The organism is Modestobacter sp. SYSU DS0657 (assembly GCF_054050925.1).
In genome coordinates this window covers 1-99,982 of record NZ_JBJHAG010000016.1, presented here as the reverse complement: position 1 = coordinate 99,982, position 99,982 = coordinate 1, and the positions used below count along the sequence as shown (strand labels likewise).

The window sequence follows — 99,982 nt, the reverse complement described above, 5'->3', positions numbered from 1 at the left end:
CCCCCCCCCCCCCCCCCCCCCCCCCCCCCCCCCCCCCCCCCCCCCCCCCCCCCCCCCCCCCCCCCCCCCCCCCCCCCCCCCCCCCCCCCCCCCCCCCCCCCCCCCCCCCCCCCCCCCCCGGGCCCGCGCCGGTCCTGGACCGGGCCCGGTCCCGGGGCGGACGACCCGCAGCCGCTGGGCTCCCTGGTCGACTCGCTGGTCAGCCAGCAGGACTGGACCGCGCGCACGAAGGTCGGCGCGGTGTTCGGCCGGTGGGACACCCTGGTCGGTCCGGACATCGCCGCGCACTGCCGGCCGGAGTCGCTCACCGAGGGCGAGCTGCTCGTGGTCGCGGAGTCCACCGCGTGGGCCACCCAGCTGCGCCTGCTGGCCCCCTCGATCCTGGGCCGGCTGCGGGCCGGGGTCGGCGGGGACGTCGTGACGAAGTTGCGCGTTGTCGGTCCGACGGCGCCGAACTGGAAGAAGGGCCCGCGCACCGTCCGGGGCCGCGGCCCGCGCGACACCTACGGCTGAGCGCGGCCCGCACCCCGCCCGCCACCCACGACGAGGAGCACACGCAGATGAGCAGCCCGCGCGACCGCGACGCCTTCGACGAGGGCGGCCCGGAGGGCTGGCGCGAGCCGGCGCACCTGGGCGGCGAACCCGACCCCGGCCAGCCGGGCGGCGCCCCCCAACCGCCTGCCGATCCGTCGCGCCCCGACGAGCACACGGACGGCGGTCCGGCCGGCTGGCAGCCCCCGGGCTGGGACCTGCCCGCGGTGGAGCCCGAGCGCCCCGGCGCCCAGCCCCCGGCGGGCCCACCGCCCGCTGACCGGTACCCCGCTCCGGAGCAGCCCGCTCGTCCCCAGCCGGACGGGCCGTGGACCGGGCCCGCGCAGCCGCCGGCGGACGATCCGCGGGAGTCCGGCGCGAGCGCTCCGCCCCGCGGCGGTGGCCTGTTCGGTGGCGGTGGGCTCTTCGGCGGTGGCCGCCGGGAGCGCCGGCCCAGCGCCTACGAGGAGGCCTTCGCACCGCAGGGCGACCCGTGGGGCACCCAGGCGTGGGCCGCCGCCGTCGGCTGGACGCCGTCCGACGGCACCGGACCGGAGGACGCCGCGCTGGCCCAGCTGGTGGCCACCGCACCGGTGCGACCCGGCAAGGAGGACCGCCCGGGCAACGTGGTGCGGGGCCGGGGCAACGGGCTGGACCTGGTGGCCTGCGACATCCTCTCCCCGCTGGGCCGCGACCGGTGGGCGAGCACGCACGCCATCACCGCCGCTCCGGTGCTGGGCGACGTGCCGGCGTTCCGGCTCTCCCCGGCCCGGATCTGGCGGCACGGCACCGGCGGTCTGCTGCAGATCCCCAGCCCGGACCCGGAGTTCGACCGGCGCTGGGTGCTGCTCGGCGCCGAGGACGGTCCCCAGCTGCGCCGGCTGGTCGACGACCCGCTGGTGCGCCAGCTGCTGCTGGGCAGCGACGACGGCGACGAGCTGTGGTCCGCGGTCGGGTTCGTGGCCGCGATCCGCCCGGACGGCCAGCGCCCGCAGCTGATCGAGCACCACGCCCGGTTGCTCGCCGCCGTCGTCGGCGCCCTCGCCGCGGCCGCCTGAGCGGCACCCCCGCTGAGCGAGGTGAGCGGGGGCGCGGCGGCGCAGCCCCAGCCCACCGCCGGGTTCCGCGACCTGCTGCCCCTGCTGCACCCGCACCGTCGCGCGCTGGCCGCCGCCGCGGCGCTGTCGCTGGTCGCGGCCGCAGGGGCGCTGGCCCAGCCGGCGCTGGTCGGCCGGGTGATCGCCGCGGTCGGTGCGGGGGAGCCGGTGCTGCCGGTGGTCGTCGTCCTCGTCGTCGTGCTGGTGGCCGCGGCGCTGCTCGGCGCGGGCCAGCAGTACCTGCTCCAGCGGACCGCCGAGGGCGTCGTGCTCACCACCCGGCGCCGGCTGGTCGACCGGCTGCTGCGGCTGCCGATCGCCGAGTACGACCGGCGGCGCACCGGTGACCTGATGTCCCGGGTCGGCTCGGACACCACGCTGCTGCGCGCGGCGGTCACCAGCGGGGTCGTGGAGCTCGCCGGATCGCTGGTCGTCGGCGTCGGCGCCCTGATCGCGATGGCGCTGGTCGACGGGTGGCTGCTGCTGGTCACCGTGCTCGCCGTCTCGGTGGGCGTGACCACCGCGGTGCTCGCCGCCCGGCGGGTGCGGGTGCTGTCCCGGCAGGCGCAGGAGCAGGTCGGCGCGATGAGCGCGGCCGTGGAGCGGGTGCTCTCCGCGGTGCGCACCATCCGGGCCAGCGGCGCCACCGCCCGCGAGGTCGAGGGGGTGTCGGCGAGCGCGGAGCGGGCCTTCCGTGCCGGCGTCGCGGTGGCCCGGCTGGAGGCGCTGGTGTCCCCGGCCGGGTCGATCGCCGTCCAGGGGGCCTTCCTCGCCGTGCTCGGCCTGGGCGGCTGGCGGGTGGCCACCGGCTCGATCGCCGTCGCCGACCTGGTCGCCTTCATCCTCTACCTGTTCCTGCTGGTCATGCCGCTGGGCCAGCTCATCGGCTCGTGGACCCAGCTGCAGGCCGGTCTCGGCGCCCTCGCCCGGGTGCAGGAGGTGCTGGCGCTCGACCCCGAGCACGACGAGGTGCCCGAGCGCGGCCCTGCCGGCGGCGCGGCAGCCGTGCTGCGGGTGCCGGGACCCGGTGACCCCAGTCCCCTGCTGGAGCTCGACGGCGTCGACTTCGCCTACCCCGGCGGCGGCGAACCGGTGCTGCGCGGGGTCTCCCTCGCGGTCCCCGCCGGCAGCCGGACGGCGCTGGTCGGTCCGTCGGGTGCGGGGAAGTCGACCGTGCTGGCGCTGGTGGAGGGCTTCTACCCGCTGACCGGCGGGGTGGTCCGGTGGGCCGGTACCGACGTCCGGGAGCTGCCGCGGGCGGCGCTTCGGTCGCGGATCGGGTACGTGGAGCAGGAGGCGCCGGTGCTGGCCGGCACGGTGCGGGAGAACCTGTTGCTCGCCGCCCCGGGCGCCGCCGAGCCCGAGCTGTGGCGGGCGCTGGCCGACGTCGGCCTCACCGGGGTGGTGGAGCGGTCGCCGCTCGGGCTCGACGTGCCGGTCGGTGACGACGGCGTGCTGCTGTCCGGCGGCGAGCGGCAGCGGCTGGCGATCGCCCGGTCGCTGCTGTCCCGTCCGGCCCTGCTGCTGCTCGACGAGCCGACCGCCAGCCTGGACGCCCGCAACGAGGGCCTGCTGCGCGACACCCTGGCCGCGGCCGGGGCGGAGCGGGCGCTGCTGGTGGTCGCCCACCGGCTGTCCACCGTGCTGGACAGCGACCGGATCGTGGTGCTGGAGGCGGGACGGGTGGTCGCCACGGGCACGCACGAGGAGCTCCTCGACGTCAGCCCCCTCTACCGGGAGCTCGCCACCGCCCAGTTGCTCGCCTGAGCCAGTCGGTTCCACGTGGAACGGGCCGAGCCCCCAGGCGCCGCCAGACGGCGTGTCGACTCGGGGGTCGACACGGGTGGTGGTGCGCATCTCGGGAGGAGCTCTGGAAGCACGTCAGGGCGTGGACGGCGCCCTCGGTGCGACACGACCCGGTACTCTGAAGGGGACACACCGCCAGCAGCCCGCTGAGCGCCGTCCTGCGCCTCTCGACACCGTCGTCGCCTGCGCGCGGAGGGCTGCGGAGCTGCGCGAGAGAAGGGCCCCCCGTGGTCGCTGCGCCCCAGAACGAGACCGCCTACTCCGGCAGCTCCATCACCGTCCTCGAGGGACTCGAGGCGGTCCGCAAGCGTCCCGGCATGTACATCGGCTCCACCGGTGAGCGCGGCCTGCACCACATGGTGTGGGAGGTCGTGGACAACGCCGTCGACGAGGCGCTGGCCGGCTACTGCGACACCGTCAAGGTCACGCTGCTGGCCGACGGTGGCGTCCGGGTCGAGGACAACGGCCGTGGCATCCCGGTCGACATGCACCCGGTGGAGAAGCGGCCGACCGTCGAGGTCGTCATGACCATCCTGCACGCGGGCGGCAAGTTCGACGGCAAGAGCTACGGCGTCTCCGGTGGTCTGCACGGCGTCGGCGTGACCGTGGTCAACGCGCTGTCCACCCGGCTGGACGTGACCGTCTGGACCAAGGGCAAGGAGTGGCGCCAGCACTACACCGACGCCAAGCCCGGCCCGCTGGAGGAGGTCGGCCCGACCGACAAGCGCGGCACCTCCATCACCTTCTGGGCCGACGGCTCGATCTTCGAGACGACGACCTACTCCTACGACACGATCAACCGCCGGCTGCAGGAGATGGCCTTCCTCAACAAGGGACTGACCATCGTGCTGCGCGACGAGCGTCCCGGGCACGGCAAGGCGGAGACCGGCATCGGCGAGGACTCGCTGGCCGAGGCGGCCGTCCCGGTCGAGGCCGCGGACGAGGCGTTCGAGCCGACCGAGGTCACCTACCGCTACGACGGCGGCCTGGTCGACTACGTGGCCCACCTGAACCGGCGCAAGTCGCCCATCCACCGGTCGGTCATCGGGTTCTCCGCCGAAGGGGTCGGCAAGAACGACACCGCCATGTCGGTGGAGATCGCGATGCAGTGGTCCGACGCGTACTCCGAGTCGGTGCACACCTTCGCCAACATCATCAACACCCACGAGGGCGGCACCCACGAGGAGGGCTTCCGTGCGGCGCTGACCTCGATCGTCAACCGCTACGCGGAGGAGAAGAAGCTCCTCAAGGGCAAGGACGACAAGCTCACCGGCGACGACATCCGCGAGGGCCTCGCGGCGATCGTCTCGGTGAAGCTCGGTGACCCCCAGTTCGAGGGCCAGACGAAGACCAAGCTCGGCAACACCGAGGTCAAGGGCTTCGTGCAGCGAGTGTGCAACGAGCAGATCGGGCACTGGTTCGAGGCCAACCCGGCCGAGGCGAAGACCATCATCACCAAGGCCGCCTCCGCCGCGCGGGCCCGCCGGGCCGCGCAGGACGCGCGCAAGCTGGCCCGCAAGAACCTGCTCAGCGTCAGCGGGCTGCCGGGCAAGCTCTCCGACTGCCGCTCCACCGACCCGCGGAACTCCGAGATCTACATCGTCGAGGGTGACTCCGCCGGTGGTTCGGCGAAGTCCGGCCGGGACTCGATGTTCCAGGCGATCCTGCCCATCCGCGGCAAGATCATCAACGTCGAGAAGGCGCGCATCGACCGGGTGCTGAAGAACACCGAGGTCCAGTCGATGATCACCGCCTTCGGCACCGGGATCCACGACGAGTTCGACCTGGGCAAGCTCCGCTACCACAAGGTCGTGCTGATGGCCGACGCCGACGTCGACGGCCAGCACATCTGCACCCTGCTGCTGACCCTGCTCTTCCGCTTCATGCGGCCGCTGGTCGAGGCCGGGCACGTGTACCTGGCCCGGCCGCCGCTGTACAAGATCAAGTGGGGCGGGAAGGTCGGCGACGAGTACGCCTACTCCGACCGCGAGCGCGACGCGCTGCTCAAGGCGGGTGCCGACGCCGGCCGGAAGGTCCCCAAGGACGACGGCATCCAGCGGTACAAGGGCCTCGGCGAGATGAACGCCAGCGAGCTGTGGGAGACCACGATGAACCCCGAGACCCGGCTGCTGGGCCAGGTCACCCTGGAGGACGCCGCGGCCGCCGACGAGCTGTTCAGCATCCTGATGGGCGAGGACGTCGTCGCCCGCCGCAGCTTCATCACCCGCAACGCCAAGGACGTCCGCTTCCTCGACGTCTAGAAGGACCCCCTCGCCCCCCACACCTCGCTCCGCTCGGCGCGGGCCCCTGCGAGGGGGCCGGGGGCGGGGCCTTCCGGGCCGATGAGCTGCGACTTCCATCCACCGCTGTGTATCGACTTGTGGAGAACCAGACGTGACAGAGACACCCAGCCGCGACCGCGTGGAAGCGGTCGACCTCCAGCAGGAGATGCAGCGCAGCTACATCGACTACGCGATGAGCGTGATCGTGGGCCGCGCGCTGCCCGAGGTGCGCGACGGTCTCAAGCCCGTGCACCGCCGCGTGCTCTTCGCCATGTACGACCAGGGCTTCCGCCCGGACCGCGGGTACGTCAAGTGCGCCCGCCCGGTCGCGGAGGTCATGGGCAACTACCACCCCCACGGCGACTCGGCGATCTACGACGCCCTGGTGCGGCTGGCCCAGCCCTGGTCGATGCGCTACCCGCTGATCGACGGCCAGGGGAACTTCGGCTCGCCGGGCAACGACCCGCCGGCCGCGATGCGCTACACCGAGTGCCGGCTGACCCCGCTGGCCATGGAGATGCTGTCGGGGATCGACGAGGAGACCGTCGACTTCCAGGCCAACTACGACGGCCGCACGCAGGAGCCGGAGGTGCTCCCCTCCCGGGTGCCCAACCTGCTCATCAACGGCTCGGCCGGGATCGCGGTCGGCATGGCGACCAACATGCCGCCGCACAACCTGCGCGAGGTCGCCGAGGCGGCGTACTGGGTGCTCGACCACCCCGACGCCGAGGCCGAGGAGATGCTCACCGCCTGCATGGAGCGGATCAAGGGCCCGGACTTCCCGACCCACGGCCTGATCGTCGGCCGTGAGGGGATCGAGGACGCCTACCGCACCGGCCGCGGGTCGGTGCGCATGCGCGCCGTCGTCACCGTGGAGGAGGACAGCCGGGGCCGGGTGCAGCTCGTCGTCACCGAGCTGCCCTACCAGGTCAACCCGGACAACCTGGCCGAGTCGATTGCCGAGGCGGTCAAGGAGGGCCGGCTCCAGGGCATCAGCGAGATCGCCGACGAGTCCAGCGACCGGGTCGGTCGCCGGCTGGTCATCACGCTGCGCCGCGACGCGGTCGCCAAGGTGGTGCTGAACAACCTCTACAAGCACACCCAGCTGCAGACCACCTTCGGCTGCAACATGCTCTCCATCGTCGACGGCGTGCCCCGCACGCTGCGGCTGGACGAGCTGGTCAAGCACTGGGTGACCCACCAGATCGAGGTCATCGTCCGGCGCACGCGCTACCGGCTGCGCAAGGCCGAGGAGCGCGCGCACATCCTGCGCGGGTACGCCAAGGCCCTCGACCAGCTCGACGCGGTGATCGCGCTGATCCGCCGCAGCGAGTCCGCCGAGGCCGCCCGCACCGGCCTGATGGAGCTGCTGGACGTCGACGAGATCCAGGCCGTCGCGATCCTGGACCTGCAGCTCCGCCGGCTCGCCGCACTGGAGCGGCAGCGGATCCTCGACGAGCTGGCCGAGATCGAGGCCCGCATCGCCGACCTGCAGGCGATCCTCGACTCGCCCGAGCGGCAACGGCAGATCGTCCGCGACGAGCTCCGCGAGATCGTCGACAAGTACGGCGACGACCGGCGCACCCAGTTCGTGGCCAACGACGGTGACGTCTCGATGGAGGACCTCATCGCCGAGGAGCAGGTGGTCGTCACGATCACCCGCACCGGCTACGCCAAGCGCACCAAGGCCGACCTCTACCGCTCCCAGCGCCGCGGCGGCAAGGGCGTGATGGGCGCGCAGCTCAAGCAGGACGACCTGGTGCAGCAGTTCTTCGTGGGCTCCACCCACGACTGGATCCTGTTCTTCACGAACAAGGGCCGCGTCTACCGGGCGAAGGCCTACGAGCTGCCCGAGGCGGCGCGCACCGCCCGCGGTGCGCACGTGGCGAACATCCTGGCGTTCCAGCCGGACGAGAAGATCGCCCAGGTCATCCAGATCAAGGACTACACCGTCGCCCCCTACCTGGTCCTGGCCACCGCCAAGGGGCAGGTGAAGAAGACCCGGCTCACCGACTTCGACTCCCCCCGCAGCGGCGGCGTCATCGCGATCAACCTGCGCGAGGGCGACGAGCTGGTGGGCGCCGCGCTGATCAACCCGGAGCAGAACCTGCTCCTGGTCACCCGCAAGGCGATGTCGATCTGCTTCAAGGCCGACGACGCCCAGCTGCGGCCGATGGGGCGGGCGACCGAGGGCGTGCGGGGCATCTCGCTGGCCGACGACGACACGCTGCTGTCGATGATCGTCGTCCAGGAGGGCGTCGACGTGCTGGTCGCCACCGAGGGCGGCTACGCCAAGCGCACCGGGATCGAGCACTACCCGGAGCAGGGGCGCGGCGGCAAGGGCGTGCTCACCGCCGACCCGAAGGCCCGCAAGGGCCCGCTGGTCGGGGCGCTCGCGGTGGTGCTCGGCGACGAGCTCTACGCCATCACCTCCGGTGGTGGCGTGATCCGGACGCCGGTCAACGGCGTGCGGCACACCCGGGACCGGGCGACGATGGGCGTCAAGCTCATGAACTTGCCCGAAGATGTCTCGATCGTGGCTATCGCGCGTACGACGGACAACGACGAGCCCGAAGCCTAGGCTGGAACGGATGCCGGCCCGGGGACGGACGACGACGTCCCTCCCCGGGCTGCATGACGAACCGGTAGCGACCGGTGGGCGCACCAGTGGATGCCACCCACCGGAAGGTGCCTCGGCGCGGTGACTGCCGCTGGTGGACAGGAGACTGGGATGAGCGACCGGACCCGCAGTTCGGTGCGTGCCGACTCCCGTGAGGAGACCGGCGCGACGGACGCGGGGACGCCGCCCGAGGCCGGCTCCGAGGCAGTCGGCGACGGGGCCACCGCGGCGGCCGGTGCGAGCGGAGCCGGGGACGACCGGCCCGGCTTCGACGACTCCGCTCGCCGGGGGGCCACCGGCGCGGGCAGCGGTCGCGCCGGCAGTGCCCGGGCCGAGACCGCGCGCCCTGCCGCCGGCCGCACCGCCACCCCGACCGACCCCCCGCCGGTCGACGCCACCCAGGCGGTCACGCTGCCCCCGACCGGTGCCGCACCACCGCGGGCCGCCCGTCCCGCCGGCGCCCCCACCGACGGTGGCCCCGGCGGTGCCGCCGGGACGGCGCGGGCCACCGGCAAGAGCCGCGGCCCCCGGCGGGCGCGGCTGCAGCTGCGGCACATCGACACCTGGTCGGCGCTGAAGATCTCGCTGGTCGTCTCCATCGCGCTCTTCTTCGTCTGGATGGTCGCGGTCGGCATCCTGTACGGGGTGCTCGGGGGTCTGGACGTGTTCGACACCCTCAACGACGTCTTCAGCCAGCTGCGCACCTCCGACGAGGGCGGCGGCGACGTCATCACCGCGGGGGTCGTCTTCGGCGGCGCCGCGGTGATCGGCGCGATCAACATCGTGCTCCTCACGGCGCTGTGCACCGTCGCGGCGTTCGTCTACAACCTCTGCTCGGACCTCGTCGGTGGCCTCGAGGTCACCCTCGCCGAACGCGACTGAACGAAGACCCCCTCACCGGGAGCCGACCTCCGGTGAGGTAGTGTCTTCCCCGGTCCACGGGCCTGTAGCTCAGGCGGTTAGAGCGCATCCCTGATAAGGATGAGGCCGGAGGTTCAAGTCCTCCCAGGCCCACCCGTGCACCAGGATCCGGCCGGCTCGTACGAGCCGGCCGGGCCCGGTCACCGACAGCGGTCGCCGGGTCGCGGTGACCACACCGTTCGAGGAGGTCACCGGGTGCTGAAGAAGCTGGCGGTCGCAGCGATCGCTGCCAGTGCCGTCGTCGCCGTCCGCAAGCGTTCGGCCGGCAAGGGTGAGGCCGATCTGTGGTCCGAGGCCACCCGCGGACCGGGCTCGGTCAGCACCCCCCGCTCCTCCTGATCCACCGCACGGCTCCGGCCGTGTCCCGGGGACGTAGCTCAATTGGCAGAGCACCGCCTTTGCAAGGCGGGGGTTAGGGGTTCGATTCCCCTCGTCTCCACTCCAGCCGTCGACGGCGCGGGCCCGTGCACGCGGGTGCCCCGGCGAACCGGCGGACCGCAGTGGGAGAGTGGTGCCGTGACCGAACAGACCCCCGCCGCACGGCGCGCCGTCCTGCACACCAACCACGGCGACATCACCGTCGACCTGTTCCCCGACCACGCCCCCAAGACGGTCGCGAACTTCGCCGACCTGGCCGAGGGCGCCCGCGAGTGGACGCACCCGGCCACCCGCGAGAAGACCACCGACAAGCTGTACGACGGCACGATCTTCCACCGTGTCATCAGCGGCTTCATGATCCAGGGCGGTGACCCCCTGGGCCAGGGCTTCGGTGGCCCGGGCTACCAGTTCGGCGACGAGTTCCACCCGGAGCTGTCGTTCGACCGCCCCTACCTGCTGGCGATGGCGAACGCCGGCCCGGGCACCAACGGCTCGCAGTTCTTCATCACCGTGGGCCCGACGCCGCACCTCAACCGCAAGCACACCATCTTCGGCGAGGTGGCCGACCAGGCCGGCCGCGAGGTCGTCGACCGGATCGCCGCCGTGCGCACCGGCCGCAACGACCGCCCTGTCGACGACGTGGTGATCGAGTCGGTCGAGGTGCAGCGCAGCTGACCACCCCTGACGGGACCGGGGGCACCGGCGGGGCCGACCCGCAGCCGGTGCCCCCGCCCGCGACCTGCTACCGGCACCCGGACCGGCCCACCGGGGTGCGCTGCACCCGCTGCGGCCGGCCGATCTGCCCGGAGTGCATGATCCCCGCGTCGGTCGGGTTCCAGTGCCCCGACGACGTCCGCGTCGGCGCGGCCGAGGTCCGGCGCCCGCGCCGGACCACCGGGGTGCGGCTGGCCGGCCGCCGCTGGGGCGTGGTCACCCTCACGCTGATCGCGCTGAACGTCGCCGTCGCCCTCGCGACGGCGGTCTCCGCGGCCACCGTGGACGTCAACCCGTTCACCAGCTTCTCCTCCCCGCTGCAGAACGACTTCGCGACGAGCCCCTACGCGGTCGACGCCGGTGAGTGGTGGCGGGTGGTCACCAGCGCGTTCACCCACGTGGGCCCGGTGCACCTGGCCCTGAACATGCTCGCGCTGCTGCTGTTCGGCTCCGAGCTGGAGCGGCAGCTGGGCCGCTGGCGCTTCCTCACCGTCTACCTGGTCTCCGCGCTGGGGGGCTCCGCGGCGCTGCAGGTGTTCGGGTCGTACTACGGCGGGGTGGTCGGCGCCTCGGCCGCCATCTACGGCCTGCTCGGCGCGCTGGGCGTCGTGCTGCTGCGCCAGAAGCAGGACCTGCGGGGTCTGCTCACCCTGCTGGCGATCAACCTGTTCATCAGCTTCCTGCCCGGGGTGTCGCTGCTGGGCCACCTGGGCGGGCTGGTCGCCGGCGCGGTCACCGCCGCCGTCCTCGTGGGTGCACGGCGCCACCGGGCCCTCCAGGTCGCCGGGGTGGCGGCGGTCGTCGTCGTCCTGCTGGTGCTGGTGTTCGGCGGGCTGCGCTAGCGCGACGCACCCGGGGTGAGCAGCGCCTCGGCCACCACGGCCGGGTCGGCACCGAGATCGCGGCGGCCCAGCACCACCAGGACCGCGTCATCGCGGCCGTCCTCCAGCTCGAGGGTGCGTCCACGGATCCCCCAGCGACGCTGCTCGCGCAGCCGAACCCGCAGCGCCGGCCGGGCGATCGTCGTGGCCCCGGTCATCCTCCGGACCGTGACGCCCTCCGGGCCGCTGCGCAGGCGCGGGCGCAGGAGGGCGTCGCGGACGGCGATCCCGCCGAGCAGGAGAGCCGCCGCGCCGAGCAGCAGCCTGCCCGCCGGGTCGGAGAACGCGGCGCCCGCCGCCAGGGCCAGTCCGACGGCGGCCAGGGCGACCGTCTCGCCGACCCGTGGGGACCACTGCACCCGACCAGCTTGTCAGGCGTCCGTGGTCTACTCCGTCCGGGAGACCTGCATCACTCCACCGGGTTCGCTTCCGGCCGGGTCAGCGTCGACACGAGGAGGAGCCATGCGTGACGCCGTCATCTGCGCCGCGGTCCGCACGCCGGTGGGCCGGCGCCGGGGAGGGCTCGCCGGCGTCCACGCCGTCGACCTGTCGGCGACCGTGCTCGCCGCGCTCGCCGCGCGCACCGGGATCGACCCGGCGGAGGTCGACGACGTGATCTGGGGCTGCGTCACCCAGGTCGGGGAGCAGACCGCCAACGTCGGCCGGCTCGCCGCGCTCGCCGCCGGCTGGCCGGAGTCGGTGCCCGGCACCACCGTCGACCGGCAGTGCGGCTCCTCGCAGCAGGCCGTCGCCTTCGCCGCCGCGACGGTGATCAGCGGGCAGGCCGACCTGGTGGTCGCCGGTGGTGTGGAGTCGATGAGCCGGGTGCCGATGGGCTCCTCGGCCGGTGACGGCACCGCCGGCAGCCCGCTGGGTCCGGCGTTCCTGTCCCGGTACGGCGGCGTGGCCCCGCACCAGGGCGTGGGCGCGGAGATGATCGCCGCCCGGTGGGGGCTCAGCCGCACCCAGCTGGACGAGTACGCCCTGCGCTCGCACGAGCGGGCCGGCAAGGCGCAGGCCGACGGCGCGTTCGACGAGGAGCTGGTCGCCGTCACCACCCCCGAGGGCGCGCTGGTCGCCGCCGACGAGGGCATCCGCAGCGGCGGCACGCTGGCGCGGATGGCCGCGCTGCCCACGCCGTTCCAGGCCGACGGGGTGGTCAGCGCGGGCAACGCCAGCCAGATCTCCGACGGCGCCGCGGCCCTGCTGGTCACCACCTCCGACCGCGCCGCCGCGCTGGGGCTGACGCCGATCGTCCGGGTGCACACCACGGTCGTGGCCGGCGACGACCCGGTGATCATGCTGACCGCCCCGATCCCCGCCACGCGCAAGCTGCTGGACCGCGCCGGGGTCGAGCTGGCGGAGATCGGGCTGTTCGAGGTGAGCGAGGCGTTCGCCTCCGTACCGCTGGCCTGGCTGTCCGAGACCGGCGCCGATCCGGCGCGGGTGAACGTCCACGGCGGGGCGATCGCCCTCGGTCACCCGCTCGGTGCCTCCGGCGCGCGGATCATGACGACGCTGGTGCACGCCATGCGGTCCACCGGCACCCGCTACGGGCTGCAGACGATGTGCGAGGGCGGCGGCCTGGCCAACGCGACCCTCCTGGAGCTCGTGACCGACTGACCGCTCGCGGTCCACAGCGTCCGGCACGACCGCAGTCCCCTGCGGGACGGGTGCGGTGGGTCCCTCGTTCGTCCACAGGGCTGGGAAGTCGACAACACGCCCGGGAACGGCCCGTCACGCTCCTGGTTTGCGTCTCGAGCGGTCGGGTAGTAAGGGCTTGCCCGTCTCCCACGGAGCCGATGTTTGCCTCCGGAGTTCCACAGGTGTGTACACAGCTGGGGACGGAGTTCCACGGGTGTAGTTACCCCGCTGCCGTTTCTGCCCCACGAGTCACACGCCCCACGTACGCGCAGGTCAGCGTCCCGGACGGGCTCCTCGCGACTCCACATGTGGTGAACAACCCGGTGGACATCCGCCCGCGCCACCTGTGGACGGAGCGGACCGCTGTGCACAGTCGGACGCTGCGTGGTGTCCCGCTCACGCCGCTGACCTGCGCGGAGGCGTCAAGTCGACCCTGCCCGGCGGTCACCGCGGGCGTCACCGGCCCTGGGAACGACGGAGACCCCCGTCCCCAGGGGGACGAGGGCCTCCGTGGCGCGAGCGGCCGGTCAGCGCCAGCGCATCGACATGATCAGGCCGGCCACCATGGCGCCGAACCCGATCGCGAAGTTCCAGGCGCCCAGGGAGACCATGAAGCCCAGGTCCTGGCCGGCGACGTAGTAGACGACGATCCACAGCAGGCCGAGCAGCATCAGCCCGATCATCACCGGCGCGTACCAGCGGGGACTGGGCTCGGCCGCCCGTGCCCGTGCCGCCGAGGACGGGAGCACACCCTCGGGCGGCGTGTAGACCGACTTCTTGCGCACCTTGGACTTCGGCACCTGAGCGGACTCCCTCCCGGGCCGGGGCACTGTCGCCCCGGCGTGACTTCCTCCCAGCCTAAGCTCCTGGGAGAACCGGCCGTGCCCGAGACGGGCCGCGTCCCCTGTCCGGCTACCCGGACCGACCCCCAGGAGGTACCGGTGGCCCGGTGGTCCCGCCCCTCGGTCTGGACGGCGCTGGTGCCCGTCGTCGCCCTGGCGGCCGGGCTGCTGTTCGCCACCTCCGGGCAGACCGCCCGCGGCACCGACCTGCGCGCCGGGGAGATCACCGAGCTGTCCGAGCTCATCCGCCAGCGGGACGCCGTCGCCGCCCGTCAACAGGAGGAGCTGGTCCGGCTGCAGAGCCGGGTCCAGGCGCTCACCGACCAGGCGGCCACCCGTGACGTGGAGGTCGCGGCCGTGCAGGCCGGGTCCGAGCGCGCCCTGGCCGCCGCGGGGCTCACCCCCGTGCGCGGGTCCGGGGTGCAGATCGTGCTGGACGACGCCCCGCGCCCGGTCGGCGGTGGACTGCCCAGCGGTGCCACACCGGATGACCTCGTCATCCACCAGTCCGACGTGCAGGGCGTGGTGAACGCGCTGTGGGCCGCCGGCGCCGACGGGGTGGCCATCATGGGCCAGCGGCTGATCGCCACCAGCGCCGTCCGCTGCGTCGGCAACACCCTTCTGCTGCAGGGCCGCACCTACTCCCCGCCGTTCGTCATCACCGCGGTCGGGAACTCCGAGGAGATGCGCAGCGAGCTGGCGGCCTCGCGCGAGGTGACGGTGCTGCGCCAGGCCGCCGAGGCGTACGGCCTCACCTACCGGGTGTCCGACGAGCGGCAGGTGTCGCTGCCGGCCTACGAGGGTCCGCTGGACGTGCGCTACGCGGAGGTCGACGCCGGCTGATCCCCCGCCGGGTGACCCGCAGGTGACGGGAGGCAGACCGGACGTGTACACCTGGATCCGGCGGCACCTCCCCGGGGGGCACCGCCGGCGAGCGGCCGTCTCGCCGGTGCTGGTCCCGGTGGTCGCGCTGCTCCTGTTCGCCGTCTCCCCGTGGATCGAGCCTGCCTTGCCTCTCGCCGACGTGCCTCTCGCCGACGTGCTTCCCGCCGACGTGACGGTGGAGCTGTGACCGCCTCCGCCCCCGTGGTGCGGCGGCCGGTGCTGGTCGTCGACAACTTCGACAGCTTCGTCTACAACCTGGTCCAGTACCTGGGGCAGCTGGGCGTGCCCAGCATCGTGCGGCGCAACGACGCGGTGACGATCGCCGAGCTCGGCGACCTGGACGTCGCCGGGGTGCTGCTCTCGCCGGGGCCGGGCACGCCGGTGGACGCCGGGGTGACCGTGCCGATGGTGCGGGCCGCCGCCGAGGCCGACCTGCCCGTGCTGGGCGTGTGCCTGGGGCACCAGGCGATCGCCGAGGCCTTCGGCGGTGTGGTGGGCCGGGCGCCGGAGCTGCTGCACGGCAAGACCAGCGAGGTGGTCCACGACGGGGTGGGTGTGCTCGCCGGGCTCCCCTCGCCGTTCACCGCGACCAGGTACCACTCGCTGGCCGTGGAGGCCGGCAGCGTGCCGGCCGAGCTGGAGGTCACCGGGCGGACGCCGTCGGGGATCGTGATGGCGTTGCGGCACCGGGAGCTGCCGATCGAGGGGGTGCAGTTCCACCCCGAGTCGGTGCTGACCGAGGGCGGGCACCAGCTGCTGGCCAACTGGCTCACCCGGTGCGGGCTCGCGCCCGACCCCGACGTCGTCGCCTCGGCCGCCGCGACCGTCCACCGGCTGACGACGGCCACCGTCTGACCTCCGCAGCGCCCCGCTCGACGACGAGGGCCCCTTCCCGGTGTTCCCGGGGAGGGGCCCTCGTCGTCGGTGTCCGGTTGCTCAGCCGCCCGGGGGCGGGGCCGTCTCGGTCGCCGTCTCGGCCGGCGTCTCGGTCGCCGTCTCGGTGGGGGTCGCGGTGGGTTCGGGGTCGGTCGGCTCGGGGACGGCGAGCAGCAGGGTGATCGTGTCGCTCGCGGTGACCTGGGTCCGCGCGCCCGGCTCGGTGCCGACCACGGTGCCCGGTGCGACGTCGCCGCGCTCCACGTTCTGCGCGGTGATGTTCCCGGCCGGGATCCCGGCGTCGAGCAGAGCCTGTCGGGCTGCCTGCTCGGTCTGCCCGGAGACGTCGGGCAGCTCGACGCTGCCGGTGGAGATGCCGAGGGTGAACGTCTGGTCCGGAGGCGCCTGGGTGCCCTCACCCGGCGAGATGGACACCACGCGGCCCGCCGGCTCGAGGGAGTCCACCTGGCTGGCGTTGACGATCCCGGTGAACCCGGCGGTGGTCAGACTGTTGCGCGCACCGGACTCGGTCAGCCCGATCACCTCGGGCACGGTCACCGCCTCCGGGCCGGCGCCGATGACCAGCGCGACGGGGGTGCCGGGCTCGACCTCCTCGCCGGCGGCCGGGTCGGAGCGCAGGACCCGGTCGCGCTGCTCCTCGGTGCTCGGTTCGGTGGTGATGGTCCCCTCGGTCAGGTCGGCCGCCACGATGTCGGCCAGCGCCTCCTGGCGGGTGAGGTCGACCAGCGTCGGGACGGTGGCCATCTCGACCACCGGCTCGGTCGGCTCGTCGTCGCCGTTGAGCGCGATGAGGACCCCGACGACGGCGGCGATGAGCACCAGCGCCCCCACGACGGCGGCGATGACCCGGTTCCGCTTCCGCTTGCGGGCCGCCTCGTCGTTCTCGGCGTCCCAGTCCCGGTCGTCGTAGCCCTGCGGGCCGACGGCCGCGCCGTTCATGATCGTCGTCTTCTCGGCGTCGCTCATCACCGGCGTCGCCTCGACGCGCTGGCCGGCGACGGCGCGCAGCAGGTCCGCCCGCATCTCGGCGGCGGACTGGTACCGGTTGGCCGGATTCTTGCTCATCGCCTTGAGCAGGATGGCGTCGAGCTCCGGCGGGATCTCCGGGTTGATCGACGACGGCGTCCGCGGGTCCTCGCGCACGTGCTGGTAGGCGACCGCCACCGGGGAGTCGCCGGTGAACGGCGGGCTCCCGGTGACCAGCTCGTAGAGCAGGCAGCCGGCGGAGTAGACGTCGGAGCGCGCGTCGACGCCCTCGCCGCGGGCCTGCTCGGGGGAGAGGTACTGCGCCGTGCCGATGACCGCGGCCGTGGAGGTCATGGTCGCGGCCGAGTCCGACACCGCCCGGGCGATGCCGAAGTCCATCACCTTGACCGTGCCCTGCGGCGTGATCATGACGTTGCCGGGCTTGACGTCCCGGTGCACGATGCCGTTCCGGTGGCTGAAGTCCAGCGCCGCGCAGATGTCGGCGGTCAGCGACATCGCCCGCTCCGGCGACAGCCGGCGCTCGTGCCGGACCACGTCGCGCAGCGTCTCGCCCTCGACGTACTCCATGACGATGTAGGGCGTGGCACCGGTGGCGGTGCGGTCCTCACCGGTGTCGTAGACGGCGACGATCGCCGGGTGGTTCAGCGAGGCCGCGGCCTGCGCTTCACGGCGGAAGCGGACCTGGGAGGAGGGGTCGCGGGCGAGGTCCTGGCGCAGGACCTTGACGGCGACCTCACGGCCGAGCCGGAGGTCACGACCGCGGTGCACCTCCGCCATGCCGCCGCGGCCGAGCACCCCGCCGATCTCGTAGCGCTCACCGAGCACCTGGGGGCTGGTCATCGGGGTTCCTCTCGGGGCGTGCGGTGGACAGGCGCCGACGATCGGGTCTGCGCCACGCCGTCGCGGAGCCTAATCGCTGACGGGGGGCGCACCGGCGCGACGCGAGCAGTGCGTGACACGAGGGTCACGGGGTGTCCTCGTTGCCTCGTAGGCCGTCCTGCACGGGCGCACTCGTCTCCGCCGCGGTGGTCGTCGCCGTAGATGTCGCCGTCTCCGTGGTGGTGGACGTCGCCGCAGTCGTCGACGTGGCGGTGCCACCGGTGGGCTCGGACGTCACGGTCATGGTGGTGACGACGGTCGACGGGCTGTCGTCGTCCTGGCCCGGGGGCGGCGGTGCCGCGGTACGGGTGCCGCCCTGGCCACGGGTGGGGGACGGCGGGTTCGGTCCCGTGGACGGAGTGGGGGCCGCGGTCTCCTCCTCCGCGTCCGGGTCGTAGTCCTCGGCTGTGACGTAGAGCACCACCTCCTGACCCCGGTCCAGCGGCCCGCGGCGCGGGTCGGCGGTGACGACCGTGCCGGCGCCCAGCTCGCGCCCGACCTGCTCCAGCTGCGCCTCCGTGGCGTCTTCCCGGCGCACCACCAGGTCGAGGGCGGTCAGCCGCTCGGTCACCTCCTCGACCGGGTCCCCGACGTAGTAGGTGATGTCGAAGTCGATGCCGCCGGTGGCGTTGGTGCTGGCCGGCGCGGTCTCGGTGACGGACGGGGTGTCGCGGCCCGCGGTGGTCTCGCCACCGCCACCGCTGGTGAGCAGGGCGAACGCCCCACCGGCCACGGCGAGCACGAGGACGACCGCGCCGATGACCATGAGCAGCCTGCGACGCCGGTCCGCGGGGTCCGGCTCGTCGGCGTCCCAGCCGCTGCCGGACCACCCGTCCTCGTCGACCGCGCCGGCGGCGAGCGGGGGCATCGTCCGGGGGGCGGTCGCCGGGCCGCGGCTGCCCCCCGGGTCGGTGGCCGGGATCATCCGGGTGGAGATGCCGTCCTGGTCCAGGACGGTCGTCGTGCTGGTGCTCGGGGAAACCTCACCGCCGGCGGCCACCTGCCGGACGACGGCGGCGAAGGCGCCGCCGTCGGGGAAGCGGGCGGCGGGGTCCTTGGCCAGGGCGCGCTCGATCAGTGCCCGCACCGGCCGTGGCACGTCGGCGGGCATCGGCGGGGGCGGCCGGTTGATCTGGGCCAGCGCGATGGCGACCTGGGACTCCCCGTCGAAGGGACGCACCCCGGCGACGCACTCGTAGCCCAGCACACCCAGGGAGTAGACGTCGGAGGCGGCGGTGACGACGTGCCCCTGGGCCTGCTCCGGGGAGAGGTACTGCGCGGTGCCCACGACCATGCCGGTGCGGGTGAGCGGTGCGGCGTCCCGGGCGTAGGCGATGCCGAAGTCGGTCAGCTTCACCACGCCGTCGGGTCGCACCAGCAGGTTCCCGGGCTTGATGTCGCGGTGCACCATGCCGGCAGCGTGCGCCGACGACAGCCCCTCGCCGGCCTGGCCGAGGACGTCGAGGGTCTGCTGGGGGGTCAGCCGGCCGCGCTCGGCCAGGATCGTCACCAGCGGCTTGCCCTCGACGAACTCCATGACCAGGTACGCCAGGCGCTGCCCGCCCTCGCTCCCGTCCGACGGGTCCACCGTCTCCCCGTAGTCGTAGACGGAGGCGATGTTGGGGTGGGACAGGGCGGCGGTGTGCCGGGCCTCGTTGCGGAAGCGGATGAGGAAGTTCGAGTCGCCGGTGTACTCGCTCTTGAGGATCTTCACCGCGACCGTGCGGCCCAGGGTGAGGTCCTTGGCCTGCCACACCTCGCCCATCCCGCCGGTGGCGATCGGGGCGGTGATCTCGTAGCGGCCGGCCAGCACGGTGCCCACGCGCACGGCCATCAGCCGCCGGCCCCCAGCCGGGCCTCGATGACCTGCCGGGCGATGGGCGCGGAGGTGTCGCCGCCGGTACCGCCGCTGTTGCGGACGAAGACGGCGACGGCGATCTGCGGGTCGTCGGCGGGGGCGAAGCCGATGAACCAGTTGTGCTCGGGTCGCTCGCCGTCCTGCGCCGTACCGGTCTTGCCGGCGACCTGCACGCCGCTGATCCGGGCCCGGCGACCGGTGCCGTCGTCCACGACGCTGGTCATCATCTCGGTGAGCTGCTCGGCGATCTCCGGCGACACCGCCTCGGACATCTCCTCCGGCGAGGTCTGGTCGATGACGCTGAGGTCGGGCGCGGTGACCGAGTCGACCAGGTAGGGCTTCATCAGCGTGCCGTCGTTGGCGACGGCGGCCGCGATCATCGCCGCCTGCATCGGGGTGAGCGCCACGTCCCGCTGGCCGATCGAGGTCTGCCCGAGGGCAGCGTCGCTCTCGATGTCGCCGATCTGGCTGCCGACGACCGTGAGCGGGATGTCGAAGTCCTCCTCGTCGATGCCGAAGGCCTCGGCCGCGTCACGGATGGCGTCCTCACCCAGGTCGATGCCCAGCTGGGCGAAGGCGGTGTTGCAGGAGATGGTGAGCGCGTCGATCAGCGTCTGCTCGTCGTTCGGGCTGCAGGCCTCGTTGCCGAAGTTCCGCAGCGGCTGGCTCGTGCCGGGCAGGATGTAGTCCCGGGGGGCCGCGATGACCGTCTCCGGGGTGTAGTCACCGGTGGCGAGGGCGGCGGCGGAGACGATCACCTTGAAGATCGAGCCCGCCGGGAAGCGCTCCTCGATCGCGAAGTTGGTGAGCTGGTCGTCGGTGAGCGACTCCCGGTACGCGCGGATCGCGGCCGGGTCGTGCGAGGACAGCTGGTTGGGGTCGTAGGTGGGCGTGCTGGCCAGGCCGAGGACGGCGCCGGTCGAGGGGTCCAGGGCGACGACGGCGCCGGCCAGCCCGTCGAGCCCGGCCAGCCCGTCCATCGCCGCCTGCTGCACGGCCGGATCGATGGTGAGCTCCACGTTGCCGCCGGCCGGGTCGCGGCCGGTGAGGATGTCAGTGAGCCGTCGGAAGGCCAGGCGCGCGTCGGTGCCGGCGAGGACGTCGTTCGCCTCGTCCTCGATGCCGGTGCGGCCGTAGATGAGCGAGTAGTAGCCGGTGACCGGGGCGTACGCCGGCCCCTGCGGGTACTGCCTCAGGTAACCGAGCCGGCTGCCCTCGCTGGGCACGGAGGTGGCGACCTCGTTGCCGGCGACGACGATCGAACCGCGCTCCTGGTCGTACTCCTCGACCAGGGTGCGGGTGTTGCGCTCGTGCCCCCGCAGGGAGTCGGCGCGGATCACCTGGATGACGTTGACGTTGACGATGAGCAGGGTGAACAGCACCAGCACACTGATGGCCACCTTGCGCAGGGGTGCGTTCACGGGCGGACGACCTCGGTGGGGGCGTCACGCTGCTGGTGATCGGTGCGGTGGTGGGTCGCGGTCATGGCCGGACCACCTCCGTGGGGGCGTCGGTGAGCTTCTGCGGGGGGGCCGGCGGCGGGGTGGCGGGGCGGCGGGCGGCGTCGCTGATCCGCACCAGCAGCGCGACCAGGCCGAAGTTGGCCACCAGCGAGGAGCCGCCGTAGGCGAGGAACGGCGTGGTGATGCCGGTCAGGGGCAGCAGGCCGGTGACGCCACCGAGCACCACGAACACCTGCCAGGCGATGGCGAAGGCCAGCCCGGCGGACAGCATCTTGCCGAAGCCGTCGCGCACGATCAGCGACGTGCGCAGGCCCCGCTCGACGAACACCAGGTAGAGCACGATGACGGCGACCAGGCCGAACAGGCCCAGTTCCTCACCGATCGCCGCGGCGATGAAGTCGCTCTTGGCGACCGGTACCTGGTCGGGGCGTCCGCCGCCGAGGCCGGCGCCGAACATGCCGCCGGTGCCGAGCCCGAAGAGCGACTGCACGACCTGGTAGCCGCCCTCGTCGATGTGCCCGAAGGGGTTCAGCCAGGTGTCCACGCGCACCCGGACGTGGCCGAACAGCTGGTAGGCGACGAACGCTCCGCCGGCGAACAGCAGCAGGCCGATGACCAGCCAGCTGGCGCGCTCGGTGGCGACGTAGAGCATCACCACGAAGATGCCGAACAGCAGCAGCGAGCTGCCCAGGTCGCGCTCGAAGACCAGCACCAGGATCGAGGCGGCCCACGCGAGCAGCACCGGGCCCAGGTCCCGGCCGCGGGGGAGCTCGAGGCCGGCCACCTTGCGGCTGGCCAGCGCCAGCACGTCGCGCTTGTCGACCAGGTAGGCGGCGAAGAAGACGACCAGGCAGATCTTGGCGAACTCGCCGGGCTGGATGGAGAAGCCGGCCACCCGGATCCACAGCTTCGCGCCGTAGACCTCCGAGATCGATGACGGGAGCACCCCGGGGATGGCCAGCAGCACCAGACCGACCAGGGCCAGCGTGTAGGCGAACCGGGCGAGCACCCGGTGGTCGCGGACGACGACCAGCACGGCGACGAAGAGCACCAGCCCGACGGTCGCCCACAGCAGCTGGACCGGGGCGTCCTCGCGGGTGGCGGAGGCGCCGACCTGCTCGCCGGCGATGTCCAGCCGGTGGATCATCACCAGGCCGAGCCCCACCAGCACCGCGACGCAGGGCAGCAGCAGCGGGTCCGCGTAGGGGGCGAAGCGGCGCACGACGACGTGCGCCACCGCCCACAGCGCGGTGAACCAGGTGCCGAAGGTGGCGAGCTCGGGGCTCAGGGACCCGGTGACGGTCAGGTCGACGATGCACTGGGCGGCGAGGGTGATGAGCACCGCGAAGCCGAGCAGTGCGAGCTCGGTGCCCCGCCGGGTGGGGACGGGTGTGCCGCCGGTGGCGACGGCGCGCGGGTCGGTGCCGGGACCGGTCATCAGTCGACCTCCCGGCAGTCCACCCCCGGCTCGCCCGAGCTGGAGGGCCGCGCGGCCGTGCCGGTCGGGCTCGCCGTGGGGGTGTCAGCGGGAGAGTCGGCAGCGGGGGAGGTGGTGGCCGGGGGAGCCTGCTCGGTGGGCGCAGGCACGGTGGGCGCGGGGGTCGCGGTGGGGGCGGAGCTGGTGGGGGCCGAGCTGGTGGGGGCGGAGCTGGTGGCGGCGGCGGTGCTCGGGATGGTGCGGCAGACGGGCAGGCGTTGATCGCGCAGGTTGGCGAGGATCCGCTCGGCGTCGGCCAGGTCGTCCGCGGCGATCCCGTCGGACACCCGGTTGCGGGCGGCCTGGGTCAGGTCGCTGGTGGCCAGGCCGGTGGTGTGGTCGAGCCGGTAGAGGTCGAGCCCGGCGATCGAGGCGTCGACGCCCCGGAAGACGGCGACCTCGTCGCCGTCGTCGGCCGCGGCGACGCCGACGAACCAGTGGCTCATCACGAACAGCCAGCCCCCCAGCGCCGCGGCGACCAGCAGCACCACCGCCGTCCCGCCGATCAGCGCGGTGCGCAGCGGGCGGCGGGCCCGGCCGGGGGACGGTCCGGCGGTGGCGCCGGCCACCGGCGGGCCCGGCGAGTTGTGCGCCAGGGCGGCCCGGCCGGCCGCCGACCGCGGGTCGACCTCCCGCTGGCCGGCGTTGTCCCCGGCGGCGCCGTCGACGACCGGCTCGATCAGCCCACCACGGCCGTCGTCCTCGACGACGTCGGCGACGATGCAGGTGATGTTGTCCGGCCCGCCGCTGCGCAGCGCCAGCTCGATCAGCCGGTCGGCCGTCGCCTGCGGGTCGGCCTCGGTCAGCGCCTGGGCGAGGGTCTCCTGGCTGACCACCCCGGAGAGGCCGTCGGAGCACAGCAGGTAGCGGTCGCCGTCGCGGGTGTCGCGGATCGAGAGGTCGGGTTCGACGTCCTGGCCGTTGAGGGCGCGCAGCAGCAGGGAGCGCTGCGGGTGGCTGTTCGCCTCCTCCTCGGTGATCCGGCCTTCGTCGATCAGCGACTGCACGAACGTGTCGTCGTGGGTGATCTGGTGCAGCTGCCCGTCGCGCAGCAGGTAGGCGCGGGAGTCGCCGACGTGGCACAGCGCCACCCGGGCGCCGGCGAAGAGGATCGCGGTGAGCGTGGTGCCCATGCCCTCCAGCTGGGGGGACTCCCGGATCACCTCGCGCAGGTGCTCGCTGCCGTCGAAGACCGCGGACCGGAGGGCCTGCAGCAGGTCGCCCGAAGGGGTGTCGTCGTCGAGGTGCTCGAGCGCGGCGATCACCACCTTGCTGGCGACGTCACCGGCGGCGTGGCCGCCCATGCCGTCGGCGACGGCGAGCAACCGGGGCCCGGCGTAGACCGAGTCCTGGTTGGTGCCGCGGATCAGCCCGCGGTCGGAACGCGCGGCGTAGCGCAGGACGAGGCTCATGAGCGGAGCTCCAGCACGGTCTGCCCGATCCTGATCGGCTGGCCGGGGGACACCAGCAGCGGCCCCTGCACCCGCTGCTGGTCGAGGTAGGTGCCGTTGGTCGACCCGAGGTCCTCGACGTACCACTGGCCGCCGCGGTTGGTCAGCCGGGCGTGCCGGGAGGACGCGAAGTCGTCGGTCAGCACGAGGGTGGAGTCGTCGGCGCGGCCGATGAGGATGGCCTGGTCGCCGAGGGTGATCCGGGTGCCGGACAGCGGGCCGGCGGTGACCACCAGGTGGCGGGGCCCGCGGGAGCGCTTGCGGCCGGTCTGCGCGCGCGGGGGCACCGAGGCGACCCGGCCCGCGCGGCCACCGAACAGGTCGGCGCGGACCACCCGGAAGGCGGCGAAGATGAACAGCCAGAGCAGCAGCAGGAACCCGAAGCGGAAGGCCTGCAGCACGATCTCAGCGGGCACCGGACCCCCCCGGGACCGCGGTCACGCGCCGTCCTGCCGGTAGACCAGCACGGAGTGGCCGATGCGGATGACGTCGCCGTCGGCGAGCTCCTGCCGGGTGACCCGGCGGCCGTTGACCAGCGTGCCGTTCGTGGAGCCGAGGTCCTCGACGGCGACCCGGTTGCCGGCCAGCTGGACGTCGGCGTGCTTGCGGCTCACCCCGGTGTCGGGCAGCCGGACGTCGGCGTCGGTGCCCCGGCCGAGGACGTTGCTGCCCTGCTCGAGGACGTGCTTGGTGCCCGGGCCGTCGACGACGAGCACGTGGGAGGTGCGCTGGCCCGCGAGGCCGACGGCGCCCGCATCGGGGCCGGGAGCGCCCTGCACACCCGCCAGCGGGGGGAGCGGCGGCAGGCCGGGGGGAGCTCCCGGTGCCGGCTCGGCGCGGTGGGGGGCGCCGCGGTCGCCCACGTGGGAGGAGACCTCGAAGACGCCGGTGCGCAGTGCCTCGTCGCGCTCCAGGTGCACCTCGATGTCACCGAAGGTCTGGTACCCCTCGGACTCGACGTGCTCGGCGACCATGTCGGCCAGCTCGGCCGCCAGCTGCTCGGACCACTCGGCGAGGTTGTCGTGGTCGGAGGGCCCGAGGGTCACGGTGAAGACGTTGGGGGCCAGGACGCGGCCACCACCCATCACGGAGCGCTGCTCGTCGGCCTCGCGCTGCAGGGCGTGGGCGATCTCGGCGGGGTGCACCTTGCCCTTGAAGACCCGGGCGAAGGCCAGCCCGACCATGCCCTCCAGCCGCCGCTCGAAGCGCTGCAGCACGCCCACAGTCGCTCCTCCGCCCTCTGCCGACCTCCCGTTGCCCTGAGCGTCGATCGTAACCGGGGGGAGCCTCCCGGACCGGTCGCACGCCGCAGGCGCTCCGGACGATCTCGTCCGCCCGGAGTGGAGGCCACCTGTCTACCAGCGTCCCGCCGGCGGGGTGGTCGCCGCGCCGGGAGAACCGGTACCGAGCGGTCTCCCAGGGGGTGCCGTCGGGTGCCTCCGCCGGGCTGCTAGTGTTCTCCCTCGCCAGGGCAAGTGGCGGAATGGCAGACGCGCACGGTTCAGGTCCGTGTGTCCGAAAGGACGTGGGGGTTCAACTCCCCCCTTGCCCACCACGGACTGGGGGATCCCCCAGTCCCTCCATCAGGCCGGGACCCAGTCCCGCGCCGCGGACGGCAGGCCACACCGGCCACCGTCCGCAGCCGGCGGAGACCGGCCAGCATCCACAGGCGGGCATCCGACCTCCGGGGCGACTGACAGCGCCGGATCTCTCGGCACCAGTGTGTCCGTGCCTGCTGGACTGGACACCGCTCGCCGCACCGCCGCCCGCGTCGCCGCCATCCGGGCCCCCACCCGGGCACCGACGCGCTCCGCCGGAAGGCCGCGCCGCACAGTGCCGGTGGCGGTGCCGCCACCGAGGCTCTGGTCCTGCCGATGGAGGTCGGTGCGCTGCTGATGAGCCTGTCCCGGCGGCCGGCGACTGCGGGCGTCGTAGCCTCGCCGAGAAAGGGGGTGGGCATGGCGGCACGAGGATGGACGGCGCTGCTGCTGCTGGCCGCCGTCTTCGCGATGCACGGACTGCAGTGCACCGCCGCCGGCACCGAGCACGCAGCCGGTCACGGCACCGCCGCGGTCGCCGCAGCCCCCACCGGGCTGCTCGAGGGCGGCCTGCACACCGGCGCGGTGAGCCTCGCCCCCCAGGCGCACAGCAGTGTCCACGACGGTGAGCACGGCAGTGTCCACCTCTCCGCCACGATGGTTGCCGCCACCCCGGTGGCCGGCCTGCTCGCCGCCGACCACGGCAGCGCGCCGGCCGGAGCGGTCGGGCACCTGTGGGCGCTGTGCCTGGCGGTGCTCGCCGCCGGGCTGGCGGTGCTGCTCGCCCTGCTGCTGCCCCGCCTGCTGACGCTGCTACCGGCGGCGTGGGCGCGGCTGCGCATGCACGCTTCCGCGGGCCTGGCACCACTGCGCCCGCCGGACCTGCACGCCCTCTGCCTGCTGCGGATCTAGGCCGACCGCCTCCACCGCCCCGCCCTCAGCGACCGTGCTGGCCCGGCGGCGGTGTACGCGCACGTCCACCGGCCCACTTCGGCAGCTCCAGGAGAGATCCACCATGACCCGCACCACCGCACGCCTGACCGGCCTCACGGCCGCCCTGCTCGCCGGCGCACTCATCCTCGCCGGCTGCGCTGGCGACGACACCGACGCCGCCGGCGGGCACGGCTCGATGATGAACGACAGCAGCTACTCGGCCGAGCAGGCCGAGTCCAACGACGCCGACGTGGCCTTCGCCCAGGGCATGGTTCCCCACCATCGGCAGGCGATCGCCATGGCCGAGCTGGTCGAAGGGCGCGCCGCCGACCCGCGCGTGCTCGACCTGGCCGCCCGCATCCGGGCCGCGCAGGATCCCGAGATCGAGACGCTGACCGGTTGGCTGCAGGACTGGGATGCCGACGGCGGTCACATGGACGACGGCACGGGCGGCATGGACCACGGTGAGGGCGGCGTGGACCACGGTGAGGGCGGGATGATGTCCGAGCAGGACATGCACGCCCTGATGGACGCCACCGGCCCGGAGTTCGACCGCCTGTTCCTCGAGCAGATGATCGTGCACCACCAGGGCGCGGTGGAGATGGCGTCCGACCACTCCGCGAACGGCCGGGACACCGAAGCCCTCGCGCTGGCCCAGTCCATCCGGGACAGCCAGAACGCCGAGATCGCCGAGATGCAGCGGCTGCTCACCGAGCTCGGCGGCTGACCCGGCCGCGGCGGGGCGGTCGTTCAGGCCCGCCCCGCCGCACACCGGCCCGGTCCGCCCTCGCACCACCCTGGAGCTCCCCCATGCCCACGAACCGCATCGCTCGCGCCGCCCTCGCCGGCGGCGTCCTGCTCACCCTGCTCACCGGCTGCGCAGCCACTGATGACTCCGCCGCGCCCGCGCCGGGCGACACCCTCGGCACGCTGCCGGCCGCGCACGTGCACGCCGTCGCCGTCGATCCCGGTGACGGTGCGCTGTTGGTGGCCACCCACGAGGGGCTGATCACCCTCGGCGACGACGGCCGACCGGCAGCCGTCGGCCCGGTCATCGACCTGATGGGGTTCACCGTCGCCGGCCCCGACCACTACCTGGCCTCGGGTCACCCCGGGCTGCACACCGACCTGCCCAACCCGGTCGGGCTCATCGAGAGCACCGACGGCGGGAGGACCTGGACGCCGCTGTCGCGTGCCGGGGAGTCGGACTTCCACGCCCTCGCCGCCCTCCCCAACGGCGGTGCGCTGGGCTACGACGGAACGCTGCGCCGCACCAGCGACGGCACCACCTGGGAAACGCTGGTCATCCCGGCCGAGCCGCACACCCTCACCGCCACCCCGGACGGGCAGGTGCTGGCCACCACCGGCGCCGGGCTGCTGCGCTCGGCCGACGCCGGCACGACGTGGGCGCCGGTGGACGGCGCTCCGCTGCTGCAGGTGGTCACCTGGTCCGGCGACGGCACGGCCGCGGTCGGCATCTCCCCGGACGGGGCGGTGTGGACCAGCACCGACGCCGCGGCCACCTGGACCCACCGCGCGCAGCTGGACGGGACGCCGTCGGCGGTGGCGGCGACCACCGCCGACGGTGACCCGCGCGTCCTCGTGGTGACCGACCACGGCTTGCTCCAGTCCACCGACGGCGGCACGACGTTCACCACGCTGTTGCCGGCCTGAGCTCGGCGCTGGTCAGCGGGTCGGGCGAGAACGGCCGCATGTCCTGCGGCCTTCGTCGTCCCCGGGCGCGTCATCGCTCAGGGGTTGTGCGTCACCTGCTCGGCGAACCCGAGCACCTGCTCCTGAGTGAACGCCCCGGGCGCCCGCAGGACGAACGTGGTCCCGTGGGGGAACTGCGCCTGCAGGAACCGGCCACGCTGGTCGAGGTAGCCGGGTCGACCGGCACCAGCTGGGCCGGCCGGCCGTGCCCGGTCACGTCCGGCCGGACGACGGAATCCGGATCACGGACGACGGCGCCCCGGCCACCGCCCGGTCACCGGGGCGCCCGGCGCCGGGTCAGGCGGTGCCGCTGCGGCCCTGGAGGAAGGCCGCCGAGTCGTAGTAGGTGCGCACGCCCGACAGCTGCTCCTCGTCCCCCTCGATCACGGTGACCCCGCGGTAGGTGAACGGCTTCCCGTCGCGCAGCGTGCCGGTGGAGGTCCACTCCAGCGCCGCGCTCGACTCGCCCACCACGGTGTGCGTGAACGTCGTCTCGATGTCGCCGAAGACGTCGCGGTAGTCGGTCCAGAAGGCCTGCGCGCCCTCCCGGCCCCGGGTCTCGTGGTGCTCGTCGAGCTTGACCAGCTGGGTGCTGTCACCGGCGAGCTCGACGAGCGGGCCGGGGTCCCGGTCGGCGTCCAGGCGGTGCAGCGCGTCGGCGAAACGGTCGGTCATGGTGTGCACGGGGGGCCTCCGGTTCCGGGGTCGGTCCCCGCCCGCTACCCGCGCCGGGGCCGGCTGACCCGGACACGCCGGGGTCAGTCCCGGTGGCCGTGCGGGAGCCGGTGGTGCTCGCCGGACCCGCGACCGTGCCCGGCGCCGATCGTCTGGAACGCGAGCACCAGCCCCCACGGTCCGATCACCCAGACCGGCCAGAAGTAGAGGAGCTCCCCCGAACCCCAGGAGCTCATCGCCCAGACGGTCAGCACGATCAGCGCGGTGGTCGCCCAACTGCCCCAGGCGGCGCGCACCGAGGAGCCGCCGGCCCAGGCGTGCGGCCCCCCGAACGGCCCCCCGTTCCCGCACCAGGGGAAGGTGCCGCCGGTGTGCGCCGACGCCGGACCCCCGGTGCCGGCCGGCCCTGCCCCGGGGGCGATCACCTCGGTGGCGCCGGACTCGTCGGGCAGGTCGGCGGTGAGCGGGGCCAGGTCGCCGTAGGTCTTCGCGGCCCAGGCCCGGGCCAGGCGGTCGTCGTACTCCGCGACGGTCAGCCGCCCGGCGGACAGGTTCCGGCCCAGGATCTCGGCGACCGCGGCCCGGTCGGCGTCGGCGGCACGGAGGTGGGGCTCGGGCATCGGTCGCTCCTCAGGGGTCGCTGCCGCTCCAGTCTGCTGGCCGGGGGCCGCCGGCGGCCACTGACGTCTGTCACCAGTTCCACGTGGAACAGCCCGGCCGGTCGGCTGCCGGCTGTGGTGAGCTGTGCGCGACCGCCCACGAGGAGGACCGGATGACCCAGCACACCGACGCTCCCGCCGAGACCCTGCCCTGGCCGGCCACCGAGCCCCGTGAGGTCGCGCTCGCCGCCGGCGCGGCCGAGCTCGTCGTCGACCTGCGCGGCGGTGGGCCCCGTCGCCTCGCCGTCGGCGACTGGGAGGTGCTCGACGGCTACCGGGCCGGCACCGTCCCCGCCGGCCGGCGGGGTGGCGTGCTGGTGCCGTGGCCCAACCGGCTGCGGAACGGGCAGTGGTCCTGGCGCGGCCGCGACCTGCAGCTCGACGTCGTCAGCGGCTCCTCGCCCAACGCGGTGCACGGGCTGGTGACCGCCCAGCCGTGGTCGGTGCTCGGGCGGACGGGCGACACGGTGACCGTGGGCACCCTGCTGGAGCCGCGCCCCGGCTACCCGTTCCGGCTCGCGGTCGCGATCGACTACCGGCTGGCCGCCGATCAGCTCACCGTCGTCGTCCGGGTGCGCAACGCCGGGGACGACGACGCACCGCTGGGCGTCGGCATGCACCCCTACCTGCACGTCGGGGCGTCCCAGGAGAGGGCAGACGCCGAGGGTGGCCTGGCCGACGCCGAGCTGGCGGTGCCGGCGCACACCGCGCTGGAGGTCGACGGCGGGCTGCCCACCGGCGCCCGGCGGCCGTTCGACGGCGACGTCGGCCGGATCGGCGACCGGCAGCTCGACGACCCGGTGACCGACCTGGTCCGGGACGACGCCGGCTGGGCCCGGGTGACGCTGCGCGGACCGGCCGGCGCGCTGGAGCTGGCCGTCGACCTGGCATGGTCCTGGCTGCAGGTGTTCTCCGGCGACACTCTGCCGGCCGGCCAGCGCCGCCGGAGCCTGGCGGTGGAGCCGATGACCTGCCCGCCCAACGCCCTGGCCGACGGTGTCGACCTGGTCGTGCTCGCCCCGGGTGGGGTGTGGTCGGGCACCTGGACGCTGCGCTGGTCGCCTGCGTGACCGACCGGGTGCTCGAGCTGTGGCGCTACCCGGTCAAGTCGCTGCTCGGCGAGCGGCTGACCCGGGCAGAGATCGGCCCGCAGGGGATCGCCGGCGACCGCGGCTGGGCGCTGTTCGACGTCGCCACCGGCCTCGGGCTCACCGCCCGCCGGGTGCCCGAGCTGCTCTTCGCCGCCGGCCGCACCCGCGCCGACGGCGGCGTGGAGGTGGTGCTGCCCGACGGCACCGTCACCCGGGAGGACGCGGTCCTCTCCCGGTGGGTGGGCCGCCCGGTCGCGCTGCGCCCGGCCGCCGAGGTCACCGGCGCCCGGACCTACGAGAACCCGTCCGAGGTCACCGAGGGCGCGGAGGACGGCTGGAACCCCTTTGCCGGTGCCGACGGCGCCTTCCACGACAACGCGGGCGCCCGGGTCACCCTGGTCTCCACCGGCACCCTGGGCGGCTGGGACCGGCGGCGGTTCCGCGCCAACGTCGTCCTGGACGGTGCCGGCGAGGACGGCTGGGTGGGCACGTCGGTGGCGGTCGGGGGCGCGGTGCTGGCCGTCGCCGCACGGGTCCCGCGCTGCGTGATGGTCACCCGGCCGCAGGCCGGCGGCATCGCCCGGGACACCGCCGTGCTGCGCTCGGTGCACCGGGACCGGGGTGGCGCGCTCGCCGTCGGTGCCCTGGTGACCCGAGCCGGCGCGGTCGTGGTGGGCGACGAGGTCCGCCCGGCCTGACCGGCCGACACGGCGCGGGGGAGGATCGGCGGTGTGCGCACCATCGAGCTCCGCTCCGGCGAGGAGTCCATCCGGCTGGGCCAGCTGCTGAAGCTGGTCGACGCCGTACCCTCCGGCGCCCAGGTCAAGGACGTGCTGACCAGTGGGGAGGTCCGGGTCAACGGCGAGCCCGAGGACCGGCGGGGCCGGCAGCTGCACGCCGGGGACGTCGTCTCGGTGGCCGGCCAGGAGGACGTCCGCATCGGCTGACGCCGCTGCGGTTGCGGCCCGTGCGTGCGCGGCCCCCTCCGGAGGGTCGTCCCGCGCGCGGAGCACGGTGAGTTAACCCAGATGTCACACAGCTCAGGTGCAGGCGGGCGTTTCCCGGGCATGGGGTGCAGTGCCCGGGCGGCGGTGGTGCGGACCCGCCGCCCGGGGAACGACCTCCGACCGTGCCGGTCAGCCGGCCGCGGGGAGCCGCAGGTCGGCGACGAGTGCCCGGTGGTCGGTCCCGGGCACGTGCACCACCTGCAGCGCGTCCACCGCGATCCGCGGGTCGACGAGGACGTGGTCGAGGGTGAGCCGCGGCTGCGGCACCCGCATCGGCCACCAGGTGGCCCGCCGGGCCTGGCCGGTCGCCGCCGCGGCGTCCACCCAGCCGCGGCGCAGCAGCCGCCGGAAGGCGGCGTGGTCGGGCGTCGCGTTGAAGTCACCCGCCAGCACCCGGAGCACCCCCGGCTCCGGGTCCGGTAGCAGCTGCAGGTCCTCGACCCAGCGGGCGACCTGCGCGGGTGAGCTGGTCGGCGGGTGCGTGTGCACCGCGGTCACCTCGACGTCGGGGGCGCCGGGCACGGTCAGCAGGGCCGCGGGCTGACCGAACCGGCCCGGCACCACCGTGCGCTGCCGCACGTCCAGACGGGTCCACAGCGCGCCGCCGGCGCCGGCAGGCTGGCCCTCCCCGGCAGGCACCACGTGGCCTGTGGGCAGCAGGTCGGCCACCCCGGCCGCGAGCAGGCCGGACGCCGCCTCGGGCGTGACCTCCATCAGGGCCAGCACGTCGGCGTCCTGATCGGCCGCGAGGGCCACCAGGGCGGCCGGGTCGGCCCGACCGTGCAGCATGTTCGCCGAGACCACCCGCAACCGCGGCCCCTCCGGTCGCGCGGTGGGGGCAGTGGGGGTCGTCCCCCGGAGCACCGCGCCCGTCAGCGCCGCGGCCGACACGGCCGACACCACGGCGGCACCGCGGGAGCGGGCCGTCAGCGCCGCGGCCAGCGGGAGCACGCTGGTGGCGGCGGCGTAGGGCGTGAAGGCCAGCGCGGGCACGAGGGGGAAGCCCCGCTCGGTGCCGGTCAGCCGGAGCGCAGCCGCTGCGGCCCACGGGGCGGCGAACACGGCGGGGGCCCAGCGGCGGCGGTTCGGGGGTCGGCGGGACACGCGTCCATGGTGCCCATCACCGGCTGCGGTGATCATCGCCGGGTGCGCCGTTCACCCGCGTGCGGTAGGACGGGGGGCTCACGGTGCCGTCCGCGACGAGGACGGCTGCCTGGACGGAGAGGCGGAGCGTGGCTGTCGAGCACCTGGAGATCGAGCGCAAGTTCGACGTCGATGAGACGTTCGTCCTGCCCGACCTGAGCGTGGTCCCCGGGGTCGCCGGGGTCGCCGACCCGGTCGAGCACGACCTCGAGGCCGCCTACCACGACACCGCCGACCTGCGGCTGGCCCGCTCCCGGGTGACGCTGCGCCGGCGCACCGGTGGCACCGACGCCGGCTGGCACGTCAAGCTGCCCGCGGTGGCCGGCGCGCGCCGCGAGCTGCACTCGCCGCTCGGCCGCGCGACGAAGACCCCGCCCAAGGCGGTGCTCGAGCTCGTGCTGGGCGTCGTCCGCCGCGCCCCGGTCGGCCAGGTCGCGGAGCTGCGCACCCGCCGGGTGGTCACCGCGCTGCAGGACGCCGAGGGCCGGGTGCTCGCCGAGGTCGCCGACGACCACGTCACCGGCACCGCCCTGCCGGCCGAGCCCGGCGCGGCCGCCGTCGTCACCACCTGGCGGGAGGTCGAGGTCGAGCTGGTCGAGGGCGACGAGTCGGTGCTCGCCGCGGTCGGCGAGGCGCTGGTCGCCGCCGGGGCCCGCCCCGCGACGTCCCCGGCGAAGCTGTCCCGGGTGCTGGCCGACCGGATCGCCGCCCTCGACGGTGCGGGCCCGGACGTCCGGCCTGCCGGCCGGACCGCGCCGAAGGGGAAGAAGAAGGGCAAGCAGGCCCGCCGCGCCGCTGCCGCCGCGCCGGTCGGCGAGGTGGTGCTGGCCGCCCTGCGCGACCAGGTCCAGGCGCTGCAGGACGCCGACCTGATGCTGCGGACCGCGCAGCCGGACGCCGTCCACCAGGTCCGGGTGGCCTGCCGCCGGCTCCGGAGCACGCTGGCCACGGTGCGCCCGGTGCTCGACCGCGAGCGCACCGACCCGGTCCGGGCAGCGCTGGCCGAGGTCGGCAGCGCGCTGTCACCCAGCCGGGACGCCGAGGTCGCTCTCGCCCACCTCCGTGAGCTGGTCGCCGCACAGCCGGAGGAGCTGGTGCTCGGCCCCGTCGCCGCCCGCCTGCAGCAGGCGGAGACCAAGGACGTCGCCGACGGCGACGCGCAGGCCCGCAAGGCGCTGTCCGGCGCCGGCTACCTGCAGCTGCGCGACGACCTCGACGCGCTGCTCGCCGACCCGCCGTTCACCGCGGTGGCGGACGAGCCGGCCGGGGAGGTGCTGCGCGGGGTGCTGGCCAAGGCCGCCAAGCGGTTGCGGCGCACGGTGGAGGCCGCCCAGGACGCCGAGCCCGGGCACGCCCACGACGAGGCGCTGCACGAGGTGCGCAAGGCGGGCAAGCGGCTGCGCTACACCGCCGAGGCGACCCTGCCCGTGCTGGGTGCCCCGGTGAAGGAGCTGGTGACCGCGCTCAAGGCCGTGCAGGAGGTGCTCGGCGACCGGCAGGACACGGTGGTGACCCGGGAGCTGTGCACGCAGCTGGGGCGGCAGGCCTTCGCGGCCGGTGAGAACGCCTGGACCTACGGCCGGCTGCACGCCCTGGAGCAGGCCCGGGCCGAGCGCGCCGAGCAGGAGTTCTGGCTGCGCTGGCCGGCGGTGCGCCCGGTGCTCAAGAGCGCAACCCGGTGATCACCCCGGCCGCGGCCGGGTTCCGGCGAGGAGCCCTGCCCTGTCCCTGATCGCGGCCCTCGGCTTCGGCTCCGTCGTCCTGCTGGCCATGGTGTTGCTGCACGGCTACCTGTGGCTCCGGCTGGTGCGGGGGACCACCCGCCCGGGCCGGGCGCGGCGGTGGCTGACCCTGCTCACCGTCGTGCTGGCGGTGCTGCCGGTCGCCGCGGTGCTGCTGCGCCGCTCGCTGCCGCAGGCGGCCGCCACCCCGCTGGACTGGGTCGGGTACACCTGGCTGGGCGTGGCCTTCTACGCGTTCCTGGCGGTGCTGGCGACCGAGCCGGTCCGGCTGGTCGCGAGGCTGCTCAGCCGCCGCCGCGACAGGACGCAGGAGGAGGTCGCCGACCAGCCGGCAGCCCCCGGCGCACCGGTGGCCGACGGGACGCCGGTGGTGGCCGACGACCCGGATCCGGCCGGTGCGCCGGACCCGGTGAGCCGGCGGCTGTTCCTGGCCCGCACGCTGGCCGTCGGGGCCGGTGCGGTCGCGCTGGGCACCGCGGGCACCGGGGTGGTGCTGGCGAACTCCGCACCCGTCGTCCGGCGGGTGCCGATCACGATCCCGCGGCTGGACCCGGCGCTGGCCGGGCTGCGGATCGTCACGTTCTCCGACGGGCACCTGTCCTCGACCTACGGCGGACGCCGGTTCGAGCGGGTGGTCGAGACGGTCAACGCCCAGCGGCCGGACGTCGTCGCGATCGTCGGCGACCTGGTCGACGGCGAGCTCGACGAGTTGCGCGAGGACGTCGCCCCGCTGGCCGACCTGGTCAGCGAGCAGGGCGTCTTCTTCGTCACCGGCAACCACGAGTACTTCGTCGACACCGCCGCCTGGCTGCGGCACCTGCCCACCCTGGGCGTGGAGGTGCTGCGCAACGAGCGGGTCGAGCTGAGCCGCGGCGGTGCGGCGGTCGACCTGGCCGGGATCGACGACCGCACCGCGGCCGGTTCCGGCCTGCCCGGCCACGGCGCGGACCTGGACGCCGCGCTGGACGGCCGGGACGACGCCCGCCCGGTCGTGCTGATGGCCCACCAGCCGGTGCAGGTCGAGCATGCCCGGGCGGCCGGGGTCGACCTGCAGCTGTCCGGGCACACCCACGGCGGCCAGCTGTGGCCCTTCGACTACGCCGTCCTGCTGGACCAGCCGGCGGTGGAGGGCTGGTCGACCCACGGCGACACGCAGCTCTACGTCACCGCCGGCGCCGGGTACTGGGGCCCGCCGATGCGGGTCGGCGCACGGCCGGAGGTCACCGTGATCGAGCTGCAGCCCGGTGGGGCGGGCGGGTGACGGAACGGCACACTGCTCGGGTGAGCGGACTCGCGGAGATCGACGACCGGCTGGGTGCGGCGGCCGACCGTTGCCGCCGGCTGGTGCACGCCCGGGCCCAGGCCCAGCAGCTGGAGACCGAGGCGGCCGAGCTCGACGTCCGGCTGGCGGAGCTGGCCGAGCAGGCGGGCGCCGAGGCGGACGACGTCCGGGCCCTGGAGGGCGTCTCGCTGTCCCGGGTGCTGGCCGCGCTGCGGGGCAGCCGGGCGCAGGACCTGGACCGGGAGCGGGCCGAGGCGGACGCCGCCCGACTGCGGCTGCAGGAGGCCGTGGCGTTGCGCGACCGGCTGGACCGGCAGCTGGCCCGGGCCCGGGCGGAGGAGGCGGCGCTCGCCGGCGCCGGCGCGGAGCTGGCCGCCGCGACCGAGGCCAAGGACGCCTGGTTGCAGGCCTCGGGCACGGCGGTGGGGCGCCGGCTGCTGGAGCTCGCCGCCGAGCGCGGGCAACTGGGGGCGGAGTCGGTCGAGGTCGGGGAGGCCCTCGCCGCCGCCGCGGCCGCCCGGGACGCGCTCGCCCGGGTGGAGGACCGGCTGGGCTCCGCACGCTCCTGGTCGGGCTGGGACACCTTCCTCGGCGGCGGGGCACTGGCCAGCTCCGTGAAGCACGATCGGCTGGACCAGGCCGCGGCGGCGGCGGCGGATGCCGACCAGCAGCTGCGGCTGCTGGCCCGGGAGCTGGTCGACGTGCCGGGCGCGGCGGTCGAGCTCCCCGCCCTGGAGCTCGGCCAGCTCACCCGCTTCGTGGACATCTGGTTCGACAACGTGTTCACCGACTGGCAGGTCGGCAACCGGATCGACGAGTCGCTGGCCCGGGTGGGTGAGCTGCGGCAGGTGGTCGACGGCGTCGGCGCGGAGCTCGACCGGCGCGCCACCGAGCTCGCCGCCCGGCTGGGCCGGCTGGCCGACGAGCGGGCCGCGCTGCTGCACGGCTGACGGGCCGGGGGAGTCGGGCACCGCAGGGTCAGGGCGGTGCCCGACCCGCTCCGGTGCGTCGCGAAAGGCCGGTGCCCTGGGGTCGCGCGGCCCCCCGCGTCGCGCGACCCCAGTTCCGGGTTGATACCTGGACGGTGTGGCCGGGACGTGGCCGTGCTGGGGGTGCGATGGAGCAGACGCTCGGGGTGCGCTGGGCCGCGGAGCGGCTGGCGCAGCTGCTGGACGAGCCGCGGTACCGCAGGCACTGGCAGCGGTACAGCAACGTGCGGCGCGGTGAGCTGCCGCGCGCCGCGGTGGCGGCGGTGCTCGCCGAGCACCTGGTCGACACCGGTGAGGCGCCGGCGGATCTCCGGCCGCGGAGCCTGGAGAACCGGGTGGGGCGCGCGCTGAACGGCGACCGGCTCTCCGACCGCACCCTCGAGCTGTTCGTGGCCGCCTTCGGGATGGCCGACGAGCACGCGGAGGAGCTGCGGGCCCTGCGCCGTGGCCGCCCGGCCGGCGACCGGCTGGTGGTGGCCGGCGCGCCGGTGCGCTCCCGCCCCGTGCCGCGGCGCACCGTCCGCACGCTCCAGGTCGCCGAGCACCACGAGGTCGGCGCCGACCGGGCGCCCCGCCGGCACGTCACCCGGCAGCTGGTGGAGGCGGTGGAGGAGACCTCCCGGTACCACTACGCGTTCGACACCGTGCACGCCGCGGTCGCGGTGCGCGGCGGAGGGGTGCCCGTGGACGCCTGGCGGGTCGCCGGGACCCCGCTGTGCGTGGTGGAGATCCTGCTGGCCGAGCCGCTGCTGCCCGGGCAGGCCACCCACCTGGAGTACGAGACCCTCTTCGCCTACCCGGAGCCGCCGGCGCCGGAGTTCCGGCGCGGGGTGACCCCCGGGGTGCGGCACCTGGCGGTCAGCGTGCGGTTCGACGCCGCAGCCCGGCCCCGTGAGGTGTGGTGCTGCCGCTGGCCCGACGTCGCCGCGGCCGAACCGGTGGACGCGGTGCCCGTGCGGCTCGTCGGCGGCCAGACCTCGTTCGAGGTCGTGCCCGACGGCGACTGCGTGATCGGCTACAGCTGGCGGTGGTGACCGCTCAACCGGTGAACGCGCGCAGCTCGGCCAGCCGGGACGCCGGGACGGTCTTCAGCCGCGCGACGGCATCGGCGAGCGGGACCAGCCCGATCTCGGTGCCCTGCAGGGCGACCATCTGCCCGGTGTGCCCCTCGTGGGCGGCGATGGTGGCGTGCAGCCCGAACCGGGTGGCCAGCACCCGGTCGAAGGAGGTGGGGGTGCCGCCGCGCTGCACGTGGCCCAGAACGGTGGTCCGCACCTCCTTGCCGGTGCGCCGCTCCAGCTCGTCGCCCAGCTGCTGGGCGACGCCGGTGAACCGCTTGTGACCGAACTCGTCGACGCCGCCCTCGCGCATCGGCATGGTGCCGGGTGCCGGCGTCGCGCCCTCGCTGATCACGCCGATCACGTGCCGGTGGCCGCGGTCGAAGCGCGCGGTCACCATCCGGCAGACCTCATCGATGTCGAAGGGCACCTCGGGGGTGATGACCAGGTGGGCGCCGGCGGCCATGCCGGAGTTGAGCGCGATCCAGCCGGCGTGCCGGCCCATCACCTCCACCAGCAGCACCCGCTGGTGCGACTCCGCGGTGGTGTGCAGCCGGTCGATCATCTCGGTGGCGATGCTCACCGCGGTGTCGAAGCCGAAGGTCAGGTCGGTGCCGTCGATGTCGTTGTCGATCGTCTTCGGGACGCCCACCACCGGCACGCCCTCGGAGGACAGCCAGGCAGCGGCCGTCAAGGTGCCCTCGCCGCCGATGGGGACCAGCACGTCGACCCCGTGGTCCTTGAGCACCTCGCGCATGCGGCCCAGGCCGTCGCGCAGCTTCTGCGGCGCCACCCGGGCCGAGCCGAGCACCGTGCCGCCGCGGGTCAGCATGTTGTTGACCATGGGCAGGTCCATCGGCAGGGCGTCGTCCTCGAGCAGCCCGCGCCACCCGTTCCGAAAGCCGACGACGTCGCTCCCGTACTCCTTCGCCGAGGTGCGCACCACGGCCCGCAGGACGGCGTTGAGGCCGGGGCAGTCGCCCCCGCCGGTCAGGACTCCGATGCGCACGAGCTCTCCTCCGGACGAGGGGTGGTGGGCTCCTCGAACGGTACGTCATGACGTATAGACGTCTCTCGGTGCAGTACCTTCTGGGCGTGGCGAGCACCGAAGCGGGGCCCAAGTACCTCGCCGTCCGGGAAGCGCTGCGGCGCCGGGCGCTCGCTCTCCCCGAGCACACCATGCTCCCGCCCGAACCGGTGCTGTGCGCCGAGTACGGGGTCAGCCGGATCACGCTGCGCCGGGCCGTCGACGGCCTGGTCGCCGACGGCCACCTGGTCCGTGAGCAGGGCCGCGGCACCTACGTCAGCCGCCCGGGCATCCGGCACGAGTACCGGGAGAGCTTCGTCCACCGGATCGCCGGGTTCCAGCAGGTGATGACCGAGCAGGGCGCCCAGGTGGGCACCGCCGTGCTCGGCCAGCAGATCGTGCCCGCCGCCCCGGCGATCGCCACCGAGCTCGACCTGCCGGTGGCCGCGGACGTCGTCGAGCTGGTCCGGCTGCGCAGCGTCGACGGGCTGCCCAACCACGTGGTGCGCAGCTTCCTGCCCGCCGCCCGGTACCCGAAGGCGGCCACCGAGGACTTCGGCCACGGCTCGCTGTACGAGTTCCTGCGTCGCGAGTACACCGCGGACCTGGCCCACGCGCGGATCGTGGTCGACGTCGGCACCGCGGCCGCGGACGAGGCCGACCGGCTGCAGATCGTGGCCGGCTCCCCCCTGCTGGTCGTGCGCACCACGGTGCACGACAGCTCCGGCCACCCGTTGGTGCACTCCTTCTCCCGGCTGCGCCCCGACGTCAGCCAGGTGGAGTTCGAGGTCTCCGTCGGCGGGCGCTGACCGCTCCCGGCCGGCGCGTCAGCCGATGACGCCGGCGCGGTCCGGCCCGGGCCGGGCGGACTCCAGCCGCAGCCGCTGCTCGCGCAGCAGCACCCGGTCCAGTGCGTGTCCCAGGTGTCGGGCCAGGTCCGTCAGGGCGGTGCGCAGCGGGGCGTCCAGCGCGCGCCGGTGCCCCCAGGTGACCAGCAGCCCGCCGGCCGCCTCGTGCTGGGTGAGCAGCACCGGTACCGCCAGCGCGCTCTCCGGCCGGCCGGCCGGCCCGTCCAGCGCGACCGGGTCGGCGGCGTCGGCCGGGGGCACGGGCACCACCCGGCGCCCGCGGACCGCCTCGGCCAGCGGGTGCGGTGTCCACAGGCCGACCACCGCCGTCGGCCGGGCGTAGGACACCGACCCCGAGGGGGTGGCCCACAGCCGCAGCTCGTCGCCGCCGGACTCGGCCACCCCGACCAGCGCGGCGGAGGCGCCCAGGGGGGAGCGGACCAGCCGGTCGAGTGCGCGCAGCACGTCGGGCATGGTGTCGACCGCCAGCAACCCGGTGCCGAACCGGGACACCAGGCGGGTCCGGTCGGCCTCCACCTCGGCCTCGACGTAGGCGGCCTGGGCGGCCTCCGCGGTCTGTCGGGCGGCGCTCGCCTCCCGGGCGGCCGCGGCCCGGACCTCCTGGTCGGCGAGCTCCAGTGCGCGGAACTGCAGCCGCCGCGAGCCCTCGGCCGCCAGCTGGTACAGCACGGCGAGGTCGTCGTCGGACCAGTGCCGCGGGACGTCGTCGATGACCGCCAGCACCCCGATGGGCCGGCCCTGGCCGTTCCACAGCGGCAGGCCGGCGTACGCGACGACGGCGCCTTCCTGCACGACCGCGGAGTCGCGCAGCGCCGGGTCGGCGGCGGCGTCGGAGGTGATCAACGGGCGCCCGCTGCGCACCACGAGCTGGCTGATCGAGAGGGTCAGCGGGGAGGAGCGGCGCGTCGTCCACGGCTCGTGCGTGCCGAAGACGCCGGGGAAGACCTGGCCGCCCTTGGACACCAGCACCATCAGCGCCCGCGGGACCGACAGGCGGCGGGCCACCTCGGCGGCGAGCCGGTCGAACTCGGCATCGGGCTGCGCCGGCAGCGGAGCCCAGGTGGGCAGCTCGTAGACGTCGTCGGAGGGGGTGGCCTGCTCCGTGGGAACCGCCTCCCTCTCCGTGCCGTTGGGCCGGCCGGTGCGCACCGGCCGAGGGCTCACCCCTTGGTGGCAGGCCCGATGCTGTCAGACTCGGGAGCGGGATGCCCGCACCCGATGGGGGACGACGTGGACCAGTTGCAGCAGGACCCGGCGGCCCCGGTCGCCGCCGTGCTCCGCGACGGGGCCGTCACCAGCGTCTTCCAGCCCATCGTGGAGCTCGACACCGGGCGCGTGGTCGCCTACGAGGCGCTCGCCCGTGGTCCGGTGGGCCCGTTGCACGCGCCCGATGCCCTCTTCGCCGCGGCCCGCGCGGAGGGCCGGCTGGTCGAGCTGGACCACGCCTGCCGGACGTCCGCGCTGCGCGGTGCGGTCCGCGCCGGGCTCCTGGCCCCGCTCACGGTCTTCGTCAACGTCGAGCCCGACGCGGTGGACGAGGCTCCGCTCACCGCCCTGATCGACCGCGCCGACCAGGTGCCCGGCGAGCTGCGGGTGGTCCTGGAGATCACCGAGCGGGCGCTGGCCGCCCGTCCGGCGGAGCTGCTGCGCACCGTCGCGCGGGTGCGGGAGCTCGGCTGGGCCATCGCGCTGGACGACGTCGGCGCCGACTCGCTGTCGCTGGCCTTCATGCCGCTGCTGCGACCGGACGTGGTCAAGCTGGACCTGCGCCTGGTGCAGGAGCGGCCGGGGCCGGCGATCGCCGAGATCATGAACGCGGTCAACGCCTACGCCGAGTCCACCGGCGCGGTCGTGCTGGCCGAGGGCATCGAGGATGGCCGGCACCTGGCGATGGCCAGCGCCCTGGGGGCCACCCTCGGCCAGGGCTGGCTGTTCGGCCGCCCGGAGGCCGCGCCGGTCGCCGGCGCGACGGTGGCCTCGCTCCGGCTCCCGGACACCGCACCCACCGACGCCGATGCCGGGGCGCGCTCCCCCTTCGCCTGCCTGCCGCCCGGGTTCCCGCTGCGCGAGTCGCCCAAGGCCCTGCTGATCGAGGTGAGCAAGCAGCTGGAGCGGCAGGCCATGCGGCTGGGGGAGACCTGCGTCGTGGCCGCCACCTTCCAGGAGTCCCGCCACCTCACCCCGGCCACCCGGTTGCGCTACCGCGACCTGGTCGAGCGGGTCGGTTTCGCCTGCGCCCTGGGCGCCGGCCTGCCCCCGGAGCCGTTGCCCGGGCTGCGCGGCGCCGACCTGGTGCCGGGTGACCCGGTGCTCGGGGAGTGGGACCTGGTGGTGCTCAGCCCGCACTTCAGCGCCGCGCTGCTCGCCCACGACCTCGGCGACGACGGTCCGGACCTGGAGCGCCGGTTCGCCTTCGCGCTGACCTACGACCGGGACACCGTCGTCCGGGCCGCCCGGTCACTGCTGTCCCGGGTGGCCCCCTGCGTCCGCCCCGACCCGGCGAGCCCGGCGGAGCCCGCCGGGACGGCGCCGACCCCGACGCCGGCCCCCACGCCGGCTGCCGCCCGCATGCTGGCCGGCAGCCCGCGTGAGGCGCTGCTGCAGCGGGCCCTCGCCGCGGTCGACACCGGGGTGACCGTGGTCGACCTGCGGCTGCCCGACCAGCCGCTGGTCTACGTCAACCCCGCCTTCGCCCGGCTGGCCGGTTTCCCGGCCGAGGAGGTGCTCGGGCGCAACTGCCGCTTCCTCCAGAGCCCGGACACCGACCCGGCCCCGGTGGCCCGTGTGCGGGCCGCGATCGCGGCCGGCCAGGAGTGCCGTGAGGTGCTGCTCAACCGGCGGGCCGACGGCAGCACCTGGTGGAACGAGTGCCACCTGATCCCGGTGACGGACCCGACCGGCGCGGTCGTGCAGTACATCGGCATCCAGGCCGACGTCACCGCCCAGGTGGAGACCGAGCGGGCGCTGGCCACCGAGCGGGACCGGTGCCGGGACCTCGACGCCCGGCTCGCCGAGCTGCTGACGACGTCGTCCGGTCAGACGGTGGTCGAGTCCCCGGGGGCCAGCCGCGCGTAGGGGGTCGGCTGGCCCGGGCCCCGCTCGCCGACCAGCCCCGCCACCAGGCCGAGGCCGGCGTCGTTGAGCAGGCCGTCGTGCACCGCCAGCGCCCGCTGCGCCCCGACCGCCCGCAGGTAGTCGATGACCTCGGCGGTCTTCGACCAGGGGGCGTGGGCGGGCAGCAGCAGCGTCGGGACGGCGGCCTCGGGCACGGTGAAGGCGTCGCCGGGGTGGAACACCTGCCCGTCGACGAGGAACCCGACGTTGCGCACCCGGGGGATCTCCGGGTGGATCACCGCGTGCCACTCGCCGTGCACCGAGACGTCGAACCCGGCCGCGGTGAACGTGTCGCCGGCACCGACGACGTGCACGCGGGGGCCGACGCCCGCCAGCTTCTCGGCGACCGAGGAGTTCGTCCAGACCTCCAGTCCCGGGTCGGCGTCCAGCGCGGCGCGGACCCGGTCGGGGAGGAAGTGGTCGGGATGCTCGTGGGTGAGCAGCAGGGCGGTCGTACCGGGCGCGGTGCCGGCCAGCGGGTCGTCGGCGGTGAAGGCCCCCGGGTCGACGACGAGCCGGCGGTCCCCGTCGGACAGGACGACGCAGGCGTGTCCGTGCTTGGTGAGCTGCATCCTCGGGCCTCCGGTGCGGTCGGGTGCGAACGGGTCGACCGCACCGTGCCATGCCGCGGTCACCGCGCGGCCGTCGGGGGTTCCGTCGGAAGTTGCGGCCACCTGCCGGCGGCTCACCCCTTCGGGTGAGGTCGTGGCCGCGGGCTGTCCCAGCACCGGAGGGATGCCGACAGAAGCAGCGTGATCGTGAACACCGAGACCTTCGTCGCCGCCCGGAGCCGGGCGCACGGCCGGACGCCGGCGCTGTGGCACGCCGTCGAGGTCCACCGGGCCGTCACCGACCTGGACGGTGCCTGCGAGCTCACCGTCTGCGGTGCCCTGGCCCGGGTGACCAGCGAGCTGCCGTGGCCCCCTGCCGCGGCCGGGGACGTCTGCCCGGCCTGCTCGGCCCGGCTCGGCTGAAGCGGGCACCGGTTCCACGTGGAACCGGTGCCGCCGAGGTCAGCGGCCGGTGAAGGTGATCGGCTGCTTGGCCAGGAAGGCCTCCACCGCCGCGCGGTGGTCCGCGGTCCGACCGAGCTCGGTCTGCAGCCGGGCCTCCAGGGCGAGCGTGGTCTCCAGCGGGTCGGTCGCCGCGGTCGCCAGCACCTCCTTGATCGCGCGGAGCGCGAGCGTCGGCCCCGTGGCGAGCCGGGTGGCGAGCGCCTGCGCCTGCGGCAGCACCTGCGCCGGCTCGGCCACCTCGTGCACGAGCCCCCACATGGCCGCGGTCTCGGCCGGGAACGGCTCGGGCAGCAGCAGCATCTGCGCGGCGCGCGACCCCCCGACGCAGTGCACCAGCCGGGAGGCGAGCGCGGAGTCGCTGCCCAGCCCGATCCCCGCGAACGCGGTGGTGAACTTCGCCCCGGCCGCGGCGATCCGCAGGTCGCCGGCGAGCGCGAGCCCCAGCCCGGCCCCGGCGCACGCCCCGTTGATCCCCACCACCACCGGCACCCGCAGGGCGGCCAGCGCCAGCACCAGCGGGTTGTACTCGTCGGCGACGACCGAGAGGGGCGTGGTCGACGGCTCGCGGAGCTCCGCGGCGTGCTCACCGAGGTCCTGCCCCACGCAGAACGTGCGCCCGGTGCCGGTCAGCAGCACGGCCCGGACGGTGTCGTCGGTGGCCAGGTCACGCACGTGCGCCAGCAGCTCGGTGCGCATCCGGTGGGTCAGCGCGGGGCGCTGCAGCGTGAGCGTCGCGACGCCCTCGGCGTCGGTGCGGGTGACGGTGGGCTCGGACAACGCTGTCGGCTCCTCGGCTGGGCGGTGTGGGACGGCCCACCCTGCCACGGCCCGCCCTGCCACGGCCCGCCCTGCCACGGCCCGCCCTGCCGCGGCCCGGCGCCGCGGCCGCCGGAACAGCACCGGCGGGACGTCCGTTGGTCCCCCGGAGACCGGCCACGCACCACCACCGACCTGCCAGGGGGACCGACACCAGCATGAGCTCTGCCAGCCCCGGTCCGGGGGGTCTCTCCCGGCGGCGGTTCTTCGGCCTCGCCGGCGCCGGCACGGCCGGCGTGGTGGTCGCCGGCGCCACTGGTGGCTACCTCGGCCGGGCGACGGCGGAGCAGCCCGCCGTGGCCGCCCCGCCGGACCTCTCCGGTGCCGTCCGCTTCACCGGAGCCCACCAGGCCGGCATCACCACCCCCGCGCAGGACCGGCTGCACTTCGTGGCCTTCGACGTCGTCACCGACGACCGGGCCGAGCTGGCCGACCTGTTGCGGGCCTGGACGGCGGCGGCGCGCCGGATGACCGCCGGGCGGGACGCCGGGGAGCTGGGCGCCGTGGGCGGCGGCCCGGACGACGTGCCGGACGACACCGGTGAGGCGCTCGGGCTGCCCGCGTCCGGGCTCACGCTGACCGTCGGGTTCGGCCCCACCCTGTTCACCACCGCCGACGGCGTCGACCGGTTCGGCCTGGCCGCCCGGCGGCCGGAGCCGCTCGCCGAGCTGCCCGCCTTCCCCGGCGACGCGATCGACCCGGCGATCAGCGGCGGCGACCTCTGCGTGCAGGCCTGCGCGAACGACCCGCAGGTCGCGGTGCACGCCGTCCGCAACCTGATCCGGCTGGGCGCCGGTGTGGTCCGGGTCCGCTGGTCCCAGCTCGGCTTCGGCCGGACGTCGTCCACCTCCAGCGCGCAGGCCACCCCGCGCAACCTCTTCGGGTTCAAGGACGGCACCGACAACCTCAAGGCGGAGAACGCCGCCGCCCTCGAGCGGTTCGTCTGGGTGGCCGGCGGCGACCCGGGCGCCGACTGGCTGGCCGGCGGCTCCTACGTGGTGACCCGGCGGATCCGGATGCTCGTGGAGACGTGGGACGCCGAGACGCTGGCCCAGCAGGAGGCGAGCGTGGGGCGCACCAAGGGCGCCGGGGCGCCGCTGGGCGCGCGGGCGGAGTTCGACCCGGTCGACCTGGCCGCGCTGCCGCCGACCTCGCACGTCTCCCTCGCCCACCCGACCAACGCCGGGACGGCGATCCTGCGCCGCGGCTACAGCTTCGTCGACGGCTCCGACGCCCAGGGACGGCTGGACGCGGGGCTGTTCTTCATCGCCTACCAGCGCAATCCGGAGACCGGGTTCACCCAGATCCAGCGGAACCTGCGCACCGACGCGCTGAACGAGTACCTCCAGCACACCTCCTCGGCGGTCTTCGCCTGCCCGCCGGGGGTCACCGGCGACGACGACTGGTGGGGCCGGGCGCTGTTCAGCTGAGCCGGTGGCCCAGGGGGTCGCTGTGGACCGGGTTGAGCCGGGCCGCCTGATGGTGAGCCGTGCCGTGCCGCGGCTCACCATCAGGTCCGGCGAGTCGAGCCGCCCTAGGCTCTCCCCGTGCCGGTGCCCGAGTTCATCCGTGACCTGCGCTCCTCCGTCGGCCACGGGCTGCTCTGGCTGCCCGGGGTGACCGGGGTGGTCACCGACGACGCCGGGCGGGTGCTGCTCACCCAGCGCAGCGACACCGGCCGGTGGGCGCTGCCCAGCGGAATCCCGGAGCCGGGGGAGCAGCTGGCCGTCGCGCTCGCCCGGGAGGTGCTGGAGGAGACCGGCGTCGAGGTGGTCGTCGACCGGCTGGTCAGCCTGTGGACCCAACCGCCGATGACCTACCCCAACGGCGACGTCTGCCAGTTCGTCGACCACGCCTTCGCCTGCCGGGCGGTCGGGGGCACCGCGCACGTCGCCGACGACGAGTCGCTCGACGTCGTGTGGTGCGACCCCGCCGAGCTGCCCGAGCTGGTCGGCGTGCAGGCCCGGCTGGTCGCCCGGGCGCTGTCCGGGGAGACCGCGCCCTGGTTCGCCCGGTCCGAGGACGAGCCCCCCGCCTGACCCGGCTTGCCGCCGGGCGCCGCCACCGGCCAGGGTGTCGGCGTGCGCGTCGTCCTCGCCCCCGACTCGTTCAAGGGCACCCTCGACGCCGCCGCGGCGGCCGAGGCGCTGGCGGCCGGGTGGCGCCGGCGTCGTCCCGACGACGACGTGCGCACCGTGCCACTGGCCGACGGCGGCGAGGGCACCCTGGAGGCGCTGGGCCACGACCTGCCCGACGCGGCCTGGCGCACCGCCGCGGTGACCGGGCCGGACGGCCGGCCCGTGGACGCGGCCTGGCTGCTGCGCCCGGACGGGACGGCGGTGGTGGAGATGGCCCGCGCCGCCGGCCTCCCGCTGCTCGCCGAGCCCGACCCGCTGGGCGCCACCACCCGCGGCCTGGGCCAGCTGCTGGCGGCCGTGGTCGCGGACCCCGCGGTGGAGCGGGTGGTGCTGACCCTGGGCGGCTCGGCCACCACCGACGGCGGCACCGGTGCCCTGGCCGCGCTCGGTGCCCGCTTCACCGACGTCGAGGGGGCCGACCTCCCGCCCGGTGGCGGCGCGCTGGCCCGGCTCGCCGCGGTCGACCTCTCCGGGCTCGTGCCCCCGCCGCCCGGGGGAGTGCAGTGCCTGGTCGACGTCACCGCACCGCTGCTCGGCCCGCTGGGGGCGGCCGGCCAGTTCGGCCCGCAGAAGGGCGCGGACCCCGCGCAGGTGGCCGCGCTCGACGCCGGCCTGGCCCGGCTCGCCGACCTGCTCGGCGGGGACCGTGACGCGCCGGGTGCCGGGGCGGCCGGCGGCACCGCCTACGGCTTCGCCGTCGCGTGGGGCGCGGAGTTCGTCAGCGGCGCGACCGCGGTGGCGGACGCCGCCGGGCTGGACGACGCCCTGGCCGGAGCCGACCTGGTGGTCACCGGGGAGGGCCAGTTCGACGCGCAGTCGCTGCGCGGCAAGGTCGTCGGCAACCTGTTGGACCGGGCCGCGGTCGCCGGCGTCCCGGTGGCGGTGGTCGCCGGCCGCGTGGCGGGCGGGGGCCTGCCCGTCCTGCGCGCCGTGTCGCTCACCGACCTGGCCGGTTCGTCGGCCGCGGCCATGGCCGACCCGGCGCGCTGGCTGACCGCAGCGGGAGAGGTGCTGGCAGGCGAGATGTCGGCGGGCGAGGGGTCGGCGGTCACCTGACCGGTGCGTGACGGGGCCGACAGCGGGCCCGGGAACGGTCCGTCACATCCCCGGTGTTGTCACGCCCGCATCACACCGTCCGATCGCATGTGTACGAACGCCCGACGGGGGCATCCCCCCTCCCGGTGCGTCCAGCCGCCGGCGTCGGCCGGTGGTGGGCGGGGCCGGTCGACACAGCAGCAGCACGAGGGGGCGCACGTGGTGGAGCCCGCGCGGACCACCCTCGGGGACCGCTACGAGCTGCAGGCGCTGCTGGCCACCGGTGGCATGGGCCAGGTGTGGCGCGCCGAGGACACCCTGCTGGGCCGCACCGTCGCGATCAAGGTGCTGCGCAGCGAGTACACCGGTGACCCGCTGTTCCTGGCCCGCTTCCGCGCCGAGGCGCAGCACACCGCCGCGCTGAGCCACCCGAACATCACCGCCGTCTACGACTACGGCGAGGAGCCGGCGGTCGACGGGTCGGGCGAGCACCTGGCCTACCTCGTGATGGAGCTCATCGACGGCGAGTCGCTGGCCACCGTGCTGGCCCGGGACGGCGCGCTGCCCGCCGGCCGCGTGCTCGAGGTGCTCCGGCAGACCGCCTCGGCGCTGGGCGCGGCGCACGCGGCCGGCGTCGTCCACCGGGACGTGAAGCCCGGCAACGTGCTGCTGCGCGCCGACGGCACGGTCGCGATCACCGACTTCGGGATCGCCTCGTCGGCCGGGAGCGTGCCGCTCACCCAGACCGGCCAGGTCATCGGCACCGCCTCCTACCTCTCCCCGGAGCAGGCCTCCGGGGCGCACGCCACCGCCGCCAGCGACGTCTACGCGCTGGGCATGGTCGGCTACGAGCTGCTCACCGGCCGGCGGGCGTTCGACGGCGACAACTCGGTGACGATCGCGCTGCGTCACCTGCGCGACACCCCCGAGCCGTTGCCCGAGGACCTGCCGGCCGGGGTCCGCACCCTGATCGAGCGGGCCCTGGTCAAGGACCCGGCGCAGCGCTTCCCCGATGGTGACGCGTTCGCGGCCGCCATCGACGACGTCCTCGCCGGCCGGCTGCTCACCCCCGTCGAGCGCACCGACACCCAGAGCTTCTGGCTGCTCCCCGACGCCGCGGCGCTGGCCGGTGCGGCGAACGCCGACGGCGCGGTGCGCCGCCCGGTCCCCCCGGCCCAGGGGCGGCTCGGCCGGGTCCTGGTGCCGCTGGTCGCGCTGCTGGCCGGTGCCGGGGTGGCCGCGGTCGTCCTGCAGGGGCTCGCCCCCGACGGCGGCGGCGCCACCGTGGCCGCCGCGCAGGGCCTCGGCGCGGCCACCGCCACGGCGGACCCCGCCGAGCTGGTGCTGGACGTCGACGACTACGTCGACCGCCCCGTCGCGGCCGTCCAGCGGCAGCTGGAGGCGCTCGGCCTGGTGGTGGAGACCCAGGCGGTGGCGACCGACTCCGTCGAGGCCGGGCTGGTCGTCGACGTCGCACCGCTCGGCCACCGGCTGGTGCGCGGCGCCGAGGTGCTGGTCAGCTACGCCGTGGCGCCGGAGGTCGACGGCGCCCCGGTCCAGCGGCAGCGGACGCCGGTCGACGCGGTCCAGGCGCCGGTCGTCCGGGCGCCGGTGAGCGTCGCACCGCCGGCGTCCACGCCCGAGCCGTCACCGACCCCGGAGCCCACGCCGACGCCGTCCCCGAGCGGGGACGCGGAGGAGACGGAGCCCGGCGGGGAACCGCAGTCGTCCGCGCCGACCAGCGACCCGGCCGCGACCGGCGCACCGACCCCGTCGGACGGCAGCACCGCCCCGACGAGCGGCGCCGACGACGAGTCGACCCCACCGGGGAACGGCGCCGGCCAGGGCAACGGGGGCGGCGCCGGCCAGGAGAACCGTCCGGGCAACGGCAACGGCAACGGCAACGGCAACGGGCAGGGCGGCGCCCGCGGCTGAGCCGTCCGCTCAGGCGGGCGGCCTGCGCCGGCCGGCGCGGTGCACGAGCAGGCAGCCGGCCGCAGCGGCCAGGGCGAGCCGCCCGGGCGCGGGGTCGGGACCGCCGAGCAGGACGCCGACGGCGCCGGCGGCGACGGCCGCCAGCAGCAACCGGTCGCGGCCGGTGCGCACCGCGGCCACCGCGAGGACCAGCCCCAGCGCGACGGCCACGCGTGCCGGGTGTGCTGCTCCCGGCACCGCGCCCCAGGACAACCCCAGCGCGGCGCCGCCGAGGACCGCCGCCGCGACCAGCCAGCCCCGCGGCGCGCGGATCACCGCGGGCGGCCGGGCGCCAGCCACACCGCACCGGCGGCCGCGGCCAGGGCGGCGGTGAGCAGGAAGCCCCGGTCGCTGGCCACCAGCGGCAGCGCCACGAGAACCCAGAACACCGCGAGGCCCGCGGCCCCCCCGGCCCCGACCCGCCACGCCGTCCGCGCGCCCAGCCGGTCCCCGGCCAGGCGGCGCAGCCCCGGCACGAGCGCCACCAGGGCGGCGACCGTGGCGAACGCCGACCACGTCGGCGTCACCTCCCAGACCGACTCGGTGCCGAAGTCCAGTGCCAGCCCCAGTTCGAGCAGCACGAACCCCAGGACCCCCAGGCCGAGGGCGCCGAGGACGGTCCGGTCCCCACCGGCCCGCTGCACGGCGCCCAGCGCCGCCCGGCCCGCCGCGGCCCCCCGGCGGCCGCGCTCACCGCCGTCGTCGGCGGCCGACGGCCCCGGTGTGGGCCGCGGGGCGGTGGACGGCCCGGGCACCGCCGGCGCGCCGACCATCGTCTGCGGACCGGCGGCGCTGCTGCCCGTGGTGGCCCGGTCGTCGTCCGGCCGCGCGCCGAAGCCGGGGAGGAAGTCCACCGGCCCGGTGGGCTGGCTGGCCGGGACCTGCCCGGGGGTCGCCGGCTCGGCGTCGGGAGTCGAGGTCGGGTTCGCGGCGGCCTGCCCCGCTGCCGGCGTCCAGGCCGGGGCGGGCCCGGTCGACGGGCCCGGCACGGGCGGGGGCTGCTCGGTCTGCCGCTGGCTGGGCGGCAGCAGGATCGACTCGGTGCGCGGGTCGTCGTCCGGCAGCTCGTCGGCCGGCTGTGGCTCGGGGATCGGCGGGTGGGGCTGGCTCATCGGTCCTCCAGGGAGCAGGCGTCGGGCACGGCAGCCAGGCGGGCGCCCGTCGAAACCGTAGCGGCGCCCACCCGGGCGGCCGGCCGGGTGGGCGGGACCTAAGGTCGGGCCGTGGCTGCACGCGCGGGGATCGTCGTCACCGGCACCGAGGTGCTCACCGGCCGGGTCGCGGACCGGAACGGCCCGTGGCTGGCCGAGGCGCTGCGCGGCCAGGGGGTCGACGTCGGCTCGGTGGTGGTCGTCGGTGACCGGCCCGAGGACCTGCGGTCGGCGCTGGCCTTCCTCGCCGAGGGCAACGACCTGGTGATCACCACCGGCGGGCTCGGCCCCACCGCCGACGACCTGACCGCGGCCGAGGTCGGTGTGTTCCAGGGCCGCCCGTCGGCGCTCGACCGCGCGCTGGAGCAGCGGATCGCCGCCGTCGTCGCCGAGCTGACCGCCCGGCGCGGCTGGGACACCGAGCCCGAGTCGGCCGCGGCGGGGATCGCCAAGCAGGCGATGGTGCCCGCCGGCGCCACCGTGCTGGAACCGGTGGGCACCGCGCCGGGGCTGGTCGTCCCGGTGGCCGACGGTCGCAGCGGTCCGCCGGTGCTGGTGCTACCCGGCCCGCCGGTGGAGCTGCAGGCCATGTGGCCGGCCGCGCTCGAGACCGAGCCGGTGCGCCGCGCGCTGGCCGGCGCCACCGAGCTGCGCCAGCGCACGCTGCGGCTGTGGCGCACCCCGGAGTCGGAGCTGGCCGCCACCCTGCGCCGGGTCGAGGACCAGCTGGCCGGCCTGGAGGTGACCACCTGCCTGCGCGACGGCGAGCTGGAGATCGTCACCCGGTACGCGCCGGACGCCGAGGACGCGTACCAGCGGCTCGTCTCCGCGGTCACCGCGGACTTCGGCGCGACGCTGTTCAGCGACGGCCCCACCGTCGACGACCTCGTCGCCCGGGCGCTGGACGACCGGGGCTGGGCAGTGGCGGTGGGCGAGTCGGAGACCGGCGGGCTGCTCACCGCCCGGCTCACCGCACCCGCCGGTGCCTCGGCCCGGGTGCTCGGGGGCGTCGCGGCGTACGCGAACAGCGCCAAGGAGCAGTTGCTGGACGTGCCGGCGGCCACCCTGGGGGTGGGTGGTGCGGTGAGCCCCGAGGTCGCCCGCGCGCTGGCCGAGGGGGCGCGGGCCCGGTTCGGTGCCGACGTCGGCATCGGGGTCACCGGGATCGCCGGCCCGGGGGGCGGCACGCCGGAGAAGCCGCTGGGCACCGTGCACATCGCCGTCGTCGGCCCGGACGGCGCGCTGGCGTACTCCGACCGGCTGCGCGGCAACCGCGGCGCCGTCCGGGAGCGCACCGGCACGCTCGCCGTCCACCTGCTGCGGCAGCTGCTGCTGGGCGGCCCGCCGGCCTGAGGGGCTCAGCCCACCCAGCCGACCACCCGGCTGCGACGCTCCATGAGTAGCACGTCGTGCCAGCTGGCCACGCCGTCGGTGATCCGCCGGCCGACCTTCTCCCGCGTGCCCACCACCCGGAAGCCGTGCTTCTCGTGCAGCGCGACGCTGGGGGTGTTGGCCGGCAGGATGCCGGCGCGGATCGTCCAGATGCCGGCCGCCTCGGTGGAGGTGATCAGCGCCTGCAGCAGCGCCCCGCCGACCCCGCGGCCCTGCGCGGCGGGGGAGACGTACACCGAGTGCTCGACCACGCCGGCGTAGGCGTCCCGGGTCGACTCCCGGGTGCACGCCGTCCAGCCGAGCAGGACGTCGCCGTCGACGGCGACGTGCCGGTGGCCGGGCAGCCGGGAGGCGTCGAACTCCGCCCACGACGGAGTGCCGGTCTCGAAGGTGGCCAGGCCGGTGGCGATGCCCGCCGCCCAGACGGCCTCGACGGCGGGCCAGTCGGCGGCGGTCATCGGGCGGAGGGCAAGCGTGGGCACGGCGACATCCTGCCGTCGGCGGGTGGCCCGCCATCGCCGGGGTTCCACGTGGAACGCAGCGGGCAGGAGGGAGCGGTGACGACGCTGACGCTGCACGCCACCGGCCCGGTCGACCCGCAGGAGGCGTGGGACCGCTACCTGCACCCCGCCCGCTGGTCGGAGTGGTCGCCGCAGATCAAGAAGGTGGACGCGAGTGCGCCGCGGATCGCCCCGGGGGTGAGCGGCCGCGTGTACGACCCGATCGGCACCTCGGTCGGCTTCGTCGTCGACGAGGTGTCGGCGGCCGAGCGGCGGTGGGCCTGGCAGGTCACCGTCGGCCCGACCCGGCTAGGCCTGGCGCACTGGGTGAGCCCGGCGCCGGACGGCGGGACGACGGCCGGCCTGCGGATCACCGGGTTCGCGCCGCTGGTGGTCGGCTACGCGCCGCTGGCCCTGCTGGCGCTCAAGCGGCTGGTCACCATCCGGACGTGATGGTCGGCGGCATCTCGTAGCGTGCCGGGCATGCGCGCCACGCACGAGGTGACCAACCAGGCGCCGCCGTTGGTCGGCCACGACCCGATCGCCGGGGACGCCGCGCTCGCCGAGGCCTGCCTGCGCCACGCCGACGCCGCCACCCTCGCCTCGCTGGCCGACCTGGGGGCGCTGGCCGGCAGCGAGCAGGCCCAGGAGTGGGCGCGGCTGGCGAACGAGCACCCGCCCCGGCTGCGCACCCACGACCGGTACGGGCACCGCGTCGACGAGGTCGAGTTCCACCCGGCGTGGCACGAGCTGATGGGCGCGGCGATCGGGCACGGCCTGGCCGGCGCCCCCTGGGCCGACCAGGGGGCCGGCGACCGGCACGCGCACGTCCGCCGCGCGGTGGGCTACCTCGGCTGGACGCAGGTCGAGGCCGGCCACGGCTGCCCGGTGACGATGACCTACGCCGCCGTCCCGGCGCTGCGCGCCGCCCCCGAGCTGGCCGCGGCCCTGGAACCGGGGCTCACCAGCCGCAGCTACGAGTTCGGGCTGACCGACCCGTGGACCAAGCGCGGCCTGGTGGCGGGCATGGGGATGACCGAGAAGCAGGGCGGCTCCGACGTCCGGGCGAACACCACACGGGCCGCCGCGAACGACGACGGCAGCTGGTCGCTGACCGGGCACAAGTGGTTCACCTCCGCGCCGATGAGCGACCTGTTCCTGGTGCTCGCCCAGCTCGACGAGGGGTTGTCCTGCTTCCTGGTGCCTCGGGTGCTGCCCGGCGGGGAGCGCAACGTCGTCCGCCTGCAGCGGCTCAAGGACAAGCTCGGTGACCGCGCCAACGCATCGAGCGAGGTCGAGTTCGACGGGACGACGGCGTGGCTGGTCGGGGAACCGGGCCGCGGCGTGCCGACGATCATCGAGATGGTCGCCACCACCCGGCTGGACTGCGTGCTGGGGTCGGCGGCGACGACGCGGGCGGCGCTCACCCAGGCGGTGCACCACGCCCGGCACCGGTCGGCGTTCGGGGCGCTGCTGGCCGACCAGCCGCTGATGCAGAACGTGCTGGCCGACCTGGCGCTGGAGAGCGAGGCGGCCACCGCCCTCGGCGTCCGGCTGGCGGCCGCGCAGGACGCCGGCGAGCGGGACCTGCTGCGGCTGGCCGGTGCCGTCGCCAAGTTCTGGGTGTGCAAGCGCACCCCGACCGCGGTGGCCGAGGCGCTCGAGGTGCTGGGCGGCAACGGCTACGTCGAGGAGTCGGGGATGCCGCGGCTCTACCGGCAGGCGCCGCTGAACTCCATCTGGGAGGGCTCGGGCAACGTCATCGCGCTGGACGTGCTGCGCGCCCTGGGCGCCGGGTCGGCCGCGCTGGCCGCGGTCACCGCCGAGCTCGACCTGGCCCGCGGCGCCGACCCCCGGTACGACGCCGCCCTGGGCGCGCTGGCCGCCGAGCTCGCCGATCCCGACCAGCTGCCGCTGCGGGCCCGGCGGATCGCGGGCCGGCTCGCGCTGTGCCTGCAGGCGTCGCTGCTGCTGCGGTTCGCGCCCGCCGTCGTCGCCGACGCCTTCTGCGCCAGCCGGCTCGGCGGCGACTGGGGCGGCGTGCTGGGCACGCTGCCCGCGGGCACCCCGGTGCGGGCGCTGGTCGAGCGGGCCGCGGTGGTGCCGGCGTGAGCGAGGACGGCCGGCTGCGGCGGCGCCGGCGGGCGACCGCCCCGGCGGGTGCGCCGTCGCCGGCGCCGGTTCGGCACACTGCCCCTGTGACCGTTGACGCAGCTGTGCAGACCGAGCCGGCCGACCGGTTCTCCGCGGACGACGACCGCCCCGCGCTGGACCTGCTGGTCTGGGACGCCCCCAACATCGACATGACCCTGGCGACGGTGATCGGCGCCCGGCCGACGGCGGCGTCCCGGCCCCGGTTCGACGCGATCGCGGCCTGGTTCGTCGACGGTGCCGACGACCCGGGTGCCGCGGTGCCGCCGGAGGTCGAGGCCTGCGTCTTCGCCAACGTGCCGCCGCAGCACGCCGTCACCCTGCAGCGCTGGGTGGAGGCGCTGCGCAGCTTCGGCTACGCGGTCTTCGCCCGGCCCAAGCTGCAGGCCGACGACGACATCGACCAGTCGATGCTCGACCACATCAGCGTGCGCGCGCACAGCCACCAGCTGCGCCGGCTGGTGGTCTTCTCCGGCGACGGGCGCAACTTCGCCGAGCCGCTGGAGGACCTCGCCCGCGCCGGCACCGAGGTCGTCGTCGTCGCGTTCAGCGAGGTCGCCGGCTACGCGATCAGCTCCGAGCTGCTGCAGTTCATCGACATCGAGGACGTTCCGGGCGCCTTCGCCGCACCGTTGGACCGGGTGCGGCTCGACGCCCTGCCCGTCGACGGCGCGTGGCTGCGGCCGACCAAGGACCTGCGCGAGGCCGCCGGCTCCTTCCTCGCCCGCCGCGGCTAACGACGCGCCAGGCGGCGGACGCCGGAGGTGTAGGGCAGCGAGTAGTGCGCGAACACCTCCGGCTCCTGCTCGGCGGTCAGCTCACCGTCGGTGTCGATGGACGGCGCGTCCTTGGCGAGGTCCTTGGGCACGGTGACCCGGATGTGCTCCGGGCTGACCGTGGCGCCGGTCAGCGGCACGAAGGTCAGCTGACGCCGGCCGATGATCCCGGTCATCACCGCGGCGAAGAACGGCTGGTCGGTGGTCGTGTCGACGTACACCGACTCCAGCGTGCCGATCTTGTGGCCGTCGGGGTCGACGACGTTCATGGTGCGCCAGTCGCGGATGTTCTCGGCGGGGAACACGGGGGCCTCCTCGGGTCGCGGGCAGCTGCTCCACCCTGCCCGGGCGGAGGTACCGCCAACCGCGCGACGATGACCGGGTGAGCGGCAGCGACCAGGAGCTGGTGGTGATGGTCGGCCTGCAGGGGTCGGGCAAGTCCAGCTGGGTGGCCGCGCACCTGGCCGGCAGCCACGAGGTGGTGAGCAAGGACCACTGGCCGCGGGCCCGGCACCGGGAGGCCCGTCAGCAGCGGGTGGTCGCCGAGCTGCTGGCCGGGGGCGCGAGCGTCGTCGTCGACAACACCAACCCCTCCCCCGCCGAGCGGGCCCCGCTGGTCGCGCTCGCCCGGGCGGCCGGGGTCCCGGCGCGGGCGGTGTACCTGGAGACGCCGCTGGAGACGTGCCTGGCGCGCAACGAGGCGCGGGAGGGCCGGGCCCGGGTGCCGCTGGTCGGGGTGTTCGACACCCGCAAGCGGCTCATCCCGCCGACCCTCGCGGAGGGCTTCGCCGCGGTCGAGGTGGTCCGGGGAAGCTAGGAGGCGGGGCCGGAGGAGCTGCGCGGCCGGGGCACCGAGGCGGTGGTCAGGCCGGAGGGCAGCCGGGCCCAGACGTGCTTGCGGCCGGCCTCGCTGCACCAGCCGTAGTCGACCGACAGCTGCGCGACCATCGGCAGCCCCATGCCGCCGAACGCGGGGTCGCGGTCGATCGCCGGCCGCGGTGGCGCGTCGGGAGCGCCGTCGGTCAGCCGGATCAGCCAGCCGGTGGGCAGCGCGACGATCAACGCCTCGACGGCGCCGCCTCCGTGCCGCAGGGCGTTCGACGATAGCTCCTCGAAGGTCAGCAGCAGGCCCTCCCGCGCGTCCTCCGTCGACCGGGCGGCCAGCGAGGGGTGGGCGAGGCGCGCCCGCAGGTCCATCCGCACCCGCGAGGCGTCGTGCACCGTCGGCAGCTCCCACCGCCAGACGTCGCCGTCCTCGGTCGGGACCGGGGCCGATGGCCACACCAGTCCACTCACGTCGGGTCCTCTCGCCGGCCGGGTCCTCCGCCGCGGTCCATGGTGGCCGATCACGCTCCGCAGTGCACGGTGGGGGTCTCAGCCGGGCGGCATGCCCTCCACGTCGAGCCGCTCCAGCAGGCCGGTCAGCTCCAGCGGGCCGGTGACCACCCGGCTGGTCGCGACCACCGTGACGTGCTTGCCGGCGGCCTCCCGGTGCTGGCTGACCCAGACCAGCGCGGTCACCCCCGCCGAGCCGAAGAACGTCACCCCGGAGAGGTCGATGGTCAGCAGCCGCTCGGCGTTGCGCAGCGCGCGCAGCAGGGTCTGCTGCAGCAGCGGGTTGCTGGCGGCGTCGAGCTCGCCACTGACCCGGGCGACGACCTGACCGGGCTGCGGCCCGTCCGCCAGGGTCACCTCGAACGGCGCCTCGGCAGCCGACCTGACCGTCTTGATGACTCCTCCTCGAGACCACGACCGTGCGCCGCTCCACCGTGCGTTCGACCAGCGCGGCACCAGCCGTGTGTACAGGACCGATCGTGTGCTCCCCGCACACGGTCCGGCCAGTCCGCGCCGGGGACCGTCGCCCGATGGGGGCAGTGGGCGCCGGTCTGGGCGCCGTCACAGCATCGTCATGACCCACGAGTCGCATCGCCGCTCGAGGTGTGTGACCGTGGACGACGGCCGTTTTCCGAGGTCAGCGCAGCGCTCAGGACGCGCCCAGGCACACCCGCCGCCGGTGCGCGACCGACCGGTTCCCACGGGTTCCGCCGCCCGCGCAGCCCGACCCGCAGAGGAGGAGACAGACCGGATGTGGGACTTCGTCCTCGACCGGCGAGGCCAGATCGCCTTCCAGGCCTTCCAGCACGTCAGCCTGGTCGTGCAGTGCGTCGTGCTCGGCTCGCTCATCGCCCTGGCGCTGGCCGTGCTGGTCTACCGCAGCCCCCGGGCCACCGGCGTGGCCAACGGTTTCTCGGCGGTGGGTCTGACCATCCCGGCGTTCGCCCTGCTGGGCATCCTGCTGGCGCCCTTCGGCTTCGGCATCGCCCCCGCGGTGATCGCGGTGACCTTCTACGCGGCGCTCCCCGTGCTGCGCAACGCCGTCGTCGGCCTGGCCGGGGTCGACCCGGCGCTGATCGAGTCGGCGCGCGGCATGGGGATGAGCCGGCTGGCCACCCTGCTGCGGGTGGAGATCCCGCTGGCCTGGCCGGTGATCCTGGCCGGGGTCCGCGTCTCCACCCAGATGGTCATGGGCATCGCGGCCATCGCCGCGTACGTGCTCGGCCCCGGGCTCGGCGGCTTCATCTTCACCGGGCTCTCCCGGCTGGGCGGCGCGAACGCCCTGAACTCCGCGCTCACCGGGACGATCGCCATCGTCGTCCTGGCCCTCGTCCTCGACCTGCTGCTCCTGCTGCTGGGTCGCCTCACCACCCCCAGGGGGATCCGTGCCTGACGCATCCACATCCGCCGGGACACCTGCCGGCGCCACCGCCGCCGGTCGGCCGGGGAGCGCCCCGGCCTCCGGCGAGCGCCGGGTCAGCGGCGTCGCCATCCGGCTGGACGGCGTGACCAAGCGCTACCCGGGCCAGGAGAAGCCCGCCGTCGACGGCGTCTCGCTGGAGATCCCGGCCGGCGAGACGGTCATGTTCGTCGGCCCCTCGGGCTGCGGGAAGACCACCCTGCTGAAGATGGTCAACCGGCTGATCGAGCCGACGGGCGGCAGCATCCACCTCGGCGACGAGGACGTCACCCGGCAGGACCCCGACCAGCTGCGCCGCCGGATCGGGTACGTGATCCAGGCCGGTGGGCTCTTCCCGCACATGACCGTCGGCACGAACGTCGGCATGGTGCCGCGGATGCTGGGCTGGGACAAGGAGCGGGTCGCCGCCCGCATCGACGAGCTGCTGGAGCTGGTCGGGCTGGACCCGGAGGTCTACCGGGACCGCTACCCCAAGGAGCTCTCCGGCGGTCAGCAGCAGCGCGTCGGCGTGGCCCGGGCGCTGGCCGCGGACCCGCCGGTGCTGCTGATGGACGAGCCGTTCGGCGCCGTCGACCCGATCACCCGCCAGCGGCTGCAGGACGAGCTGCTGCGGATCCAGGAGGAGCTGGGCAAGACCATCGTCTTCGTCACCCACGACTTCGACGAGGCCGTGAAGCTCGGCGACAAGATCGTGGTCTTCGACGTCGGCGCCCGGATCGTCCAGTACGACACCCCCGAGGCGATCCTGGCCGAGCCGGCCGAGGAGTACGTCGCCGACTTCGTCGGTGCCGGGGCCACCCTCAAGCAGCTCACCCTCACCCGGGTGCACGAGCTGGACCTGCGGCCGGTCACCACCGCCTCGGTCGGCGACGACGCCGCCGACGCCGTGGCGCGGGCCCGGGCTGCCGGCGACGACTTCGTCGTGGTGCTCGACCGGCGTGGCCGGCCGATCAGCTGGCCGACGCTGGCCGAGGTCAGCCGGATGTCGACCCTGCCGGCGACCGTCGACGAGCGGCTGCCGGTGGTCGGCCTCGGCTCGACGCTCAACGACGCGCTGGACACCATGCTCGCGGCCAGCCAGGGCGGCGCCGTCGTGGTGGGCCGGCACAACAGCCTGGCCGGGGTCGTCTCCATCGAGACGATCATGGACCGCATCCAGCGCACCCGGAACGAGGTGAGCGGATGACCGCCGCGCAGCAGTCGGACACCGGGCAGCGCCCCGACCCGCTGCGCCGTCCCGAGGCGGCGCGGAGCGCCAGCCGCGATGCGCGCGACGCGGCCGCCCCGGAGCAGGCGCGCGGTGGCTGGCGCGCGCTGGCCGTGCAGCCGGTGCTGGTCGTCGTCGGCATCGCCGCCTTCCTGCTGTGGCGCACCACCGCCACGCTCACCGAGACCGAGGCCCGGCAGCTGGGCGCGGCGACGCTGTGGGACAGCGTGCTGCGGCACCTGGCGCTGACCGTCGTCGCCGCGGTCATCGTTCTGGCCATCGCGATCCCGCTGGGCATCGCGCTCACCCGCCCCGCGCTGCGCCGGTTCACGCCGGTGGTGATCACCGTGGCCAACATCGGGCAGGCCGCTCCGGCGATCGGCCTGTTCGTGCTGCTGGCGATCTGGCTGGGCTTCGGCTTCTGGACGACGATCGCGGCGCTGGTCATCTACTCGGCGCTGCCGGTGCTGCGCAACACCATGGTCGGCATCCAGGGCGTCGACGCCCGGCTGGTGGAGGCCGGCCGGGGCATGGGCATGAGCGGCGCCGCCGTCCTGCGGAAGGTCGAGCTGCCGCTGGCCGTCCCGGTCATGCTCGCCGGTGTCCGGACGGCGCTGGTGCTGCTGGTGGGCACCGCCACGCTGGCCACCTTCATCTCCGGCGGCGGCCTCGGTGTGCTGATCAACACCGGCATCACCCTGTCGCTCAACTCGCTGCTGCTCAGCGGCGGGGTGCTGGTCGGACTCCTCGCGCTCGCCGTCGACTGGCTGGGCCGGGTCGTCGAGCACGTCGCCCGACCGAAGGGACTCTGATGCGCACGCCGACGAGGTCCGTGGCCGCGCTCGGGGCCGGGGTGCTGCTGCTCAGCGGCTGCGGTCTGCAGAGCGCCACCAGCTTCACCCCGCCGTCCGAGCCGGGGGACATCCAGCCGATCGCCGAGGTCGACGGCGCCCCGATCACCGTGGGCGCGAAGAACTTCACCGAGCAGCTGATCCTGGGCAAGATCGCGGTCATCGCGCTGCAGACGGCCGGCTTCGACGTCACCGACCGCAGCGGCATCCCGGGCGCCGCGCCGGCCCGGGCGGCGATGCTCGAGGGCGAGACCGACATGCAGTGGGAGTACACCGGCACCGCTTGGATCAACTACCTGGCCCAGCCCGAGGGCATCCCGGACCAGCAGGAGCAGTGGGAGGCGGTCCGGGACGCCGACGCCGAGAACGGGATCACCTGGCTGCCGCCGGCGGAGGCGAACAACACCTACGCCTTCGCCGTGCGCAGCGAGGCGGTCGACGAGCTCGGTGGGGTGGCCACCCTCTCCGACGTCGCCGAGCTGCCGGTGGAGGAGCGCACCTTCTGCGTGGAGTCGGAGTTCGCCACCCGGGTCGACGGCTTCGAGCCGATGCTGGAGCTCTACGGGATGCCGCTGGGCGACCCGCAGGGCGTGCCGCGGGACAACGTGAGCGTGCTGGACACCGGCGCGGTCTACACGGCGACCGACAACGGGGACATCTGCAACTTCGGCGAGGTCTACACCACCGACGGGCGGATCGCGTCGCTGGACCTGACCGTGCTGGAGGACGACCGCGGCTACTTCCCGGCGTACAACATCGCCCCCGAGGTGCTGACCGGGACGCTCGAGCAGTACCCGGAGATCGCCGACATCTTCGGCCAGATCACCCCGCTGCTCACCGACGAGGTGATGGTCGAGCTCAACGGCCGGGTCGACGTCGAGGGTGAGGACCCGGCCGAGGTGGCGCTGGACTGGATGGTCTCCGAAGGGCTCGTCGAGCGGGGCTGACGAGCGCGGCCGACCGACCCGGGCTCAGCCCCGGGCCAGCCGCTCCAGCCGGCCGACCAGGAACTCCACGGCGGCCGCGCTGTCGACGCCCTCGGCCACCGCGACGGCCGAGGGGGCCGTCGACGGGGCGCGGCGGTCGACCAGCGTCTGACCCCGGCCGGCGCCCGGGCCGGTGTCGACGACGAGGTCCCGGCGCACGGTGGACAGCGTGCCCGGCACGATCGCCTCGGTGAGGGCGAGCGCGTCGTGCACCACCACCCCGTCGGTGCCGTAGGCGTCGCGGGCGTGGTCCAGGTACTGGCGCAGGATCGCCGCCGCCTGCGCCCCGACCGGACCGGCGGCGGCGAACCGGGCGATGCCGGCCCCGGTCAGCACCGTGGGGAGGGTGACGTCCAGCCCGACCAGCACGGTGGGCAGCCCCGCGCCGAGGACGACGGCGGCAGCCTCCGGGTCGGCCCAGACGTTGAACTCCGCGGCGGCGGTGACGTTCCCGCCCCGGGCCGCCGAGCCGCCCATCACCACCAGCCGGCCGATCCGGGCGGCGGCGTCGGGGTACACCGCCAGCAGCAGCGCGAGGTTGGTCAGCGGCCCGATGGCGGCCACGGTGACCGGCTGCTCGCTGCTGAGCAGCAGCTCGGCCAGTGCCACGACCGCCGGCCGCGGGTCGGCCCCCACCGGTGAGGGCGGCAGGTCCACCCCGCCCAGCCCGGCCTCGCCGTGCACGTGCCCGGCCCGCCGCGGCACCGGCACCACGAGCGGGTCGCGGGCGCCGGCGGCGACCGGGACGTCGGACCGGCCGGCCAGGTGGAGCACCCGCAGCGCGTTCTCCGTGGTCTGCGCCAGGCCGACGTTGCCGTGCACGGTGGTGACCAGCCGGAGGTCGACCTCCGGGCTGGCCAGCGCGAGCAGCACGGCCAGGGCGTCGTCGATGCCGGGGTCGGTGTCGATCACCAGTGGAGTGGGCGTGGAGCCCTGCTGCGGGGCGGGGTCGGTCACCCGCCCATCCCACCAGACACACCCGACACGCCGGGACGGCGCGGTCGCCGCCGAGGTCACCGTTCGGGCTCTGTCGCCGGTCGGGCCGCTGACCTGCGGTTTTCCGCCAGGCTGTCGACATGTGGCCGCTCTCCGGGACGGTGACCCGCCGGTTCGCGGGGAGCCGGCAACGGTTCGGTCACGCGATCGGACCGGAGCGTCCCGGGAGCGGGTCCGGAGGCGCCGTCGTCCCTACCTTTCTCCTTGTCCGCGGTCCCTTCCCCGGCCGCGGCGACTACTTCACGGAGGACGACATGGACGACGCACAGCTGGTCCGGACGGCCCGCTCGGCCGCCGCGACCGCAGCGCCGACCATCGCCCGGGTCGGCGCGCCGGTGACGGCGACCCGACACCTGACCGGTCACCCCACGCGACGGCCCGGGGCGGCCCTCGCCGGGGCCGGGCAGGTCGGCCCCGACGAGTACGGCATGAGCGACCTGGCCGCCGGGCTGGCCGTCGGCCTGGCGGTCGGTGTCCTGGGGCTGCGGGCCAGCGACCCCGCCGAGGCCCGGCCGGGTACCGCGCCGGTCCGCCGCGGACTGCTCAGCCGGCCACGTGCCCTGGTGGAGCGGGCCGGGCGGTGGGGCGCCGGACCGGACGGTGCACACCTGGCGTGGAACCGGCCGCCGCAGCGGGTCTACCGGCTCACCGACGGCGCCGACCGCCCGGTGCCGCGCCCGGTCGCGCAGCGGCCGGTCCCGGCCCCGGCAGCCACCGCGCGCCGCGCCGCGCCGGTCGACCCCGAGCTCGAGGCGGCGATCGCCTTCGCCACCGACTTCGGCACCGACCTGCTCACCACCCCGATGCGGCTGGCGCCGCCGGCTCCCCGGGTGACCGCCCCGCTGCGTGCCCTGGCGGCCCGGGTGCGCGGCGCAGCCCGCGCGGCCGCCACGTGGGGCAGCGGCGAGCACGGTGCGCACCTGGCGTGGAACCGCCCGCAGCCGCCCCTCGCCCGGCGGCTCGTCCTGACCGAGGAGCGCTCCCCGGCGCTGCCCGCCGACTGGCGCCACCGCGCGCCGGAGGAGGACGAGCCGACGCCGGCCCCCGAGGCACCCCGCAGCCCGGCAGCGCCGCCGCGCAGCGCCACCCGCCCGCGCCTCCTTAGGGTGGCTGCGTGTTCACGACGCGGCCGGAGCTCGCCGGCACCTTCGGCATGGTCGCCTCGACGCACTGGCTCGCCAGCGCCGCGGGCATGGCGACCCTCGAGGCCGGTGGGAACGCGTTCGATGCCGCGGTCGCTGCGGGTCTCACCCTGCAGGTGGTCGAGCCGCACCTCAACGGCCCGGGGGGCGAGGTCCCGATCCTCTTCGCCCGGGGCCCGCGGGCAGCCGGAGGCGCGGGCGGGACCTGGGCGGGAGAGCCGGTGGTGCTCTCCGGCCAGGGCGTAGCCCCGGCCGCGGCCACCACCCAGGCGTTCGCCGACCTCGGACTCGGGCTCGTGCCCGGGACCGGTCTGCTGGCCGCCACCGTGCCCGGCGCCGTCGGCGCCTGGCTCACGCTCCTGCGCGACCACGGCACCCTGCCGCTGGACGCCGTCCTCCGCTTCGCCATCGAGTACGCCGAGCACGGCCACCCGCTCGCCCCGCGGGTCGCCGCGACCGTCGCCTCGGTCTCCGAGCACTTCCGCACGCACTGGCCTACCTCGGCCGCCACCTGGCTCGCCCCCGACGGCGCACCCCCCACCGCCGGCCGCCTGTTCCGCAACCCGGTCCTCGCCTCGACCTACCGCCGACTGCTCGACGCAGCGCGCGGACCCTCCCGAGAGGCGCAGATCGACGCGGCACTGGCGTCCTGGTACACGGGGTTCGTCGCGGAGGCGATCGACGAGTTCTCCCGGTCCCCGGTCATGGACGACTCCGGTCGTCCGCACCGCGGCTTCCTCACCGGTGAGGACCTCGCCCGCTGGCAGCCGACGTACGAGCCGCCGGTCACCCTCGACTGGCGCGGGTGGACGCTCGCGAAGGCCGGGCCGTGGTCCCAGGGCCCGGCGCTGCTCCAGGCGCTCGCGATGCTGGACGGCGTCCTCCCGGCAGGCACCGCGGGGAGGTCCGCCTCCGTCTCCGAAGACGCCGACACCGCCGAGGTGGTGCATGCCAGCGTCGAGGCGACGAAGCTGGCGATGGCCGACCGCGAGGCCTGGTACGGCGACGAGGAGAGCGTGCCGGTGGACGACCTGCTGTCGGCCGCCTACACCAGCGAACGGCGGGCGCTCATCGGCGACCGGGCCAGCACCGAGCTGCGGCCCGGCTCCCCCGGTGGGCGCCCGCCACGGCTACCCCGCTTCGTCACCGACACCTCCGCGGCGGAGCGGCCCTCTGCCGGGACCATCGCCGGTGTCGGGGAGCCCACGGTCGACACGCGCGGCACGACCCGCGGCGACACCTGCCACGTCGACGTCGTCGACCGCTGGGGCAACATCGTCTCGGCCACCCCCTCCGGTGGCTGGCTGCAGAGCTCCCCGGTGATCCCCTCCCTGGGCTTCCCGCTGGGCACCCGGGCGCAGATGTTCTGGCTGGAGCCGGGGCTGCCCAACTCGCTGGTTCCGGGCAAGCGCCCGCGGACCACGCTCACCCCGTCGCTGGCGGTGCGCGGCGGGGTGCCGTCGCTGGCCTTCGGCACCCCGGGCGGTGACCAGCAGGAGCAGTGGCAGCTGTGCTTCTGGCTCGCCCACGTGCACGGCGGGCTGGACCTGCAGGCGGCCATCGACGCGCCGGCCTGGCACACCACCAGCTTCCCGTCGTCGTTCTTCCCGCGGGAGATGGTCCCCGGCGAGCTCGTGGTGGAGTCCCGGATCGGCGAGGGCGTGCTCGACGACCTGCGCCGTCGCGGGCACACGGTCACCGTCGCCGACCCCTGGTCGCTGGGCCGGCTCTCGGCGGTCTCGATCGACCCGGAGACCGGCGTGCTCAGGGCAGCGGCCAACCCGCGCGGGATGCAGGGGTACGCGGTCGGCCGCTGAGGGTCACCGGGGGGCCTCCTCCTCGGCCAGCTCCTGCGGCACCACGGCGGCCAGCGCCCGGCGGATGGCCACCACCACGCTGCTGGCGGCGAACAGGTCGTCGTCGGTCTTCCGCCGGGCCTCGCGGAGGGCGCCGGCGAGTTCATGGAGCGCGTCGTAGGCCGCCCGGGTCTCGTCCGCGCCGGCGGCGCTCGCCCCGCCGTCCACCGAGCGCAGCACCCCGGCCAGCCGGGCCAGCGCCGTCGCAGCAGCAGGGCGCAGCGCCGGGCCCAGCGTGACCCGGTCCCGGTCGGCCCGCTCGGTGTCGGCGAGGAGCTCGGTCAGCTCCTCCACCAGGAGGGCCAGCCGCTCCAGCGCCCGGGCCTGGGCGTACTGCCGCTCGGCGTACTGCCGGTAGCGGCGGGCGCGGAAGTTGCCCCGGCGGGCCTCGGCGGTCTCCTGCACCGCGACCCGCATCTGGGCCAGCACCGGGTCGATGGTGTGGGTGCGCTGGCGCCACTCGTCCTCGGTGGGTGGGTGCTCCTGCTGCAGGCCAGTGGCGAGGTCGTCGAGCTGGGCGGCCAGCACGTCGCGCAACCGGGCCAGCTGCTCCTGGGCCGGGGCGAGCGGGAGCTGGGGGAGCAGGGCGGTGACGACGATGCCGATCAGCGCGCCGAACAGGATGAGCCCGACGTACCCGGCGACGTAGTTGAACGGGTCTCGGTCGCCGAAGATCAGCACGAACAGGGCCGCGGTGGGCACCCAGCTCCGGGCGCTGCCCAGCCGCTTCCAGCCGGACAGCAGCACTCCGATCCCGATGACGGCGGAGACGCTGACCAGGGTCGGCGCCGAGACCACGTCGGCGACCAGTGCGATCGCGGCGCCCAGGGTGACCGCGGCGACGGTCTCGAACGACTCCCGGGCCGAGCCGGCCAGGCTGGTGGTGGTGGCCAGCATGGCGCCCATGGGTGCGTAGTAGGGGTAGTCGGCGGCCGGTCCGGGCAGCAGCTGCACCAGCGCCCAGGCGATGGCCGCCGCAACGGCGGCCTTGACGGCCAGGCCGGCGCGGGGGTGGCGCGCCCAGGTGCGGGCGAGGAACCCGGCCCGGAGGTGGGGACGGTGGGGGATCTGCACCCCGGCCTTCCTGCCCCGGCGGGACCGGGCAGAATCGGGTGACGGCACGGCGGCCCCCCGCCTCCTGCCGGCGAGGGGGTGGAGGCCACCGAGGATGACGTCGCTGGAGCCGAACGGCACCCTCGGCAGCAGGGCGTCCGCCGCCGGCCCGGCCGGGCTGCAGCGGCTGACCGAGCTCGCCGCCACCCTGCTGCGGGCGCCGTCGGCCGGGGTCGCGCTCGTGGGCGAGGTGCAGACCGTGGTGGGCACCGCCGGGCGCCCGGTCTGGCAGGTGGGCACCCGGCGCCGGCTCGACGACACCCTCGGCGGCACGGTCGTCGCCGCCCGGGCGCCCCGGGCCTACCCCGACGCCCGCACCGACCCGCGGGTGGCCACCCTCCCTGCGGTGCAGGCCGGTGAGGTGGCCACCTACCTCGGCGTCCCGCTGTTCGACGCCGGGGGCGAGCACGTCGTGGGCGTGCTGGCGGTGTTCGGGCCCGAACCCCGGGAGTGGACCGCCGAGGAGGTGGCGCTGCTCGAGCGGCTGGCCCACCCGGTGGTCACCGAGCTGGAGCTCTCCGCGGTCACCGCCGAGCTGGAGACCGGCCGGGTGCGCTGGGACCTGGCGATCGACGCGGCCGGGATCGGCAGCTTCGACTGGGACCTGGTCGGCGGCCGGCTCGTCTGGGACGACCGGCTGCTGGCGATGTTCGGCTTCGGCCGGGACGACTTCGCCGGCACGATCGAGGCCTTCCTGGAGCGGGTGCACGCCGACGACGTGGAGCGGGTCCGGACGGCGCTGCAGGCGGCGGTGGACACGTGCGGGGCGTACGACACCGAGTTCCGCGCGGTGCTGCCCTCCGGGCAGACCCGCTGGGTCCGCGGTCGTGGCCGGGCGCTCGGCGACGAGCGCGGCGTGGCGGTCCGGCTGCTCGGCGCCGCGCACGACACCACGGCCGACCGGATGGCCGACGTGCGGGTCTCCCGGGTGCTGGAGTCGATGCCGGCGGCGTTCTTCTCGCTGTCCCGCGACTGGCGGTTCACCTACGTCAACGCGGAGGCGGAACGGCTGCTGGGGCGACCGCGGGAGGAGCTGTTCGGCGGCGAGGTGTGGGAGCTGTTCCCCGCCGCGGTCGGCAGCGACTTCGAGGTGCACTACCGGGCGGCCGCGGAGACCGGCGAGATGACGGTGTTCCAGGCGTACTACCCGCCCCCGCTGGACAGCTGGTACGAGGTGCGGGCCTGGCCGGACCCCGACGGGCTGGCGGTGTACTTCCTCGACGTCACCCAGCGGCGCCGCGCCGAGGACGCCGCCCGCCGCCGCGAGGAGCGCCTGGCCCTGATCGCCCGGGTCTCCGACGCCCTGTCGAAGGCGCTGGTCGAGCGCCGCGGTGCCGGGGAGGCGCTGCAGGGGCTGAGCCGGGCCGTCGTCCCGGCGCTGGGCGACTGGGCCATCGTCAGTCTCGTGGAGGAGGACGGCCGGCTGCACGACGTCGCCAGCTGGCACGCCGACCCGGACCTGCGCCCGGCCGCGGCACGCTACTCGGAGCTGCGGCTGGCGGCGTTGGACTCCACCGCGCCGCTGGTGCAGGCCGTGCTCGGCGGCGGCGCCCGGGTCGTGCCCGACGTGGACGCCGCGGTCGGCGACGGGCTGCCGGAGGGCGAGGTGCGGGACGCCTACCGCGCGCTGGCGCCCCGCTCGGCGGTGGCCCTGGCGCTGCGGGCCCGCGGCCGGGTGCTGGGCGCGCTGAGCGTCTACCGCGGCCAGGCGCGGGAGCCGATGGACCTCTGGGACCAGGAGACGCTCAGCGAGATCGCCGACCGGGTGGCCCTGGCGCTGGACAGCGCGGCGCTGCAGGAGCAGGAGCGGCGGATGGCCGAGGACCTGCAGCGCAGCATGCTCACCGCGCCACCGGAGCCCGACCACGCCGAGATCGCCGTGCGCTACGTGCCCGCGGTGCGCGCCGCCCAGGTGGGGGGTGACTGGTACGACGCCTTCCTGCAGCCCGACGGGGCGACCGTCATCGCGATCGGGGACGTCGTCGGCCACGACACGGTGGCCGCCGCGGCGATGGGCCAGCTGCGCAGCCTGCTGCGCGGCATCGCCTACAGCACCAGCGGGGGTCCGGCGCGCGTGCTCGGTGACCTGGACCGGGCCATCGAGGGCCTGCAGGTGCACACCCTGGCCACCGCGGCCGTCGCGCGGTTCGAACAGAGCCCCGAGGAGCGCGGGCGGGGCGAGACCCGGCTGCGCTGGTCGAGCGCCGGGCACCCCCCGATCATGGTCCTCGGCCCCGACGGCGCGGTGCAGGTGCTGGCCACCGAGCGGGCGGACCTGATGCTCGGCGTCCATCCGACGGCCCCGCGCAAGGAGCAGGTGCTCACCCTGCCGTGGGGTGCGACGGTGCTGCTCTACACCGACGGGCTGGTCGAGGGGCCGGATCTGCCGCTGGACGACGGCGTCGCCCGGCTGTCCGCGCTGTTCGGTGAACTGGGTCACCTCACCCTCGCCGAGCTGTGCGACCAGCTGGTCGCGCGGATGCGGCCCGGCGGGTCGGAGGACGACGTCGCGCTGGTCGCCGTACGGCTGCACCCGGAGGACCGCCCACGCCCACCGGAAGCCGGGCCGCAGGTCGTGCCGAGGATCCTGCCGCCGATCGGCTGAGCGGGGCTCAGCCGCGGGGGAGCAGGGCCCAGACGCTCTTCTGGCCGTCGGCCAGGTGCCAGCCGTGGTCGTCGGCCATCTCGGCGATGAGGTAGAGCCCCAGGCCACCCTGGCTCGGGTCGCGGCCCACGGCCGGCTGCGGCGGGCGGGTGGCCGCGGAGTCGCGCACCTCGATCAGCCAGGCGCGCGGGGTCTGCTGCACGCGGGCGCGGACCCCGCCGCCGCCGTGCCGCAGGGCGTTGGACGCCATCTCGTCGAAGGCGAGGACGACGGCCTCGTCGAGCTCCTCGGCGCGGGCGTCACCGCTGGACCGGGCGGCCAGCCCGCGGCGCAGTTCGGCGCGCACGCGGGGCAGCTCGGCGACCGAGTGCAGCTCCCAGGACCAGCCGTCCGCGGCGGGCGGGGGAGGCGACGAGGGCCACGCCAGGCGCGCCGTCTCGCCGCTCACTCGGTCTCCTCGCGCTCACGCCGTCGGCTGCTCGACAGCGACCCACTGTCTTGGCTCGGCAGGGCCCGGTCAAACATCCAGCCGGTGTGAGTCAGCTCTCATCCAGTGCCGATGGTCTTGCCGGAGCTGGTCCCGGCCGACGCTAGGGCACTCGGCTGCCGCGCAGCGGACATGCGTCCGGACGGACTCGTTCCACAGTCACACCGGCCCCACCGGCGTCAGTGCCCGGCCCCACCGAGGTTGAGCAGCACCACGCCGACGACGACGAGCACGAGGCCGGCCACCTGCCACCCGGACAGCGGCTGACCGAGCAACGTCGCGCCGATCGCGGCGACGGCGGCGGTGCCCGCCCCGGACCAGATGGCGTAAGCGACGGCGACCGGGACGGTCCTCACCACCTGCGCCAGCAGCACGAAGGAGAGCGCGTACCCGGCCAGCACGGCCACGGTGGGCAACGGCACGGTGAACCCGGCGGTGCGGGGGAGCAGCGAGGTCGCGGCCACCTCGGCGGCGATGGCGCAGGCGAGGAGCAGGTAGGCCACGGCCCGATCCTGCCCGGCGCCCTCAGCCCGGACCGCTGGGGGGCGGCCCGCCCCGGGGCGGGGTGGTCAGCCCAGCGCGGTCAGGTACTCCCGGACGGCCGCCGGCTCCCGCATCACCGTGCCCATCACCGCCACCCCGTGCGCCCCCGCGGCCAGGCACCCGGCCACGTCGCCGGGGGCGATGCCGCCGAGGGCGTAGACCGGCGGTGCGCCCGGAGCCACCCGCGCGAGACCGGGGAGCCCCAGCGGCGGGCCGTACCCGGGCTTGGAGGCGGTCGGGTTGACCGGCGAGACGAACACCCAGTCGCAGCCCTCCGCGGCGGCCTGCGCCACCTCGGCGGCGTCGTGGCACGAGCGCCCGACCAGCGTCGGCCGCCGCACCGGGAACGGGTCGGCCGCAGCCAGGTGGACGGCGTGCCCGCCGGTGCGGCCGGCGCGGACGAGCAGCCCGCCGACGGGGGCGAGCACCGCGGCGAGCTCGTCGGCCAGCCGGTCCCGCTCGGGCTCGGGCAGGTCCTTCTCCCGGAGCACGACCGCGCGGACCCCGGCGTCGACCGCGGTGGCGACGGCGCCGACCAGCGACCCGGCGCACTGGCGCCGGTCGGTGAGCACCAGCAGCCGGGGCAGCCCGGTCACAGCTCGGGGAGCCCCGCCATCGGGGTGGAGGCCTCGGCGTGCCACCGCCGGGGGATCCGGCCGGCGGTGCGGGCCAGCCGGCCGCCCTCGACGGCCTGGCGCATGGCCAGCGCCATCCGCTCCGGGTTACGGGCCCGGGTGACCGCGGAGGCCAGCAGCACCGCGTCGCAACCCAGCTCCATCGCCAGGGCGGCGTCGGAGGCGGTGCCGATGCCGGCGTCGAGCACCACCGGGACGTCGACCGCCTCGCGCAGCAGCGCGATGTTGTGCGGGTTGCGGATGCCCAGACCGCTGCCGATCGGCGAGCCCAGCGGCATCACCGCTGCGCAGCCGGCATCGGCCAGCCGCCGGCCGAGCACCGGGTCGTCGGTGGTGTAGGCGAGCACCTGGAACCCGTCGGCGACCAGCTGCTCGGCGGCGTCGACCAGTTCCACCGCGTCGGGCAGCAGGGTGTGCTCGTCGCCGATCACCTCCAGCTTGACCCAGTCGGTGCCGAACGCCTCCCGGGCCAGCCGGGCGGTGAGCACCGCCTCGCGGGCGGTGAAGCAGCCGGCGGTGTTGGGCAGCAGCCGGACGCCGCAGCGCTCGAGCACCTGCAGCATCGCGCCGCTGGCGGAGGCCTCGACCCGGCGCAGGGCGATCGTCACCAGCTGGGTGCCCGAGGCGCGGATGGCCCGCTCGAGCACCTCCAGGCTGGGCACGCCCCCGGTGCCGAGCAGCAGCCGGGAGCGGAACGTCTCCCCGGCGAGGGCGAAGGTGTCGCCGGACTCCTCGGCGGCCAGCGCCGCGCCCAGCTCCTCTGCGGTGCTCATGCGCTCAGCCTCCTGCGGTCGGGGCGAGGACCTCGACGGTGTCGCCGGTGGTCAGAGGGGTCGCCGGCCAGCTGCTGCGCGGGACGACGTCGCCGTTGCGGGCGACGGCGACCCGGTCGTGGCCGGCGGCGCGCTGGGCCACCAGGTCGGCGACGGTGGCGCCGTCGGGCAGCTCGGCGGTGGCGCCGTTGACGGAGAGGGTGATCACGCGGTCCTCCCGAACCGGTCGGCGGTGAAGGGCGCGGCGATCGCCGGCAGCTGCCCCGTGGTCAGCTGCTCGGCGATCACCTCGCCGGTCACCGGGGTGAGCAGGGCCCCGTTGCGGTGGTGGCCGGTGGCCAGCACCAGCCCGGGCAGCGACGAGGCGCCCAGCAGGGGGGCGTTGTCGGCGGTGCCCGGGCGCCAGCGGGCCAGCGTCTCGGTGAGCTCCAGCTCGGCGACCTCGGGGACGACCTCGATCGCGTCGTGCAGCAACTCGTGCACGCCGCCGGCGGTCACCCGGGCGTCGAAGCCGCGGTCCTCCACGGTGGCCCCGACGATCAGCCGGCCCTCGCCGTAGGGCACCAGGTAGACGTGCCGGCCGCGGACCAGCGCCCGCACCGTGCCGCCCAGCAGCCCGCCCGCGCCGGCCAGCCGCAGGATCTGGCCCTTCACCGGGCGCACCGGCAGCGGCGGCACGCCGGGCAGGCTCCCGCTGTGCGCACCCAGGGCGAGGACGACGGCGCCGCCGGCCAGCTCCCCGCCGCCGGCCAGCACGACGCCGGTGGCCCGGCCGGCCGCCACGGTGAGCTCGGCGGCGCGGTCGCGCACCAGCCGCACCCCGGCGGCGGTGCCGGCGGCCAGCAGGGCGGCGTGCAGTGCGCGCCCGTCGACGGAGTGGTCGCCGTCGACCGCCAGCCCGCCGCGGACCCGGGGGGTGAGCGCGGGCTCCCGGCGGCGGGTCTCCCGGGGGGTGAGCCGTTCGGCGGCCAGCCCGAGCTCGGTCTGGAAGGCGTGCAGCTCGTCGAGCTGGCGGACGTCGTCGGCGTCGAACCCGACGACCAGCGTCCCGGCGGTGCGCAGCTCCACCGGGAGACCGGTGGTCTGCTCGAGCTCGGCGACGAAGGCGGGGTAGCGCTGCAGCGACGCCGCGCACAGCCGCAGCAGCGCCTCCTCGCCGTAGGAGGCCTCGGTGACCGGGGCGAGCATCCCGGCGGCCGCGGCGGAGGCACCCGCACCGGGTGCGTCGTCGACGACGGTGACCGACAGCCCGCGCTGCGCGGCCCGCCAGGCCACCGACAGGCCGATCAGCCCGCCCCCGGCGACCACGACGTCCACCCGGTCACCGCCCACGGGCTCCTCACCTCCGCCGAAATGGCCATTTCGGCGAGCAGGGGCGGGGGCGGTCACCGGGCGGCGCCCAGTGCGGTCAGCAGCTCCCGGGTCGCTGCGGCGGGGTCGGCGGCGGCGGAGACCGCGCCCACGACGGCGACCCCGGTGGCCCCGGCGGCCAGCAACGCCGGCACCCGCGCCGCGGTCACCCCGCCGATGGCGATCACCGGGACGTCGACCGCGGCGGCGACCGCCGCGATGCCGCCCGGGCCCAGCGCCTCGGGTAGGCCGGTCTTGGTGGTGGTCGGCCAGGCGGGGCCGACGCCGAGGTAGTCGGCGCCCTCGGCGACCAGCTGCCGGGCGAGCGCGGGGTCGCGGCAGGTTCCGCCGAGCAGGTGACCGGGGCCGGCGACCCGGCGGGCGGCGGCCAGCGGCAGGTCGCCGGCGCCCAGGTGGGTGCCGTGGGCGCCGACGGCCAGGGCGACGTCGACCCGGTCGTTGACCAGGCAGGTCGCGCCGGCCGGGGCGCAGACGGCGACGACGGCGCGGGCGAACTCGTACAGCTCGCGGTCGGTGCCGCCCTTGGCGCGGACCTGCACGACCGGCGCCCCGGCGGCGACGGCGGCCTCGACCGCGGCCAGCGCCGCCGCCCCGCCGCGGGCGTCGGTGAGCACGTGCAGCCGTCCCAGGCTCACGGCCGGCGCCTCCGGAGCAGCGCCGGAGCCCGCACGACCAGGGTGAGCAGCACGGCCACCGCCAGGCTGACCAGCGACGCGGACCAGCCGTTGGCCGGGTCGATGCCCAGGTCGGTCTGCCGCTCGGTCCACCACGTCGTCCAGCCGGCACCCGGGCCGGCGAAGTACGTGGGCAGGGTGAGCTGGTAGGCGACGAAGCCCGCGATCCACGGCAGCAGCAGCTCCAGGCGGGCCGGCGCGGTGTCGGAGGTGTTCCAGGCGCCGCGGGGCAGCAGCCAGTAGGCCACCAGGAACACCCCGGCCAGCGGCACGAACACCGCGCCGATCAGGAAGAGGAACGGCTCGTAGGCGGCGATGTCGAGGGTGAGCGCCAGCAGCGTGGCGACCGAGCCGACGGCGACCGCCAGGACCCGCCGGTCGGCCCGGGCGACGACGTTCTGCGCGGACACGGCGGTCGAGTAGACGTTCGCGAACGCCTCGTCCAGCTCGACGACCACGAGCAGCAGCACCGCCAGCGCGCCCAGTGGCACCACCAGCAGCGCGTCGATGACGTCCAGCCCGGCGCTGCCGTAGGCGGCCAGCGCGAGCACCCCGAGGGTGAACATGACGACGGTCGCGATGCCGTAGCCCAGGCCCGCGCCGAGGCCGGCCGCCCGGCTGCTGCGCACGTGCCGGGTGTAGTCGGCGGCCAGCGGGATCCAGGACACCGGCAGCGCGATGACGACGTCCGCGGCGGTCCAGAACGAGGTGGCGCTGCCCTCGGCGAGCTCGGGCAGGGGCTCGCGGAGCACCTGCACGTTGAGGTAGACCAGCGCGGCCAGCGCCGCCCACACCGCGTAGCGGGCGAGCAGCCGGACGACGCCCAGCGGCCGCAGCGCCATGGCGGTGGCCAGCAGGCCGGCGCCGAGGACGAACGGCCAGCGCGGTGCGTCGAGCACCCGGGAGGCGGCCTCGGCGATGATCACGATCTCGAAGGTGGCCCAGCCGACGCACTGCACGAGGTTCAGCGCCGTCGGCAGGTAGGAGCTCCGCCGGCCGAGCAGGCCGCGCAGCAGCACCATCGCCGGCACCTGCTCGCGGGCGCCGGCGGCAGCGGTGGCGCCCAGCAGTGCCGCGCCGATGAGGGCGCCCACCACGATGGCGCCGATCGTCACCGCCAGCGGGCGGCCGGGCAGCACCACGTAGACCGCGGCCACCGGCAGCAGCAGGCTGACGCCGAGGTTGCCCCACAGGCCGAGCGCGTCGCGCAGCCCGAGGGTGCGCAGCGGCGCCTCGGTGAGGGTGAGGGGGGCGTCCCCGGTGACGGGGGACGGAGGGGTGGAGGTGCTCACGGTGTCGCTCCCTACGCCGGCATTACCCGGTCAGGTTCCAGCGGTCGGCGGCGCTCAGCCGCCCTCTCAGCCCGGTTCCGCCCGAGCTCCCGCACATGGCATCGGCCATGACGCCCGCCACAGTAGGTCACCGGGGCGCGGGGGTGCACCGCCGGGGAACCCCCTCGTCCGGAACACCCCGTCCGGAACTCGGCTGGCGTGGCCGGGCTGGCTAGAGTCCCGGTCGTGCCGGTCGACGAGCTGCTGACCCGTTCCCCCGACTCCTGGCGGGCTGCCACCGCCCACCCCTTCCTCACCGGGGTGCGCGAGGGCACCGTGCCGGTGGCGGCCTTCGAGACCTGGCTGGTGCAGGACGCCCGGTTCGTCGCCGACCTGCTGCGCTTCCAGGCCCGGCTGCTGGCCCGGGCGCCCCGGCCGGCGCAGGCGGTGCTGGCCGGCGGGCTGGTCGCGCTGGTCGACGAGCTGGCCTGGTTCGAGCAGCTGGCCGCGGCCCGCGGGCTGGACCTCGAGGCCCCGACGCTGTCGGCCACCACCGCCTACGCCGAGCTGCTGGCCCGGCTGGACGGCGCCGACGTCCCGACCGGGCTGACCGCGCTGTGGACGATCGAGCGCACCTACCTCGACGCCTGGTCCGGTGCGCTGCCCGGGGCCCCGCAGTACCGCGAGTTCGTCGAGCACTGGACCGTGCCGGGGTTCGCCGGCTACGTGGCCGGGCTGGCCGCGGCCGCCGACGCGTACCCGCCGTCCGCCGCCGACGCGGACGCGGTGTTCGCCGAGGTGGTCGCCGCGGAGATCGCCTTCTGGGACATGGCGATGGAGGCGGCGTGAGCGTCTCCGCGGAGCTGTGGGCCGCCGACGCCGACCTGGCCGCGGCGGCGCTGGCGCACCCGTTCGTGCAGGGGATCGCCGACGGCACGCTGCCCCGCGAGCGGTTCGCCGGCTACGTCGCCCAGGACGCGTTCTTCCTGGACGCCTTCGCCCGGGCCTACCGGCTGGGGGCGGAGAGCAGCGGTGACCCCGGCGTGCGCGCGGTGCTCACCGACCTGCGGGCCGGCGTGCAGGAGGAGCTGCGGCTGCACGCGGGCTACGCGGAGCAGTGGGGGATCGACCTCGCCGACGTTCAGCCGCTGCCGGCGACGTCGGCCTACGTCGACTTCCTGCTCGACGCCGCCGGCCGGGGGGACGCGGCGCTGACCTGCGCCGCGATGACCCCGTGCATGCGGCTGTACGCCCACCTGGGGCAGCAGCTGGCCCCGCGCGCCGCCGGGCCCTACCGGGAGTGGGTGGACACCTACGCCGCGCCGGAGTTCGAGGAGCTCGCCGCCACCCTGGAGCGGCTGCTCGACCAGCTGTGCGCCGGCGCGGCCGACGAGCAGCTCGTCGCGGTGCGGGCCGCCTTCCGCCGGGCCATGGAGCTGGAGGTGGGCTTCTTCGACGCCGCCTGGGCCGGTGCCTGAGGCGGCGTTGCTCGCGGCGGACGACCTGCTGGTGGGCTACGCCGCGGGCGAGCCGGTCTGCGCCCCGGTCACCGTGGCGGTGCAGCCGGGCACCGCGCTGGGCCTGGTCGGACCGAACGGCGCGGGCAAGTCGACCGTGCTGCAGACCCTGGTCGGGCTGCTCCCGCCGCTGGGCGGGACGGTGCGCTACGCCGGGGACCCGGTCGACGAGCGCTCGGCGACCTTCCGCGCCGAGGTGGCCACCGTGCTCGACGAGGACGCCTTCTTCCCGGCGCTCACCGGGGTGGAGCACCTGCTGCTGACCGCCCGCGGGCACGGCGTGGCCGACCCGGAGGACGTCGTCGCCCGGGAGGTCGAGGCGTTCGGGCTGGCCGGGCGGGCCGAGGCGCTGCCCTCGGCCGTCTCCTCCGGGCAGCGGCGGCGGCTCGCGCTGGCCGCGGCGCTCGTGCGCCCGGCCCGGCTGCTGGTGCTCGACGAGCCCGAGCGCCGGCTGGACACCGGGATGCGCCGGCAGCTGGCCGCCCGGCTGCGCGACGACGTCGCCGCGGGCGCCACGGTGGTGTTCGCCAGCCACGACCCGGAGTTCCTCCGCACCCTGGCCGACGACGTGCTGGTCGTCGACGACGAGGACTGCCCGCTGGTCTCCCCGGACGACGCCGTCGCCGCGCTGACCGAGGGCTGAGCGTTGTCCGCCGTCGCCGGGGCCCCGGTGCTCAGCGGCGCCCCGCTCACCGGTGGTCAGGTCCGCCGGGTCACCCGCCGGGCGACCGCGGCGCGGGCCGACACCAGCTGGGCGACCCTGGTCGGCGACGTCGTCGGCTGGCTCACCTCGCTCGGCATCCTCGTCGCGGTCGTGGGCGGCACCGTCTCCAGCCTGCGCGACCAGATCGCCGCCCGCCCGGCGACCGGGGCGGCCGTGCTGCCCGGCGCGGTCACCTCCGTGGTCGCCGCGGTGCTGGTGGTCGCCGGCCTGACCTGGGTGCTCGCCCGGCTCGGCCCGGTCAGCGCCACCCCGGCCGCGGCCGTCTGGTGGCTGCCGCTGCCGGCCGACCGGCGCGGGTTGCTGCGCGGTGAGCTGGTCCGGGTGGTGCTGATCTCGGCGACGGCGGCCGCGGTGGTCGTCGTCCCGGTGCTGCTCGCCGTGCCGGTCGCCCCCGCGGCGGCCGACGTGCTGATCGGGGTGGCCGCCGCGGCGCTGCTCACCGCGGCCGGCGCCGGGCTGCTGGTGGTGCTGCAGGCGGCGGGCCGAGGCCGTCGGCTGCCGACCGCCGCAGGGGCGCTGGCCTGCGCGGCGGTGGTGGGCGCCGCGGTCGCCGGGACGGTGCTGGCCGCGGTCGACGCCGGCCCGGTGTCCGGCTGGGTGGTGCAGCCGACCGGGACGCCGCTGGCAGCCGCCGCCGTCGTCGCCGGGGTGCTGGCGGTGCTCGGGGTGGTCGCCGCCGACCGCCGGCTGGGCCGGCTGCGCGCCGGTGACCTGCGGGCCCGCGGGGAGATCGTGCAGTACGCCACCGCCTCGACGTTCTCGATGGACACCCGGGAGCTGGGCCGGGCGCTGGCCAGCTCGCCGCGGGCGCCCCGGCGGCCGCGCCGGTGGCGGCGGGTGCGCGGTGCCCGGTCGGCGCTGCTCGCCGCCGACCTCGTGGTGCTCACCCGGTCGCCGTGGCGCTGGGGTCAGCTGGCGGTGGGCGCGGCCCTGCCGGTGCTGGCCGCCCGCACGTCCGGCCTGGGGAACCTGCCGGCGCTGGTCGCGGTCGCCGTGGCGCTGGGATGGGCGCTGGCGGCGGTGGCGCTGGGCGAGCCGAGCCGGCGGGCGCAGGCCACCCCGGCGCTGGACCGGGTGCTGCCGCTGTCGGCCGACGCCGCCGTCCGGCTGCGGTCGGTGGTGCCGCTGGCCGCGCTGGCGGTGGTGTGCGGCCTCTCCGGCGCGCTGGTCGGCCAGGGCACCGGCTCGATGGCGGTGTGGGCCGGGCTGGGCGTCGCGGTCGCCCCGGCGTGGGCCGGCGCCGCGGTGCGCGGCGGGTACCGCCCGGAGCTCGACTGGTCGGGGCCGGTGGTGGCGACCCCGATGGGGGCGGTGCCCAGCGGGGTCGGCGCGACGCTGGTCCGCGGCACCGACCTGGGTGTGGTCGGCACTCTGCCGTTCGGCATCGCGCTGCTGGTGGGGACGCCGTCGGCGCTGTGGGTGCCGGTGCAGCTGGTCTGGGCGCTGGCCGTGGGTGCGCTCGCCGTCCTCACCGCCCGCCCGGAGGACTGACGGCCGCACGGGTGTATGCACAGGAGTGACAGCACACGACTCGACAGCAACCAACTCGCAGGGAGATGCAGTGGCAGAGCAGCGGACGGCGATCATCACCGGGGCGGCGCGCGGGATCGGCGCGGCCATCGCGAAGCGGTTCGCCGCGGACGGCATGGCGGTGGCCGTGCTCGACCTGGACGAGGGCGCCTGCGCCGGCACGGTGGAGGCGATCACCGGCGCCGGTGGCCGGGCGCTCGCCGTGGGCGCGAACGTCGCCGAGGAGGACTCCGTGGCCGCCGCGGTCGACCGGGTGGCGGCCGAGCTGGGCGCCCCGACCGTGCTGGTGAACAACGCCGGGATCACCCGGGACAACCTGCTGTTCAAGATGAGCGTCGGCGACTGGGACGCCGTGCTCGGGGTGCACCTGCGCGGGGCGTTCCTGATGAGCCGGGCGGCGCAGAAGCACATGGTCGAGGCCCAGTGGGGCCGGATCGTGAACCTGTCCAGCGTCTCGGCGCTGGGCAACCGCGGGCAGGCCAACTACTCGGCCGCGAAGGCCGGCATGCAGGGGCTGACCAAGACCCTCGCCATCGAGCTGGGCCGCTACAACGTCACCGCGAACGCGATCGCGCCCGGGTTCATCGAGACCGAGATGACCGCGGCGACGGCCGAGCGGGTCGGGGTGCCGTTCGAGCAGTTCAAGGAGGGCGCGGCCAAGGAGATCCCGGTGCGCCGCGTCGGGCAGCCCGAGGACATCGCGCACACCGCCGCGTTCCTGGCCAGCGAGGGCGCGGGCTTCGTCTCCGGCCAGGTCATCTACGTCGCCGGCGGCCCGAAGGACTGAAGCAGGACCCCGCTGCCGAGTTGGATCAGGTCACCTGATCAGACACTGTCCTCCCGCACCAATGCTGGTGCGGGAGGACAGGCAGTGATCAGGGGACCTGATCCAACCTGGGCGCGCGGGGGCGGTCACTGGCGCCGGCCCGGCCCGCCGTGCAGGCCGCGGCGGGCCATCGTGGTGGTCAGCGCCGTCCAGGCCCGCACCGGCACCAGCCGGGCGGTCTTCATCAGCAGCGCCATCGGCAGCGGGAAGACGATCTCCGCCTTGTCCCGGGCGATGCCGTCGGCGATGGTCCGGGCGGCGACGTCGACCGGCACCTTGAACGGCATCGGGAACCGGTTGCGGTCGGTCATCCGGGTGGTCACGAAGCCGGGGTTGACCAGCTGGACGACGACGCCGCGCGGGGCCAGCGAGCCGCGCAGGCTCTCCAGCAGGCTGATCAGCGCGGCCTTGCCGGCGTTGTAGGCCTCCGAGCCGGGCAGCCCGCGGTAACCGGCGACCGAGGCGACCCCGACGAGGCGGCCCCGCCCGTCGGCGAGCATCCGCGGGACGACGGCCTCGAAGGTGTGCACCGCGCCCATCACGTTGATCCGCAGGTGCTCGGCGAAGGCGTCGGAGTCCCACGGTTCCACGTGGAACCCCGACCAGGTGCCGGCGTTGGCGACGACGACGTCGATGCCGCCCAGGGCCGTGCGCACCTGCTCGCCGGCGGCCACCGTCGCCGCCCGGTCGGTGACGTCGACCGGGACGGCGGTCATCCGGTCGCCGGCCACCTCGGCGAGCTGCGCGGCGTTGCGGGCGCTGATCGCCACACGCGCGCCGCGGTCGGCGAGCTCACGGGCCAGCGCCGCGCCGATGCCGGTCGAGGCGCCGGTGACCCAGATCCGTGCTCCGCTGATCTCCATGGCCCCAGCCTGGATGATGGCTGCATGGCACCGCGCAAGCAGCCCCGCCGGTCCGCTCCGCCGTCCCCGGGGGTCGGTCACGGCGAGTACGTGATGTACCCGGGCACTCGTGCCGAGGTGTACGACCTGCTCGAGCGGCTGTCCGCGGCCGCCGGCGACTCACCGGACTACGGGACGCCGGGGCTCAGCCTGGACCGGACCCGGCTGACCGTCCGCTGGTTCGGTGAGCTCCCGGCGCACGTCAGGAAGGTGGTCGACGCAGCGGGCGAGGAGCTCACTGTCGTGGTGCAGCGGACCGAGTTCCGCCCCGGCGACCTGCGGGCCGAGGCCGAGCGGATCGCCGCGGCGCATGCCCCGGTCGTCCAGGCGGCCAGTGCCCGGCCCGAGGGTGACGGCATCGACCTGCTCGTCGCGCCGGAGGCGGTCCAGGCCGCCGCCAGTGCCGAGACCGCCGTCCTCGACGCGGGGGTGGAGAGCGGCTTCCCGCTGTTCCCCGAGGCCGGCGAGGCCCAGCCGGGCTGACCGGCGTCGCCGCCGGGCTGCGGCCGACGACCCGGAGCGGGTCGGCCGCACCCCGGCAGCCGGTCAGAAGCCGGACCGCGGCACCCCCATGCCCGGGTCGATGCGTGTCGGACCCGACGCGGACGGCTCCACGTCGAAGTCGAAGATCCCGGTGGGCAGGTAGACCGTCGAGCACGAGTTCGGGATGTCGACCACCCCGGACAGCCGGCCCTCGATCGGTGCCGCTCCCAGGATCATGTAGCCCTGCTCCGGCGTGTAGCCGAACTTGGTCAGGTAGTCGATCGCGTGCAGGCAGGCGCGCTGGTAGGACAGGTGCGAGTCCAGGTAGCGCTGCTCGTCGTCCAGGGTCACCGACGTGCCGGAGAAGGCAAGCCAGCGCTCGTACCGCGGCTCGACGTTGCCCGGCAGGAAGATGGCGTTCTCGTGGACGCCGTAGGTCTCCATGCCGCCCTTGATCAGGTCGACGTGCAGGTCGATGAAGCCGCCCATCTCGATGGCGCCGCAGAAGGTGATCTCACCGTCGCCCTGCGAGAAGTGCAGGTCGCCGAGCGACAGCTTCGCGCCGTCGACGTACACCGGGTAGAAGACGCGGCTGCCCTTGGTGAAGTTCTTGATGTCCTGGTTGCCGCCGTTCTCCCGGGGCGGTGCCGTCCGCGCGGCCTCGCGGGCCACGCGGTCGTGGTCGTCGCCCTGCAGCGTGCCCAGGATGGCGTCCTGGGGCAGCGGCGGCAGCGCCAGGGGCGGCACCCGGTCGGGGTCGGTGTCGATCAGTGCCTGCTCCCGGCGGTTCCAGCGGGCGAGCAGCTCGGCCGACGGCGCGGTGCCCATCAGCCCCGGGTGCATGATGCCGGTGAAGGAGACGCCGGGGACGTGCCGGGAGGTGGCGGTCTGCCCGGAGAAGTCCCAGATGGTCTTGTAGGCGTCGGGGAACTGGTCGGTGAGGAAGCCACCGCCGTTCTGCTTGGCGAAGATGCCGGTGTAGCCCCAGCCCTGCCCGGCGAGCGGGCCGGAGTCCTCCTGGGGGATCGGCCCGAGGTCGAGGATGTCGACGATCAGCAGGTCACCCGGCTGCGCCCCCTCGACGTGGAAGGGGCCGCTCAGGCAGTGCACCCGGGACAGCGGCGCGTCGCGGATGTCGTCGGCGGAGTCGTCGTTGTGGATGGCGCCGTCGAACCACTCCCGGCAGTCGACGCGGAAGGTGTCACCCGGGCGGACGGTGACGTTGGCCGGGATGTCGGGGTGCCAGCGGTTGTGCCCGACGTACTGCTGCTCGGTGAACTTCTTCGACGAGTCGAGGGGGTAGACGACTTTCGGCACGGATGACCTCCGGGTCTGGGCGGTGTGCGTCCGGGATGAGAGCGCAGTGCGGTACGGCGTACGGGGTCGGCGTCACCGCCTCTCGCCGGCGGCGGGACCACCGGTGCCGGTTGCAGGGGCGTCCGGGTGGCGGGTCCGGGGCGCGTCGCCCTCCCGGAGTCCGGAGGCCGCTGCTCGGGCGTCCACCCGCCCGAGCAGCGTCAGCCTGTCCAGGATCAGCACGGCCCCGGCGTACAGGAGTCCCATGCCGGACACGGGACCTCCCTGCGTTGCTGAACGGGCGCCGCGCGGCTCAGGGGCTTGTCAGGGTCGGGGCAGGTGGCGGAGCGCGGGGTTGGCGGCCACCGGTGAGCGGCGGGCCGGTCGCGGGGCCGGGGAGGACACGACCTCGGGTTCGTCGCGGGTCCGCTCGGTCCGGTCGATCAGCGCGCGACGCGTGGGGTCGCCGAAGGAGAGGCGCGGCGCGGTGAACACCCGGACAGCGGTGGACCCGCAGGCCGGGCAGCGCGTGGTCGGTTCGGCGGTGCCGATCGGGAGCGAGTGCTCCGTCAGGCCGTGGTCGTTGCATCGGTACACGTAGGAAGCCATCGCCGTCCTCGTCACTCGCGGTGTTCGAGCAGGCGGCCACGTTCTCGGGGAGCCCGAGTGCGGGTCAAGGCATGTGAGGATCCCGAGGCGGGCCGGGCCGCCCAGCCGGGCACAGCCCCAGGCGTGCCTTCACCGAGCGTGTCATCCGGTCACCCGAACGCAGCGGGTGGCGTCACCCCGGGGTCGCGAGGCGGGTCGATCCCGGCCGGTCAGCGCTTCGGGTGATCCCGGCCGGTCAGCGCTTCGGGTGGTTGCGCCGGCTCCAGCTGCTCCAGGTGACGTCCTGGTTGTACGGGTTGCCGAGGATCTCGGCGTCCCGGCGGCTCTCCCGGGCCTCCCAGGCGACGTCCGCGCCGGGGTTGATCCGTGCTCCGCGGCGCCGGCCGGCCCGGTCCATCAACCAGGCCGCCAGCAGCAGCGCGGCGAGCACGAGCCCGGTGACCAGCCAGAAGACGACCATGCGCGATCCTGGCACATCCGGCCGGTCGGGTCCGTTTCGTGCCGCCTCGTGAGGTGACCTCTGGACCCGGGGCGTCCGGCTCGCGATGATCACGCGGTGCAGACCCGTCGCGCCCGGCCACTCGCCGCGCTCCTCGCCGTCCCGGCCGTGGCGCTGGTCGGGTGCGCGGACGCCTCGGCGACGCCGCAGCGTCCCGGTGCGCTGTCCGCGCCCCCGGGCCTCGTCGAGCTGCAGCCGCTGCCGGACCAGCCACCCGGCGTCCCCGAGGCCATGCCGCCGGAGCTGCTGGAACAGCTGACGTCCCCGCCGGTGACCGTGCAGGTGTACGGGTTCATCGACCGGGTGCGGGCCGCGGCCGGGGACTGCCCGGACTTCGGTGACGTGGAGATCAGTTCGGACCGCACCCGGTTGACCGTCCGCTGGTACGGCGAGCTGCCGCCGGCGGTGCAGGCGGTGGTCGACGACCCGGGCGACGCCGGCGTCGAGGTGGTCGTGGAGCAGACCCGGTTCCGCCCGGGTGAACTGCAGGCGGAGGCCCAGCGGTTGATCACCGACCACCCCGACGTGGTCACCGCAACGGGCAGCCGCCCGGCCGGCGACGGGATCGACGTGACGGTCCGCAGCTCGGCGGCCGACCGGCACGGGAGCCCCGAGCGCGCGCTGGAACACGCCGGCGTCCGCAGCGCGTTCCCGCTGTTCGCCTCGGCCGGCGACATCGTCCCCGCCGTCGCGGGTTGAGGGAGCGCTGTGTCGCTGCACGACTTCCCGCCGTCGGACGCCCCACCTCCCCGGCCGACACCGGACGTCGAGCTGCCCGCCTCCCTGCACCTGCCGCCGGTGACCACCTCGGCGGTGGCGTTCCTCGACCGGGTGCGGGCCGCGGCCGGGGACTCCCCGGACCACGGCGTCCCGTCGATGAGCGACGACCGGACCCGGGTGACGATCCGCTGGTACGGCGAGCTGCCGCCGGCGGTGCAGGCGGTGGTCGACGACCCGGGCGACCCCGGGGTGGAGGTGGTGGTCGAGCACATTCGCTTCCGCCCGGGTGACCTCTCGGACGAGGCGCAGCGCCTAATCCGGCTGCCGGGCGTGACCGGCGTCCGCCCGCACCCCGGAGGCGACGGGATCGACGTGGACCTCCTCCCGGGCCTGGTGGAGGCGGCCGGCAGCCCCGAGGCGGCAGCCGCCGCGCACGGGGTGACCAGTCGGTTCCCGCTCACCCTGCGTGCCAGGGCCATGCTGGCGATGCGGCCACCGGTCCTGGGGCCGGGGCTCGATGGCCGGATCCAGCGGCCCGGCTTCCCGCCGGGCGGCCAGGCCCCGCCGGCCTGACGTTCCCGCGGGAACGTCAGGTGGCGCGGGTCAGGCGGAGACCGGGCCGTAGGTCAGGTGCGCCACGCCGTTGCTCAGCGACTCGGCACCCAGCAGGCACAGCGACTGGGCCGTCCCCTCCGGGAAGAGCCGGATGCCGGTGCCGACGGCGAGCGGGTAGACGTAGAGGTGCAGCTCGTCGACCAGCCCGTCGGCCAGCAGCGCCCGCACGAGGGTGGCGCTGCCGCTCACGTACAGGTCACCGACGTCGCCCTTGAGCGCCCGGATGCGGTCGGCGTCGTAGCCACCTAGCGCCGTCGAGTTCCGCCAGACCGACTCGACGTCGGTGAGCGTCGAGCTGACCACGTACTTGGTCGTGTCGTTGAAGAAGGGAGCGCCCTCGTCGTCCTCGACCGTCCGGGTCGACCAGGCGGGCGCGAACATCTCGAAGGTCACGCGGCCGAGCAGGATGCCCTGCGCCGGCGCGGTGAGCGCGCCGATGGAGGCGGCCAGGTCGTCGGGGAAGCCGTGCTCCATCGTCCAGATCGGGGCGTCGACGACGCCGTCGACGGTGGTGAACTCGTGCACGCGCAGTGCGCCCATGGTGGTGCTCCCTCGGTCCTCGCCCCGGCCGGCCGCCGGATGCTGCCACGGGGAAGGACTGCCGCGACGTACGCAACTCATCGCCGCCACTCGGTACGGTCCGAGTCGATGGCACTGTCCGCGGCGCAGCTCGCCGACCTCTACGACGTGGAGAACGCCTGGGCTGAGGACGACGACGTGTTCCTCGCGTTCGCGGACGAGCGCCCGGGCAGCCACGTACTGGACGTGGGCTGTGGCACCGGCCGGCTGACCATCGCGATCGCGGCGGCCGGACACCGGGTCGTCGGGGTGGACCCGGATGTCGGCCGCCTGGCGGCAGCACGGCGCAAGCCCGGTGCCGAGGTGGTCACCTGGATCGAGGGCACCGTTGCCGACGTGCCCGGTGACCAGGTCTTCGACACGGCTCTGATGACCTCGCACGTGGCCCAGGCCATCGCCTCGCGGCGGGCATGGGCCGAGACGCTGGACCACCTGCACCGGCTCCTCCGCCCCGGCGGCCGGCTGGTGTTCGACTCCCGAGACCCTGCCTTCCGGGCCTGGGAACGCTGGACCCCGGACCGGCGGCGGGCCGTCCACCACCTGCCGGACGGCACGGTGGTCGAGTCCTGGACCGAGTGCACGATGCATCCCGGCGGGCTGGTGGGCCTCGTCGAGCGCCGGCGGCTGCCGGACGGAACGATGCAGACCGAGACGAGCGTCCTGGCCTTCCGCACCGAAGGGGAGCTGCGGGCCGACCTGACGAGGGCTGGCTTCACCGTCGAGCGGGTCTCCGGCGGCTGGCGCGGCGAGCCGGTCGGTGTTGGCGTCGGTGAACTCCTCGTCGTTGCCCGTCGGTAGCGCCTCAGCCGAGGAGGATGTCGACCAGCAGGTAGCCGTTGAGCCCGATGATCAGTACCGCGACCCCGGCGCCGGCCAGGGTGGTGACGCGACGGTTCACCCAGGCGCCCATCAGGTCCTTGCGGCTGGTCAGCCACAGCAGCGGCACCAGGGCGAACGGGATGCCGAAGGAGAGCACGACCTGGGACCAGACCAGGGCCGTCGTCGGGTCGCCGCCCAGGCCGAGCACCAGCAGGGCCGGGGCGAGGGTGATCAGCCGGCGGACCAGCACCGGGATGTGCTTGCGCAGGAACCCGGCCATCACAACCTGGCCGGCGTGGGTGCCGACCGAGGAGCTGGCGAAGCCGGCGGCGAGCAGGGCCAGCGCGAAGGCCAGCGCGGCGCCGCCGCCGAGCTGGTCGCCCAGGCCGGCGTGCACGCTCTCCAGGGACTCGATGCCGTCGCCGGCGGTGAACAGCTGCGCGGCGATGACCAGCATCGCGGCGTTCACCAGCCCGGCCAGGCCCATGGCGACCAGGACGTCGATCCGCTGGGCGCGCAGCAGCCGCCCCCGTCCGGTCCGGGTGCGGCCCTCGGTGACGACGTCGCCGTAGCGGCCCGGGGTGAGGGCGGAATGCACGTAGATGACGTGCGGCATCACGGTCGCGCCGAGGATGCCGGTGGCCAGCAGCAGGCTCTCGCTGCCGGCGAAGCTGGGCACCATGCCGGAGGCGACGCCGCCGGGGTCGATGCCCGAGCCCACGAGCGTGTAGGCGAACCCGCCGCCGATGACCAGCAGCAGCCCGGTGATCACCCGCTCGAACGGCCGGTACCCGCGCGACTGGGCGGCCAGCAGCACGAACGCGACGACGGCGGTGATCAGCCCGCCGATCGGCAGCGGCACCCCGAACAGCAGGTTCAGCGCGACCGCTCCGCCGACGATCTCGGCGAGGTCGGTGGCGATGGCGACCGCCTCGGCCTGCCCCCACAGGCCCCAGGTGACCGGCCGGGGCAGCCGCTCCCGGCAGTTGGTGGCCAGGTCGCGGCCGGTGGCCAGGCCGAGCTTGGCGGTGAGCGCCTGGATGAGCATCGCCATGAGGTTGGCGGCGACGATCACCCACAGCAGGGTGTACCCGAAGGAGGCGCCGCCGGAGAAGTTCGTGGCGAAGTTGCCGGGGTCGACGTAGGCGACGGCGGCGACGAACGCCGGGCCGAGCATCGGCCACAGCCGCCGTTTGGCGGCCGGGGGCGCCGGGGGCCGGACGTGCGGCAGCGTGCTGGTGAGGACGGCGGCCTCGGTCTTCGACAGGAACACGGCTTCCTCGCAGGCTGGCTCAGGGGGCTGGCTCCTCTGTGGCTGCCCGGCCCCCGGGGGCCGCAGGGGCCGACCTGTGGCCCCCGAGGGTCAGGCAAGCCTCAGCTCACGCCGGGACGATCAGCCCGCTGGTCGCCGTCCGGGACCGGGCGAGGCGCTGCTCCACGTCGGTCCAGTTCACGACGTTCCACCACGCCTTGACGTAGTCGCCCTTCACGTTCTGGTAGTCGAGGTAGAACGAGTGCTCCCACATGTCCAGCAGCAGGATGGGCGCCAGCCCCACGGCCAGGTTGCTCTGGTGGTCGTAGAACTGGTTGATCAGCAGCTTCTGGCCGACGGAGTCCCAGGTGAGCGCGGCCCAGCCAGAACCCTGGATGCCCAGCGCGGCGGCGGTGAAGTGCGCCTGGAAGGCGTCGAACCCGCCGAACTGCTCGTCGATGGCCGCGGCGACCTCGCCCTCGGGCCGGCCGCCGCCGTCCGGGCTCATGTTCGGCCAGAACACCGAGTGGTTGACGTGCCCGGCCAGGTTGAAGGCGAGGTTCTTCTCCTGCTGGTTGACCGTGTCGAAGTTCCCGGTCTCCCGGGCCTCGGCGAGCTTCTCCAGGGCGGTGTTCGCGCCGGTGACGTAGGTCTGGTGGTGCTTGTCGTGGTGCAGCTGCATGATCCGGCCGCTGATGTGCGGCTCCAGCGCGCTGTAGTCGTAGGGCAGGTCGGGCAGCGTGTACTCGGGCACGGGGTCTCCTCCGTCGCGGCGTGCGGACGGTGTGGGTCATCCCCGGGCCGCACGTCACCCCGGTGCCGGTCCGTGGCCCCCGCGGGTCAACTCCGGCGGGGCTGGCGGACCAGGGTCCAGATCGGCAGCTCGTGGTCGACGGCGGTGCGGGTGTTGTGCGTGACGGCGAACCCGAACCGCTGCAGCCAGCGGACGACGGTGGAGGTGTAGACCGTGGCCGCGGCCGGCACCCCGTCGGCGTCGCAGCGCTCGATCACCGGCTGCAGCACCGCCGCGCCGAGGCCCTGGTGCCGGGAGGCCGGGCGGGTGCCGACGGCGTGCAGCCACCAGTGCGGCTCGTCCGGCCGGCCCAGGGCGCCGAGCCGCTCGCTGGCCAGCACCACCGGCTGGCGGGCGCCGAACACCCGGGGCAGGTCGCGGTCGATCACCGCCTGCAGGTCCGCAGCGTGCGGCGGCGCGTCCGGGGCGGCCCAGGCGGCGGCCGAGTTCACGTCGTCGGTGACCCACGCGGTCTCGGCCAGCACCGGCACCAGCGCGCCCCACAGCTCCGCCCAGCGGGACAGCCGCTGGGTGCGGCCGTCCTCGGGCAGCGCCCAGGAGGTCCACCGGTAGTCGGGGTAGGCGGCGGCCAGGGTCGCCGCCAGCCGCGGGACGTCGGCCCGGGTCGCGCGCCGGACGGCGGGGGGAGTGCTCACCGGTCGATCAGACCACGGGCCCGCCCCGGCGGCCCCCTGCTCGCCGGACCCAGCCCGTCAACCCCCCTTCGCCGACGGCACAAGAAATGCGCTGACCGCGCAATCGACCATTTCCGCAGGTCGCTGGGCGTGCATTCCTGCTTCGCTCACGTCGTCCATTTTCGGATGCCCGAGAGGAAGACCGATGACCATTCCCGGCACGCCCTGCCCGATCACGATGCGGACCGCAGCCCCGACGGCGACCACCCTCGGCGACGCCGTCTACGAGCGCCTGATGCGCGAGCGGATCGTCTTCCTCGGCCGCGAGGTCGACGACGCCATCGCCAACGACCTGTGCGCGCAGATGCTGCTGCTCTCGGCCGAGGACCCGGCCCGCGACATCCACCTGTACGTCAACTCACCGGGTGGCTCGGTGACGGCCGGGCTGGCCGTCTACGACACCATGCGGTTCGTCGACTGCGACGTCGCCACGTACGCCCTGGGCATGGCCGCCTCGATGGGCCAGTTCCTGGTCACCGCCGGCACGGCGGGCAAGCGCCACGCCTTGCCGCACACGCGGATCCTCATGCACCAGCCCTCGGCCGGCCTGCGCGGCACTGCCGCCGACATCACCATCCAGGCCGAGATGCTCGGCCAGCTGAAGCAGCAGGTCAACGAGCTGCAGGCGGAGCACTCCGGGCAGGACGTCGAACGGATCGCCCGGGACTCCGAGCGCGACCGCTGGTTCTCCCCGGTCGAGGCGCGGGAGTACGGCCTGGTCGACCAGGTGCTCACGGACGTGCGCGCGTCGCCGCCGCGATGAGCTCGTCGATGCGACGGGAATGGGCGCCGCGCCAGTAGACCCGCCCGCAGCGGGTGCACCGGGAGAAGTCATCGGCGGTCTGCAGGGTCCCCGGTTCGAGCAGGTCGGCGACCTCGGCCCTGGGCACCGGTGTCAGCTCCCCGTTGCAGGCCGTGCAGCGGGTGAGCGGCGCCGGCTCCGTGACGAACCGGTCCAGCACGTCGGCGAGCTGGTCGTCCGGGTCGCTCCCGCGGACCAGGGCGCCGCGCGGCAGGGCCCGGCGCATCAGCAGGCCGCGGTCCTGGGTGAGCAGCACCCGGTCCTCGGCCGTCGCCTGCGCCACGAGATCCGGGTCGTCGGCGTCGTTCCGCCAGGCGGCGTCCAGCCCGAGCAGTCGCAGCCGCCGGGCCAGGGTCCCCAGCCCGACGTCGAGCAGGAGACCCCCGGCCGGCACCGGCTGCGGCCGGCCGACCGGCCGCACCTCCAGGACGGCGCCGGGGGCGGGGCGGGCGGTGCGGTCCACGGTGACCCCGTCGACCCGCACCTCGCCCACCTCGGTCAGCGGCACCCCGGCGGCCTGCACCAGGTGGGCGACGGTGGCGTCCGGGTCGTACCCCAGTTCCCGCTCGCCGGCCGCCCGGCACCGGAGGGGCAGCAGGAAGCGCAGCGACGGGTCGACCCGGACGACGGTCACGTGCGCGGCCTACCCTGCCGCGCCGTTGATCATCGGCGAGTGGTCGGCCCCGCCGGCGTGTCGGGCAGCCGATCGCCGATGATCAACGGGCGGCGGCTGGCCAGGTGGGCAGGGCCGCCGGCGTTCCCCGGGCCGACGCCGTCCGTTCCGCCGTCGTCACCCCGGCCCGGCTGCCCGGGCGGGAGGATGGAGGCCAGCTGGTCGGGGGCCGGCGTGCTCGTCCCCGACCTGGACCTGATCCCCACCGCGGTCCTGCGGGCCGGTGCGTGGGTGACCCGAGAGGAGCGCTGAGGCGTGGAGGTCGTCCTGCTGCCCACCCCCCAGGACTGCGGCCGGGTGGTGGCCGACGTTGTCGCCGGGTCGGTGCTCGCGGCGCTGGCCCGCGGCGGGCCGGTCGTGCTGGGCCTGGCCACCGGCTCCTCGCCGCTGCTGGCCTACCGGGAGCTGCTGCGCCGGCACGCGGAGGAGGGGCTGGACGTCACCGGGGTGCAGGCGTTCCTGCTCGACGAGTACGTCGGCCTCCCCGCCGGGCACCCGGAGTCCTACCGGCAGGTGATCCGCCGGGAGCTCACCGACGACCTCGGGCTGGACCCGGCGGTCGTCCACGGCCCGGACGGCTGCGCTGCGGACCCGGTGCAGGCCGGCCCGGAGTACGAGGCGCGCCTGCGGGCGGCCGGCCCGGTGGCGGTGCAGCTGCTGGGCATCGGCGCCAACGGGCACATCGGCTTCAACGAACCCGGGTCCTCGCTGGCCAGCCGGACCCGGCTGAAGACGCTGACCGAGCAGACCCGGCGGGACAACGCCCGGTTCTTCGGCGGCGACGTCGACGCGGTGCCCCGGCACGTGATCACCCAGGGGCTGGGCACCGTCCTGGAGGCCGAGCACCTCGTGCTGGTGGCCACCGGGGAGGCGAAGGCGGCCGCGGTCGCCGCGGCGGTCGAGGGCCCGGTGACCGCGTCGTGCCCGGCGTCGGTGCTCCAGCTGCACCCGCACGTCACGTTCGTCGTCGACGAGGCGGCCGGGTCCCGGTTGGAGCGGGCGGACTACTACCGGTACGTGCTGGGCAACAAGCTGCCGCAGCAGGGCTGGTGAGCGGGCTGGCAGCACCGCGGCCGTGTCCGAGCAGGCGCTGTCGACCTCCCGCCGCGACCGCTACGAGGTGGCGATGACCGTCGAACTGGGCGCTGGGTGAGCGACACGGAGCCGTGCACCCTCGCCGTCGGTGAGCTGGTGCTGCGGCCGTGGCGCACCGAGGACGAGGGGCCGGTGTGGGCGCTTGCGGCCGACCCGGCGTTGCGGCGGTGGACCGCGCGTGGTTTCGGCTCACCGGAGGAGGTGCGCGAGATGGTCGCCCGGCTGGCCGACTGGAGTGGTGGGAGCCGGGCGTCCTGGGCGGTGACCGACGCCGGCGGGGCGCTGCTGGGCTCGGTGTCGCTGCACTCGATCGACCGGGTGCGCGGTGATGCGCAGCTGGGCTACTGGATCGCGCCGGTCGCCCGGGGCCGGGGCGTGGCGGCGCGTGCGGCGGACGCGGTCTGCCGCTGGGCGTTCGCCGTCGGCATCGACCGGGTGGAGCTCTACCACGCGGTGGAGAACCAGGCCTCGGGCCGGGTGGCGGCCAAGGCGGGGTTCACCCGCGAGGGTCGTCTCCGTCGGTCGTACCGCTACGGGGACGGCGTCAAGCACGACGAGTTCCTGTGGTCGCGCCTGTCCGACGACCCGCCGCCCGCGCTCAGCAGCCGCAGCTGACCCCGGTCGGTGCGGTGAGCGGATCGACGGCGGGGCGGGTGAGGCCGGCTGCGGTCTCCACCGGCAGGCCCTCGCGGGCCCAGTACTCGAAGCCGCCGATCATCTCCCGCACCCGGAAGCCGAGCGTCGCCAGCGTGAGCGCGGCCCGGGTGGCGCCGTTGCAGCCGGGGCCCCAGCAGTAGGTGACCACCGGGACGGTGGGGTCGAGCTCGGCGGCGCGCGCGGTGATCTCCCGGCCGGGCAGGTGCAGCGCCCCCGGCACGTGCCCCTGTGCCCAGGCCTCGGTGCTCCGGCTGTCCAGCAGGACGAAACCCGGGCGCCCGGAATCCAGGGCGGCGTGGACGTCGGAGACGTCGGTCTCCACGGCCAGCCGGTGGGCGAAGTGGGCGGCGGCGTCGGCGGGCGGGGTGGACCAGTCGAGCGTCATGACGTCGAGGGTGGCGCGGTCCGGGTCGGCCGACGAGGGGCAGGACGGACAGGAATCGCAGCGATCAGGTCTTGACGGGAGTACCCCTGACATCTGAGATGTCAGTTGTGCCGATCAGTCCCGTTCCGCGCGTGCTGCTGCGTGACCAGGCCGCCCAGCTGATCCGCGCGGCGATCGTCAGCGGCGAGCTGGCGCCGGGCGCCGTCGTCAAGGACGCCGAGCTCGCCGCCCGGCTCGGGCTGTCGGTCGCCCCGGTGCGCACCGCCCTGGCCCGGCTCGCCGACGAAGGGCTGGTCGAGGCGAAGCCGCAGAGCCACACCCGGGTCACCCCGCTGGACCCCGGGCAGGTGCGGGACGCCGCCGTCGTCGTCCGGGCGATGCACGAGCTCGCCACCGGCGAGGCCGCCGGCCGCACGACGGCCGAGGACGTCGCCGCGATGCGCGCGGCCAACACCCGGTTCGCGGCGGCGGTGGCCGCCGGTGACCTCCCCGCCGCGCTGGCCGCCGACGACGAGCTGCACCAGGTGCTGCTGACCCGGTGCGGCAACGGCGCGGTGCAGGCCACCGTCGACCGGTTCACCCCGGCGGTCCGGCGGCTGGAGCGGCAGCGGTTCGCCGCGGCCCACGGGCGGGAGTCGGTGGCCCTGCACGACCGCCTGATCGCCGCCTGCGCGGCCGGGGACGTCGCCGACGCCGTCGCCACCACCACCGAGATCTGGACGGCCCTGCTGTCCGAACTGGAGGAGACTTCCGATGACACGAGCAGTTGACCCGCCCGCCGCCCCGAGGGCGACGACCCTTGCCGACTTCCCCCGCTTCCCGCTGCTGTTCGGCCCCTCGCCGGTGCACCGGCTGGACCGGCTGACCGAGCACCTGGGCGGCGCCGCGGTCTGGGCCAAGCGGGAGGACGTGAACTCCGGCATCGCCTACGGGGGCAACAAGACCCGCAAGCTGGAGTACCTGGTCGCCGACGCGCTGGCGCAGGGCTGCGACACCCTGGTGTCGATCGGCGGGGTGCAGAGCAACCACACCCGCCAGGTGGCCGCGGTCGCCGCCCGGGTCGGCCTGCAGTGCGTGCTGGTGCAGGAGAGCTGGGTCGACTGGCCGGACGCCGTCTACGACAAGGTCGGCAACATCCTGATCAGCCGGCTGGCCGGCGCCGACGTCCGTCTGGTCAAGGCCGGGTTCGGCATCGGGTTCAAGGAGAGCTGGGAGGCGGCGCTCGCCGAGATCGAGGCGCGCGGCGGGAAGCCGTACCCGATCCCGGCCGGGGCCTCGGACCACCCGCTGGGTGGCCTCGGGTTCGCCAACTGGGCGCACGAGGTGGCCGCCCAGGAGGCCGAGCTCGGGGTCTTCTTCGACACCGTCGTCGTCTGCTCGGTGACCGGGTCGACCCAGGCCGGCATGGTGGCCGGCTTCGCCCAGCTGGAGGAGGCCGGTGCCCGGCCGCGCCGGGTGCTCGGGATCGACGCCTCGGCGAAGCCGGCCGAGACCCGGGACCAGGTGCTGCGGATCGCCCAGCGGACGGCCCGGGCCATCGGCGTGCACCGGGAGCTGACCCTCGACGACGTCGAGCTGGACGAGCGGTACCACGCGGGCATCTACGGCATCCCGGACGCCGCGACGATCGCCGCGATGGAGCTGGCCGCCCGCACCGAGGGCATGGTCACCGACCCGGTGTACGAGGGGAAGTCGATGGCCGCGACCATCGACCTCGTCGGCCGCGGCGAGATCGACCGGTCGTCGACCGTGCTGTACGCGCACCTCGGCGGGCAGCCGGCGCTCAACGGCTACAGCGCCCTGTTCGGCTGAGCCCCGGGACCGGCGTGGGAGCATCTCGCAGGCCCTGCGTGATCACGCGCCGGAGGCTGGAGCAGGTGGACTGGAGGACGTCACGTGCCGCAGAGCAAGCGGGTCATGGTCACCGGGGGAGCCGGCTTCATCGGGTCGCACCTGTGCGACCGGCTGATCGACCTGGGCCACGACGTGCTGTGCGTCGACAACTTCTACTCCTCGACGAAGGCCAACGTGGCCCACCTGCTCGGGCACCCCCGCTTCGAGCTGATGCGCCACGACGTCACCTTCCCGCTGTACGTCGAGGTCGACGAGATCTACCACCTGGCCTGCCCCGCGTCCCCCATCCACTACCAGCGCGATCCGGTGCAGACCACCAAGACGGCCGTGCACGGCTCGATCAACGCGCTGGGCCTGGCGAAGCGGACGGGGGCACGCATCCTGCTCACCTCGACGTCGGAGGTCTACGGCGACCCGGAGGTGCACCCGCAGACCGAGGACTACTGGGGCCGGGTCAACCCGATCGGCCCGCGGGCCTGCTACGACGAGGGCAAGCGGGCCGCGGAGACCCTCTTCTTCGACTACTGGCGCCAGCACGGGCTCGACATCAAGGTGGTCCGGCTGTTCAACACCTACGGCCCGCGGATGCACCCGCAGGACGGCCGGGTGGTGTCGAACTTCGTGGTGTCCGCGCTGGCCGGCGAGCCGCTGACCGTCTACGGGGACGGGTCGCAGACCCGGTCGTTCTGCTACGTCGACGACATCATCGACGGGCTGGTGGCGATGATGGACAGCCCGCGCGAGGTCACCGGGCCGATCAACCTCGGCAACCCCGGTGAGTTCACCATCCGGGAGCTGGCCGACCTGGTCGTGGAGCTGAGCGGCTCCACCTCGACGCTGGACCGCCGGCCGCTGCCGGTCGACGACCCGACCCGGCGCCAGCCGGACATCACCCGGGCCCGGGAGTCGCTGGGCTGGGCGCCGACGGTGGAGCTGCGCGAGGGCCTGGAGCGCACGATCGAGCACTTCCGCGCCGGCGTGGGCTGATCCGGCGCGGGGAACGACCGCGTGGACTCGCCTCCGCCCCCTTCCCGGCTCAGAGCGGGACGGCGAGGCCCTCGGGGCTGGGCTGCTGCAGCGCGGTGACAACGTCGGGCCGCATCGGTTCCAGCCCGCTGCCGGCCAGGACGACGTCCCGGGCGAGGGCGTGCCAGCGCTGCGCGCGGCGGATCATCGCGTGCCCGCCGGGGACGGTGAACCGGGCCACCCGGGCGCCGGCGCGGCGGGCCCGGACGGCGAAGTCCGCGGAGAGCCTCGCGGGCACCCAGCGGTCGCCGCTGCCGTGCGCGATGACCACCGTCTGCTCGCGCAGGTGCATGACCGGCTCACCGGGCGGCGTCCACGGGGCCAGCGCGCAGACGGCGGTGACCGCGGGCTCGCCGCCGGCGCGGAGCACGGCGCGGCCGCCCATGGAGTGGCCGACCAGCACGATCGGCACGTCGGTGCCGTGCTCCTCGCGGAGCTGCCCGATCGCCCAGCGGACGTCCTGGAGGGCGTCGGCTGCCTCACCGTTCCAGCCGGCGACCCGGTAGCGCAGCAGGGCGGTGCCGATGCCGCGCTCGGCGGCACTGCGGTGCACGAACTCCTCGAACGCCCGCATCCGGACCAGGCTCAGCGCGCGCTCGCGGGGCGGTTCCACGCTGCTCACCGTGCCGCCGTGGCAGAACAGCGCGATGCCGGAGGTCTCGCCGGCCGCCGGCCGCTGCTCCAGCGCCGGGGAGCCCGGGTCGGGTCGGTGGGCGTCGGGCGTGGCGGAGGCGTCCATGTCCACAGTCTCGCTGTCGTCCTCGGCGTCGTCTGGTGCTCGGCGTCGTCTGGTGCTCGGCGTCGTCTGGTGCTCAGCGTCGGCGGCGCTTCCCGCCCAGCTTGGTGCGGGCCCGCTCGCCGAGGTCACCGGCCTTGAGCAGCCCGTTGCTGACGGCGTTCGGGCCGTTGCGCCGCTGCAGGGCCTCGCCCAGGCCACGGAGCACCTTGGTGGCCAGCGGGGCGAGGACGGTCAGGATGACCCACATGCGGAACCGGCGGGTGAGGAAGAGCCACATGATCAGCAGTCTGCCCTGATCCGCCCCTGCGCAACCGGGTCGGTCCACGAGCGGCCAGCGCAGGTGGACGTCGGCCGCGCCCTCCGCGGGGAGGCCCCTCGGCGGCGCCCACGTACCGGGCCTAGCCAACCGCGGTCAGGGCCTCGCGCACCGAGGGCCAGCCGGCCAGCGCGTCGTGGACGCCGGGGTGCGTCTCCTCCGCCAGCGCCTGAGCGTGCGCCCGGGCCAGCACGTCGTCCAGCAGCACGGGCGCACCCGTGGCGGCCGACTCGACCGCCGCCTCGACCATGGCCAGGCTCATCACGTTCTCGTGCACCTCGCCCATCGGCGTCTCCCCGGTGCGCAGCGCGGCGCAGAACACCGCGAGCGCGCCGGCGATGTCGCTGTGCGGCGAGCGCGGGCGGTCGGTGGCGGTCACCTCGGCGTCCAGCACCGGCTCGGTCTCGCCGTCCCACAGCGCCGTCCCGCGCTCGGCGCTGACCCGCCAGGCGCCGTTCCACGACGTCTCCGCGCCGGGCGCGCACCACGAGCCGGTGAAGGAATAGCGCGCGCCGTCGGCCATGGTGAACAGCGCCGTGGCGTTCGCGTCCCCGGCGTACCAGCTCCACGACGGGTTCCACGACGAGCACCACGCCGACACCGGCTCGGCGCCGAGCAGGTACCGGGCCGTGTCGAAGGCGTGGATGGCCATGTCGACCAGCAGCGGCTGCGCCATCGCGTCCCGGAACCCGCCGAACCGGGGCGCCCGGAAGAACTCGGTGGTCAGCGTGCCGACGGCGCCGAGGTCCTGCACCAGCCCGCGCAGCGCGGCGACCTGCGGGTTCCACCGCCGCGACTGGCTGACCATGAACAGCTCACCGCTGACCTCGGCCGCCGCGGCCAGTGACAGCGCCCGGGCCAGGGTGTCGGCGGCGGGCTTCTCACCCAGCACCGGCAGGCCGGCCAGCAGTGCCGCGGTGGTGACCGGGTGGTGGGCGACCGGCACGGTCACGTCCACCACCGCGGCCGCGCCCGTCCGCGCCGCCAGCCCGACCGCGTCGGTGCCGATCGGCAGGTCGGGCCGGCCCAGCTCGGCGGCGGCCCGGCCGGCGGCGGCGGTGTCCAGGTCGACGATGCCGACCAGCTGCACCTCGGCCGAGGCCTCCAGCGTCCGCAGCCAGGCCCGGCCCATCGCCCCGGCGCCCACGGCGACGACCGGCAGCGGCGCGTGCTCCCCGCAGTCGACCCGGCGGTGGGTGCCGCTCACGCCCCGCCGTACCCGTGACCGGTGAAGAAGTCCTCGGTCTCATACCGCAGCAGGGTCGGGTACGCCCGCTCCGGGCGGTCGGTCCGCGCCCACTCGACGGCGTTGGAGATGACCCGGCGCACGCCCTCGTGGTGGTAGACCGGGTAGTCCTGGTCGCCGGGCCGGAAGTAGAAGATCTTCCCGTGCCCGCGCCGGAAGGTGCACCCGGACCGGAACACCTCCCCGCCGGAGAAGGTGGACAGGAACACCAGCTCGTCGGGGGCGGGGATGTCGAAGAACTCCCCGTACATCTCGTCCTCGTCGATGACCATCGGGTGCGGGATGCCGCGCGCGATGGGGTGGGTCGGGTCGACCGTCCACACCAGCTCGCGGTCGTGCGCGCTGCGCCAGCGCAGCGTGCACGTCGTCCCCATCAGCCTGGTGAAGATCTTCGACCAGTGGCCGGAGTGCAGCACGACCAGGCCCATCCCCGACAGCACGTGCCGGTGCACCCGCTCGACCACCTCGTCGGCGACGTCCGCGTGCGCGGCGTGCCCCCACCAGGTGAGGACGTCGGTGCCGGCCAGCACCTCCTCGGTCAACCCGTGCTCCGGGTCGCCGAGGGTCGCGGTGCGCACCACGACCTGCTCCCCGAGGTTGGCCTCGATGCCCTCGGCGATGGCACCGTGCATGCCGCTCGGGTAGCGAGCGGCCACCTCGGGCTCGCGCTGCTCGTGCACGTTCTCGCCCCACACGGTCACGCGCAGGGGCTGGGCGGGGACGGTCACGGGAGCTCCTGACTGCTGGACGCCGGTCACTTGACCGCGCCGCCGGTGACGCCCGCGGCGATGTAGCGCTGGGCGAGGACGAGCAGGACGACCGCCGGCAGGGAGGACAGCACGGCGGTGGCCATGACGGTGCTCCAGTCGCTGACGTAGGTCCCGATGTACTGGTAGAGCCCGAGGGTGATCGGGCGGACCTCGGCGTTCGTGGTCAGCGTCAGGGCGAAGAGGAAGTCGCCCCAGGTGAAGAGGAAGGTGAACATCCCGGCGGTGATCAGCGCGTTCCGGCTGATCGGCAGGATGATGTGGAAGAAGGCGCGGATCGGGCCGGCGCCGTCCATCCGGGCCGCCTCGGTCAGCGAGGGCGGGATGCTGCCCATGAACGACCGCATGATCAGGATGCCGAACGGGATGCCGGCGGTCGAGTCGGCCAGGATCAGCCCGGGGATCGAGTTGAGCAGGCCCAGGTCGTTGTAGGCGCTGTACAGGGCGTTGGCCACGACGATCCCGGGGATCATCTGGCTGATCAGGATCCCGAACAGCACGATCCCGGCCCCGCGCACCTTGAAGTGGGCCAGCGCGTAGGCCGCCGGGGCGGCGATGAGCAGGCTCAGCACGACGCTGCCCAGCGAGACCACCAGGCTGGTCATCAGGTTGCCGCCCTGGTCGGCGATCGCGGTGGAGTACCCGTCGAAGCTCAGCGCGAAGGGGAACCACGAGGTGCTCGCCGCCGACCCCGCTGGCTGCAGCGAGACGTTGAGCATCCAGTACAGCGGGAAGAGCAGCACCGCGAGGATGGCGATCCCGGCGACGGTGTAGCCCCACGGCCCGCGAGCGCCCGCGGTCCCTCGCCGCCGTCTCTTCCGGGCCGGGGCGGTGTCGGGCAGGGGGAGGGTGGCGCTCAGCGACACGGGGACCTCACTCGTCCAGGGCGCGGCGGTTGGCGCGCAGGTAGAGGACCGCGAACACCAGCGAGACGACGATGAGGATGTTGCCGGCAGCGGCACCCTGGCCGAAGTCGAACTGCTGGAAGCTCAGGTTGTAGGACTGCGTGGCGATGGTCTGCGTGGAGTTGGCCGGCCCGCCCTCGGTGAGCCCCAGGATGATGTCCAGGGCCTTGAGCGTGTAGACGACGCCGAGCACCAGCACGACGGTGACGACCGGCCGCAGCAGCGGCCAGGTGACGTACCGGAAGGCCCGCCAGCGGGTGGCGCCGTCCAGGGCCGCGGCCTCGTAGAGCTCCTCGGGGATGTCCTGCAGACCGCCGTAGAGGATCGTCGTGTTGAAGGGGATGCCGATCCAGATGTTGACGACGACCACGGTGATCAGGGCCAGCGAGGTGCTGGTCAGCCAGCCGGGGTTGGCGTCGGTGACGCCCAGGCCACCGAGCACCTGGTTGAGCACGCCGGTGTCCTTGTCCAGGATCCAGCGCCACACCGCGCTCGCCGCGATGAGCGGGATGAGCCACGGCAGGAGCAGCAGCGAGCGCAGCAGCCCGCTGAGGGGGAAGCGCTTGCGGAAGAACAGGGCGATGGCCAGCCCGAGGACGAACTGGCCGAGGATCGACCCGACGGTGAACAGCACCGTGTTCAGCGCGGCCTTGGTGAACACCGACGAGCCGATGACCTCGCGGTAGTTGTCCAGGCCGACCCAGGGCGCCTCGCCGGTGACGAAGGTGCGGGTCGTGTACTCCTGGAAGCCCATCAGGGCGTTCTGCACCACGGGGTAGCCGAAGAACAGCAGCATGTAGACGACGGCCGGGACCAGGAACCCCAGCTGCAGCAGCCGCTCCCGCGACCGGGTCGAGCCGCGGCGCGTGGGCTCCTCCTCGACCTCGGGCCCCGCCGGGGGGGGGGGGGGGGGGGGGGGGGGGGGGGGGGGGGGGGGGGGGGGGGGGGGGGGGGGGGGGGGGGGGGGGGGGGGGGGGGGGGGGGGGGGGGG

Annotated in this window: 104 protein-coding genes, 3 tRNA genes and 1 riboswitch; of the genes, 59 read left to right on the top strand and 48 right to left on the bottom strand. The window is 75.2% G+C overall.

The window, feature by feature from the left end; translation table 11 throughout:
• Nucleotides 1-174 precede the first annotated feature (174 nt).
• The 11 genes from ACI79A_RS12110 to ACI79A_RS12060 all read left to right on the top strand — a co-directional run bounded on the left by ACI79A_RS12110 (nucleotide 175) and on the right by ACI79A_RS12060 (nucleotide 11,191).
• The gene (locus tag ACI79A_RS12110) at nucleotides 175-513 is read left to right on the top strand and encodes a DUF721 domain-containing protein (RefSeq protein ID WP_457083407.1); all 339 of its coding nucleotides are present in this window, start codon (nucleotides 175-177) and stop codon (nucleotides 511-513) included.
• A gap of 47 nt (nucleotides 514-560) precedes the next feature.
• Complete coding sequence (locus tag ACI79A_RS12105) at nucleotides 561-1,589, top strand: hypothetical protein (protein WP_457083405.1); 1,029 nt, start codon at nucleotides 561-563, stop codon at nucleotides 1,587-1,589.
• A gap of 21 nt (nucleotides 1,590-1,610) precedes the next feature.
• Nucleotides 1,611-3,395, top strand: coding sequence for an ABC transporter ATP-binding protein (locus ACI79A_RS12100; RefSeq protein WP_457083403.1), 1,785 nt, complete (start codon nucleotides 1,611-1,613; stop codon nucleotides 3,393-3,395).
• A 266-nt stretch (nucleotides 3,396-3,661) separates the two neighbouring features.
• Entirely contained in the window at nucleotides 3,662-5,695 is a 2,034-nt protein-coding gene (gene gyrB, locus ACI79A_RS12095) for a DNA topoisomerase (ATP-hydrolyzing) subunit B (protein WP_457083401.1), read from the top strand.
• A 133-nt stretch (nucleotides 5,696-5,828) separates the two neighbouring features.
• Nucleotides 5,829-8,297, top strand: a complete 2,469-nt coding sequence (gyrA, locus tag ACI79A_RS12090; protein WP_457083399.1) for a DNA gyrase subunit A — start codon at nucleotides 5,829-5,831, stop codon at nucleotides 8,295-8,297.
• A gap of 150 nt (nucleotides 8,298-8,447) precedes the next feature.
• Nucleotides 8,448-9,218: a DUF3566 domain-containing protein gene (locus ACI79A_RS12085; protein ID WP_457083397.1), complete on the top strand. Its 771-nt coding sequence runs from the start codon at nucleotides 8,448-8,450 to the stop codon at nucleotides 9,216-9,218.
• 58 nt (nucleotides 9,219-9,276) lie between these two features.
• Nucleotides 9,277-9,350: transfer RNA gene (locus ACI79A_RS12080), tRNA-Ile, on the top strand.
• Between the two features lie 102 nt (nucleotides 9,351-9,452).
• Nucleotides 9,453-9,596: a DLW-39 family protein gene (locus ACI79A_RS12075; RefSeq protein WP_457083395.1), complete on the top strand. Its 144-nt coding sequence runs from the start codon at nucleotides 9,453-9,455 to the stop codon at nucleotides 9,594-9,596.
• Between the two features lie 27 nt (nucleotides 9,597-9,623).
• Nucleotides 9,624-9,696 (top strand) — tRNA-Ala (locus ACI79A_RS12070).
• Between the two features lie 77 nt (nucleotides 9,697-9,773).
• Nucleotides 9,774-10,310, top strand: a complete 537-nt coding sequence (locus ACI79A_RS12065) for a peptidylprolyl isomerase (protein ID WP_457083393.1) — start codon at nucleotides 9,774-9,776, stop codon at nucleotides 10,308-10,310.
• A 47-nt stretch (nucleotides 10,311-10,357) separates the two neighbouring features.
• Nucleotides 10,358-11,191: a rhomboid family intramembrane serine protease gene (locus ACI79A_RS12060; protein ID WP_457083391.1), complete on the top strand. Its 834-nt coding sequence runs from the start codon at nucleotides 10,358-10,360 to the stop codon at nucleotides 11,189-11,191.
• On the opposite strand, the gene ACI79A_RS12055 is transcribed toward ACI79A_RS12060, so the two are convergent.
• On the bottom strand, nucleotides 11,188-11,589 hold the full coding sequence (locus ACI79A_RS12055) for a PH domain-containing protein (RefSeq protein WP_457083389.1): 402 nt from the start codon (nucleotides 11,587-11,589) through the stop codon (nucleotides 11,188-11,190). The genes ACI79A_RS12060 and ACI79A_RS12055 overlap by 4 nt on opposite strands.
• 103 nt (nucleotides 11,590-11,692) lie before the next feature.
• Here ACI79A_RS12055 and ACI79A_RS12050 point away from each other — a divergent pair, with 103 nt between their 5' ends.
• Nucleotides 11,693-12,853, top strand: a complete 1,161-nt coding sequence (locus ACI79A_RS12050) for a thiolase family protein (RefSeq protein ID WP_457083387.1) — start codon at nucleotides 11,693-11,695, stop codon at nucleotides 12,851-12,853.
• 548 nt (nucleotides 12,854-13,401) lie between these two features.
• On the opposite strand, the gene crgA is transcribed toward ACI79A_RS12050, so the two are convergent.
• Nucleotides 13,402-13,674, bottom strand: a complete 273-nt coding sequence (gene crgA / locus ACI79A_RS12045; protein ID WP_457083385.1) for a cell division protein CrgA — start codon at nucleotides 13,672-13,674, stop codon at nucleotides 13,402-13,404.
• Between the two features lie 141 nt (nucleotides 13,675-13,815).
• Here crgA and ACI79A_RS12040 point away from each other — a divergent pair, with 141 nt between their 5' ends.
• From ACI79A_RS12040 to ACI79A_RS12030, 3 genes are read left to right on the top strand one after another with little or no spacing between them, the layout of a single operon-like run.
• Nucleotides 13,816-14,559, top strand: coding sequence for a DUF881 domain-containing protein (locus ACI79A_RS12040; protein WP_457083383.1), 744 nt, complete (start codon nucleotides 13,816-13,818; stop codon nucleotides 14,557-14,559).
• Between the two features lie 43 nt (nucleotides 14,560-14,602).
• Nucleotides 14,603-14,788 (top strand): hypothetical protein, encoded by a 186-nt coding sequence (locus ACI79A_RS12035; RefSeq protein ID WP_457083381.1) that lies wholly within the window; start codon nucleotides 14,603-14,605, stop codon nucleotides 14,786-14,788.
• On the top strand, nucleotides 14,785-15,456 hold the full coding sequence (locus ACI79A_RS12030; protein ID WP_457083379.1) for an aminodeoxychorismate/anthranilate synthase component II: 672 nt from the start codon (nucleotides 14,785-14,787) through the stop codon (nucleotides 15,454-15,456). Before ACI79A_RS12035 ends, ACI79A_RS12030 begins: the two co-directional genes overlap by 4 nt.
• A gap of 81 nt (nucleotides 15,457-15,537) precedes the next feature.
• On the opposite strand, the gene pknB is transcribed toward ACI79A_RS12030, so the two are convergent.
• The 7 genes from pknB to ACI79A_RS11995 form a co-directional block, all read right to left on the bottom strand.
• Nucleotides 15,538-17,325 (bottom strand): Stk1 family PASTA domain-containing Ser/Thr kinase, encoded by a 1,788-nt coding sequence (gene pknB, locus ACI79A_RS12025; protein WP_457083377.1) that lies wholly within the window; start codon nucleotides 17,323-17,325, stop codon nucleotides 15,538-15,540.
• A gap of 124 nt (nucleotides 17,326-17,449) precedes the next feature.
• Nucleotides 17,450-19,198 (bottom strand): protein kinase domain-containing protein, encoded by a 1,749-nt coding sequence (locus tag ACI79A_RS12020; RefSeq protein ID WP_457083375.1) that lies wholly within the window; start codon nucleotides 19,196-19,198, stop codon nucleotides 17,450-17,452.
• Complete coding sequence (locus ACI79A_RS12015) at nucleotides 19,198-20,643, bottom strand: peptidoglycan D,D-transpeptidase FtsI family protein (RefSeq protein ID WP_457083373.1); 1,446 nt, start codon at nucleotides 20,641-20,643, stop codon at nucleotides 19,198-19,200. The genes ACI79A_RS12020 and ACI79A_RS12015 overlap by 1 nt, the downstream gene beginning before the upstream one ends.
• Nucleotides 20,644-20,704: 61 nt before the next feature.
• Entirely contained in the window at nucleotides 20,705-22,123 is a 1,419-nt protein-coding gene (locus ACI79A_RS12010; protein ID WP_457083371.1) for an FtsW/RodA/SpoVE family cell cycle protein, read from the bottom strand.
• On the bottom strand, nucleotides 22,123-23,574 hold the full coding sequence (locus ACI79A_RS12005) for a protein phosphatase 2C domain-containing protein (protein ID WP_457083369.1): 1,452 nt from the start codon (nucleotides 23,572-23,574) through the stop codon (nucleotides 22,123-22,125). The genes ACI79A_RS12010 and ACI79A_RS12005 overlap by 1 nt, the downstream gene beginning before the upstream one ends.
• Complete coding sequence (locus ACI79A_RS12000; RefSeq protein WP_457083367.1) at nucleotides 23,571-24,029, bottom strand: FHA domain-containing protein FhaB/FipA; 459 nt, start codon at nucleotides 24,027-24,029, stop codon at nucleotides 23,571-23,573. The genes ACI79A_RS12005 and ACI79A_RS12000 overlap by 4 nt, the downstream gene beginning before the upstream one ends.
• A 21-nt stretch (nucleotides 24,030-24,050) precedes the next feature.
• On the bottom strand, nucleotides 24,051-24,830 hold the full coding sequence (locus ACI79A_RS11995) for an FhaA domain-containing protein (protein WP_457083365.1): 780 nt from the start codon (nucleotides 24,828-24,830) through the stop codon (nucleotides 24,051-24,053).
• Nucleotides 24,831-25,082: 252 nt separating this feature from the next.
• Between ACI79A_RS11995 and ACI79A_RS11990 the strand changes: the two genes are divergently transcribed.
• From ACI79A_RS11990 to ACI79A_RS11975, 4 genes are all read left to right on the top strand, one after another.
• Nucleotides 25,083-25,168: transfer RNA gene (locus ACI79A_RS11990), tRNA-Leu, on the top strand.
• A gap of 403 nt (nucleotides 25,169-25,571) precedes the next feature.
• Nucleotides 25,572-26,063 carry a hypothetical protein gene (locus tag ACI79A_RS11985; protein WP_457083363.1) on the top strand — a complete coding sequence of 164 codons (492 nt, stop codon included), beginning with the start codon at nucleotides 25,572-25,574 and terminating at the stop codon, nucleotides 26,061-26,063.
• A gap of 103 nt (nucleotides 26,064-26,166) precedes the next feature.
• A complete protein-coding gene (locus tag ACI79A_RS11980; protein WP_457083361.1) occupies nucleotides 26,167-26,811 on the top strand; it encodes a DUF305 domain-containing protein in 645 nt (214 codons plus the stop codon).
• 83 nt (nucleotides 26,812-26,894) lie between these two features.
• Nucleotides 26,895-27,758 (top strand): F510_1955 family glycosylhydrolase, encoded by an 864-nt coding sequence (locus ACI79A_RS11975; protein ID WP_457083359.1) that lies wholly within the window; start codon nucleotides 26,895-26,897, stop codon nucleotides 27,756-27,758.
• A gap of 336 nt (nucleotides 27,759-28,094) precedes the next feature.
• Here the strand turns inward: ACI79A_RS11975 and ACI79A_RS11970 are convergent, their stop codons facing one another.
• Both ACI79A_RS11970 and ACI79A_RS11965 read right to left on the bottom strand, forming a co-directional pair.
• Nucleotides 28,095-28,472: a nuclear transport factor 2 family protein gene (locus tag ACI79A_RS11970; protein ID WP_457083357.1), complete on the bottom strand. Its 378-nt coding sequence runs from the start codon at nucleotides 28,470-28,472 to the stop codon at nucleotides 28,095-28,097.
• An 83-nt stretch (nucleotides 28,473-28,555) separates the two neighbouring features.
• Entirely contained in the window at nucleotides 28,556-29,092 is a 537-nt protein-coding gene (locus tag ACI79A_RS11965; protein WP_457083355.1) for a DUF1707 SHOCT-like domain-containing protein, read from the bottom strand.
• Nucleotides 29,093-29,244: 152 nt separating this feature from the next.
• Between ACI79A_RS11965 and ACI79A_RS11960 the strand changes: the two genes are divergently transcribed.
• Genes ACI79A_RS11960 through ACI79A_RS11950 form a run of 3 tightly spaced genes read left to right on the top strand, consistent with a single transcriptional unit; the run spans nucleotide 29,245 to nucleotide 31,169 of the window.
• Nucleotides 29,245-30,201 carry an aldose epimerase family protein gene (locus ACI79A_RS11960; protein ID WP_457083353.1) on the top strand — a complete coding sequence of 319 codons (957 nt, stop codon included), beginning with the start codon at nucleotides 29,245-29,247 and terminating at the stop codon, nucleotides 30,199-30,201.
• The gene (locus tag ACI79A_RS11955) at nucleotides 30,162-30,920 is read left to right on the top strand and encodes an MOSC domain-containing protein (RefSeq protein WP_457083351.1); all 759 of its coding nucleotides are present in this window, start codon (nucleotides 30,162-30,164) and stop codon (nucleotides 30,918-30,920) included. Before ACI79A_RS11960 ends, ACI79A_RS11955 begins: the two co-directional genes overlap by 40 nt.
• A 33-nt stretch (nucleotides 30,921-30,953) precedes the next feature.
• On the top strand, nucleotides 30,954-31,169 hold the full coding sequence (locus tag ACI79A_RS11950) for an RNA-binding S4 domain-containing protein (protein ID WP_457083349.1): 216 nt from the start codon (nucleotides 30,954-30,956) through the stop codon (nucleotides 31,167-31,169).
• A gap of 189 nt (nucleotides 31,170-31,358) precedes the next feature.
• Here the strand turns inward: ACI79A_RS11950 and ACI79A_RS11945 are convergent, their stop codons facing one another.
• Nucleotides 31,359-32,333 carry an endonuclease/exonuclease/phosphatase family protein gene (locus tag ACI79A_RS11945; protein ID WP_457083347.1) on the bottom strand — a complete coding sequence of 325 codons (975 nt, stop codon included), beginning with the start codon at nucleotides 32,331-32,333 and terminating at the stop codon, nucleotides 31,359-31,361.
• Between the two features lie 128 nt (nucleotides 32,334-32,461).
• Here ACI79A_RS11945 and ACI79A_RS11940 point away from each other — a divergent pair, with 128 nt between their 5' ends.
• The 4 genes from ACI79A_RS11940 (at nucleotide 32,462) to ACI79A_RS11925 (ending at nucleotide 37,419) form a co-directional block, all read left to right on the top strand.
• A complete protein-coding gene (locus ACI79A_RS11940; RefSeq protein WP_457083345.1) occupies nucleotides 32,462-34,054 on the top strand; it encodes a CYTH and CHAD domain-containing protein in 1,593 nt (530 codons plus the stop codon).
• An 88-nt stretch (nucleotides 34,055-34,142) separates the two neighbouring features.
• Nucleotides 34,143-35,375, top strand: coding sequence for a metallophosphoesterase (locus ACI79A_RS11935; RefSeq protein ID WP_457083343.1), 1,233 nt, complete (start codon nucleotides 34,143-34,145; stop codon nucleotides 35,373-35,375).
• Nucleotides 35,376-35,395: 20 nt separating this feature from the next.
• Nucleotides 35,396-36,346 carry a hypothetical protein gene (locus ACI79A_RS11930; protein WP_457083341.1) on the top strand — a complete coding sequence of 317 codons (951 nt, stop codon included), beginning with the start codon at nucleotides 35,396-35,398 and terminating at the stop codon, nucleotides 36,344-36,346.
• Between the two features lie 167 nt (nucleotides 36,347-36,513).
• Complete coding sequence (locus ACI79A_RS11925; protein WP_457083339.1) at nucleotides 36,514-37,419, top strand: hypothetical protein; 906 nt, start codon at nucleotides 36,514-36,516, stop codon at nucleotides 37,417-37,419.
• Nucleotides 37,420-37,423: 4 nt separating this feature from the next.
• On the opposite strand, the gene ACI79A_RS11920 is transcribed toward ACI79A_RS11925, so the two are convergent.
• On the bottom strand, nucleotides 37,424-38,452 hold the full coding sequence (locus ACI79A_RS11920; RefSeq protein WP_457083337.1) for an ATP-dependent 6-phosphofructokinase: 1,029 nt from the start codon (nucleotides 38,450-38,452) through the stop codon (nucleotides 37,424-37,426).
• Nucleotides 38,453-38,538: 86 nt separating this feature from the next.
• Between ACI79A_RS11920 and ACI79A_RS11915 the strand changes: the two genes are divergently transcribed.
• Complete coding sequence (locus tag ACI79A_RS11915) at nucleotides 38,539-39,279, top strand: GntR family transcriptional regulator (RefSeq protein ID WP_457083335.1); 741 nt, start codon at nucleotides 38,539-38,541, stop codon at nucleotides 39,277-39,279.
• 18 nt (nucleotides 39,280-39,297) lie between these two features.
• Here ACI79A_RS11915 and ACI79A_RS11910 read toward each other — a convergent pair whose 3' ends face one another.
• A complete protein-coding gene (locus tag ACI79A_RS11910; RefSeq protein WP_457083333.1) occupies nucleotides 39,298-40,503 on the bottom strand; it encodes a GAF domain-containing protein in 1,206 nt (401 codons plus the stop codon).
• A gap of 54 nt (nucleotides 40,504-40,557) precedes the next feature.
• On the opposite strand from ACI79A_RS11910, the gene ACI79A_RS11905 reads away from it, so the two are divergent.
• A complete protein-coding gene (locus ACI79A_RS11905) occupies nucleotides 40,558-42,414 on the top strand; it encodes an EAL domain-containing protein (RefSeq protein WP_457083331.1) in 1,857 nt (618 codons plus the stop codon).
• Here the strand turns inward: ACI79A_RS11905 and ACI79A_RS11900 are convergent.
• A complete protein-coding gene (locus ACI79A_RS11900; protein WP_457083328.1) occupies nucleotides 42,375-43,025 on the bottom strand; it encodes an MBL fold metallo-hydrolase in 651 nt (216 codons plus the stop codon). The genes ACI79A_RS11905 and ACI79A_RS11900 overlap by 40 nt on opposite strands.
• Nucleotides 43,026-43,211: 186 nt before the next feature.
• Here ACI79A_RS11900 and ACI79A_RS11895 point away from each other — a divergent pair, with 186 nt between their 5' ends.
• Nucleotides 43,212-43,427 carry a hypothetical protein gene (locus ACI79A_RS11895; protein ID WP_457083326.1) on the top strand — a complete coding sequence of 72 codons (216 nt, stop codon included), beginning with the start codon at nucleotides 43,212-43,214 and terminating at the stop codon, nucleotides 43,425-43,427.
• Between the two features lie 39 nt (nucleotides 43,428-43,466).
• On the opposite strand, the gene ACI79A_RS11890 is transcribed toward ACI79A_RS11895, so the two are convergent.
• The gene (locus tag ACI79A_RS11890; protein ID WP_457083324.1) at nucleotides 43,467-44,246 is read right to left on the bottom strand and encodes an enoyl-CoA hydratase-related protein; all 780 of its coding nucleotides are present in this window, start codon (nucleotides 44,244-44,246) and stop codon (nucleotides 43,467-43,469) included.
• Between the two features lie 197 nt (nucleotides 44,247-44,443).
• Here ACI79A_RS11890 and efeB point away from each other — a divergent pair, with 197 nt between their 5' ends.
• From efeB to ACI79A_RS11870, 4 genes are all read left to right on the top strand, one after another.
• A complete protein-coding gene (gene efeB, locus ACI79A_RS11885) occupies nucleotides 44,444-45,715 on the top strand; it encodes an iron uptake transporter deferrochelatase/peroxidase subunit (protein WP_457083322.1) in 1,272 nt (423 codons plus the stop codon).
• A gap of 117 nt (nucleotides 45,716-45,832) precedes the next feature.
• Nucleotides 45,833-46,324: an NUDIX hydrolase gene (locus ACI79A_RS11880; RefSeq protein WP_457083320.1), complete on the top strand. Its 492-nt coding sequence runs from the start codon at nucleotides 45,833-45,835 to the stop codon at nucleotides 46,322-46,324.
• Between the two features lie 42 nt (nucleotides 46,325-46,366).
• Nucleotides 46,367-47,479, top strand: coding sequence for a glycerate kinase (locus ACI79A_RS11875; protein ID WP_457083318.1), 1,113 nt, complete (start codon nucleotides 46,367-46,369; stop codon nucleotides 47,477-47,479).
• A 198-nt stretch (nucleotides 47,480-47,677) separates the two neighbouring features.
• On the top strand, nucleotides 47,678-49,393 hold the full coding sequence (locus ACI79A_RS11870) for a serine/threonine-protein kinase (protein WP_457083316.1): 1,716 nt from the start codon (nucleotides 47,678-47,680) through the stop codon (nucleotides 49,391-49,393).
• 9 nt (nucleotides 49,394-49,402) lie between these two features.
• Here the strand turns inward: ACI79A_RS11870 and ACI79A_RS11865 are convergent, their stop codons facing one another.
• Both ACI79A_RS11865 and ACI79A_RS11860 read right to left on the bottom strand, forming a co-directional pair.
• Nucleotides 49,403-49,708: a hypothetical protein gene (locus tag ACI79A_RS11865; protein ID WP_457083314.1), complete on the bottom strand. Its 306-nt coding sequence runs from the start codon at nucleotides 49,706-49,708 to the stop codon at nucleotides 49,403-49,405.
• Nucleotides 49,705-50,544 (bottom strand): hypothetical protein, encoded by an 840-nt coding sequence (locus tag ACI79A_RS11860; protein ID WP_457083312.1) that lies wholly within the window; start codon nucleotides 50,542-50,544, stop codon nucleotides 49,705-49,707. The genes ACI79A_RS11865 and ACI79A_RS11860 overlap by 4 nt, the downstream gene beginning before the upstream one ends.
• A 111-nt stretch (nucleotides 50,545-50,655) precedes the next feature.
• Between ACI79A_RS11860 and ACI79A_RS11855 the strand changes: the two genes are divergently transcribed.
• Nucleotides 50,656-51,936 (top strand): competence/damage-inducible protein A, encoded by a 1,281-nt coding sequence (locus tag ACI79A_RS11855; protein WP_457083310.1) that lies wholly within the window; start codon nucleotides 50,656-50,658, stop codon nucleotides 51,934-51,936.
• A 5-nt stretch (nucleotides 51,937-51,941) separates the two neighbouring features.
• Here ACI79A_RS11855 and ACI79A_RS11850 read toward each other — a convergent pair whose 3' ends face one another.
• Nucleotides 51,942-52,457: an N-acetyltransferase family protein gene (locus ACI79A_RS11850; RefSeq protein WP_457083308.1), complete on the bottom strand. Its 516-nt coding sequence runs from the start codon at nucleotides 52,455-52,457 to the stop codon at nucleotides 51,942-51,944.
• A gap of 75 nt (nucleotides 52,458-52,532) precedes the next feature.
• Between ACI79A_RS11850 and ACI79A_RS11845 the strand changes: the two genes are divergently transcribed.
• The 3 genes from ACI79A_RS11845 to ACI79A_RS11835 all read left to right on the top strand — a co-directional run bounded on the left by ACI79A_RS11845 (nucleotide 52,533) and on the right by ACI79A_RS11835 (nucleotide 55,363).
• Nucleotides 52,533-52,928 carry an SRPBCC family protein gene (locus ACI79A_RS11845; RefSeq protein WP_457083306.1) on the top strand — a complete coding sequence of 132 codons (396 nt, stop codon included), beginning with the start codon at nucleotides 52,533-52,535 and terminating at the stop codon, nucleotides 52,926-52,928.
• Between the two features lie 30 nt (nucleotides 52,929-52,958).
• The gene (locus ACI79A_RS11840; RefSeq protein WP_457083304.1) at nucleotides 52,959-54,587 is read left to right on the top strand and encodes an acyl-CoA dehydrogenase family protein; all 1,629 of its coding nucleotides are present in this window, start codon (nucleotides 52,959-52,961) and stop codon (nucleotides 54,585-54,587) included.
• An 86-nt stretch (nucleotides 54,588-54,673) separates the two neighbouring features.
• Complete coding sequence (locus ACI79A_RS11835) at nucleotides 54,674-55,363, top strand: NYN domain-containing protein (protein ID WP_457083302.1); 690 nt, start codon at nucleotides 54,674-54,676, stop codon at nucleotides 55,361-55,363.
• On the opposite strand, the gene ACI79A_RS11830 is transcribed toward ACI79A_RS11835, so the two are convergent.
• Nucleotides 55,360-55,707, bottom strand: coding sequence for a PRC-barrel domain-containing protein (locus ACI79A_RS11830; RefSeq protein ID WP_457083300.1), 348 nt, complete (start codon nucleotides 55,705-55,707; stop codon nucleotides 55,360-55,362). The genes ACI79A_RS11835 and ACI79A_RS11830 overlap by 4 nt on opposite strands.
• A gap of 77 nt (nucleotides 55,708-55,784) precedes the next feature.
• Here ACI79A_RS11830 and ACI79A_RS11825 point away from each other — a divergent pair, with 77 nt between their 5' ends.
• Nucleotides 55,785-56,219 carry an AAA family ATPase gene (locus tag ACI79A_RS11825; RefSeq protein ID WP_457083298.1) on the top strand — a complete coding sequence of 145 codons (435 nt, stop codon included), beginning with the start codon at nucleotides 55,785-55,787 and terminating at the stop codon, nucleotides 56,217-56,219.
• On the opposite strand, the gene ACI79A_RS11820 is transcribed toward ACI79A_RS11825, so the two are convergent.
• Together ACI79A_RS11820 and ACI79A_RS11815 are read right to left on the bottom strand one after the other, a co-directional pair.
• A complete protein-coding gene (locus ACI79A_RS11820) occupies nucleotides 56,216-56,698 on the bottom strand; it encodes an ATP-binding protein (RefSeq protein WP_457083296.1) in 483 nt (160 codons plus the stop codon). The genes ACI79A_RS11825 and ACI79A_RS11820 overlap by 4 nt on opposite strands.
• A 78-nt stretch (nucleotides 56,699-56,776) precedes the next feature.
• Nucleotides 56,777-57,094, bottom strand: coding sequence for an STAS domain-containing protein (locus ACI79A_RS11815; protein ID WP_457083294.1), 318 nt, complete (start codon nucleotides 57,092-57,094; stop codon nucleotides 56,777-56,779).
• Between the two features lie 394 nt (nucleotides 57,095-57,488).
• Between ACI79A_RS11815 and ACI79A_RS11810 the strand changes: the two genes are divergently transcribed.
• The 4 genes from ACI79A_RS11810 to ACI79A_RS11795 are packed head-to-tail and all read left to right on the top strand — an operon-like array spanning nucleotide 57,489 to nucleotide 61,162.
• A complete protein-coding gene (locus tag ACI79A_RS11810; RefSeq protein WP_457083292.1) occupies nucleotides 57,489-58,130 on the top strand; it encodes an ABC transporter permease in 642 nt (213 codons plus the stop codon).
• Entirely contained in the window at nucleotides 58,123-59,343 is a 1,221-nt protein-coding gene (locus tag ACI79A_RS11805) for an ABC transporter ATP-binding protein (protein WP_457083290.1), read from the top strand. The genes ACI79A_RS11810 and ACI79A_RS11805 overlap by 8 nt, the downstream gene beginning before the upstream one ends.
• On the top strand, nucleotides 59,340-60,176 hold the full coding sequence (locus ACI79A_RS11800; protein ID WP_457083288.1) for an ABC transporter permease: 837 nt from the start codon (nucleotides 59,340-59,342) through the stop codon (nucleotides 60,174-60,176). Before ACI79A_RS11805 ends, ACI79A_RS11800 begins: the two co-directional genes overlap by 4 nt.
• 20 nt (nucleotides 60,177-60,196) lie before the next feature.
• Entirely contained in the window at nucleotides 60,197-61,162 is a 966-nt protein-coding gene (locus tag ACI79A_RS11795) for a glycine betaine ABC transporter substrate-binding protein (protein ID WP_457083286.1), read from the top strand.
• Between the two features lie 24 nt (nucleotides 61,163-61,186).
• On the opposite strand, the gene ACI79A_RS11790 is transcribed toward ACI79A_RS11795, so the two are convergent.
• Nucleotides 61,187-62,158, bottom strand: a complete 972-nt coding sequence (locus ACI79A_RS11790) for a nucleoside hydrolase (protein WP_457083284.1) — start codon at nucleotides 62,156-62,158, stop codon at nucleotides 61,187-61,189.
• A gap of 1,153 nt (nucleotides 62,159-63,311) precedes the next feature.
• Between ACI79A_RS11790 and ACI79A_RS11785 the strand changes: the two genes are divergently transcribed.
• On the top strand, nucleotides 63,312-65,156 hold the full coding sequence (locus ACI79A_RS11785) for a gamma-glutamyltransferase family protein (RefSeq protein ID WP_457083282.1): 1,845 nt from the start codon (nucleotides 63,312-63,314) through the stop codon (nucleotides 65,154-65,156).
• Nucleotides 65,157-65,159: 3 nt separating this feature from the next.
• Here ACI79A_RS11785 and ACI79A_RS11780 read toward each other — a convergent pair whose 3' ends face one another.
• On the bottom strand, nucleotides 65,160-66,269 hold the full coding sequence (locus ACI79A_RS11780) for an FUSC family protein (RefSeq protein WP_457083280.1): 1,110 nt from the start codon (nucleotides 66,267-66,269) through the stop codon (nucleotides 65,160-65,162).
• Between the two features lie 94 nt (nucleotides 66,270-66,363).
• Here ACI79A_RS11780 and ACI79A_RS11775 point away from each other — a divergent pair, with 94 nt between their 5' ends.
• On the top strand, nucleotides 66,364-68,913 hold the full coding sequence (locus ACI79A_RS11775) for a SpoIIE family protein phosphatase (RefSeq protein ID WP_457083278.1): 2,550 nt from the start codon (nucleotides 66,364-66,366) through the stop codon (nucleotides 68,911-68,913).
• Nucleotides 68,914-68,920: 7 nt separating this feature from the next.
• On the opposite strand, the gene ACI79A_RS11770 is transcribed toward ACI79A_RS11775, so the two are convergent.
• From ACI79A_RS11770 to ACI79A_RS11735, 8 genes are all read right to left on the bottom strand, one after another.
• Entirely contained in the window at nucleotides 68,921-69,361 is a 441-nt protein-coding gene (locus ACI79A_RS11770) for an ATP-binding protein (protein ID WP_457083276.1), read from the bottom strand.
• Nucleotides 69,362-69,579: 218 nt separating this feature from the next.
• Nucleotides 69,580-69,903 (bottom strand): DMT family transporter, encoded by a 324-nt coding sequence (locus ACI79A_RS11765; protein WP_457083274.1) that lies wholly within the window; start codon nucleotides 69,901-69,903, stop codon nucleotides 69,580-69,582.
• 66 nt (nucleotides 69,904-69,969) lie between these two features.
• Nucleotides 69,970-70,539 (bottom strand): thiamine phosphate synthase, encoded by a 570-nt coding sequence (locus ACI79A_RS11760; protein ID WP_457083272.1) that lies wholly within the window; start codon nucleotides 70,537-70,539, stop codon nucleotides 69,970-69,972.
• Nucleotides 70,536-71,351 (bottom strand): thiazole synthase, encoded by an 816-nt coding sequence (locus ACI79A_RS11755; RefSeq protein ID WP_457083270.1) that lies wholly within the window; start codon nucleotides 71,349-71,351, stop codon nucleotides 70,536-70,538. The genes ACI79A_RS11760 and ACI79A_RS11755 overlap by 4 nt, the downstream gene beginning before the upstream one ends.
• 4 nt (nucleotides 71,352-71,355) lie before the next feature.
• The gene (thiS, locus tag ACI79A_RS11750; RefSeq protein WP_457083268.1) at nucleotides 71,356-71,559 is read right to left on the bottom strand and encodes a sulfur carrier protein ThiS; all 204 of its coding nucleotides are present in this window, start codon (nucleotides 71,557-71,559) and stop codon (nucleotides 71,356-71,358) included.
• Entirely contained in the window at nucleotides 71,556-72,683 is a 1,128-nt protein-coding gene (gene thiO / locus ACI79A_RS11745; RefSeq protein WP_457083266.1) for a glycine oxidase ThiO, read from the bottom strand. Before thiO ends, thiS begins: the two co-directional genes overlap by 4 nt.
• Before the next feature lie 53 nt (nucleotides 72,684-72,736).
• Nucleotides 72,737-73,357, bottom strand: coding sequence for a thiamine phosphate synthase (gene thiE, locus ACI79A_RS11740; RefSeq protein ID WP_457083264.1), 621 nt, complete (start codon nucleotides 73,355-73,357; stop codon nucleotides 72,737-72,739).
• A complete protein-coding gene (locus ACI79A_RS11735; protein WP_457083262.1) occupies nucleotides 73,354-74,688 on the bottom strand; it encodes a purine-cytosine permease family protein in 1,335 nt (444 codons plus the stop codon). The genes thiE and ACI79A_RS11735 overlap by 4 nt, the downstream gene beginning before the upstream one ends.
• Nucleotides 74,680-74,791: riboswitch (TPP riboswitch) on the bottom strand. Its footprint overlaps the gene before it by 9 nt.
• Nucleotides 74,792-74,913: 122 nt before the next feature.
• On the opposite strand from ACI79A_RS11735, the gene ACI79A_RS11730 reads away from it, so the two are divergent.
• The 5 genes from ACI79A_RS11730 to fabG all read left to right on the top strand — a co-directional run bounded on the left by ACI79A_RS11730 (nucleotide 74,914) and on the right by fabG (nucleotide 79,225).
• Nucleotides 74,914-75,516, top strand: a complete 603-nt coding sequence (locus ACI79A_RS11730; RefSeq protein ID WP_457083260.1) for a thiaminase II/PqqC family protein — start codon at nucleotides 74,914-74,916, stop codon at nucleotides 75,514-75,516.
• Entirely contained in the window at nucleotides 75,513-76,145 is a 633-nt protein-coding gene (locus ACI79A_RS11725; protein WP_457083257.1) for a TenA family protein, read from the top strand. The genes ACI79A_RS11730 and ACI79A_RS11725 overlap by 4 nt, the downstream gene beginning before the upstream one ends.
• Nucleotides 76,138-76,827 (top strand): ABC transporter ATP-binding protein, encoded by a 690-nt coding sequence (locus ACI79A_RS11720; protein ID WP_457083255.1) that lies wholly within the window; start codon nucleotides 76,138-76,140, stop codon nucleotides 76,825-76,827. The genes ACI79A_RS11725 and ACI79A_RS11720 overlap by 8 nt, the downstream gene beginning before the upstream one ends.
• Nucleotides 76,828-76,830: 3 nt before the next feature.
• Nucleotides 76,831-78,399 carry a DUF6297 family protein gene (locus ACI79A_RS11715; protein WP_457083253.1) on the top strand — a complete coding sequence of 523 codons (1,569 nt, stop codon included), beginning with the start codon at nucleotides 76,831-76,833 and terminating at the stop codon, nucleotides 78,397-78,399.
• 70 nt (nucleotides 78,400-78,469) lie between these two features.
• Nucleotides 78,470-79,225, top strand: coding sequence for a 3-oxoacyl-ACP reductase FabG (gene fabG, locus ACI79A_RS11710; protein ID WP_457083251.1), 756 nt, complete (start codon nucleotides 78,470-78,472; stop codon nucleotides 79,223-79,225).
• 125 nt (nucleotides 79,226-79,350) lie between these two features.
• Here fabG and ACI79A_RS11705 read toward each other — a convergent pair whose 3' ends face one another.
• Nucleotides 79,351-80,127, bottom strand: coding sequence for an SDR family NAD(P)-dependent oxidoreductase (locus ACI79A_RS11705; protein ID WP_457083249.1), 777 nt, complete (start codon nucleotides 80,125-80,127; stop codon nucleotides 79,351-79,353).
• A gap of 24 nt (nucleotides 80,128-80,151) precedes the next feature.
• Between ACI79A_RS11705 and ACI79A_RS11700 the strand changes: the two genes are divergently transcribed.
• On the top strand, nucleotides 80,152-80,649 hold the full coding sequence (locus ACI79A_RS11700; RefSeq protein ID WP_457083247.1) for a hypothetical protein: 498 nt from the start codon (nucleotides 80,152-80,154) through the stop codon (nucleotides 80,647-80,649).
• A 63-nt stretch (nucleotides 80,650-80,712) separates the two neighbouring features.
• Here the strand turns inward: ACI79A_RS11700 and fmdA are convergent, their stop codons facing one another.
• From fmdA to ACI79A_RS11685, 3 genes are all read right to left on the bottom strand, one after another.
• Nucleotides 80,713-81,966 (bottom strand): formamidase, encoded by a 1,254-nt coding sequence (gene fmdA / locus ACI79A_RS11695; protein ID WP_457083245.1) that lies wholly within the window; start codon nucleotides 81,964-81,966, stop codon nucleotides 80,713-80,715.
• Nucleotides 81,967-82,269: 303 nt separating this feature from the next.
• A complete protein-coding gene (locus ACI79A_RS11690; RefSeq protein ID WP_457083243.1) occupies nucleotides 82,270-82,554 on the bottom strand; it encodes an FmdB family zinc ribbon protein in 285 nt (94 codons plus the stop codon).
• 235 nt (nucleotides 82,555-82,789) lie between these two features.
• A complete protein-coding gene (locus ACI79A_RS11685) occupies nucleotides 82,790-83,014 on the bottom strand; it encodes a hypothetical protein (protein WP_457083241.1) in 225 nt (74 codons plus the stop codon).
• Nucleotides 83,015-83,110: 96 nt separating this feature from the next.
• Here ACI79A_RS11685 and ACI79A_RS11680 point away from each other — a divergent pair, with 96 nt between their 5' ends.
• A complete protein-coding gene (locus ACI79A_RS11680; protein WP_457083239.1) occupies nucleotides 83,111-83,752 on the top strand; it encodes a hypothetical protein in 642 nt (213 codons plus the stop codon).
• A 9-nt stretch (nucleotides 83,753-83,761) separates the two neighbouring features.
• Entirely contained in the window at nucleotides 83,762-84,346 is a 585-nt protein-coding gene (locus ACI79A_RS11675; RefSeq protein ID WP_457083237.1) for a hypothetical protein, read from the top strand.
• A 30-nt stretch (nucleotides 84,347-84,376) separates the two neighbouring features.
• Here ACI79A_RS11675 and ACI79A_RS11670 read toward each other — a convergent pair whose 3' ends face one another.
• Entirely contained in the window at nucleotides 84,377-84,928 is a 552-nt protein-coding gene (locus ACI79A_RS11670) for a dihydrofolate reductase family protein (RefSeq protein WP_457083235.1), read from the bottom strand.
• Nucleotides 84,929-85,036: 108 nt separating this feature from the next.
• Here ACI79A_RS11670 and ACI79A_RS11665 point away from each other — a divergent pair, with 108 nt between their 5' ends.
• Nucleotides 85,037-85,765, top strand: coding sequence for a class I SAM-dependent methyltransferase (locus tag ACI79A_RS11665; RefSeq protein WP_457083233.1), 729 nt, complete (start codon nucleotides 85,037-85,039; stop codon nucleotides 85,763-85,765).
• A 4-nt stretch (nucleotides 85,766-85,769) separates the two neighbouring features.
• On the opposite strand, the gene ACI79A_RS11660 is transcribed toward ACI79A_RS11665, so the two are convergent.
• The 3 genes from ACI79A_RS11660 to ACI79A_RS11650 all read right to left on the bottom strand — a co-directional run bounded on the left by ACI79A_RS11660 (nucleotide 85,770) and on the right by ACI79A_RS11650 (nucleotide 88,487).
• Entirely contained in the window at nucleotides 85,770-87,059 is a 1,290-nt protein-coding gene (locus ACI79A_RS11660) for an Nramp family divalent metal transporter (protein WP_457083231.1), read from the bottom strand.
• Nucleotides 87,060-87,165: 106 nt separating this feature from the next.
• Nucleotides 87,166-87,792 (bottom strand): superoxide dismutase, encoded by a 627-nt coding sequence (locus tag ACI79A_RS11655; protein WP_457083229.1) that lies wholly within the window; start codon nucleotides 87,790-87,792, stop codon nucleotides 87,166-87,168.
• An 86-nt stretch (nucleotides 87,793-87,878) separates the two neighbouring features.
• Nucleotides 87,879-88,487: a GNAT family N-acetyltransferase gene (locus ACI79A_RS11650; protein ID WP_457083227.1), complete on the bottom strand. Its 609-nt coding sequence runs from the start codon at nucleotides 88,485-88,487 to the stop codon at nucleotides 87,879-87,881.
• A 184-nt stretch (nucleotides 88,488-88,671) separates the two neighbouring features.
• Between ACI79A_RS11650 and ACI79A_RS11645 the strand changes: the two genes are divergently transcribed.
• The gene (locus ACI79A_RS11645) at nucleotides 88,672-89,289 is read left to right on the top strand and encodes an ATP-dependent Clp protease proteolytic subunit (protein ID WP_457083225.1); all 618 of its coding nucleotides are present in this window, start codon (nucleotides 88,672-88,674) and stop codon (nucleotides 89,287-89,289) included.
• Here the strand turns inward: ACI79A_RS11645 and ACI79A_RS11640 are convergent.
• Entirely contained in the window at nucleotides 89,258-89,962 is a 705-nt protein-coding gene (locus tag ACI79A_RS11640) for a Mut7-C RNAse domain-containing protein (RefSeq protein ID WP_457083223.1), read from the bottom strand. The genes ACI79A_RS11645 and ACI79A_RS11640 overlap by 32 nt on opposite strands.
• A 294-nt stretch (nucleotides 89,963-90,256) precedes the next feature.
• Here ACI79A_RS11640 and nagB point away from each other — a divergent pair, with 294 nt between their 5' ends.
• A complete protein-coding gene (nagB, locus tag ACI79A_RS11635; RefSeq protein ID WP_457083221.1) occupies nucleotides 90,257-91,054 on the top strand; it encodes a glucosamine-6-phosphate deaminase in 798 nt (265 codons plus the stop codon).
• A 96-nt stretch (nucleotides 91,055-91,150) separates the two neighbouring features.
• Entirely contained in the window at nucleotides 91,151-91,711 is a 561-nt protein-coding gene (locus ACI79A_RS11630) for a GNAT family N-acetyltransferase (protein ID WP_457083219.1), read from the top strand.
• Here the strand turns inward: ACI79A_RS11630 and ACI79A_RS11625 are convergent.
• Nucleotides 91,695-92,138, bottom strand: coding sequence for a rhodanese-like domain-containing protein (locus ACI79A_RS11625; RefSeq protein ID WP_457083217.1), 444 nt, complete (start codon nucleotides 92,136-92,138; stop codon nucleotides 91,695-91,697). The genes ACI79A_RS11630 and ACI79A_RS11625 overlap by 17 nt on opposite strands.
• Before the next feature lie 131 nt (nucleotides 92,139-92,269).
• Between ACI79A_RS11625 and ACI79A_RS11620 the strand changes: the two genes are divergently transcribed.
• The 3 genes from ACI79A_RS11620 (at nucleotide 92,270) to ACI79A_RS11610 (ending at nucleotide 94,979) form a co-directional block, all read left to right on the top strand.
• The gene (locus tag ACI79A_RS11620; protein WP_457083215.1) at nucleotides 92,270-92,908 is read left to right on the top strand and encodes a GntR family transcriptional regulator; all 639 of its coding nucleotides are present in this window, start codon (nucleotides 92,270-92,272) and stop codon (nucleotides 92,906-92,908) included.
• Nucleotides 92,892-93,950 (top strand): 1-aminocyclopropane-1-carboxylate deaminase, encoded by a 1,059-nt coding sequence (locus ACI79A_RS11615; protein ID WP_457083213.1) that lies wholly within the window; start codon nucleotides 92,892-92,894, stop codon nucleotides 93,948-93,950. The genes ACI79A_RS11620 and ACI79A_RS11615 overlap by 17 nt, the downstream gene beginning before the upstream one ends.
• A gap of 84 nt (nucleotides 93,951-94,034) precedes the next feature.
• Nucleotides 94,035-94,979: a UDP-glucuronic acid decarboxylase family protein gene (locus ACI79A_RS11610; RefSeq protein WP_457083211.1), complete on the top strand. Its 945-nt coding sequence runs from the start codon at nucleotides 94,035-94,037 to the stop codon at nucleotides 94,977-94,979.
• A 49-nt stretch (nucleotides 94,980-95,028) separates the two neighbouring features.
• Here ACI79A_RS11610 and ACI79A_RS11605 read toward each other — a convergent pair whose 3' ends face one another.
• The 6 genes from ACI79A_RS11605 to ACI79A_RS11580 form a co-directional block, all read right to left on the bottom strand.
• Entirely contained in the window at nucleotides 95,029-95,757 is a 729-nt protein-coding gene (locus ACI79A_RS11605) for an alpha/beta hydrolase (protein WP_457083209.1), read from the bottom strand.
• A 73-nt stretch (nucleotides 95,758-95,830) separates the two neighbouring features.
• Nucleotides 95,831-96,034, bottom strand: coding sequence for a hypothetical protein (locus ACI79A_RS11600; protein ID WP_457083207.1), 204 nt, complete (start codon nucleotides 96,032-96,034; stop codon nucleotides 95,831-95,833).
• A 121-nt stretch (nucleotides 96,035-96,155) separates the two neighbouring features.
• Nucleotides 96,156-97,280, bottom strand: coding sequence for a Gfo/Idh/MocA family protein (locus ACI79A_RS11595; protein WP_457083205.1), 1,125 nt, complete (start codon nucleotides 97,278-97,280; stop codon nucleotides 96,156-96,158).
• The gene (locus tag ACI79A_RS11590) at nucleotides 97,277-98,047 is read right to left on the bottom strand and encodes a ThuA domain-containing protein (protein WP_457083203.1); all 771 of its coding nucleotides are present in this window, start codon (nucleotides 98,045-98,047) and stop codon (nucleotides 97,277-97,279) included. The genes ACI79A_RS11595 and ACI79A_RS11590 overlap by 4 nt, the downstream gene beginning before the upstream one ends.
• A gap of 26 nt (nucleotides 98,048-98,073) precedes the next feature.
• The gene (locus ACI79A_RS11585; RefSeq protein WP_457083201.1) at nucleotides 98,074-98,952 is read right to left on the bottom strand and encodes a carbohydrate ABC transporter permease; all 879 of its coding nucleotides are present in this window, start codon (nucleotides 98,950-98,952) and stop codon (nucleotides 98,074-98,076) included.
• A gap of 7 nt (nucleotides 98,953-98,959) precedes the next feature.
• Nucleotides 98,960-99,787, bottom strand: a complete 828-nt coding sequence (locus tag ACI79A_RS11580; protein WP_457083199.1) for a carbohydrate ABC transporter permease — start codon at nucleotides 99,785-99,787, stop codon at nucleotides 98,960-98,962.
• Nucleotides 99,788-99,982: the final 195 nt, after the last annotated feature.

Bases quoted from the DNA above. Each gene is read 5' to 3' on its own strand.
- ACI79A_RS11975 (WP_457083359.1), top strand. From the start codon at position 26,895: ATGCCCACGAACCGCATCGCTCGCGCCGCCCTCGCCGGCGGCGTCCTG.
- ACI79A_RS11665 (WP_457083233.1), top strand. From the start codon at position 85,037: ATGGCACTGTCCGCGGCGCAGCTCGCCGACCTCTACGACGTGGAGAAC.
- efeB (WP_457083322.1), top strand. From the start codon at position 44,444: ATGAGCTCTGCCAGCCCCGGTCCGGGGGGTCTCTCCCGGCGGCGGTTC.
- ACI79A_RS11580 (WP_457083199.1), bottom strand. From the start codon at position 99,787: ATGCTGCTGTTCTTCGGCTACCCCGTGGTGCAGAACGCCCTGATGGGC.
- ACI79A_RS11860 (WP_457083312.1), bottom strand. From the start codon at position 50,544: ATGAGCCAGCCCCACCCGCCGATCCCCGAGCCACAGCCGGCCGACGAG.
- ACI79A_RS11690 (WP_457083243.1), bottom strand. From the start codon at position 82,554: ATGGCTTCCTACGTGTACCGATGCAACGACCACGGCCTGACGGAGCAC.
- ACI79A_RS12085 (WP_457083397.1), top strand. From the start codon at position 8,448: ATGAGCGACCGGACCCGCAGTTCGGTGCGTGCCGACTCCCGTGAGGAG.
- ACI79A_RS11645 (WP_457083225.1), top strand. From the start codon at position 88,672: ATGACCATTCCCGGCACGCCCTGCCCGATCACGATGCGGACCGCAGCC.
- ACI79A_RS11705 (WP_457083249.1), bottom strand. From the start codon at position 80,127: ATGGAGATCAGCGGAGCACGGATCTGGGTCACCGGCGCCTCGACCGGC.
- ACI79A_RS11840 (WP_457083304.1), top strand. From the start codon at position 52,959: ATGCGCGCCACGCACGAGGTGACCAACCAGGCGCCGCCGTTGGTCGGC.
- ACI79A_RS11775 (WP_457083278.1), top strand. From the start codon at position 66,364: ATGACGTCGCTGGAGCCGAACGGCACCCTCGGCAGCAGGGCGTCCGCC.
- ACI79A_RS11605 (WP_457083209.1), bottom strand. From the start codon at position 95,757: ATGGACGCCTCCGCCACGCCCGACGCCCACCGACCCGACCCGGGCTCC.
- ACI79A_RS11905 (WP_457083331.1), top strand. From the start codon at position 40,558: ATGGGGGACGACGTGGACCAGTTGCAGCAGGACCCGGCGGCCCCGGTC.
- ACI79A_RS11925 (WP_457083339.1), top strand. From the start codon at position 36,514: ATGGAGCAGACGCTCGGGGTGCGCTGGGCCGCGGAGCGGCTGGCGCAG.
- ACI79A_RS11670 (WP_457083235.1), bottom strand. From the start codon at position 84,928: ATGGGCGCACTGCGCGTGCACGAGTTCACCACCGTCGACGGCGTCGTC.
- ACI79A_RS11960 (WP_457083353.1), top strand. From the start codon at position 29,245: ATGACCCAGCACACCGACGCTCCCGCCGAGACCCTGCCCTGGCCGGCC.
- pknB (WP_457083377.1), bottom strand. From the start codon at position 17,325: ATGACCAGCCCCCAGGTGCTCGGTGAGCGCTACGAGATCGGCGGGGTG.
- ACI79A_RS11700 (WP_457083247.1), top strand. From the start codon at position 80,152: ATGGCACCGCGCAAGCAGCCCCGCCGGTCCGCTCCGCCGTCCCCGGGG.
- ACI79A_RS11615 (WP_457083213.1), top strand. From the start codon at position 92,892: ATGACACGAGCAGTTGACCCGCCCGCCGCCCCGAGGGCGACGACCCTT.
- ACI79A_RS11755 (WP_457083270.1), bottom strand. From the start codon at position 71,351: ATGAGCACCGCAGAGGAGCTGGGCGCGGCGCTGGCCGCCGAGGAGTCC.
- ACI79A_RS11900 (WP_457083328.1), bottom strand. From the start codon at position 43,025: ATGCAGCTCACCAAGCACGGACACGCCTGCGTCGTCCTGTCCGACGGG.
- ACI79A_RS11685 (WP_457083241.1), bottom strand. From the start codon at position 83,014: ATGGTCGTCTTCTGGCTGGTCACCGGGCTCGTGCTCGCCGCGCTGCTG.
- ACI79A_RS11965 (WP_457083355.1), bottom strand. From the start codon at position 29,092: ATGCCCGAGCCCCACCTCCGTGCCGCCGACGCCGACCGGGCCGCGGTC.
- ACI79A_RS11625 (WP_457083217.1), bottom strand. From the start codon at position 92,138: ATGACGCTCGACTGGTCCACCCCGCCCGCCGACGCCGCCGCCCACTTC.
- ACI79A_RS11985 (WP_457083363.1), top strand. From the start codon at position 25,572: ATGGCGGCACGAGGATGGACGGCGCTGCTGCTGCTGGCCGCCGTCTTC.
- ACI79A_RS11935 (WP_457083343.1), top strand. From the start codon at position 34,143: ATGGTGTTGCTGCACGGCTACCTGTGGCTCCGGCTGGTGCGGGGGACC.
- ACI79A_RS11970 (WP_457083357.1), bottom strand. From the start codon at position 28,472: ATGACCGACCGTTTCGCCGACGCGCTGCACCGCCTGGACGCCGACCGG.
- ACI79A_RS11810 (WP_457083292.1), top strand. From the start codon at position 57,489: ATGTGGGACTTCGTCCTCGACCGGCGAGGCCAGATCGCCTTCCAGGCC.
- ACI79A_RS11600 (WP_457083207.1), bottom strand. From the start codon at position 96,034: ATGTGGCTCTTCCTCACCCGCCGGTTCCGCATGTGGGTCATCCTGACC.
- ACI79A_RS12020 (WP_457083375.1), bottom strand. From the start codon at position 19,198: ATGGCCGTGCGCGTGGGCACCGTGCTGGCCGGCCGCTACGAGATCACC.
- ACI79A_RS12010 (WP_457083371.1), bottom strand. From the start codon at position 22,123: ATGACCGGTCCCGGCACCGACCCGCGCGCCGTCGCCACCGGCGGCACA.
- ACI79A_RS12005 (WP_457083369.1), bottom strand. From the start codon at position 23,574: ATGAGCCTCGTCCTGCGCTACGCCGCGCGTTCCGACCGCGGGCTGATC.
- ACI79A_RS11800 (WP_457083288.1), top strand. From the start codon at position 59,340: ATGACCGCCGCGCAGCAGTCGGACACCGGGCAGCGCCCCGACCCGCTG.
- ACI79A_RS11980 (WP_457083361.1), top strand. From the start codon at position 26,167: ATGACCCGCACCACCGCACGCCTGACCGGCCTCACGGCCGCCCTGCTC.
- ACI79A_RS12050 (WP_457083387.1), top strand. From the start codon at position 11,693: ATGCGTGACGCCGTCATCTGCGCCGCGGTCCGCACGCCGGTGGGCCGG.
- ACI79A_RS12105 (WP_457083405.1), top strand. From the start codon at position 561: ATGAGCAGCCCGCGCGACCGCGACGCCTTCGACGAGGGCGGCCCGGAG.